Here is a 113,867-nt window from a genome sequence, read left to right on the forward strand (position 1 = left end):
GTTCGTCCCCCGTACGGCCTGCCGGAGGCAACCACCCTTCGCTCCTCTTCGCAACCGGTGAAGCGTGGTTGCGAAGAGGAGCGAAGCGCGGTTGGGCTGCGCCCGGGCCGTACGGGGGACGAACCGAGGCCCTTCCTGTGGCTGATAGCCCGAGCGAAAGCAGCGCCTGCGGCGCAAAAGCACGCGGCCGGTGGTGGGTGTCCGGTTGGGTCGGCGGGTGCGGTTGTGGCGGGGGCTCCCGTATCTACTCCCGAGTAGGTTACTCTGAAGTAGATAGCCGTCGGGTGTGGAACAGGGGTGTCGCGGTGGCGAGTACCACGGGGCAGGGCAGGCGGGACCCGATGGGGATGGCGTTGGCCGTCCTCAACCGGGTCGCCGCGTCGGACGTGCTGGACCGGTTCGGGCTGCGCAAGCCGGTCGAGCGCGGGGTGTACGAGGCGACCAAGAGCGGGTTCCGGACCGTCGCCGCCGCTGGGCGCAGGTTCGGCGCGGTGCAGAAGCTCGGCAAGCCCGCGCGGTTGCCGAACCGCCCCGAGCAGGGGTTGTTCGACATCACGCCGACCGACGAGCAGCAGATGATCATCGAGATGCTGCGCGAGTTCGCCGCCGAACAGCTCCGGCCGGTCGCGGCGGACGCGGACACCGCCTGCGCCGCGCCGCCCGAGGTCCTCGCCGCGATGAACGAGTTGGGCGTCAGCCTGGTCGGCGTCCCCGAGGAACTGGGTGGCGCGGGTAGCGAGCGGTCCGCGGTCAGCGGTGTGCTCATCGCCGAAGCGCTGGCCCACGGGGACATGGGTCTCGCGGTGGCGTGTCTCGCGCCCGCCGCCGTGAGCACCGCGCTGACCCTGTGGGGCGACGCGGGGCAGCAGTCGACGTACCTGCCCGCGTTCACCGGCGACAACGTCCCCGCCGCCGCGTTGACCATCCAGGAGCCGCACCCGCTGTTCGACCCGTTCGCCTTGCGCACCAAGGCACACCGGTCCGGCGGCGGGTACGTCCTCAACGGCGTCAAGGCCATGGTGCCCGACGCCGCCAAGGCCGAGCTGTTCGTGGTGGCCGCCGACCTCGCCGGTCGTGGCCCGGCGCTGTTCCTGGTGGAGTCGAGCACGCCGGGCCTGACCGTCGAGGCCGACCCCGGCATGGGGTTGCGCGCCGCCGGCATGGGTCGGTTGCACCTGGACGACGTCACCCTGCCCGCGACCGCCCTGCTGGGCGACGAGAAGTCCTATGCGGACTGCGTGCGGCTGTCGCGGCTCGGGTGGTGCGCGCTGGCCGTGGGCACCGGGCAGGCCGTGCTGGACTACGTGATCCCCTACGTCAACGACCGGGTCGCGTTCGGCGAGCCGATCAGCCACCGGCAGGGCGTCGCGTTCTCCGTCGCCGACATCGCGATCGAGCTGGAGGGCATGCGCCTGGTCACCTACCGCGCGGCCGGCCGTGCCGAGCAGGGCAAACCGTTCGCCCGGGAGACCGCGCTGGCGCGGGCGCTGTGCGCGGACAAGGGCATGAAGATCGGCTTGGACGGGGTGCAACTGCTGGGCGGGCACGGGTTCGTCAAGGAACACCCGGTCGAGCGGTGGTACCGGGACCTGCGTGCGGTCGGGCTGGCCGAGGGCGTCGTCCTCGTCTGAGGGCGGAAAGGTAATCATGATCAACCTCGAAGTTCCCAAGAAGTTCGAGCAGCTCGTCGACCAGGCGCACCAGGCCGCCGCGGAGTTCCTGCGGCCCAACTCGCGCAAGTACGACGAGGCCGAGCACACCTACCCCAAGGAACTGGACATGCTCGCCGCGCTGCTGGACGGCCTGTCCGCGGCCGGCGGCGGCGCCGGCGCGGGCGGTGTGCGGCGCGCCTCGGACAAGTCCAAGGACGGCAACCGCAACGGCTCGAACCTCCAGTTGCTGCTGGGCACCATCGAGATGTGCTGGGGTGACGTCGGCCTGCTGCTGAGCATGCCGCGCCAGGGCCTGGGCAACGCGGCCATCGCGTCGGTCGCCAACGACGAGCAGCTCAAGCGGTACCACGGCAAGTGGGCCGCGATGGCGATCACCGAGCCGGACACCGGTTCCGACTCCGGCGCCATCCGCACCACCGCCGTGAAGGACGGCGACTACTACGTCCTCAACGGCGAGAAGATCTTCGTCACGGCGGGGGAGCGCGCCGACTGCGTGGTGGTGTGGGCGACCCTGGACCGGTCGCTGGGCAAGGCCGCGATCAAGTCCTTCGTCGTCGACCGCGACACGCCCGGCTTCGAACTGGTGCGGCTGGAGCACAAGCTCGGCATCCGCGCCTCCGACACCGCGCACTTCCGCCTGGACAACGTGCGCGTGCACAAGGACAACCTGCTGGGCAGCCCGGAGATCAACACCGAGCAGGGCTTCGCCGGCGTCATGCAGACCTTCGACAACACCCGCCCGCTGGTGGCCGCGATGGCCGTCGGCGTGGCGCGGGCGGCGTTGGAGGAGACCCGGCGGGTGTTGGCCGAGGCTGGGGTGGAGGTCGACTACGACCGCCCGGCGAACTCCCAGCACGCGGCGGCGGCCCGTTTCTTGAAGCTGGAGGCCGACTGGGAGGCCGCGTACCTGCTGGCGTTGCAGGCGGCGTGGATGGCCGACAACCGCAAGCCGAACTCGCTCCAGGCCTCCATGGCCAAGGCGAAGGCGGGCCGGACCGGTTCGGACGTCACCCTGGGCTGCGTGGAACTGGCCGGCAGCACCGGGTACAGCGAGACGTCCCTGCTGGAGAAGTGGGCGCGCGACTCGAAGATCCTGGACATCTTCGAGGGCACGCAACAGATCCAGCAGCTCATCGTGGCCCGGCGGCTGCTGGGCAAGTCGTCCGCCGAGCTGAAGTGATCACCGAAGGGCTTGGTCGACCATCCCGTTGAGCGGGCCGCGGGCCAGGCCGCCGTGGCCTGGGACCAGGGTGTCGGCCGGAAGGTCCCGCAGTGAGGCGATGGCGTCCGCGGCGCCCTGCTCGGAGGTGTTGAACACCTCGGGCAGGCGCTGCGGGCCCTCGCCGCGGCGGGACGTCGGGTGGCCGGTCACCAGCGCGTCGCCGCTGAACAGGACACCCGTCGACGGCATCAGGTAGGCGGTGTGCCCGCTGGTGTGCCCCGGTGTCGGCACCGCCACCAGGCCGCCCGGCACGTCCAGCGGCACGTTCGGCGGGACGACGGTGACCTCCGACAGCGACATCCTGATCCGCGGGAACACCGCCCGCACCGTGTCGAACACCCACCGCCGGCTCGCCCGGTGCCCGCACAGCCGCAGCATCTCCAGCGGTGTGATCTGCTCCAGGTACTCCCGGCGCGCGTGCCGGGCCTCCTCCGCACCGGTCATGACGGGAGTGCCGAAGCGGCCGGCCATGGTCGGGACACCGCCGATGTGGTCGAGGTGGGCGTGGGTCAGCAGGATCGCGGTGACGTCCTCGGGGCGGTGCCCGATGGACTCGATGGAGGCGAGCAGGGCGGCGGAGTCGTTGAGGTAGCCGGTGTCCACGAGGGTCAGCGCCGACCCGTCCGACACCAGCGCCCAGTTGACGTTCGTCCCGGTGACCATGTGGACCCGGTCGTTCACCCGCGTCACGTGCACCAGGTCACCCTAGCCGGCGGCGCGGCGCGAGCAGCGTGGTGGCGATCGCGACCTGCACCGGTTCCAGCGCGGGCTTGCCGTCCTCGACGTCCCACAGCGCGTTCTGGAGCACCCGGCCCAACGTCCACGCGGTCGCCCGGTCGCGGTCGAGGGACAGGGCGTCGGTGAGCAGGTCGAACCGGCGGCGGACGCCTCCGGGCACGTCGCCGGCCACGGCCTCCCAGCGGTTGTCCAACGCCGGCAGCAGGTCGAAGCCGGGGTCGCCGGCCAGGGACTCCGGGTCGATCGCCAGCCACGGTTCCCGCTCGCCCGCCAGGACGTTGTCGTAGTGCAGGTCCCAGTGCAGCAACCGGTCACCCGGCTCGGGCAGCACCTCCGCCACCGCCGCCGCGCACGTGCGGACCAGCGCCGCGTCCTCGGGTCCCAGGTGCCGCACCGCCCACGGGACCTGGTCGAGCATGGCGGCGGCGATGTCGGACAGCCGGCGCAGGCCCGGCGGCGCGGGGACGGCGGTCAGCCGGGCCAGCAGGCCCGCCAGGACGGTCAGCGCCTCCTCGTCGTCGGCGACCGACGACAGCGGGCGGGTGGCGTCCAGGCGTTCCAGCAGCATCACGCCACCGCCGGCGTCGTGGTCCAGCAGGCGCACCACACCGTCGCCGTCCCAGGCCCGCAGACCCGCCAACGCGCCCGCGGTCTCCTCGGTGGGCGGCTGGAGCCGCAGCACGGCCGGCGTTCCGTCGGCGCGCACGACGGGCAGCACGAGCGACGCCATCCCGTTGCGGACCGGGCCGTCCGGGCGCAACGACCACGTTTCCAGGTTCTCGGCGATGGACGCGGGCAGCGCGGCCAGCCACGCGCGGCCTTCGGGGGAGCGGTGCGACCGGACGAGCGCGTCGGGGATGTCGAAGGAGATCATCGTTGTCCCGACACTACCCGGCTGATGCGGATCGGTGATCGCGTTGTGGGTCTGCGCGGGGTCGGGGTCACCTAGGCTGCGCGCATGATCAGGGCGTTCCGGCGGGTTGCCGTCGCAGTGGGGTTGGCGGTCGCGGTGAGCGCGTGCACCACCCAAATCACCGGTTCGCCCGTGCCGGTGCCCAACCCCACGACGCGGGAGAAGGCGACGGCCACCGCGAAGAGCCTGCTGGGCGACCTGCCCGCGGTCGACCCGTGCGGCTACCTCGACACCCGGGACGTGGAGCGGTTCGGCCAGGTCACGGCCGAGCCGCCGGAGTCGCTGGACTCCTGCCGGTTCACCGTCAAGACCTCCGGCGGGACGAGCCTCGACCTCCAGTTCGGGTCGCTGGACCAGGTCGGCTCCGAGCGCGAGCTGGAAGGGAAGCCGGAGGACTACAAGGAGCTGCGGATCGTCGAGGAGCCCGAGGAGGCGATCCGGTGCGCCCGGCTGCTGGTGTTCGAGGACTTGGTGACGCTGTCGGTGAGCGTGGACAACTTCAGCTCGGACTCGGCGTCACCGGCCGAGATGTGCCGCATCGCCGACCACGCCGCGAAACTCGTCGCCGACCGGGTGTTGGACAAGAAGGTCGAGCACCGCGAGTTCGGGGCGAAGTCCGTGGGGCGGTTGGAGGCGTGCGGGGCGGTGCGGGCGAGCCTGGCGAAGGTGCCCGGCCTGACCAGCCCCAAGGCCCACGAGTACCCGGCCGCCCACCAGTGCCGGTGGAGCAACGACGGCCGCCTGTCCACGCCCCGCGCCCGCGTCACCTACGCGGTCGGCAAGCCGACCGAGCCCGGCGGCGAGAACACCGTGCGGGAGGACGTCGCCGGCCGCCCGACCGTGATCATCAGGTCCTCCGCCTCTTCGGTGGCGTTCTGCGCGGCGGAGACCACGCACATCCCGTTCGAGCGCGGGTTGCAGGAACTGGCGGTGGTCACGGTGACCCTGCCCTCGGGCACCCCGGCGGACCAGGCCTGTGCGGCGGTCAAGGAGATCGCCGCCGAAGCCTGGGCCAAGCTGCCCAAGTAGCTCACGGCAGGTAGGCGGCCGGCGCGGTTCAGGGCAGGTAGGCGGCCAGCGCGCCCCGCGACTGCTGGAGGTCCGCGATGCGCTCGTCCAGCGCGGCCAGCTCGCGGGTGAGGATCGCGCGCACCTCGGGGCACAGGCCCACCCGGGCCTCGTCGCCGTACGTGCACGGCAGCAGCGAGCGGATCACCTGCGTGGACAGCCCGGTGCCCAGCAGCGCGCGGATCTGGCGCACGGTGGTGACCGCCGTGTCGTCGTAGTGGCGGTAGCCGTTGGCCGCGCGGGAGGTCTCCAGCAGGCCCTGGGACTCGTAGTACCGCAGCAGCCGCGGACTCACCCCGGTCCGCGCGGACAGATCGCCGATCAGCATGTGACGCCCCCCGAGAGCGTGTTGACCTTGACACCGGTGTCAGTGCTTAACGTCGGAGCATGGTCGAACATTTCGCCTTGGAGGTCGTGCTGCCCGACGAGTCGCCGGACATGCCGCCGGAACGGCTCGCCGAGCTGGCGGCGCACGCGGAAACCCTGGGCTACCAACGGGTCTACCTGCCCGACCACGTCCTGCCGCCGGGCGCGTACGGGATGGACGCGTACGGCGGCGTGTACGAACCGCTGGTCGCCTTGTCCTACATCGCCGCCCGCACGCGCACGATCGAGTTGGGCACGTCCGTGCTCGTGGTGCCGTTGCGCGACCCGTTCGTGCTGGCCAAGCAGGTGGCGACGCTGGACCGGTTGTCCGGTGAGCGGTTCGCGCTGGGCATCGGGGTCGGGTGGGACCGGGTCGAGTTCGCGAGCGTCGGCTCGGACTTCACCGACCGGGGTGCGCGCACGGACGAGGCGATCCGGTTGCTGCGGCACCTGTTCGAGGGTGAAGGCCCGTTCGAGGGGCGTTATCACGGCTACGAGACCGGGGTGTTCGAGCCGCGGCCCCGGCGGCGCGTGCCGATCGTCGTGGGTGGGATGAGCGACGCCGCCGTGCGCCGGGCCGCCCGGTTCGGGGACGAGTGGCAGGCGGTGGGGGTCGACCCGGACGGGTTCGCCGCGCGGCTGGCGCGCCTGCGGTCGTGGTCGGACCGGCCGGTGAGGCCGACCGTGCGGATCGCTTATCCGAGCGGGGACGTGGCGAAGGTGGTCGAGGAGGCGCGGGCCTTCGGGGAGGCCGGGGCGGAAGCGGTCGCGGTGTGGTTCAGCCCGGTCGACGGGTTCGCCGACCGGATGGCCGAGTTCGCCGAAGCCGTGCGCTGAACCCCGCGGGGTGGCGGAGCCGCCCGCCACCCCGGGAACCGGTCAGCCCAGGACGCGGCCCAGGAAGCCGCGGGTGTAGCCGGCGACGGTGTCGAGCTGGTCCTCCAGCGCGAAGTGGCCGGCGTCGAGCAGGTGGATCTCCGCGTCCGGCAGGTCGCGGCGGTAGGCGGTGGCCCCGTCCGGCCCGAAGATCTCGTCGTTGCGGCCCCACACCGCCAGCAGCGGCACCTGGCTGTCGCGGAAGTACTGCTGGAAGGCCGGGTAGGCGTCGAGGTTGTTCTTGTAGTCCCGGAACAGCGCGAGCTGCACCTCGGCGTTGCCCGGCCGGTCGAGCAGGGGCTGGTCGTGGGACCAGGTGTCGGGGCTGATCCGGCTCACGTCCTTCACGCCGTGCGTGTACTGCCAGCGCGTGGCGTCGGCGGTGAGCAGTGCGCGCACGGCGGGCTCGGTGTCCGGGCCGGGGGCGGTGGCGTAGGCGAACAGGGGTTCCCAGAACGGCGTGAAGCCCTCCATGTAGGCGTTGCCGGACTGGGTGACGATCGCGCTGACCCGCTCGGGCTGCCGCGAGGCGATCTTGAGGCCGATCGGCGCGCCGTAGTCCTGGACGTAGAGCGCGTGCCGGTGCACACCGAGCCGGTCGAGCAGCGCGGTCGTCACCTCGGTGAGCCGGTCGAAGGTGTAGTCGAAGCTGTTGACAGAGGGCGCGGAACTCTGCCCGAACCCGATGTGGTCCGGCGCGATCACGCGGTAGCGGTCGGCCAGGGCCGGGATCAGGTGCCGGAACATGTGCGAACTCGTCGGGAACCCGTGCAGCAGCACGATGGCGGGCGCGTCCGGGTGCCCGGCCTCCCGGTGGAACACGCTCAGGCCGTCGATGTCGGTGTGGTGGTAGGTCGTCATGGCGTTTACCTAACTGTTCAAGTCGCTCAGAACGGTTAGATCAACCCAAGCACGGCCCGTGCTAACCTGTCAAGCGTCTGAAAAAGGTTAGGAGGACGGGTGCTGACCGACGCGCTGCGCGCCCACGACTGGCCCGAACGGCCGCTGGCCGACCAGCCCCTGGGCATCGACCTCCTCAACACCCGGTGGATCACCGGCACCACCTGGTACGACGTCCTCGACCACGACGACCTGACCCGCGCCTGGCTCGCCGACCACGGCCTGCCCACCGATCCCGTGCCCCGCGCCGAACTCCGGCAGACCCGCGAGGCCGTGGTCGCCGCCATCGCCGACGAGGCGAACCTGCCCGCCCTGGACACCTTGCTCGACCACGGCCGCCTGCGCCTCACCGTCGACGCCGAGCACCCGGACGTCGCCGACCCGGCGTGGCACGCGGCCTGGGTGTGCCTGCGCGACTACCTCCGCCTGCGCGCCGAGTCCCCCGACCGCATCCGCAAGTGCGCCAACCCGGACTGCGTCCTGCACTTCGTGGACACCTCGCGCACCGGCCGCCGCCAGTGGTGCTCCATGACCGCGTGCGGCAACCGCCTCAAGGCGCGCCGGCACCACGGGCGGCAGCGCGCACAAGCGTGAGCGTCCACAGGCACCCGAGCAGTGCGATCAGCCCCGCCCCGGCCAATGCCCAGGGGATACCGGCCGACCGGGCCACCAGCCCCAGCAGCATCGGCCCGCCACCCAGCCCGAGGTCGAGGAACGCGCTGGCCGTGCCCGACGCCGCGCCTCGCTCGTGCGGGCGCGCGGTGGCGAACACGGCCGAGAAGAACGCGGGCGTGCTGAACGTGACCCCCAACGCCAGCAGGACGGTCCCGGCGACCAGGCCGACCGGAGTGCCCCACACCGCCGCCAGCCCCAACCCGAGCCCGATCGACGCCAGCGCCCCGGCCGCCAGCGGCAGCGACGGCAGCCGGTCGGGCACCCGCGCGAACGCGATCCGGCTGATCACCACCACGATCCCGTAGACGAACAACGGCAGGCTGGTGTTCGTCAGCCCCACGTCCCGCGCGTGCAGCGCCGCGAACGCCAGGAACCCGCCGATCGCCGCCAACGACGCGCAGAACCCGATGCTCGGCGCCACCGCCGGCCGGTGCACCAACCGCAGCCCGGCGTGCCCGCGCTCCCCGCCCGTCCCCCTGATCAACGCCGCCAACACCGCCGCCACCACGCTGAGCCCGGCCGCGCCCACCCAGGCCGCCCCGAACCCGCCCCGCTCCACCAGCACCTCGCCCAGCGGCGGCCCGAACGCCAACCCCAGGTACAGGCCCAACGAGTTGTAGCTGAGCGCCTCGCCCATCCGCGCCGGCCCGGCCAGGTCCGCCAGCGCCGCGAAAGACGCCACGAAGAACGCCGCCTCCGCCACCCCCAACAGCAACCGCAACCCCACCACGACGGCCGTGGACCCGGCCAACGCCGTCAACCCCATCCCCACCGCGCACAGCAAGGCGCCACCGACCAGCAACGGCCGCCGACCCAGCCGGTCCGACAACACCCCCGCGAACGGCCGCAGGATCAACGCCGAGATCGCGAATGCCCCGAACGCCACCCCCGCCGCCGCCTCGTCCCCGCCCAACGGCCCGGTGACGTAGAGCGGCAACGTGTAGACGGCCACCCCGGTGGCCGTGAAGTACCCCAGATCCGCCACCGTGAGCAACACGAACCCACTGGTGAACAACCTGTCACCCACACGCCCATCGTGAGCCGGACCCCTCGGTCCCGCGACCCGGGCTAGCGGATGAGGGCGGCGAACCGCCGAACCTCTCGAACCCGCCCCACCCCGCGACGAACCGCTGCTTCAACCCCACCAGTTTCCGCCGCACGAGGTCACCACCCCACGGCGCACCCACCGTCGCCTGCGCCGCCGCCACCGTCGCCTGCGCCGCCGCCACCGTCGCCTGCGCCGCCGCCACCGCCGACTCGGGCTCCGCCGCACACGCGTACGCGTCCGCCAACCGCACGCTGAACAACGCCCGACTCGACCGCGAATTTACCGGCGTCCTCCGCAACGCCTCCGGCGCGCACTCCACCGCCCGCGCCGCCAACCCCGCCGCGTCACGCCCCGTCGCGTCACGCCGCACCGCCAGGTCCCGGAAGCACGCGGCCCGCCCGGCGTCGAGCAGCATCAACCCTTGGCGCGACGGCAACGTCCGCAGATCCGGCGACAACCGCTCAGCCCGCTCCAACGCGCGCAGGCACGACACCTCGTCCCCGCTCGCGCCGTGCACCCGCGCCTCCAGCAGCGAAGCCAGGAAGTCCACCGCCGCATCCCCGGGAGCCTCGAGCGTCCCGACCCTCCGCACGCCGCTCGTCCTCCACCGCCGACCACAGCGCCAACAACTCGCGGTCGTGCAGCAGATCAACGCACCGGGCGGCGAGATCGGGTGGCGGCCGACGGGTACCGGCTTCGACCTTGCTGATCAGCGAGTGGTGGTAGCCCAGGAGATTGCCGAGTCCCGCCTGGGTCAAACCGGCGGCCGTGCGCGAATCCCGCAGCCTACGGCGGACTCCACCCGCGCGCTGACATGTCGCGGGGCGCACTACCGGCGCCGTTGGACGCTCGCGTATTTCCCGGCCCCGAAACCGCGCGAGCGTCCAACAGCCGGGTACTGGTCCTGGTCCTCAGTCGATCGCCGCCGTCCTCGGGCGGCCCCCGCCGTCCTCGGGCGGCCGCCGCTGTCGTCGGGCGGTCGGCGCTGTCGTCGGGCGGTCGGCGCTAGACGGGGTCGGGCTCGTCGTCGAGGGGGACGACGCGCTGCTGGTCGGCGACGTCGGCCGGGTCGGCGTGCAGCCACGCCTCGCCCAGCGGTTCCAGGTCGTCGGGCTCGGCGTCCGGGTCGACCGGGGTGCGCTGGTCGACGGTGTCGCGCTCGGGGAGGTCCACCGCGTCGGCGTGCCGGAAGACCTCGTCCTCGACGCCCATGGTCGAGCCCCTTTCGTCGTGTCCGGTGCGGGTCCTTGCGTCCCTGTTCTACCCCGGTTGCCTGGCGGGCGCGAAAGAAAGTAGGCACGATCGACGGCGTGACCCTCCCGCTGTTCGGCGACCCGGCGCCCGGCCCGGACCTCGACCCGCACCCCGGCGTGCCCGGCGAGGCGTGGGCGGCCGACCAGTTCCGCGGGCGAGGGCTGCGGATCGGGCGGAACAGGACGGTGCACCGGGCGGGTTTCGTGCTGGACGAGCGCGGCGTGGAGATCCCCGCGCCGGACTGCCACGCCGGCTACTTCGCCGCCGGCCGTCCGTGGTGGCAGGTCTACTTCCCGACCACCGACCCGGTCGACTGCGGCCTGTGCCTGGACGCCCGCCGCCACTCCTCAGCCCCACAACGCCTACCCGGCCAACTGACCCTCGACCTGGGCGACCTCTCCGCCTGACCCGAACACCCTCGCCCACCCAGCTCCGCCCCGCCCACCACTGCCGCCCGCCCACCCCGCCGCCCTCACCACCCTCGCGGGCCCCGCCGACCCGGCCGCCCTCACCCACACCCACGCGCCTCGCCGACCTCGCGCGCCTCGCCTGACCCGCGCCCGTCCGCCTCGCGCATGACCCCCGGCGGCCAGCCCGCCTCGCACGGCCCCGCCGACTCCGCCCGCTCCGCCCGCCTCGCACCCCGCCTCCCTCGCGTGTGACCCCGCCGACCTCACCCGACTCGCGCACCCGCCAGCCCCGCGCGCCCCTGCCAGCTCCGGCCTGCCTCGCGCGCCCCTGCCAGCTCCGGCCTGCCTCGCGCAGCCCCGTTCGCCCTGGGCCGCCTCGCGAGCCTCCGCCGGGTCCCTGCTGGGGTGCTCGGTCGGCTTCTGAACCGGTCCCACGTGGAGCAACCCTACGCGTGATCACGCTCGAAGCTGCGCAAAGCACCCTCCGTGATGAGCGAAGTTGTAATAAACACCCGTTGACCGCGCAAGAATGCGCACATAGTGTGCCCCGCAAGCACAACGTGGTGTGTGACATACGACAACGTCACGCACCCCCCTTGGCGCGAGGAGAGTGCACATGAGCAACCGGTGGTGGAAGGTGCTCGCCGCGGCGACAGTCGTGGTGAGCGCCGCGGCCTGTGGTGGTGGCGGAAGTGGCTCGGACGGGGGTCCGGTCACGTTGACCTACGCGATCTGGGACAAGGACCAGCAGCCCGCGATGGAGAAGATCGCGCAGGAGTACACCAAGGCCCACCCCAACGTCACCGTCAAGGTCCAGCTCACCGCCAACAAGGAGTACTGGACCAAGCTCCAGACCGCGGTCACCGGCGGCAGCGCGCCCGACGTGTTCTGGATGAACGGCCCGCGCATCGGCCTCTACGCCGCCCAAGGCGTCCTCCAGCCGCTGGACGAGCAGATCTCCGCCGCCGGCGCGGACACCGCCGCCTACCCGAAGTCCCTGGTGGACCTCTACACGTTCGAGGGCAAGAAGTACGGCCTGCCCAAGGACTACGACACCATCGGCCTCTGGTACAACAAGACCCTCTTCGACGCGGCCGGCGTCAAGCACCCCGACGCCACCTGGACGTGGGACGACCTCAAGGCCGCCGCGGCCAAGCTCACCGACCCCGCCAAGGGCCAGTACGGCATCGCCGCCCCCGCCGACTCGCAGGCCAACTACTACAACACGATCTTCCAGGCCGGTGGCACGGTCATCTCCGACGACGGCAAGAAGTCCGGGTTCGGCGACCCGGCGACCATCGAGGGCCTGAAGTTCTGGGTGGACCTCATCAAGGCCGGTTCCTCACCGACGGTCCAGCAGATGTCGGACACCGAGCCCACGCAGCTCTTCTCCTCCGGCAAGGTCGCCATGTACTACGGCGGGTCGTGGGAAGCCAACGGGTTCGCCAAGAACGCCGACCTGACCGGCAAGGTCGACGTCGCCCCGCTGCCCAAGGGCAAGAAGCAGGCGGTCGTCATCCACGGTCTGGCCAACGTCGCCTACGCCAAGTCCAAGAACCCCGAGGAAGCCGCCGACTTCGCCGTGTTCGCCAGCGGCAAGCAGGCTCAGCGGATCCAGGCCGAGGCGGGCGCGGTGATCTCCGCCTACCAGGGCACGCAGGACACGTGGGTCAAGGCGCACCCGCAGTTCAACCTCCAGGCGTTCATCGACCAGGTCCCCAACTCCGTCCCGCTCCCGCGCTCCAAGAACACCTCAGCCTGGACCAAGCACGCCGAAGACCTCCTGCTCAAGGCGTGGACCGGTGAGAAGGACGTCGCCGACGCGGCGAAGGAACTGGCCAAGGCCGTGGACGAGGAACTGGGCAAGGAGAAGTGACCACGCTGGAGGAGGTCCCCGTCGCCGCGCCGCAGCGCGCGGTGGCGGGGCGACCCGCGCGCAAGCGGCTGCGCCGCCGGGAGTGGCTGTGGGGCTTCGCGTTCATCGCGCCCAACGGCCTGGGCCTGCTGGCCTTCTACATCTGGCCGGTGTTCCAGACGCTGTACTACAGCTTCACCGAGTGGGGCGCGTTCGGCGGCCACACGTGGATCGGCGCGGAGAACTACGTCAAGCTCGTCTCCGACCCGGAAGTGTCGGGAGCGCTGAAGAACACGCTGCTGTACGCGGCGCTGGTGCTGCTCGGCGTGCCGATCTCGCTGGTGCTCGCGGCCCTGATCAACACGCCGGGGCTGCGCGGCGCGGCGGTGTACCGGGTGCTGTACTTCCTACCGGTGGTCACCATGCCGGCGGCGGTCGGCATGGTGTGGCGGTGGCTCTACAACGGTGACATCGGCCTGATCAACCACGTGCTGTCGCTGGTCGGCATCGAAGGCCACCACTGGGTCGCCGACCCGAGGTTCGCCTTGTACGCCACGGCGGTCGTGGGCATCTGGATGACCGTCGGCTACAACATGGTGATCTTCGCGGCGGGCCTGAAGGGCATCCCGAAGGACCTCTACGAGGCCGCCGAACTCGACGGCGCCGGGCCGGTCCGGCAGTTCTTCAGCATCACGCTGCCGATGCTGAGCCCCACGGCGTTCTTCGTCACCGTGCTGACCTCGATCGGCGCGTTGCAGGTCTTCGACGTCATCTACCTGATGCTGGGCTCCAACAGCGCCGCGCTGCGCAACCCGGCCATCGACGAGAACCAGACGATCGTGTTCCTGTTCTTCGAGCGGGCGTTCGTGGACAACGACAAGGGGTACGCGGCGGCCATCGCGTTCGTGCTGCTGCTGGTGATCCTGCTGCTGACGATCGTGCAGTTCCGGGCGCAGAAGAGGTGGGTGCACTATGCCTGAGCGGGTGGCCCGGCGGACGTGGCCGGTGCACGCGGTGCTGGTGGTCGGGGCGCTGGTCATGGTCGCGCCGCTGGTGTGGGAGTTCCTGACCTCGGTGAAGTCGTTCGGCGAGTCGGTGCGGGTGCCGCCGACGATCCTGCCGGGGACGTGGGACTGGTCGAACTACACCAAGGTGTTCCACAGCATCCCGTTCGGCGAGCAGTTGCTGAACACGGTGCTGATGACGGCCGGGCGGACCGCGGGCCAGTTGCTGCTGTGCTCGATGGCGGCCTACGCGTTCGCGCGGCTGGCGTTCCCCGGGCGGGACGTGATCTTCATGCTGTTCCTGTCCGTCCTGATGGTGCCCAGCCAGCTGTTCCTGATCCCGCAGTACCAGATCATGCAGGAGCTGGGGTGGCTGAACTCGTTGCAGGCGCTGATCGTGCCGGGCGTGTTCAGCGCGTTCGGGACGTTCCTGCTGCGGCAGTTCTTCCTGTCCCTGCCCAAGGACTTGGAGGAAGCCGCCGGTCTGGACGGCGCGAACCCGTTGCGGATCTACTGGCACATCATGCTGCCGCTGGCCCGGCCCGGTCTGGTGGCGCTGGGCATCCTGACCGTGCTGTGGTCGTGGAACGACCTGATGTGGCCGCTGGTGGTCAACAACGACCCCGAGCAGATGACGCTGTCGGCGGGCCTGGCCACGCTCAAGGGCGAGCACTTCACCGACTACCCGGTGCTGATGGCCGGATCGCTGCTGGCGACGCTGCCCGTCATCGTGGTGTTCATCGTCATGCAGAGGCGCGTGCTGGAGGGCATCGCGTTCACCGGTTCGAAGGGATGAGGCGTTGACGGACCTGCGGATCGGCGTCATCGGGTACGGGCTGCGCGCGCCCCTGGTCGCGCACGCCCACCAGCCGGGGCGGGGGAGTGCGGTGGTGGCGGTGGCCGACCCCCGCCCGGAGCGGCGCGAGTTGGCCGAATCCACTTTCGGCGCCTTCACCACCCCGGACGCCGACGAACTGCTCAAAGCGGACTTGGACGCGGTCTTCGTGCTCAGCCCCGACCACCTGCACGTCGAGCACGCACTGGCCGCGTTCGACGCGGGCATCCCCGTCTACCTGGAGAAACCCCTGGCGATCACGGTCGCGGACGCCGACCTGATCCTCGCCAGAGCCCGGTCTTCCGGTGTGAAGGTCTACATCGGACACAACATGCGCCACATGTCCGTGGTGCGGACCATGCGCAAGCTGATCCTCGACGGGGCGATCGGCGAGGTGCAGGCGGTGTGGTGCCGGCACTTCGTGGGGCACGGCGGTGACTACTACTTCAAGGACTGGCACGCCGAACGCGCCAAGGGCACCGGGCTGCTGTTGCAGAAGGGCGCGCACGACCTGGACGTGATCCACTGGCTCGCCGGCGGATACACGCGGCGGGTCAACGCGATGGGTGCGCTGTCGGTCTACGGGCGGGTGACGGATCGGCTGGCGTCGCCGCAGTACAAGACGGGGCACGACTGGGACGAGTACCGGGGCAACTGGCCGCCGTTGGCGCAGACCGGGTTGAACCCGGTGATCGACGTCGAGGACCTGTCGATGGTCAACATGGCGTTGGACAACGGTGTGCTGGCGTCCTACCAGCAGTGCCACTTCACGCCGGACTACTGGCGGAACTACACGGTGATCGGCACCGAGGGCCGGTTGGAGAACATCGGGGACACGCCGGGTTCGTCGGTCCACGTCTGGAACCGGCGGCACCGGGGGTACGCGGAGCCCGATGTGGTGGTGCGGATTCCTGAGGCCGAAGGCGGCCACGGAGGGGCCGACCCTCGGATCGTGGCGGAGTTCCTGGGGTTCGTGCGGGCGGGCGGGGCCACGTTGACCTCGCCGGTGGCGGCGCGGGAGGCGGTGGCCACGGGGTGTGCGGCGACGGAGTCGTTGCGGGCGGGTGGTGTGGTGGTGGATGTGCCCGCGTTGGCGGAGGAATTGGTGGCGTATTACGAGCGCGGACAGGTGGAATGAACAACTCGTCCACATGGTGAGATCGCGGTCGGTGGTGCCTTAGGGTGTCACTCGTTCGGTGTTTTCGCTGGTGGCGCGCTTGCGGGTGGCTTGAAGCGGTAGCCGTGAGTGACGCTCACGAGTGATCTTTTGCTAAGCTCCCGACCACTGGTCGAGAGGCGCTGCAACGGACTCCGCGTCCGCCACGCTCGACCAGGTGGGACCACCGCAAGGGCGCCTTCCATGTGATGAACCATGGGAGGAGTCCGGATGTCCGAGGCGCTGCGGGAACTGCTGGACCGGAAGGTCGCGGTGCTCGACGGGGCGTGGGGGACCATGCTCCAGGCGGCCGGGCTGGGGCCGGCGGACTACCGGGGCGGGCTCATCGCGGGCGACCACCCCAAGGACGTCACCGGCGACCCGGACCTGCTCAACCTGACCCGGCCGGACGTGATCCTCGACGTCCACCGCCAGTACCTCGCGGCCGGCGCGGACATCACCACGACGAACACGTTCACCGCCACCAGCATCGGGCAGGCCGACTACGGTCTGGAACCGCTCGTGCGCGAGATGAACGTGCAGGGCGCCCGGCTGGCCCGCCAGGCCGCCGACGAGGTCGGCGGGAAGTTCGTCGCGGGCTCGGTCGGGCCGCTCAACGTCACCCTCTCGCTGTCGCCGCGGGTCGAGGACCCGGCGTACCGCGCGGTCACGTTCGACCAGGTCAAGGCCTCCTACGCGGAGCAGATCTCGGCGCTGGCCGAGGGTGGTGTGGACCTGCTGCTGGTCGAGACGATCTTCGACACGCTCAACGCCAAGGCCGCGATCGCCGCCGCCCGCGAGGTCGCGCCGCACCTGCCGCTGTGGATCTCGGTGACGATCGTGGACCTGTCCGGCCGCACGCTGTCCGGGCAGACGGTCGAGGCGTTCTGGCGGTCGATCGAGCACGCCGAGCCGCTGGTGGTGGGCGTCAACTGCTCGCTGGGCGCGGCGGAGATGCGCCCGCACGTGGCGGAGTTGTCGCGCATCGCGGGCGCGTACACGGCGGCGCACCCGAACGCGGGCCTGCCGAACGCGTTCGGCGGTTACGACCAGACCCCGGACGAGACCGCGAGCCTGCTGCACGAGTTCGCGGGCGCGGGGATCGTGAACCTGGTCGGTGGCTGTTGCGGCACCACCCCCGCCCACATCGCGCGCATCGCGGAGTCGGTCAAGGACCTCGAACCCGGCCGCAAGCCGGTCACCGGGTCGAAGCTGACCGCGTTCAGCGGGCTGGAGCCGTTCGCGATCGGCGCGGACACCGGGTTCGTGATGATCGGTGAGCGCACCAACGTCACCGGGTCCAAGAAGTTCCGCCGGCTGATCGAGTCCGACGACCACCAGGGCGCGGTGGACGTGGCGCTGGACCAGGTCCGCGGTGGCGCGAACCTGCTCGACGTCAACATGGACGCCGACCTCCTCGACAGCGAGGAGGCGATGACCACCTTCCTCAACCTCATCGCCACCGAGCCGGAGATCGCCCGCGTGCCGATCATGGTGGACAGCTCGCGGTGGAGCGTGCTGGAAGCCGGCCTGAAGTGCGTGCAGGGCAAGGGCGTGGTCAACTCCATCAGCCTCAAGGAGGGCGAAGGCCCGTTCCTGGAGCAGGCGCGCGCGATCCGGGCCTACGGCGCCGGTGTGGTCGTGATGGCGTTCGACGAACTCGGCCAGGCCGACACCACCGCGCGCAAGGTCGAGATCTGCGGCCGGGCCTACGACCTGCTGGTCAACGAGGTCGGGTTCCCGCCGCAGGACATCATCTTCGACCCGAACGTGCTGGCCGTCGCGACCGGCATCGCCGAGCACGACGAGTACGCCAAGGCGTTCATCGACGCCCTGCCGCTGATCAAGCAGCGCTGCCCGGGCGCGCGGACCAGCGGCGGCATCTCGAACCTGTCGTTCTCCTTCCGGGGCAACGACGTCATCCGCGAGGCGATGCACTCGGCGTTCCTGTTCCACGCGGTGCGCGCGGGCCTGGACATGGGCATCGTCAACGCGGGCCAGCTCGCCGTCTACGAGGACATCCCGGCCGACCTGCTGGAACTGGTCGAGGACGTGCTGTTCAACCGCCGCCCGGACGCCACCGACCGGCTGGTCGCGCACGCCGAGACGGTCAAGGGCAGCGGCACGCGGCGGGTGGTGGACCTGGCGTGGCGCGAGGCCCCGGTGGCCGAGCGGCTGGCGCACGCGCTGGTGCACGGCATCGTGGACTTCATCGAGGAGGACACCGAGGAGGCCCGGCAGCAGGCCGCGCGGCCCCTGGAGGTCATCGAGGGTCCGCTGATGGACGGCATGAAGGTCGTCGGCGACCTGTTCGGCTCGGGCAAGATGTTCCTGCCGCAGGTGGTCAAGAGCGCGCGGGTGATGAAGCGCTCGGTGGCCTACCTGGAGCCGTTCATGGAGGCGGAGAAGGAGAAGGCGCGCGCCGAGGGGCGGATCGACACCTCCGCCGGTCCCGGCAAGATCGTGCTGGCCACGGTGAAGGGCGACGTCCACGACATCGGCAAGAACATCGTCGGCGTGGTGCTGGGCTGCAACAACTACGAGGTGATCGACCTGGGCGTGATGGTGCCGTCGTCGGTCATCATCGACACCGCGATCGCCGAGGGCGCGTCCGCGATCGGGTTGTCCGGGCTGATCACGCCGTCGCTGGACGAGATGGTCGCGGTGGCGTCGGACATGCAGCGCCGGGGCGTGAAGCTGCCGCTGCTCATCGGCGGGGCGACGACGTCCCGCCAGCACACCGCCGTGCGCATCGCGCCCGCGTTCGAGGGGACGACCGTGCACGTCGCCGACGCTTCCCGCGTGGTGGGCGTGGTGTCCGAACTGCTGGACCCGGACCGCGCGGATGGCTTGGACGAGCGCAACCGGGCCGAGCAGGAGCGGTTGCGGCAGCAGCACGAGGACCGCAAGCGGGTCGCGATGCTGACCGTGGAGCAGGCGCGGGCGAACCGGGAGCGGGTGGCGTTCGACGACCTGCCGACGCCGTCGTTCACCGGTCTGCGGGTGGTCGAGCCGTCGTTGACCGAGCTGCGCGAGATGATCGACTGGCAGTTCTTCTTCCTCGCGTGGGAGGTCAAGGGGAAGTACCCGGCGGTGCTGGACAACCCCGTGGCGCGCGACCTGTTCGCCGACGCCAACGCCCTGCTGGACGAGATCGTGGCCGCGGGCTCGTTCCAGGCGCGGGGTGTGCTGGGCTTCTGGCCCGCCTCTTCCGACGGTGACGACCTGGTCCTGGACACGGAGTCGGGCGAGGTGCGGTTCCCGATGCTGCGCCAGCAGACCGCCAAGCCCGACAGCCGCCCCAACCGGAGCCTGGCCGACTACGTGGCGCCCGCCGGTGACCACTTGGGCGGGTTCGCCGTGGCCGTGCACGGGGCGGAGGCCCTGGCGGCGCGCTACGAGGCCGAGCACGACGACTACCGGGCGATCATGGTGAAGACCCTCGCCGACCGCCTGGCCGAGGCGTTCGCGGAGTACATCCACCTCAAGGCGCGGCAGGAGTGGTTCGAGCCGGGTTCGGAGCCGGTGCTGGAGGACCTGCACGCGGAGAAGTTCCGCGGCATCCGCCCGGCGCTGGGCTACCCGGCGTGCCCGGACCACAGCCAGAAGCGGGCGCTGTTCGACCTGCTCGACGCCGAGGCGGTGGGCCTGGGCCTGACCGAGTCGTTCGCGATGACCCCGGCGGCGGCGGTGAGCGGCCTGATCTTCGCCAACCCGGCCGCGCGCTACTTCACGGTCGGGCGCATCGGCCGCGACCAGGTCGAGGACTACGCGACCCGCAGCGGCGTGCCGGTGGCGGAGGTCGAGCGCTGGCTGCGCCCGAACCTCGCCTACGACATCGACTGAGCCCCGGACCGTCCCGGCGAGCGGTGCCGGCCGGGCGTCGGCGATGCTGTGCGCGTGGAGTACGTGTCCAGAGTGCCGCGACCGCCGCTGGACGGGCTGATCGACGACCTCTACCACCTGGAGGGCGCGCCGCCGTACGCCCGGCTGACGCTGCCGCCGATGCCCGGGGCGTTGCTCATCGTCAACCTCGGGGCGCCGTTCCGCATCCGCGCCGGCACGGACATCGAGACGGCCGAGTACGCCGACGGCTGCGTGGTCACCACGCCCACCCGCGCGTTCGACTTCGGCTACCCGCCCTGGACCCGATCCGTGGGCGTGCACTTCAAGCCGTGGGGGCCGGCGGCGTTCCTGCCGATGCCCGCGGCCGAGCTGTGCGACCGGCCGGTGACCCTGGAGCAGGTCTGGGGTCGGCCCGCCGTCGCGGAGTTGCGGGACCGGCTGGCCACGGCGCACGGACCGCACGAGATGCTGGCGCTGCTCGAGGACGAGCTGATGCGACGGCTGTCCGAGACCACCGGCCTGGGGCTGGTGCGCCACACGAGCAGCGTCATCGCGGCGGCCGGCGGGGCGGTGGCGATCGGCGACCTGAGTGCGGCGGCCGGTGTCAGCAGCACCCATCTGGCACAGCGGTTCAAGGGGCTCATCGGCGTCACGCCGAAGCGGCTGGCCCGCGCCTACCGCTTCACCGCCACCGTGTTCGCGATCGACCCCGCCGGACCGGTCGACTGGAGCGACCTCGCCGGTCGCGCGGGCTACTTCGACCAGGCCCACTTCGGCCACGAGTTCCGGGAGTTCACCGGGCTCACGCCGACCCGGTACCTCGAAGTACGGCGGCGGTTCCTGCGCGAACACCCCGATCACCCGTTCGAGGGCTGGCCGCTGCCGGCCGATTGATTTCTTACAAGAGCGACGGCCCACGAACCGCTAGCTTGGCGGCACCTTGGAGCAGAGGAGAGCGCCGTGGGCAAGGTGGTCATGTACAGCTCGGTGTCCGTGGACGGTTTCATCGCGGGCGAGGACGACCAGCCCGGACCGCTGTTCGACTGGTTGACCAGCGGTGACGTCCCGTTGGACGACAGCGGCGTGCTGAAGGTGTCGCAGACGTCCTACGACTACACGCGGCCGTACTGGGACCAGGTCGGGGTGACGATCGCCGGCCGCCACGTCTTCGACATCACGGACGGCTGGGACGGGAAGCCTCCGGCCGGGGTCGACCAGGTGGTCGTCGTGACGCACCGGTCGGCGCCCGAGGGCTGGGACCCCGCGGCGCCGTTCCACTTCGTCGACGGCGTCGAGGCGGCCGTGGCCAAGGCGCAGGAGCTCGCGGGGGACCGCATCGTCGAGGTCGCCGCCGGGGACGTCGGTGGTCAGGCGCTCGCCGCGGGCCTGGTGGACGAGGTGCGCATGGACGTCGTGCCCGTCGTGTTCGGGTCCGGCAAGCGCTACTTCGGGTCGGTTGACGCGCAGCACCTGTTGGAGGACCCCGACGTGGTGATCCAGGGCAACCGGGTGCTCCACCTGCGCTACCCGGTGCGCCGTTAGGCTCCCCCCGGAACGAGGAGGGAGCATGCCGCACACCCGCGCCGCGGACGGCACCAAGATCGGCTTCGACGTCCTGGGCGACGGCGACCCGTTGGTGCTGCTGGCCGGTCAAGCCAACTCGCGGCACTGGTGGGACCCGATCCGCGCCGACTTCGCCGCCGTCCACCGCACGATCGCCCTCGACACCGTGGGTACCGGCGAGAGCGACGAGCCGGCGGACGACGACTACTCGATCCACCGGTTCGCGTCCGACGTCATCGCCGTGCTGGACGAACTCGGCATCGCCCGCGCCCACGTCTACGGCACGTCGATGGGCGGCAAGGTGGCCCAGCGGCTGGCCATCGCCCACCCCGACCGCCTGAACGCGCTGGTGATCGGCTGCACGTCCCCCGGCGGCGCGGGTGGCCTGGTCGCGGACCGCGAGGTGCTCCGCCCGCTCGCCCTGTCGAAGCGCCAAGCCCGGGAAGCCTTGCTGGACCTGATGTTCACGCCCGAGTACGTGCAGCACCACACCGGTCCGTACCACGTGCTCGGTGACCCCGAGATGTCCCTGCCGGCCCGCCGGGGCCACAAGCGGGCCAGCGATGCGCACGACGCCTGGGACGAACTGCCGAAGATCACCGCGCCGACCCTCGTCCTGCACGGGTCCGCCGACCGCTTCAGCCCGGTGGACAACGCGAGGCGCCTCGCCTCGCGCATCCCCGGCGCGGAACTCGTCGTGATCGAGGGCGCCCGGCACGCGTACTTCGAGGAATTCCGCGCCCGGGCCACCCCGGCGGTCCTCGACTTCCTCGCCCGCTAGCCCAGGCTCAGGACCGCCGGACCCCGCCGCAGCACCCCGTCGTCGAGGGGCACGCACCGCATCCCGCCCCGACCCCGGAGCGCCCGCATCGTGCCCGGCCCCAGCACCGCGTCCAGCCATGCGCACGGGTTGGCCGGGCGGTGGACCTCGAAGCGGACGGGGCCGTCGCCCGAGTCGAGGGTGAACACGTCGTGCCGGACCAGGCCGTTGACGTCGAAACCGCGCAACACGATGTTGCGCCGCACCAACAAGGGGTCCGCACCCGCGTCCAGGGCCTCGACCGCGAACACCGTCACGGCCGCGTTCCGGTGGGCCGGGTGGTTGAAGTACCGGTCGCCGACGATGCCCAGGCCCGCCCGCACGACGACGTGGTCGCGGGAGGCGGGCTCGGGGTCCGTGCGCGGCCCGTCGGCGGGGCGGCCCTCGTAGGCGTGCACGGCGGACACCTGCAGCGCCACGATCTCGACCGGTGTGCTCACCGCTCGCCGAGCTGCCACTCCGGGCGGACGTAGTGGCAGGTGTACCCGTTCGGGTAGCGCTCCAGGTAGTCCTGGTGCTCGGGCTCGGCCTCCCAGAAGTCGCCGGCCTGGGCGACCTCGGTGACGACCTTGCCCGGCCACTTGCCCGAGGCGTCGACGTCGGCGATGGTCTGCTCGGCCACCCGCTTCTGCTCGTCGCCGTCGTAGAAGATCGCCGAGCGGTAGCTGGTGCCGATGTCGTTGCCCTGGCGGTTGCGGGTCGTCGGGTCGTGGATCTGGAAGAAGAACTCCAGGATCTGCCGGTAGCTCAGCCGCGCCGGGTCGTAGACGATCTCGATGGCCTCGGCGTGCGTGCCGTGGTTGCGGTAGGTGGCGTTGGGGACGTCGCCGCCGGTGTAGCCCACCCGGGTGGAGACGACACCGGGGTGGCGGCGGAACAGGTCTTGCATGCCCCAGAAGCACCCGCCCGCGAGGACGGCCTTCTCGGTGACAGTGGCCATGTTGGTCGCTCCTTGGATCCGGTTCCTGTCCAGGTCAACGCTCTCACGTCCGCGCCGCATCCCGACACCGGTTGTGATCTCACCCGCGCGTGTGCAGTCGCGTGCCCGGTAGGGGTGACGTGCGCGGTTCCGACTCGCCGGGCCGGTCGGAGCCGCGAGCAGCGTGGGGGTCGACGCGCCGAGCCCGGAGGACCCCGTGACCCTCTCCTACCCGGAACTCCGCAAGGTCCTCAAGCCCATGGGCGACCCGCAGGCGGACGCCGTGGTGAGCGACTCTCCGCGCGCGGAGAAGCAGCCGGCGGCGCACTGAGGCGGCGCAGATAGGCGGTGTACTGAGGCGGCGCAGATAGGCGGCGTACTGAGGCGTCACACGGCGATCGTCGGCACGACGGGCGCACCGGCCGGCTCGGTCGCGAACCGCCGCCACGCCGCCGCCAGACCCGTCACCGCCTGCGAGATCACCTCCGGCGTGGCGACGAACGGCAGCCGCAGCCGGTCGGTGCTCCCGCCGGACGCGTCCAGCGCTCTACCGGGCAGCACGGCCACCCCGTGCCGCAGCGCGACCTGGGCGAACGCGGCGGCGTCGGTCCCGGGCAGCCGCACCCACAGCGTCTGCCCGCCCTCCACCGGCGTGAACTCCCACTCCGGCAACTCCGCCCGCAGCAACGCGCACAGGTGGTCGTGGCTCGTCCGCAGGTGCGCCACCCGCTCCGCCCGCACGGCCTCGAAGTCCCGCACCAGCTCCGCCGCCGCGAACTGGTCGAGCACCGCGCTGCCCAGGTCGTGCACCGCCTTGAACCGCGCCAGCCGTGCGACCAACGCGGCGGGCGCACGCACCCACCCGACCCGCAGACCGCCCCACACGACCTTGCTCAGCGAACCCACCGCGAGCACCGACGGCACGAGCGGGGGCGCGGGCGCGCCGGTGAAGTCCAGGTCGGCGAGGGCGTCGTCGAACACCAGCGGGGTGTCCCCGGCGACCCGCACCAGCCGCCGCCGTTCCAGCGGGCTCAGGGTGTGGCCGGTGGGGTTGTGGAACGTCGGCACCGCGTAGACCAGCGCCGGGCGGCGGTGGGGCAGCGCGTCGGCCAGCCCGCCGGGTGGCGCGGTCGTGATGACGGCGGCGGCCTCGCGGAACAGGTCCAGCGCGCCGGGGTAGGTCGGTGCCTCGACCAGCACCTCGTCACCGGGCGCGACCAGGGCGCGGGTGATCAGCGCGAGCGCCTGCTGCCCGCCGCTGGTCACCAGGACCTCGTCGGGCGAGGTCGGCGTGCCCGCCGCGGTGAAGTGCGCGGCCAGCGCGGACCGCAGTCGCGGGTGGCCCAGCGGGTGGTAGCCCAGGTCGTCGGCGGGCAGGTGGGACAGCGCGCGGCGGTGGGCCTCGAACAGCGAGGGCGGCGGGCGCAGCGGTCCGGCGCACGCGAACTGGAGGACGCCGTCGGGCGGTTCCAGCAGGTTGAGGAACATGGGGTTGGCGGTCTCCGCCCGCGCGGACGAGGGACTGCCGTGCGGGACCCACGTGCCGCTGCCACGCCGCCGGGTCAGCCGGCCTTCCTGGCGCAGCAGGTCGTAGGCGGCGACCACGGTGGTGCGGCCGACCGCGAGGCCCGCGGCGAGGACCCGGTCGGGCGGCAGGAGCGTGCCGCCGGGGAGTCGTCCGTCGTCGATCAGCTCGCGCAGGCGGGACGCGAGCAGCAGGTAGAGCGATCCGCGCCCGGCGGACCACCGTCCGAGCGCGCCGACCAGGTCGTCCACCGGGATTGGCCTCACAAGCAGACCAATCTAGCCGAATTGGCTCTCAACGCGGACCAATTCGCCGGTCAAGATCGTTCCCATGCGCCCAGACACCCGAGTAGTCCACACCGCGGTTCCCGACCTGACGGGCAGCCGCCCGCTGGCCGTGCCGCTGTACCAGACCTCCGGCTTCGCCTTCACCGACGCGGACACCTTCGCCGACGCGATGAACCGGCCGGACGGGGCCTTCGTCTACACCCGCCTGGGCAACCCGACCGTCCGGGCACTGGAGAACGCGGTCGCGGACCTGGAGGGCGGTGCCGCCGCGCTGGCGACCTCGTCCGGAATGGGCGCGATCAACGCGGTCCTGCTCGCCACCCTCTCGGCCGGCGACCACGTGATCGCCCAACGCTCCCTCTACGGCGGCACCCACGCCCTCTTGCGCGACATGGAGGCGCGGTGGGGCATCGAGGTGACCTTCGTCGGGGGTCACGACCCGGCCGAGGTTCGCGCGGCTCTGCGTCCCCGGACGAAGGTGCTGTACCTGGAGACGATCTCCAACCCGACCGGTCACGTCAGCGACCTGGCGGCCCTGTCCGAGGCGGCCGGCGACGCTGTGGTGGTTGTGGACAACACCTTCGCCACGCCCTTGCTGTGCCGGCCGATCGAGCACGGTGCGGACGTGGTGGTGCACTCGACCACGAAGTACCTGGGCGGCCACAGTGACGTGACCGGCGGTGTGGCGGTGTTCGCCGATGCCGATCGGCACCGGCACACCTGGCACCACGGCATCGAACTGGGCGTGACGCCGGATCCGTTCGCGGCCTGGCTCATGATCCGCGGCCTGCGCACGTTGGCCCTGCGGATGCGCCGGCATGTGGAGAACGCGGCGGTGCTGGCGCATCGGCTGGTCGAGCACCCGTCCGTGCGGGCCGTTCACTGGCCGGGCTTGCCGACCCACCCGAGTCATGAGGTGGCGAGCAAGCTGTTGGACGGGTTCGGCGCCGCGTTCTCGTTCGACCTGGCGGACGCGGAAGCCGGTCGCAGGTTCGTGAGCGCGTTGGAGTTGGTGCACCTGGCTCCGTCGCTGGGTGGGACGGAGACCTTGGTGCTGCACCCGGCCGGCACCTCTCACCGGCAGTTGTCGGAGGAGGAGTTGACCGAGGCCGGCATCTCGGGCGGCACGATCCGGCTGTCCGTGGGTGTCGAGGACCCGGATGACCTGTGGGAGGACATCGCCCAGGCCCTGGCCGGCTGAGACCCGCTGCGCGCGCCCCGAGGGGGTGGGGCGCGCGCAGCGTGCGGGTCAGTTGGCCAGGAACTTGACCAGGAGCTGCGCGATCTCGTCGCCGTGCGTCCAGAGGAAGCCGTGCGGCGCGCCCTCGATCTCGACGTACTGGGCGCTGGGCAGGCTCTTCGCGAACGCGCGGCCGGTGACGTCGACCGGCAGGATGCGGTCGGCGGTGCCGTGGACGATCAACGAAGGCACGCCGGTCTCGGCGATCTTCGGGATGTCCGCCCGGAAGTCGGTCAGCCAGCTCTGCACCACCGCCCACGACGCCTTGGCGCCCGCGCCCGCCGCGATGGCGTAGCTGGTGCGGACCGCCGCCTCGCTGATGCGCGTGCCGAGGTTCTCGTCGAGGTTGTAGAAGTCGGCGTAGAACTGGTCGAACCAGGCGTAGCGGTCGGTCTTGGCGGCGGCTTCGATGCCCTCGAACACGCTGCCGTCCACGCCGATCGGGTTGTCGTCGGTCTTGAGCACGAAGGGCTCCAGGGACGCCAGGAAGGCGGCCTTGGCGACCCGGGCCGCGCCGTGGCGGGCCAGGTAGCGGCCGACCTCGCCGGTGCCCATCGAGAAGCCGACCAGGACGACGTCGGTCAGGTCCAGCGTGGTCAGGACCTTGTCCAGGTCGTCGGCGAAGGTGTCGTAGTCGTAGCCGACGCTGGGCTGGCTGGACTGCCCGAAGCCGCGGCGGTCGTAGGTGATGACGCGGTAGCCGGCGTCGAGCAGCGCCCGCTCCTGCTTCTCCCAGGACGCGCCGGACAGCGGGTAGCCGTGGATCAGCACGACCGGCTGACCGGTGCCGCGGTCGGTGTAGTGGAGGTTGATGTCGGCGGTGTTCTCCTGGCCGACCTTGATGTACGGCATGTCGCGTTCCTTCCCTCGTGGCCTTGTTGGCTGACGTGGTCGAAGTTATTACCGAACGATCGGTAAAGCAACGTGACGAGGGCGACCTTGCGTCTTGACCGTTCGTTCGGTAAACAGGCGGGTATGCCACGCCCACCTTCCGTGCAGGACGACGAGCTGTTCGACCGGTTGGCCGAGGTCTTCCGCACGACCGGCTACGAAGGCGCGTCCCTGGGAGCGCTCGCCGAGTCGACGGGGCTCAAGCGCGCGTCGCTCTACCACCGGTTCCCCGACGGCAAGGCGCAGATGGCCGAGGCTGTCCTGGAGCGGGTGGAGCGGCTGTTCGACGAGTTGTTGGTGCCGATGCGGACCGATCCGGACCCACGGGCGGGGGTGGTGCGGACGGCGGAGTTGTTCGGCGAGTTCTACGGCGGCGGGCTGCTGTCGTGCGTGCTGGACACCCTGCCGTTGAGTGGTGCGCCGGAGTCCGTGCGGCGGCGGGCGGCGCAGGTGGCCGAGGTGTGGGTCTCCGCGATGGCCGACGTGGCGCGGCGGGGTGGTCGGTCGGTGGAGGAGGCTCGGGCGGCGGCTGAGGACGCGTTCGCGGCGGCGGAGGGTGGCTTGGTGTACGGGCGGCTGTTCGGGGATGGGGGGCCGTTTCGGCGCGCCTTGGCGCGGTGGCCCGACTTGTTGCTTGGGTAGCTGGCCCTCGCTTCGCGCTGCTGGGGAGGAACGCGCTTCGCGCTCCAGGACGCGCTGCGCGCTTTCAAGATCGACGCGCTGGCGCGCTGTCAAGATCAAAAGCTTGAAAGATCAAAAGCTACAAGCGGCGCTCGCCGCGCGGCAGGCCCCCGGGGGGTGGAAGGGCGTCGGTTCGTCCCCCGTACGGCCTGCCGGAGGCAACCACCCTTCGCCCTTCCTGGCAACCGGAAAAGCTGGTTGCCAGGAAGGGCGAAGCGCGGTTGGGCTGCGCCCAGGCCGTACGGGGGACGAACCGAGGCCCTTCCTGTGGCTGATAGCCCATAGGGCGCGCCTGCGGCGCGAAAGAGCGCCGCTGCGCGGCGAAAGAGCGCCGCTGCGCGGCGGAAGAGCGCCGTTGCGCGGCGAAGAGTAAAAGCGGCCGGTGCCCCCTCACCCTTGGCGCGAGCTAGCGCGATCTGCCGTACACGGTGGCCAAGGCCTTTGCGATCTCGTTGGACACGGTGTCGGGCAGGTCGGGCGGGTCGTTCTCGTTGCTCACGACGTCCACCGACACGGAGATGACCGTTCGTCCGACGCGGTAGGTGTGGCGGCTGAAGGAGCCGTTGGCCGGCTGTGCCCCGCTGCCGGTGTCGGCGTGCAACTGGTAGCGCACGTAGCCCTCGTAGCCGTTCTGCCCGAGGCCCGGTCCGGTGGTCTCGGCGGTCTTGACCGAGAGGCGCTGGTCGCCGGCGTCCCTCTGCTCCTTCTCCAGCGCGGCCCGGCGGCACTCGATGTAGTCGCTGGACTTGCGCGTCTGCACCCACTCCTGTGCCCCGGCCTCGTCCGGGAACACCGCGGACGTGGACGAGACGTACCACTTCGCCTCGCCGCGTTGGAGCTGTGGACCGACGTGTCGGGCCGACAGGGGGAGCTTCGCGTAACCCGTGCCGTACCCGCAGTCGCCTTCGACCAGGGCTTCGGCCGCGCTCTCGGGCCGGAAGACCGTCCACGGGCCGCCCAGGTCGGCCTGGGTGAGGACGGCGGCCTGGGCCAGGGCGGTGGTGGCGGGGTCGGCGGTGGGTGGGGTGGACGTCGTGGGGGAGGGTGGGTTGCCGGTGACCGACGGGGCGGTGCTGTCCTCGCCGCTGGCGCACCCGGTCAGGGCGAGCGTCGAGACGGCCAGGACCCGCAGCCATCGTGAGGCGTCCACCGGTCACCCGCTTTCCCGATGCATCGTCCAGCTTGGACAGTCACGGTAGACGGTGTGGGCGCGGGCCGCCCGCCGGGAATTGTCGGGGGTCTGTGCGATCCTCGGTGCGTGGTCATCGAATTCGACGCCGAACTGTGGATCTGGGACGCCCGCCGCGACGACAGCTGGACGTTCGTGAGCCTGCCCGTGGACTCCTCCGAGGAGATCCGCGAACTGGTCGGCGGTGCGCGCCGCGGGTTCGGTTCGGTGCGCGTGCGGGTGACGGTGGGGGGCACGACGTGGTCGACGTCGATCTTCCCGGACAGCGCGCAGGGGTGTTACGTGCTGCCGGTCAAGCGGGCGGTGCGCAAGGCGGAGTCGTTGGAGGCGGGGGATGTGGCTCGGGTGTCCGTGGAGCTGGTCGACTTCTGACGGGTGTCAGGTGCCGGTGGCGCTGGGGAGGAGGGGTGGGCAGCCGGCGGTGACGTAGGTGGGGTCGTACTCGAAGTGCCAGTACTCGTTGTCGTAGCGGCGGCACCAGCCGAGGCTGGTGGCGTTGCGCTCCACCCACTGCGCCGCCGAGTGGGGCTGGATGTCGACGGCCCGGCCCCGGACGTGCTCCGACTTCTCCGGTGGCAGCACGTACTTCGCGGCCAGGTCCTCGGTGCCGAACTTGCGGACGGCTTCCTCGAACTCCGCGCGTTGCTGGGCCCGGCTGCGCTTGCCGTCGTTGAGGCACAGGCGGATGTCCTGGGTGGCGGCGGTCGCGGTCAGGCGGTGCCAGGCGGCTAGGACGTCGGGGTGCAGGCCGTCGGGTTGCTCGTCCACGTACCTGTTGTCGACGGGGCAGGGCGGTCCGGTTGGCGGGCCCGGGATTTCCTCGCGGATCGCCAACGGGCGGCCTGGTTGGGGGTCGTAGACGGGGAGCCGGCCGGCGGCGCCCAAAGCGACGACGGCTGCCGTGGCCAGGACCAATGTGGTCAGGAGCAGGACTGTGATGCGGGTCGACATGGTCAGGTCAGGGTCTCCGCCGCGTAGGCCGCTGCCTGGGCCAGGAGGGCCTCGTCGTACTTGGCGTCGGCCGTCGGCTTGTCGGACATGATGGCGATCACCAGCGGCGCGGAGCCCGGGGGCCAGGTGATCGCGATGTCGTTGAGGGTGCCGTAGTCGCCGGTGCCGGTCTTGTCGGCCACGGGCCACGTGGGCGGGAGGCCGGCGCGGATGCGGCGGGAGCCGGTGGTGCTGCGTTCCAAGAGATCCTTGAGGAACGCGCGCTTGTCCGAGGGGAGGATGTCCTCCAGGACGAGCTTGCGGTAGTTCGTGCCGATGGCCCCGGGCGTCGTCGTGTCGCGGGGGTCGCCGGGGATGGCGGTGGTGATGTCCGGTTCCACGCGGTCCATGCGGGTCACCTCGTCGCCCAACTCGCGGGTGAACGCGGTCAGGGCGGACGGGCCGCCGAGTTCCTTGAGCAGGAGGTTGCCGGCGGTGCCGTCGCTGTAGCGGACGGCGGCGTCGCACAGCGCGCGCAGGGTCATGCCCGTGGCGACGTGCTGCCTGGTGATGGTGGAGCTCTTCATCAGGTCCGTTTCGGAGTAGCGCACCAGCGTGTCCAGGTGGGACAGCGGGTTGCGGTGCAGGACGGCCGCCGCGGCCAGGCCCTTGAACGTCGAGCAGAACGCGAAGCGCTCGTCGGCGCGGTGGGCGACGGTCGCGCCGGAACCGGTGTTCACTGCGTAGACGCCCAGACGGGCCGCGAAGTTGCCTTCCAGCTCGAACAAACGCGAGTGGTGCTCGACTGTCGACGTGGTGGTCGGGGCCGAGGAAGTGGTCGACACGGCCGGTGTGCGCGACGGAGTCGTGACGTCTGGCCGGCTCGTGCAGGCCGCGAGGGGGAGGAGGGCCGCGCCCAGCAGGGTGCGGCGGGTCAGGTGAGCCACGTGGGTCCCGATCAGTCCAGGAGGAACAGGCCGAGGGTCGCGCCGGAGGTCCACACCACCAGCAGCGCCCAACCCAGCACCAGGCCGGTGCCGAAGGCACGCAACGACGGCCGGCCGCGCACGGCGAGCCAGGCACCGCCGAGCGCGGCGGCGAACAGAACCGCGGGCGCGGCGACGGGGGCGATGAACAGGGCGATGCCGAACACCTGCATCCCGGCGAGCACGAACACGAGCACCCCGAACACGGCCGCGAGCACCCTCGCCACGGCGACCTCGAAGCGGGTCGGTCCGGTGTCCACCACGTGCGCTCCCCTCGAACCGTGAGGCCGCGACTTTCAGGCGGCCGAGCCGCCGCGACGGAGTCGCGGCAACCAACGCTGACGTCCACCAGAGTTGCAGGACCGCCTGTATGCCGTCCAAGACGGGAATGGCGGGATCGATGCTGTTCCGGCATATAGTGAGCGTGTGGACGTGGTCGCGGCCTGCAAGGCGTTCGTCTCGGTCAGCGGGTGCGGCAGCTTCACGGCCGGGGCCGCCGCCGCGCGCATCCCGCAGTCGGTGGCCAGTCGGCGGATCGCGGCGCTGGAGAAGCACTTCGGCGCGCGGCTGCTCACGCGGTCCTCGCGCAGTGTCGCGCTGACCCCGTTCGGCCAGGAGGTGCTGCCCTCGGCGCGGCGGCTGGTGGAGTTCGCGGAGGCGTTGGAGCACGACGCCGAGCAGGCCCGGCTGCGGCCGTTCCGGCTGGCCGTGCCGCTGGTCAGCGCCGCGCGCCCGCTGGCCCGGCTGGTCGCCGAAGCCCGCCGGCACGACCTCACGCTCGACCTGCACCCGGCGCCGCCGGCCCGCCGGGCGGAACTCGCCCGGACGCTGGAGGTGCGCGCGGCGCTGGTGGCGGTGCCGCCGGACGACGGGGTGTGGCGGGTGCCGCTCGGCCTCGCCGGCCGGGACGACCCGGGTCCGGCGAAGGCGATCTACGTGGAGACCCTGCGCGCGGGCCGGGCCGATCGGGGCGTGCGCGGTCGGCGGATCTGGATCGAGGGCGAGGACGACGTGCCGCACGTCCGCGACCGCATCATCCGGCTCGGTGACGCCGTGGGGCTGCGGCCCGCGCAGGTCGTCGTCACGTCCTCGCTGGTGGCGGCCACGGCGGAAGTGCTCGCGTCCACCGACCTGCTGCTGTGCTCACCCGGTCAGGCCGAGGACCTGGGGCTGCACTGGCTCCCGATCGGCGAGATCCAACTCGCGCGCGGCTACGACGTGACGGCCCGGTCCCGTGAGGACGCCCAGCGCATCCGTGCGCTCCCGCCGGTCGGCGCGTGCCTGGGAGCCGCGTGACCACCGGGGTGCTGCGCGACCTGCGGGCGGTGCTGGACGACGGCGGCCTGCGTGGTTCGTTCCTGGTCCGCGACCTGGACACCGGGGACGAACTCGGCATCGACCCCGAGCTGGAGTTCCCGGTCGCGTCACTGGTCAAGGTGCCGCTGGCGGTGGCCACGCTGGAACGCGTCGAGCGCGGCGAACTCGACCCGGCCGCGCCGGTGGTGCTCGCGCCCGGCCGCAGCACGATCCCCGGGCCGACCGGCGCGAGCAAGTTCCGCCACCCCGCCACGGTCGCGCTGGAGGACGTGCTCTACCTGAGCACGTCGGTCAGCGACAGCGTGGCCGCCGACGCCCTGTTCACCCTCACCCCGCCCGCCGCCGTCACCGCCGAACTGCGCCGGCTGGGCTACGACGGCATCGCGGTCCGCCACCTCATGCAGGACCTGGTGGAGACGCCGGCCGAGCGGTTCGCGCCCACCGACGTCCACCTGGCGCACTCGCTGGCGATCACGGCGGCGACCGAGGGACGCGGCCACCCGGTGCCACAGCTGGACATCAGCCGGGCCAACTCGGGGTCGGCGCGCGCGTTCGTGGACCTGCTGCACGGCCTGTGGCGGCCCACGACGATCACCCCGGCGGTCGCGGCCCGGGTGCGGGAGTTGATGCGGGACAACGTGTTGCGGCACCGGCTGGCCCCGGACTTCATGTCCGACGCGACCCGCTGGTCGTCCAAGACCGGCACGTTGTTGAACCTGCGGCACGAGGTGGGCGTGGTCGAGCACGCCGACGGCCAGGCCTACGCGGTGGCCGCGTTGACCGAGTCGCGGGTGCCGGCGGTGGTGCAGCCCGGCGCGGAGGCGTTGATGGCGCAGGTGGCGCGGACGTTGCGGGATCGGCTGCGGATGTGTTGAAACGCTCGGCTCCCGGGTAAGACGGGAGGATGTCGACCGGAGATCCGCTGGACGAAGTTGCCGAGTTCGACCGGGACTCGTTGCGCGGACAGCGACGCCATACCGGCGTCCCGGCCGCCCGGGTGGGTGGTGGCGGCGAGCCTGGCCGCGCGCGGCGGCGCGGTGTGGGTGCCGGTGGCCGGTGCGCTGGCGCGGCTGGGGGAGCGGCGGGCGGCGGTGCGCGGACTGGTGGCGGCCGGGGTGGCGTTGCCGTTGGGACACGTGCTCGGCTCGGTGTCGGCGCGGCGGCGTCCGCCGGCGGCGCGGTTGCCCGCGCGGCGGGCGTTGCCCGAACGGCCGGACTCGTCGTCGTTCCCGTCCAAGCACGCGATGACCGCGGCGGCGTCCGGCACCGCGGTGGGGATCGAGAGCCCGCGGGCCGGGATCGCGATCGCGCCATTGGTCGCGGTTATCGCGTACAGCCGGGTGCGGACCCGCGTGCACTGGCCGTCGGACGTGATCGGCGGGCCGGCGCTCGGGGCGGCGGTGGCCCTCGCGGTCCACAAGCGACTCCGGTGACGGCTGCGCACGTCACGACCGAAACCCCGGATGAGCCCGAAATTCCCCTGGAGGTGGCCTGATGCGCGGCGGTAAACGTCACGGTTGGTCACGAATTCTGCTGTTACGCACAGTCACCGTGGGACTGGTTTACACAATGGGGTAACTGTACGGCGTGTCGTCGCGTCGGTGTCCATCATGGGAACGCAAGTCCCTTACAGATGGAGGTTTTCCCATGCGCACTCTCCACCGCTTGGTCGCTGCGGGCGCCCTGGCCGCACCCCTCCTCATCGCCGGCGCGGGCCTGGCTTCCGCTGACGCTGCGTACGGTCAGCAGACCGCCGTCGCCGGTCCGAACGGCGCGTGGACGCACACCGTGGTCGCCTTCGCCGACGACGACGGCAACACGTTCTTCCACGAGCACGCCGCGGCAGCGGGTCCGGACGGGGCCGGTTCGTTCAGTACCACGTCATGGACGAGTGACGGCGACAACGGCGACGGCGACGGTGACTGGCACGACGGTTCGAGCGCGGGCTACCACAACGAGGAAGCCTTCGCCGGTGACGGCGGTGCGTTCTACCAGGAGACGTTCTCCTTCGCCGACAGCGACTGACCGCTCTGGGCAGTGCTGAGCCGGCAGGACACAACCCGGTCGATGCGGTCCGTCCGCGACGATCCCCGGTGCGGGACCGCCGCGGACGGACCGTTCCCGACGCCGGTGACCGCTGTCATCGGAATCTCATGCGGGAGTCCTTGGCGTCGCCCGCGTGGGCAACGATGAGACGGGGATGACCGACCCGGAACTGGGACCGCAGCGCCCCTGGTTCTGGCAGCAAGAACCGCAAACCCAGCCAAAGGAGCCAGCGCCCGCGCACCCGCCGGCCGCTTTTCGGTGTGCTGAGGAAACTGCTTTGTCGTACCCCCATGAGATAATTGAAGCGGGGGCCGGAGGCAGGCCCTCGCAGCCACCGCTGTTCGGCCTGCGGGCGCAGCCACCGCAGCCACCGTTGTCGCCGCGGCCACCGTTGTCGCCGCAGCCGTTGCAGCCGTTCGTGGGTGCGTTGCCGCATGTGCCGCCACCCCAACCCAAGCGGCGCAAGGGGTTGCTGGTCGGCGTCCTCGCGTCGTCCTCACCCTGGTCGCCGGACCGACCACGTGGCTGCTGTGGCCCGCCCGCCCCCCCAGAACCGCGAACCCTTCGAAGCCGCCCTCGCCGCCCTCCACCGCTGCACCGCCCTCGAACCGGACGGGGCGGTGGCCTCAGCTGTCGTCGTGGCCGCGCTGGAACGCGTCGACCGCGCCGACCGCGGCCGGTGGGTCGACCCCCTCGATGACCTCCACCGGCCGTACGCGGCCAGGCGCATGGCCGAACTCGCGCTGCTGGAAGACATCCGTGCCGGCTCTCTGTCCAGAGTGGACGATGTGGACTACTGGTCCGAGTGGCACGACACTGCCGTCCGCCAAGCCCGTCACGACCCGGCCCCGTCCGTCGAACTGCACGTCCTCCGGCCCGTGCCCGCCCGTGGCGACACGGCGCACGACCTCCAGCGGGGCCGTGCGGCCGTTGTCGACCAGACGGGCGGGACGCCAACGACGGGGCTCGATCAGGCGGCGGGTCACGGCCCCGACCTTGGTGGGACCTGGTCAGATCGCCGAGCAGTCCGGCTTGTCGGTCCAGTCGGTCCCGCAGTGGTAGAGGGTGATCGAGGTGTTGTAGCCGTAGCGCGCGCCCAGGGTGTTGTACTCGGTGACGTCCACGCGGCCGGCGACGTAGTGGTCGGTGGGCGTGCCTGACGCCGTCTCGGTGTAGGCCGGGCCAGAGGTGGTGGTCGTCGGGGCGGTGGTGGTGATGCCCCAGAACCGGACCAGGTGGTGGGCGGCGCAGATGTTCACGTCGAGGATGTAAGCGCCGGCCGTGCCGCACTGGGTGGACCCGCTGCCGGGGTCTACCGGGTGGCCGTGGGCCATGCCGGTGATCTCGAAGTGCTCGACCGTGCCGCCGTAGACCCGGTGCGGGTAGCCGCCGACCGTGTCGCTCACGTCCGGGGCTTGGTCCGTGCCGTTGACGTTGGTCCACTGCTCGACCAGCTCCACCGCGTTCATCGGCCGCACGGTGGTGTCCGACGTGCCGTGCCAGACCGACACCTTGGGCCGCGGACCCGAGTAGGAGAACGCCGCCCGCACCCGGTCACCCCACTGCTGGGGTGTCAGGTTCACGCCGGGGTTCATGCAGTTGAACGCACTGGCGACGGAATTCGCGCAGCCGTAGGGGAGTCCGGCGATGACACCGCCGCCGGAGAACACGTCCGGGTAGGTGGCGAGCATGACCGACGTCATACCGCCGCCCGCGGACAGCCCGCTGACGTAGGCGGCGGTCGCGCCGACGTCCTGGCGGGTCCGGTCGACCATCTGCTTGATGGACAGCGCCTCGCCCGAGCCGCGCCGGGTGTCGCCGGGCTCGAACCAGTTGAAGCACGAGTTCGCGTTGTTGGCCGACCGCTGCTGCGGGAACACCACGGTGAACCGGTGCTGGTCGGCCAGCTTCGTCCAGCCGGTGCCCGAGGCGTAGGCGGTCGCGTTCTGGGTGCAGCCGTGCAGGGCCAGCACGACGGGCCGGCCGGACGGCAGGCCGTCCGGCACGTACCGGAACATCTGGAGGTTCCCGGGGTTGGTCCCGAAACCGGTGACCTCCCGCAGGGTGGCGGCGGAGGCCGGGGTGGCGATGAGCACGGCGGCGGCCAGGGCCGTCGCGGCGGCGAGCGCCGCGGCAGGGGTGCGTATCGGCATGACGCTTCCTCCACGTTGAGGTGATCGCAGTCACATGCGTTACGCCGATGCTAGGAACGCCGAAGCCGCTGGTCTTTGGTGGACATCACCATTTTCACGGAAGGCGATGTGGTGCCGGGCCACGTCCGGGTCAACGGTGCTCGGCCAACCAGTCCTCGAAGGACTCCGCCAACCCGGGCAGCACGCGCAGTTCGCCGAACCGGTGGCCCTTGCGCATGTTCGCCCACACCACCCCGAAGTCCCCGGGGTCGATGCCGACGTCGGCCGCGAGCCGCCGGGCCGCGTACTCGGCCGCCGCGTCGCGGTCGTGCAGCCACGTGGAGCGCTCGCGGGTCGGGTGCATGGGGCAAAGCTAGGCACTACCGGCGGCCGGATCCATGTGGTGGGACCACTGTTCCGAGCGCGGGACATGTGGCCCCACCACATGGGCTCAGCCAGGGTCAGGAGGTCGGGTCGTCGTCGTGGTCGTGGTCGTCGTAGAGCACCCACAGGTCGCCGTCGTCGCAGCGCCACTCGTCCCAGCGCCCGACGACGACACCCGCCGCGCCGGCCGACTCGCACAGCACCTGGTTGTGGAAGTCGCCGTAGTACTCCCAGTCGTCGTCCGGATCGTCGGGGTCGTCGTTGTTGTCGCGCACGGTGGACGACGTCACGTCCACCGGAGCCGCGGTCGCGGGGGCGGCGGTGCCGACGGTGGCGGCGCACAGGCCGGCGGCGACGAGGGCCAGCGCGAGGGTTCGGTTCATCGAGGTGTCTCCTTTGGACGGTTCAGCGGACGAGGTCGTCCCACCACCAGGCGATGGCGGGGATGGGCGGTGGACCGGGGTCGGGGTCGGAGGGGTGGTCGGACCAGCCCGGTTCGGGCCGCACGGGCGGGGCGTCGTCGTCGAACGCGGTGTAGCGGGGCACCGCCAGCGCCCAGTCGGTGTTGCCCCGGATCGAGTGGCCGAGGCTGTCCAGGTGCAGCCGCAGCGCGGAACTGCACGGCCTCGCGGTGGCCTGCTCGCGCAGCGTGAGGAACCGGGACATGATCCGGTCGCGCAACCCGACCGCCGCGCGCACCGCCTCGTCGGGGGACAGGCCCTGGTGGTGGATCAGGACGTTGACGACGTTCTGCTCGGTGTTGTCCTCGGCGAACTCCTTGAAGTACGAGTGCAGGTCGTTGTCCCACGAGTCGATCAGGTAGGCCATCTCGCGCAGCGCGCGCACCGGCAGCGAGTCCATCTCGGCCGCCGGCACCTCCGCCCGGTTGGCGATCTCCAGCAGTTCGAGGGTGGGCGCGCCGCCCGCGGAGTTCAGGCGCTGCACGGCGTAGTCCTCCAGCGAGGGCATGTGCCCGCACTCCCGGTTGGCGACCTGCCAGGCCACCGCGAACAGCCACGCGCGGTGCGCGTCGATGAACCGCTGGACCTGCACCGGGGTGGCGCACGCGTGCATGTCACGGGCGATGTCCTGCAACGCCAGGGCGAACCGGTCGTCGGACAACGGGTGCCACGGCGCTTCCAGCGCGCGCTGGACGAGCGTGGCCGAGGTGAGGTAGTCGTGTGCGCTGGTGCTGTAGTCGCCGACGTCGCAGCGCATGTCGTCGTAGATGAACCCCCAGTACGCCCAGCGGGCGGCGACCTGGAGGCCGTCGTCGTCGGCGTGCGGCGCGAACCGGCCGAACAGCTCGGCGCTGTTGGTGCCGATGATCCGCCGGCGCTGGCGGTCGTCCGCGCACAGCCCGATGCGGTCGATCCACTCGATCGCGCGCTGCTCGGCCTCGGCCACGCGGGGGTGGATGGCGGCCGGGATGGGGCAGTAGAACGGCGGCATCCGGACCGGTGACTCGACGGTGATCACGCGGGACTCCCGTCGGCGCGACGTGCTCGCCGGTGACCCCGGCCCGGTCGAGCACCGGGGTCACCGGGAGCCGGTGCTGCGCGACGCCCGTGAGGACGTGATCGACCGCGCGGCACGGGAACGGGGAGTGCGCGTCCGGGTGGGACGTCGGCGTTCGGCGAACAACCGCGGAAGCCGGGGGGTGGCCGGAGGCGGCGTGCGGGTTCTCCGGTCGGGTCGTCGTCAGGCATCGGGGCTCCTGGGATCTCGTGGACCACCGGTTCGGGGACGCGGGAAGAAGGCCGCCAAGCGGCCGAAATGGGCGCGACCGCGTTGTCGCGGAAAATGACGTGCACACCGACGGTCGCGCACCGGGGAGATCTTTTCAAGCGCGCCGGCGACGACCACGCCAAGGCGTTCTCCGCGACCACCCGAAAGTGTGGGCATCACTACCGGGGAACTGGGAAAGAGCGGGTCAACGGGTCCGCCGCGACCGGAACGGGCGCTGGATTCCGTTGACCTGCAAGGGTTCCCGGTAACCGAATGGGCGGGTCGAACGCGCAGCGCGACGGCGGGACACCCTTTCGGGGCCGGCCGGCGGGGCCGGCCGCGTGTTAATTTTCCAAGCACATCCCCGCGGTGCCGAGCACCGTTGACGTCCCCTTCATTTCGCCCGGCTGCGGGCGTCGCCATTCGCTCGAATCGCGTCCGGAGGAATCATGACGACCGGTCATCTCGTCGACGTAGCCGCGCCGGCGGAACCCCGCGAGGTCGACTTCGACCGCGTCCGGCGGGACGTGGACGCCCACCTGGCCGACTTCCTCGACCACAAGCGCCGCACCGCGCCCGACGCCTGCCTGTCCGCGCTGGTGGACCTGGTGCGCGACTTCATCGCGGGCGGCAAGCGGCTGCGCCCGCTGTTCTGCTGCTGCGGGTGGGTCGCCGCGGGCGGTGAACCCGACGACCCGGCCGTGCTGTGGACGGCGGCGGCGCTGGAGCTGTCGCACTCCTTCGCGCTGATTCACGACGACATCATGGACGCCTCGGACCTGCGGCGCGGCCGGCGGACCGTGCACCGGTCGGTGGCCGACGACTGCGCCGAGGACTGCGGCTGCGACCGGGACGCGGCCGAGCGGTTCGGCGAGAGCACCGCGATCCTCGTCGGCGACCTGTGCTTCGCCTGGTGCGACGAACTGCTCACCCGGCCGCGCCTGCCCGAGGAACGGCTGCGCACCGTGCGCAAGCTCGTCGGCACCATGCGCACCGAGCTGATCGCGGGCCAGTTCCTGGACATCGCGCCGCCGTCGGAGGAGCAGCCGATGAGCCGGGCGTGGCGCGTGGTGCGGCTCAAGACCGCCCGCTACACGGTGGAACTGCCGTTGCAGATCGGCGCCGCGCTGGCCGGCGCGGACCGGCGGCTGCTGGCCGCGTGCAGCGCGTACGGCGCCCCGCTGGGCGAGGCGTTCCAGCTGCGCGACGACCTGCTGGGGGTGTTCGGCGACCCGGCGGTGACCGGCAAACCCGACGCCGACGACCTGCGCGCCGGCAAGCGCACGGTGCTGATGGCGTTGGCGTGGAAGGAATCGACGCCCGAGCAGCGGGAGGTGATCCGCGGCCTGCTCGGCGATCCCGCGCTGACCGCAGCGGACGCCGAACGGCTGCGGGAGGTGATCCGGGCGACCGGGGCGCGGGAGCGGGTCGAGCAGATGATCCAGGCCCGGGCGAACCGGGCGCTCGCCGCGCTGCGCACCGCGCCCGTCACCGCGGCGGCCCGGCACGCGTTGACCGACCTGGTCGCCCTGGCCACCCGGCGCGCGCGGTGACCGGCGACTTCAGCCTGCGGGCGGTCAACATCCACAAGTCCTACGGGACCCGCCCGGTGCTGCGCGGCGTCGACTTCACCCTGCGGCCCGGCGAGATCATGGGCGTCATCGGCGAGAACGGCGCGGGCAAGACCACGTTGCTGCGCGTGCTCGCGGGCGAGCTGAAGGCCGACCGCGGCGAGGTGCTGCAACGCGACCGGCTGGGCTACTGCCCGCAGCGGATCGTGGTCAACGACGAGCTGACCGTCGAGCAGCACCTGCGCTACTTCCAGTGCGCCTACCAGCTCGACGACCTCGGCCGCGCGTACGAGCTGCTGGAGCGGCTGGACCTGGCGAAGTACCGCAACCGCAAGGCCGGCGTGCTCAGCGGCGGCACCCGGCAGAAGCTCAACCTCACCATCGCGCTCATGCACGACCCCGGCGTGGTGCTGATGGACGAGCCGTACCAGGGCTTCGACTGGGAGAACTACCTGAACTTCTGGGCCATCACCAACGAGCTGCGCGACCGCGGCCAGTCCGTGCTGGTGATCTCGCACATCGCCCACGACGTCGAGCGGTTCGACCGGATCCACCGGCTGCGCGCCGGTCGGGTGGTCGACGAGGACGCACCCGAGAGGATCACGACATGACCTCCTGGTCGGAACTCCGGTCGGAGCTGAGGGCGTTCCGGACCTCGCTGGACGACCGGACGACGTGGCAGGCGTGCCTGCTCAAGGCGGTCTTCTTCGAGATCTCCCAGCACGCCCGCAACCGGCTGGCACTGGCGTTGGTCGTGTTCTTCATCCCGATGTGGCTGGGGCTGGTGAAGGGGATCATCCCGAGCAACCCGGTCGACTTCCACTCGGCGGTGACCGACGGCGTGCTGCGGGTGCCCGCGAACGAGCTGGCGACGATCTCCGGCGCGATCAACGCGGTGACCCTGATCATCGGGTTCATGATGTTCGCCGCCGTGCGCAGGTCCAGCGACTTCGACACCCGGCTGGTGCTGGCCGGGTACTCGCGGGCCTGCCTGCTGACCGCGAAGCTGGTGGCGCTGGTGGTGATCTCGGTCGCGGTGGCGTCCTACGCGGGGGTCGTCATGACCCTGTTCTGGGACCCGCGACTGCCGTGGTGGTTGGGGTTCAGCCTGTTCATGAGCGGGCTGACCTACGGCGGGATGGGGATCGTGCTGGGGCTGGTGCTGTCCACCGAGCTGGCCGGCATGTTCGTGATCATCATGATCAGCCTGGTGGACGTGATGATCCAGAACCCGGTGATCAACCCGACGTCGAACCAGGACGTCGTGCGGTTCCTGCCCACGTACGGGGCGATGCAGACGGGCGCGGCGGCCGGGTTCACCGACCAGGGGTCGCTGGGGTACGCCTCGATCGCGTTGCTGTGGCTGGTCGGGTTCGCGTGCGTGGGCGTGGCGGCGTTCTACTTGCGCACCAAGGACCACGCGCAGCACGCACCGGTTCCGGAAACACGGGGTTCAACGCCGGCGGTGGTGGTTGTCGCCACCCGGGCGGACGGGTCGTTGGAGGTGCGGTCGATGTCGGGTCCGGTTGTCGTGTGTTCGCACTTGGCGCCTTGTGAGACGAAGTGCGAGGTTCCCGCGCCGCGTGCGAAGCCCCGTGCTCCTCGTCGGAGCCGGGGGGCGACGGCGGCTGCATCTCCCGCGTCGCACACGGCTGTCCCTACGCACACAGCGGTTGCCACTCACACGGCCGCTTCCGGTGCCACGGCGGCCGAAGCTGCGGCTCGTTCGTAACCACCGCTGAGCCACGTGGGTCACTGGGCCGTTCGGGCGGTCTTCGGGTGATCATGCGCGGGACCGGGAACCGTAGTCCGTGATGCGGCTTGCGGGGAGGCGGTCGTGCGCGGGTGGCTGGTCGGTGTGGTCGCGGTGCTGGTCTGCGGGTGCGGCGGGTTGGGCGCGACGCCGGCCGACGCCCCGAACACGCTGGTCACGATGGGTTTCGGCCAGCCCGACGAGCACGCCACCGCCCGGGTCGCGGTGTTCCGGGCGGCCCACCCCGAGGTCGACGTGCGGATCAACGAGGGCGCGTTCGACGAGCAGCAGTTCCTGTCCGCCGTCGCCGCCGAGGACCCGCCGGACCTGGTCTACGCCGAGCGCCGCAAGCTGGGCAGCTACGCGGCACGGGGTGCGGTGCTGAGCCTGGACGACTGCGTCCGGGAGCACGGGGTGGACCTCGGCGAGTTCCGGGAAGCGGCGCTGCGCCAGGTCACCCACGAAGGCCGGGTGTACGGGCTGCCGGACTTCGCGATGACCCGGGTGTTGATCCTGAACAACTCCGCGCTGCGCGCGGCCGGTGTCGATCCCGCATCAGTGTCCACAACGGACTGGAGCGCGCTCGCGGAACTCGTGGCGCGGCTCAACCGGCCCAAGCGCATCGCGTTCGACCCCAAGGTGCCGGAGTTCCTGCCGTTGTGGGCCAAGGCGAACGGGGTGGACCTGGTCGGAACTCGGCTGGACGACCCGCGTGTGGTGGAGGCCGTCCGGTACACGGCCGAACTCGTGCGCCGGCAAGGGGGTTGGGCGTCGTTCAAGGCGTTCCGCGACACCTTCGACCAGTTCGGCGCGCAGAACGCCTACGTCACCGGGCAACTCGCCGCCATGCCGATGGAATCCTGGTACCTCAACACCCTCGCGACCAACTCACCGGACGTGGACGTCACCATCGCGCCGTTCACCGACCGGCGGGGGCGGCCGCTGACCGAGTCGTCGGGCCAGGCGTGGGCGATCCCGAAAGGCGCGCGGCACCCCGACCTGGCGTGCCGGTTCCTGGTGACGATGACCGACGCCGACACCTGGGTCACCGCGGCGACCGCGCGGCGGGACGCGTTGGCGGCAAAGGGAAAACCCTACGGCGGCACGTTCACCGCGAACCGGGTGGCGGACGAGCGGATCTTCCGGGAGGTGTTCGACCCGCGCGGGAACCGGATCCTCGAACGCGGGGTGCCGCAGGTGTTGGCGTTGCAGGACGAGGCGTTCGCGCTCGCGCCCAGCCCGGCGGCCAGTGAGCTGGTGCGGGCGTGGGAGGGCGGGGTGAACCGGGTGCTGACCGGGCGGCAGAGCCCGGAGGACGCGATGGCCCAGGCCCAGCGGGAAGCCGAACGGGCGCTGCGCCGGGTCGGTGCGCGGTGACCGGCCGGGCGGGGTGGTGGTTCCTCCTGCCGTGGATCGTCGGGTTCCTGGCCTTCACCGCCGGGCCGATGGCGTTCAGCCTGTGGCTGTCGCTCAACCACTACGACATGCTCGAACCGCCCGAGTACGTCGGCCTGGACAACTACCGCGAGGCCCTGACCGACGACCGGGTCGGCACCGCGCTGTGGAACACCCTGTTCTTCACCGCCTTGCACGTGCCCAGCCAGGTCGTCCTGGCGCTCGCGCTGGCGGGTCTGCTGCGCCGGGCCGGGCGGGCGGCGGGGTTCTTCCGCACGGTCGTCTACCTGCCGGTGATGACGCCGCCGGTGGCGCTGGCCGCGCTGTTCCTGTTGCTGCTCAACGGCCAGAACGGCGCGGTCAACGCGTTCCTGGGCTGGTTCGGCTTCACCGGGCCGAACTGGACCACCGACCCGGTGTGGATCAAACCCGGGCTGGTGGTGATGAGCCTGTGGACCGTGGGCAGCACGGCCGTGCTCTACCTGGCGGCGCTGACCCGGGTGCCGCCGGAGCGCTACGAGGCGGCGCGACTGGACGGGGCGAGCCCGTGGCGGCAGTTCTGGCACGTCACCCTGCCCGGGATCAGCGGCACGGTGTACTTCACGGTGGTGGTGAACACGATCGCGTCGCTCCAGGTGTTCACCGAGGCGTACACGATGTTCTTCGGCGCGCGCGGCAAGCAGTCCGGTGAGGGCGACGCGGCGCTGTTCTACGTCATCCACCTGTTCCGCGAGGCCTTCGAGTCGTTGCGGATGGGGTACGCGTCGGCGTTGGCGTGGGGGTTGTTCGTGGTGATCGCCGTGGTCACGGCCGTGCAGGTGCGGTTGTCACGGCGGTACGTGCACTACGAGGGCGAGCGGTGATGAAGCGGGTGGGGGTGTGGTCGGGGCTGCTCGTCGTCGCGGTGGCGTTCGGGTACCCGTTCTGGTGGCTGGTCAGCGCTTCGCTCAAGGACCGCGCGCACGTGTTCGACAACGCGCTGCTGCCCAGGCCGTTCTCGCCGGGCAACTACGTCGAGGTGTGGCGGGCGGTGCCGTTGACGACGTGGATCGTGAACAGCGTCGCGGTGGGGGTGGCGGCGGCCCTGGCGGCGACGGCGGCGAGCGCGGTGGTGGCATTCGGTTTCGCGATGTTCCGGTTCCGGGGGCGGACACTGCTGTTCGGCGTGGTGCTGGCGACGATGATGCTGCCCGGCGCGGTGACCATGGTGCCGGTGTACCTGGAGTGGCACGCGCTGGGCCTGGCGACCACGCAGATCCCGTTGTGGGCGCAGAACCTGTTCGGGTCGGCGTTCTACATCTTCCTGCTGCGCCAGTTCTTCCTGGGCTTGCCGCGGGAGGTCTTCGACGCGGCCCGGGTCGACGGTGCGGGGGCGTGGCGGTTGTTCACGAGCATGGCGGTGCCGTTGGCGCGTCCGGGGTTGATCGTGGTGTTCGTGTTCGAGCTGAAGGCGGCGTGGACGGACCTGATCAAGCCGTTGATCTACCTGCGCGACCCGGATCTGTACACCCTGTCGCGCGGGTTGAAGACGGTGCTGGACCGATTCGGGGAGGGTGGGGAGGCGCAGTGGGAGCTGGTGCTGGCGGCGAGCGCCGTGGCCACGGTGCCGATGGTCTTGCTGTTCCTGGTGGCACAGCGGTACTTCGTGCGCGGCACGGTCACCCAGCACGTCGAATAGCCCAGTGCGCGGAAATGTCCCGCCGACCGGGGCGGACGTGCTTACACTGCGCTCAAACGGGGACCTGGGGGAGTGCGCGTGGACGACAGCGGGAGCAGCAGTAGCGACAGTTCGTCGAGCAGTGGGAGCAGTTGGAGCGACAGCTCGTCGAGCAGCGGCTCCAGCTGGGACAGCAGCAGCAGCTTCGACCGGGCCGACTCCTACTTCGACCAGCCCGGCCAGGTCGGCGGGTACGAGTCCTACCCGCCTCCCGTGCCCGGTCAGCCCCACCCCTACCCCGGCTACCAGCAGCCTTACTACGACAACCAGCACGGCCGGTACCACCACGGCCACCCGTCCCACCACAGCCACCACGTCCACCACTCCCGCCACCGGTTCGAGCGCGGCCGGGGCGGTCGTGGGAGCCTGGCCGGGGCGCCCGGGTGGGTGCAGGCGTTCGTGTGGATCGGGGTGGTGCTCGCGTTCGGCGGGGTCGCCATGTTCCTCGCGGAGGTGCTGAGCCACGCCGGCTCCGCCATGGACCGCACTGGACCGTTCGGCGTGTCGGACCCGTACGCCGTACCCGGCCAACGCGACACGCCGGACCTCGGGGGCGCCGTCGTGCTGTTCTTCGCCGGGTTCGTGCTGGTCTTCATCGGCGTCCTCGGGCAGGCCACCTCCCGGCGGCCCTGACCGGATCAGACCGCGCAGCGCAGCGGGCCCCCGTGGTAGGCGATGGCGTCGCCCAGGGCCGCCGCGATGTCGATGTCAGTGCCGTTGGTGTCCGCGTACGCGCGGTGGAGGTTGAGGACGAGGCGTTCGCTGTCCGGGAGGGCGGCGAACTCGCCCAGGTCCGCCTCGCGGGCCGCTTCGAGCGGGGTCAGGCCGCGGGACGTCGCCGACTCGGCGGTGTTCGCCACGAACTCGTAGTAGCGGGCGTGGGCGGCCAGCACCTCTGTCCACTGTGGACCTTCGACGAGCGGGCCGTGGCCGGGCACGACCACCAGCGGGTCGAAGGTGCGCAGCCAGTCGAGGGACTTGAGCGCGCCGGACAGCGAGCCCATCGCGATCAGCGGGGTCACGCCGTGGAAGACCAGGTCGCCGGTGAACAGCACCCGGTCCTCGGGCAGCCACGCCACCGCGTCGCCGAGGGTGTGGGCGGCGAAGCCCGGGTGGCGCACGACGATCGGCTTGTCGCCCGCGTGCAGGGTGATCTCGTCGCGGAACGTCAGCGAGGGCGCGCGGACGGCGTCGATGCCCCAGTCCGGGGTCGGCGACCACACGGGCGGGGTGTTGGCCAGGATGAAGTCGGCCAGCACCCCCTGCCGGGTCAGCTCGTGCGCGGCGATGACCGTGGTCGGCGGGAGCAGGGCGTTGCCGTAGACGTGGTCGCCGTGCAGGTGGGTGTTCAGCGCGACCGTCACCGGCGCGCCGCCGGTCGCCGCGGACACCGCGTCCAGGAACGCCTGCGTCCTGCGGCGGGTCGCGCACGTGTCGACCAGCACGACCTCGCCGCCGGCGTGCACCGCCCCGGCGTTGTTGATCCACCACGTGCCGTCCGCCTGCACCCACGCGAACACGCCGGGCGCGACTTCCCGAAGATCGGTCATGCCGCGCAACCTACCGAACGGGCGAGTGCACCGGCCGCGCGCCGTTGACGTTGAACAGCAACGAGTAGACCGACGTGGTGGCGGTGATGAACAGGCGGTTGCGCTTGGGGCCGCCGAAGCACACGTTCGACACCACTTCGGGCACGCCGATCCGGCCGAGCAGCGTGCCGTCCGGGTGGATGCAGTGGACGCCGTCGCCGGCCGCCGCCCAGATCCGACCCTGCTCGTCCAGCCGGATGCCGTCGAACTGGCCTTTCGTGCACCGCGCCACCTCGTCGCCGCCGCGCAGCTTGTCGCCGTCGACCTCGAACGCCCGGATGTGGTTGCGCTGCGTGTCGACGATGTAGAGCGTGGTCCAGTCGGGCGAGAACGCGAGGCCGTTGGGTCGCTCGAAGTCGTCGGCGACGACCCGGACTTCCCCGGTGATCGGGTCGGCCCGGTAGACGTGGCACGCCCCGATCTCCGACTCCGCCCGCACGCCTTCGTAGTCGCTGAGGATGCCGTAGGGCGGGTCGGTGAACCACACGCTGCCGTCGGGCGCCACCACGACGTCGTTGGGGCTGTTGAACCTCTTGCCGTCCACCCGGTCGGCGAGGACTGTGGTCGAGCCGTCGTGCTCGGTGCGGGTGACCCGCCGTTCGCCCTGCTCGCAGGTGATCACCCGGGCCTGCGCGTCGAGCGTGCGGCCGTTGGCGTACCCGGCGGGGGCGCGGAAGACGCCGACGTGGCCGGTGGTCTCGTCCCAGCGCAGGACCCGGTCGTTGGGGATGTCGCTCCACAGCAGGTACCGGCCGGCGGGCACGTACGCAGGCCCCTCGGTCCACTTGCCGCCCGACCACAGCCGTTCCAGCAGGTCGTCACCGAAGATCAGCAGCCGCTCGTCGAGCGACTCCACCTTGGTCGGGATGACATCCATGCCTAGCTCCTCAATGCCGAATCTCATCTGGTCGTCAGCTTATACTGCTTGACAGCATCTGGTGAGGAGTGCGCGATGGACGACACTGACCGGGCCGTGCTGGCGCTGCTGCGGGAGGACGCGACCCTGTCCTACGCGGCTCTGGGGGCGCAGGTGGGGCTGTCCGCGGCGGCGGCGCACGAGCGGGTGCGCAAGCTGCGGGAGCGCGGGGTGATCCGGCGGACCACGATCGAGGTCGACCCCGCCGCGCTCGGGTTGGACGTGCTGGCGTTCGTCCTGGTCGACTCGTCGGCGTGGGTGGGGTCGCCGGAGACCGCCGACGCTTTGCGCGCCCTGCCCGCGGTGGAGGAGGCGCACATCGTGGCCGGGAAGGCGTCGCTGCTGCTGAAGGTCCGGACGGCCGGGACGCGCGAGTTGCAGGTGGCGCTGCGGGAGGTGCACGACATCGCGGGGGTGTCCGGGACGAACGCGATCGTGGTGCTGGAGACGTGTTTCGAGCGGTCGGCGGACCCGGGTTCACGCTGAGCAGGCGGCGGCGATCGTGCCGGTGTCCCAGTAGAACGGCCGGACCTCGGTGATGCGCCCGTCCTCGACGGTGATCACCTGGAGGATCGGGAACTCCAGCTCCCGACCGGTCGCGCGGACGCGGGCGTGCACGCGGGTCAGCACCACCAGCGGGCTGGTGCGGGTCAGGAACTCCTGCTCCACCAGGTCGAAGCGCTCCCACGTCCGGCTCATCCGGAGGAAGAACCGCTCCATGCCGTCGTGTCCGCGCCACACGCCGCCGTAGGGCAGCGATTCCGCTTGGTGCAGCACGACATCGGGGGCGAAGAACGGTGCGAGCGGCGCGAAGGACGCCTGTCCCGGCCCGCCCGCGGCGAGGTAGTCGACCTCGGCGGCGTACATGCCTTCGAGCACTTCGAGAGCGGTCATGAAGATCATCCTGCGGCCGGCGCGGGGCTCGCCGCCGGCGGCGATCGGACGCAGTGGTCGGCGGCGATGGGTTGGCGGCGGTGGTCGCCGCTGCCCCTGCTCGGCCACGGGGCTCGCCGGCGGCGGTGGTCGGCGGCGGTGGTGGTCGGCGGCGGTGGTCGGCCGCGCGGGTCGGCCGCGGTGGTCGCCGCCGTCCCGCTCGGCTGCGGGAGTCGCCGCCGTCCCCGCTCGGCTGCGCGGATCGCCCCGGTCGGCCGCGGTGGTCCCGTGCGGGCGCCTCGCACGGGACCACCTGTGGTCAGCCGATCGTCGTGGTGGTGATGACCGGGTTCGGGTTGGGGTAGCAGCGGGTCGGGACGTTGACGTTGCCGATGAACGAGGACACGACGGCGGTGAACGTCAGGCCCGGGTCGCTGTAGGAGGTGCCGTACAGCTTGGTCTGGATCGTGCCGGACGAGCCCGCCTTGAGCTGCACGGTGACCGTGGGCAACTCGAAGGTCGAGCCGCCGGCGATGGGACCGCTCGCGGACAGGGTCGCGATCCCGCCGCTGACGGTCAGGCTGGTGGTGCCCACGTTCGACCCGCCGGACAGGGTGGCGGACACGTACGTGGAGTTCGCCGGGATCGGCACCTTCAGCGCGAGCGACTGCACGCGCCGGACGGTGTAGCCGTTGACCGACGAGGGGACGGTGTTGGGCGCCGGGTCGATCACGACCGCGAGGCCGCCGCCGGGCGCGACCGTCGCGGGTGCGGTGACCTCGGCGCTCTGGCTGAGGGTGAAGTTCTCCGGGCCGACCGGGGTGCTGCCCTGGCAGGCGAAGTTCGCCGTGTGCGGGACGGCGACCGCCGTGGGTGCGAAGGCGACGGTGGCGACGGCCGCCAGGGCGAGCGCGGACAGGGTTCGACGAGGTGTCATCAGGGTTACCTCGGTTCACTGGGGTGGCAGGGAGTGCAGAGAGCCGCGGCAACGAGATCGTTACTTGTGAATAGTCTTCACGTCAAGGAAGGGTGGTAGAGGGCAAGATCGTTGTCGGTGACGGTCGGTGGTGTTGGCGGCGGGTGGCTGCGCCGGGGTGGTGACCTGCGGTTGTGTCGTGGGGAGTTGCTGGTCGCCCGGATGGTGGTGCTCGGTCTACGCAGGGCGTTCGGACGCCGCCGGGCGGGTGGTTATGTGTTACCCCCGGTTTACCCCACCGAGTGCGCAGTGGACGCCGCCAAGGGGTCAGACGCCGATTCGGCCCCACGGTCCCCAGATGGCGAACGTCATCCCCCTTGAGGCTTGGATGTTGACGAACAGGGTGTGGCCGTCGGGGCTGAAGGTCGAGCCCGCGAACTCGTCGTTGAACCGGGGCGTGCCGGTGCTGCTGGTGAGGCGGTTGAGGGCGATGTCGAACAGTTGGCCGTCGCGGGCCAGGCCGCGCAGGTAGTTGTCGTTGACGCCGTCCTCGCAGACGACGAGCGTGCCGCGCTTGCTGGTGGTGACGTTGTCCGGGAAGTCCAGCACGTCCGGGCCGGGGGACTGGTAGAGCAGCGTGAGGACGCCGGAACTCGTGTCGTAGCCCCAGATCTGTCCGGTTCCGTTGCCGTAGCCGCCGACCGTGTCCGGCCCGGTCTCGGCGGGACCGCCGCCCTGGGTGGAGGTGAAGTACACGACGCCGCGGTCGTAGGCCGAGCCTTCCAGCCGGGAGAACAGGGCCGCGCCTTGGGCTTGGCCCTGGGCGGCGACGTGGTTGAGCGCGGTGTCGTTGGTGGTGGGGGCGGGTTGGCCCGCGGTGTAGGGGAAAGTCGGGGCCGGGTCGTCGATGTCGACCCATTCGGTCTGGTAGCTGGTGCCTTGGGGTTGGGCGGCTTCGAGGTGGGCGTTGGGGATGTTCTTGATCTTGAGCATTTGCAACCGGCCCTGGTTGTCGAGCTTGCCGGTGGCGAACGGGCTGCGGCGGGGGCGGTAGCGGTAGAAGCCCGAGGCGAAGCCGAAGTTGTCCTCGGTGAGGTAGAGGTAGCCGCCGAGCGGGTCGAAGGCGACCGATTCGTGGGCGAAGCGGCCGGCGGCGGTGATCGGTTCGCGGTCGGACTCGCCGCGGACGGGGACTTCGAAGATGAAGCCGTGGCGCTGGGTGAGGTTGACGTTGGGCGCGCCGGTGAAGTCGGGGCCGACGTCGGGGCCGTTGATGGTCTCTTCGCAGGAGATCCAGGAGCCCCAGGGCATCCGGCCGCCGGAGCAGTTCATCATCGTGCCGTTGAGGCTGGTGTGGGAGCGGACGACTTCGCCGTAGCGGGTCACTTCGACGGTGGTGGTGCCGCCTTGGGCGGCGGTGTCGTAGGCCTTGGCGGTGTCGCCGAAGGCTTTGCCGGGGCCGTTGAGCTCGTGGTTGCGGACGAGGAGGTAGTTGCCGCGGGGGGCGGGGAAGGCGCCCATGCCGTCGTGGCGTCCGGGGAGGACGGTCTTGTCGTCGAGGACGACGGTGGACTCGGTGTCGTGGAAGGACCGGTAGTGGAAGCCTTCGGGCAGCCACAGGCGGACGGTTCCGTCGCGGAGGTCGGGGATCGGGGTCAGGGGGTTGGCCCTTGATCGGGCGGTGCGGGTGGCGGCGGGTGCGGCTGCGGCTCGGTTGAGGAAGCCGGCGAAGGGGCCGCCCAGCAGGGCACCGGCAACGGCTCCACGCAGAACGGTACGACGATCCATCGCCGCATCGTGCGCCCGGGTGGGTGGTCGCGCAAGTGGTGAGGTGGGGGGATGGCGGGGGTGGGCGAGGGTTTGCGGCAAGGGTTTTGCGGCCGGGGGTATTGCGGCGGGGGTATTGGGGCGGGGTCGTGGGGCTGCGGTGTGGGGTTGTGGTGTGGGGTTGCAGTGGATGGGCGTGCTGCGGCGGGCGGGCGAGCTGTGGCGGCGGCGGTGCGGTGGCGGTGTGGCGGCGGTGCGGGGGTGTGGCGGGAGTTGGGTTGCGTTGGGCGGGTTGCGTTGGTGGGGTGGACACCTACCGGCAGCCGAAGCCCACCTCCCAACCGGTACGCCACCTGCTCACCATGCCCCGGTCGAACATGCCCGGGTCGAACACGCCTATGGCGAACATGCCCAAGGTGAACATGCCCGGGTCGAAGGTCAGCACCGCCCGGTCCACATCGCAGAGCACGGGAGCGGTCCAGGCCCGGCTGGTCGCGCCGCCGTCCCTCGGTACTCCTCGTTGCGCGTATCGGCCACCGCGCGTGTCAGCCACCGCGCGTGTCAGCCACCTCGGCCCTGCACGCAGGGCGACCACCTGCGCCTCAATGCCGCCGAAAGGATGACCTTGCTGCGCCGATCGGTGTAACGCTTCCCTTGGCCTCTCCCGACTCCACGGGTAGCGCGCTCGTCCGGGAGATCTCCTGTCACCCCACGGAGGAGAGATCATGAAGCGAACAGCCGTGCTCGCGGCGGCCCTCGTCGCGCTGTTGGGGGTGCTCGTCGCGCCCGCGCAGGCGGTGCCGGCCGGTGCCCAGGTGGGGATGGACCTCGCCAGGGTCCGCTTGGCCACCGTGCACTTCCACAACCTCCAGACCGCCCTGGACGCCGGGTACGTGCCGGCCGGCGACTGCGTCCCCGGCATGGGGTTCCACTACTTCAACCCGGCACTGGCCGGACCGGGCCTCGACGTCGAGCGCCCCGAACTGCTCGTCTACGCACCGACCCCGAGCGGGCGGTTGCGGCTGGTGGCGGTCGAGTGGTTCCAGGTCGACGCGGACGGGCGGACCGACACCGACTTCGACCGGCCGTTCCTGTTCGGCGTCGGGTTCGACGGACCCATGGAGGGCCACGAGCCGGGCATGCCGGTCCACTACGACCTGCACGCGTGGGTGTGGGAGCACAACCCGGACGGGATGTTCGCCGCCTTCAACCCCGGGATCGTCTGCTAGCACCCCCGCCGCTCCTGACCGCCGCCGGGACGAGGCGGCGGTCAGGAGCGTGCCAGGAGTTGTTCGCGGAGGATGTCGGCGTGGCCGGCGTGCTGGGCCAGTTCGCGGATCACGTGCAGGTACACCCAGCGGAGGGGGATAGGGCCGCGGCGGTTGCCCGGGAGCAGGTCGTCGAGGGCCAACGACGCGGTGGCCTGGCGGGACGCTTCGCACGCCTCCCGGTGGGCCTGTTGGATGCCGGCGATGGTGTCCGTCTCGTCCAGGATGAACGACTCGTCCGGGGTCGCCGGGATGCCGATCTCCGCCCGCGGTCGGCACGTCACGGCCTCGTCGAACCACACCTTCTCGACGAAAGTCGCGTGCTTCACCAAACCCAGCAACGTCGTCCGCGACGGCACCAGCGACCGCCTCACCTGCTCCTCGGTCAGCCCGTCCAGGCACGCGTTGATCATCCGGCGGTGCTCGTCGAGGAAAGCCTCGAACTGCTCGCGCAGCGAATGGTTCAGCACGTCCATAGTGGACAGAGTCACGGTTTCGCCCATGCGTGGAGCATTTCAAGGTCGGGTCACCGGAAGCAAGCCGATTCGGTTGTCATAATATCTTCAGTGCTGATCAAAGGACGGAATCAAAGCAGCCGAACCCCAGGACAAAGCTGCGGATCAGAAGTACCACCCGCGGGCGCTCGGGGTGCGGAGGTCGGTGGTTGCCGGCAACGTTCCCCCCAGTCGGGTGACGGGAGGTGCGTGGCGGTGTGGGAGGTCGTCGACTCGGGGAATTTGTTGTTCGCCCGCAATCAGATGGCGTTGTCGCTGGGGTGGCACATCGTGTTCGCGTGTTTCGGCATCGCGTTCCCGGCGATCGTGGTGTTCACCGAGTGGCTGGGGCATCGGCGTGGCGACCCGGTGCTGAGCGGGCTGGCGCGCACGTGGGCCAAGGCGATGGGGGTGCTGTTCGCGGCGGGCGCGGTGTCGGGGACGTTGCTCTCCTTCGAGATGGGCATCCTGTGGCCTGGGCTGATGGACCGGTTCGGCGAGGTGTTCGGGTTCCCGTTCGTGCTGGAGGGGTTCGCGTTCTTCGTCGAGGCGATCTTCGTCGGGGTGTACCTGTTCGGGTGGAACCGGTTGTCGCCCCGCGCGCACATGCTCAGCGCGCTGCCGATGGTGGTCGCGGGGGTCGCGGGCGCGTTCTTCGTGGTGTCGGCGAACGCGTGGATGAACAACCCGGTCGGCTTCAGCCTGGACGCCGACGGGAACGTGGTGGACGCGCGGCCGTGGGCGGCGATGTTCAGCCCCTCGACGTGGCCGCAGTTCACGCACATGTGGCTGGCGGCGTTCATGGTCACCGGGTTCCTGGTCGCCTCGGTGTACGCGGTGGGGATGCTGCGCGGCCGGCGGGACCGCCACCACCGGCTGGGTCTGCTCATCCCGCTCGCGGTGGCCGCGATCGCGACCCCGGTGCAGATCGGCGTGGGTGACTGGATCGCCAACACGGTCGCGGACAACCAGCCGGCGAAGTTGGCCGCGATGGAGGGCCAGTACGAGACGACCGCCGGGGCGGGCCTGTCGATCGGCGGGATCTACGTGGACGACGAGCTGCGGTATGCGCTGGAGATCCCGTACGGGCTGTCGTTGCTGGTCCACCACGATCCGGACGGTGTGGTGCCGGGGCTGGAGGAGTTCCCGGCCGATCAGCGGCCACCGGTCAACGTCGTGCATTTGGCCTACAACGCGATGGTGCTGATCGGCACGGCGTTGCTGGGGTTGGCCGGGTGGTTCGGCCTGGTGTGGTGGCGTCGGCGGCGGTTGCCGCGCACCGACTGGTTCCTGCGGGCGGTCGCGGTGTCCGGGGTGGGGGCGGTGGTGGCCATGGAAGCGGGGTGGATCACGACGGAGGTGGGTCGGCAGCCGTGGATCGTGTACGGGCTCATGCGGACCGAGGACGCGGTGAGTCCGGCGGCCGGGTTGGCGTGGGGGCTCGTGGCGGTGGTGGCCGTGTACGCGGTGCTGACGGTGTTCACGGTGATCGTGTTGCGCCGGTTGGCCCGGGGTCGGGAGACGCTGGCGCCGCAGGAGCAGGAGGGGGTCCGATGACGTTGGCGGAGGTGGTGCTGGGGGCGGCGTTCCTCGGTCTGGTGGCGTACGCCCTGTTCGGCGGGGCGGACTTCGGGGGCGGGATCTGGGACCTGACGGCCGGCGGCACCGAGCGGGGTCGTGCGGTGCGGGAGCGGGTCGAGCGGTCGATCGGGCCGGTGTGGGAGGCCAACCACGTGTGGTTGATCTTCGTGATGGTGGTGTTGTGGACGGGGTTCTCCGGCGCGTTCGCCGCCGCCGTGACCACGCTCTACGTGCCGCTCACGCTGGCGGCGTTCGGGATCATCGGGCGTGGCGCGGCCTTCGCCTATCGCAAGAGCGTCGGCACGTTGGGGATGCGGCGGTTCTTCGGGGCGGCGTTCGCGTTGTCGTCGCTGCTCACGCCGTTCTTCTTCGGGGCGGTGGTAGGCGGGGTGGCGTCGGGGCGGGTGCCGCCGGGGATCGCGGCGGGGGACGTGGTGGCGAGTTGGGCGAATCCGACGTCGATGCTGGGTGGCGTGCTGGCGGTGTTGGTGTGCGCGTACTTGGCGGCGGTGTTCCTGTGCGGTGACGCGCGGCGGGACGGGCAGGACGACCTGGCGGCGGCGTTCCGCACCCGTGCGCTGGGTGCGGGTCTGGTGACGGGTGCGGTCGGGTTGGCGGGGATCGCGGTGCTGCGGGCGGACGCGCCGTTGTTGTTCGAGGGTTTGACCGGGCGCGGGTTGCCGGTCGTGCTGGCGTCGGTGGCCGCCGGGCTCACCGCGCTGGTCCTGCTGTGGACCCGGCGGTACACGGCCGCGCGGATCGCCTCAGCGCTGGCGGTGGCGGCGATCCTGACCGGGTGGGCGGTGGGCCAGTACCCGTACCTGCTGCCGGCTTCGGTGACGGTGGAGGAGGCGGCGACCGGTCGGGCCACGTTGCAGGCGTTGTTGGTCGCGCTGTCGGTGGGCTCGGTGGTCCTGGTGCCGTGCCTGGTCTACCTGTACGTGCTGTTCCAGCGGGCGACCGATGCGCGGACGTGACCACGTGGACGCGAACCGCGTCCACGTGGTCACGGGGTTCAGCTCGCGTAGGGGGCCTTGGCCGCCTTCGCCGCGGTCAGGAACGCGCCCTTGTTCCTGGGCCAGAACAGGCTGTCCACGCACGAGTACTGCGGGAAGAACCCGCCGCAGTTGCCGCTGCTGGACCCGATCTCGAAGGTGTAGCTGGCGATGCCGAGGTTGCCGTAGGTGAAGTCGTCGGTCGTGCCGGGGGTGTCGCCCTCGGCCACCACGGTGTAGCCGTTGAACGCGGCCATCTTGCGGCCCAGGGCCGCGAGTTGGGTCGCGTTCGGGTTGGTGTTCCACGTCCAGCCCCACGGCGGCATGATCAGGTTGCCGTAGCTGTGGATGGTGATCATCACGCCCGTGGTGGTCACCGGCGCGGGGTCGGTGTCGCCGGGGCCGCGCTGGTCGGGGAACAGCTGCTTGAACCACGCCTCGATGGCCCTGGTCTCGGGCTCCGACCCGGCGGCGGTGCCCTGGTAGGTCTCGCCGCACCGGTTGGTGCCCGCGCCGCCCCACTTGAACGTGGAGTTGCGGTTGAGGTCCACGCCGTAGCTCGGCACGGAGCACGAGGCGCCGGTGTTGTTGGCGTTCTTGCGCTGCATCAGCGGGCGGCTGCCGCCGGAGGCGACGATGTCCACGCCGTCGGGGTTGACGATGGGGATGACCCACAGCTCGGTGGTGTCCACAATGGACGTCACCTCGGCGTCGGTGCCGTAGCCGCGGGTGAGGTGGTCGATCCAGCGCCACGCCAGCTCGCCGGTGGCCAGTTCCCGCGCGTGCAGCTGGGCGATCATCGCGAAGCGGGGTTTGGCGGAGTTGGGGTTGAGGGCGCAGTCGCCGGCCTGCTTCCTGGTGATGCAGATGGCTTTGATGTCGTGGCCGCCCAGGCCGCGGGTCTTGCGCCAGCTGTCGCCGATGTCGTAGACCTGGGTCAACGCCGGGTACGCGGCGGCGACGTCGTCGAGGTGCTTCTCGTGCTCGGCCACCGTGTGGTAGCCGCCGTAGAACGTCTGGACACCGATGTCCCCGGTGCGGGGCACCGGCTTGTAGACCGTGTCGAACTTCTTCGGCTGGTAGCCCAGTGCGGTCAGCCGTGCGGCCACGCGCGCGTTGCCGACCACTTGGACGCCGCCGTCGACACCGTGTTCGACGTCGAACCCGGCGTTCTGGAGCGTGCGCTCGTCGGCTCCCGGGACCTGCCAGTAGTACGGCGTGCCGTCCGGTTGGGCAGCCATCGCGTTGGTGCCCAGCAGCAACAACGCCGCCGTCACCAACCCCACCCTTACCTTCATGGAAGACCTCCAGACCAGCCGGCGGTCGGTGCAGGGGTGAGGAGGGGACCGCCGCGCCGAAGGCGAGTATGAGGGCACTGGACGCTTGATCAACACCTACGAACGGTGGTCACCCGCATCTGGAGCGTGACGACCGGCGGCGGGGTACGCAGGAACGGCGGTGACGTGGTCGCGCAGGGCGCGTTGGACGTTCTGCCGGGACACCCCATCGATCACGTCCGCTGCTCAGTTGAACGTGATCTCGCCGGCCCCCGACGCCGACTTCAACCCGAACGGGCACCGCGAGACGTCACTGGTCGGATGACCGCCCGCAGTGACCGAGCGGCCCGGCAGCACCTGGCTGTCCGCGGTCGTCGTCGCACGCGACCGCCCCGGCGACGAGAACCACCGCGGCGAGAGGACCGGTGATCCGACGGTTCGTCCAGCCGGCGTTCATCGCAGTCTCCTGGATGTCGAAGTCGCATGCGGCACCAGTGGCCGCAACACCGAGACTGCCCCGTCAAATCCGCGTCGATGCTCGTGACCACCGGTTGAGGCGTGCACTTCCGCCGAACCGGTGTGTCCCTCGGCCCGGACGTAGCGATCCGTCCCCGACCCGGACGCTCGATCGGGACAACCGTCCCACCCGGACAGGTCACCACCGGCCGGTCCGCCAAGAGCGGGCGTTCTCCACGTCGAGCGCGTCTGCTCTGCTTGGCCCACACTCGGGGCATGAGCGAGCAACCGGAATCGCCACCCCAGCCGGAGCAGCCCGACCACGGTCCGGTGCGCACGCGCGGGGAGACCGACGTGGACGACGCGATCGGCACGACCGACGACCCGGACCAGCCGCCACGGCAGTGACATGCGGCAGGCCGGGTGAAGGCGCTGCACCTACCGCGCGTACCGGGCGGCCGGGAGGCGCCGGCCGAGGGGCTGTGCGTGCACACCGCCAAGGTGGCAGGGCGGCAGGAACCGGGCGAGTTACCGGGCGAGCATCGCGGTGGCGAGTTCGTCGGCGGACGCGGCGGGGAGCGCGGTCGCGGCCTGGTCCAGGACGAGCAGGCGGGCGCCGGGGATGTCGCGGGCGAGGGCTTCGCCGTTGCCGACCGGGAAGAACCGGTCGTGGCGGCCGTGGACGACGAGCGTCGGGATGGTGAGTTCGGGCAGGCGCTCGCGCCACCGCGGCTTGCAGTCGAGCTTGGCGAACACCATGCCCATCTGGTTGGCCAGTTGGACCGCCGGCTCGGTGCTCGGCGTGCGGTCGAAGACGCGTTCGGCGGTGGTGCGGGCCGCGTCCGGGTCGTCGCCGAGGATTTCGGCTCGGGCGGCGGCGAAGTCGGCCACGGCGGCGCGGTCGGACCAGTCGGGCATGGTGAGCGAGAACCGCCGCTTCATGGTCGCCCGGTCGTGGTCGGGCAGGTCGTCGTCGACCGGGCCGGGGGCGACGGGGCGGGTGCCGATGAGGGTGAGCGCGGCGAACGCGTCCGGGTGGTCGAGCGCGGCGACCTGGGCGACCATGCCGCCGATGCCGATGCCCGCCAGGTGCGCGGGCCGGTCGTCGAGCCCGCGGGCGAGGGCGGCGGCGTCGGCGGCGAGGTCGCGCAGGGTGTACGCGGGTGCGTCCGGGTCGACGGTGGTCGAGGCGCCGGAGTCGCGCAGGTCGTAGCGCACGACGTGCCGCCCGCCGTCCGCGAGCGCCGCGCACAGCTCGTCGGGCCAGGACAGCATGGTCGGGCCGCCCACGAGCAGAACCAGGGGCGCGGTCGCGTCCCCGAAGTGCTCGACGCCGAGCGTGACGCCGCCGGGAGTGCGGAACGTGTGGACGGCCGGGTGCATCGTCAACCTCCAGAGCGACTGCGCGACGGCGGCCAGGCTATCGCGCATCCGTGACACCGCTTGGTGTTTCGGCCTCCGCGACCGACTGCGCGGGCCGGCGCACGCCGCGGACGAGCAGGTACCCGACGATCCAGAACTCGCCGATGGACGCGGGGAAAGCCATGGCGTCGAAGAGGGTTTGCGCGTCGGGGACGAGGTAGAGGACGAACGGGCTGAGGATGTAGGCGACGCCGCCGACCATGAGGATCCAGCCGAGGGCGCGGGGCATCCAGCCGGAGCGGAGCACGCACCAGCCCATGGGGATGAGCCACAGACCGAAGAACAGCGCGCCGACGCCCCACATGTTGGAGCTGATCAGGTACAGGACCTGGACGGTGCCCGCCGCCTCGCCGAACGGGTCGGCCGAGACCTGGATCGCCGTGCCCACCATCGCCGCGCTCACCAGCACCGCGATCGCGTTGACCGTGCCGAACACGGCGATCCCGGCGGCGGCGAAGGAGTTCACGCTGCGGAACAGGCGGTAGAACCAGGCCGCGGTCAGGGCTTGGGCGGCGACCATGGCCAGTTCCAGGGCGACGCTCACGCGGGCGAGCGACCCGTGCGTGACGAGGTTGGCCAGCGTCGCCTGGGGGTCGCCGGCCGCGAAGAGCTGCGGGCGGATGACGAGGAAGCCGAGTGCGGCGGTGACGGCCATGGCGAGGTAGAGCCATCCGGTCGTTCTGGCGGTGCGTGCCAAGTCGTGGATCATGTCCCGCTCCCATGTACAAAAAGTTTGACATGGCCAAGGTAAAGCGGTCCTGACATGGTGTCAAGAATGTTTGACCTCGCAGGACTGGGCGCCTCGCGGGACTGCGCCTCGCGGGACTGGGCGGGAGTCAGATCCTGGTCTGGTACTCGCGGGCCACGTCGACCAGGAGTTGGTGCATGGCGAGTTCGGCGGGGGCGCGGAGGCGGTCCTGGCGGTGGGCCAGCAGGACGCGGCGCGCGGGGACGTCGGTGCCCAGCGCCAGGACGCGGACGTCCGGGTTCGGGTTGCGGACCGCCGTCCGCGGGGCGAGGGCGATGCCGAGGCCGACGCTGACCATCGCCTGCGCCTCCTGGTAGTCGTTGGCCTCGAAAGCGATCTTCGGGGTGAACCCGGCCGCCCGGCAGCTGCGTTCGAGGACCTCGGCCACCGGGTGGTCGTGGGCGCGCACGATCCAGTCCTCTTCGGACAGCTCGGCCATGGTGGTGAACCGCTTGCGCGCCAGGCGGTGGTCGGCGGCGACGATGAGGACGGTCGGGTCGTCCAGCAGCGGGGTCAGGGAGATGTCGGGGACGTCGACGCGGTTCCACGCGTAGTCCCACAGCAGTGCGAGCCCGACCGTGCCGTTCTCCAGCAGCTCGACGAGTTCGTCGAACCGGGTGCTGCGGACGTCCAGGCGGAGGTCGGGGTACTGGCGGCGGAACCGGCTGACGACCTCGGGGAGCAGGGCGCTGGCGACGGTGGGGAACACGCCCAGCGCGATGGTGCCCCGGCGCAGTCCGGCGAGTTCGGCCAGATCGGCCTCGGCGGCGCTGAGCCGACGCAGGATCTGGCGGGCGTGGCCGGCCAGCACGGCTCCGGCTTCGGTGGGGCGGACGCCCCGGGCCTGCCGGTGCAGCAGGGGTTGACCGACCTCCACTTCCAGGCGGCGCAGTTGCTGGGAGACCGCGGAGGCGGTGTAGCCGAGCTGTTCGGCGGCGGCGGTCATCGAGCCCGTGTCGACCACGGCGGCGAGCAGGGCCAAGCGTCGGACGTCCAGCACGGTGCTCCTCCGGGCGAAAAAGTTGATGCGGTCAGTTCACCGATATGCGACTTCCGTGCAGCTTAGCTTCAGGCTGCTGGTCGCCAGATGAACTGGCAGTTTGGCCGGGAGGCGCTTCGAACGCCGGGCTGGCGGAGCCAAAGAGCGTGAAGTGTTGCTTCATGGGGGTGCGAAATCTCGTCATTGTGTTCACGCTCGGCGCGAGGCACGGTAGCCGCCATTCCGAGGGCGTGAAGGAGTGGCAGTGCGAGAGATACCGGCGACGTGGATGCGCGGCGGCACCAGCAAGTGCTGGGTGTTCGAGCGCGATGTGCTCACGGTGCCCGGCCGCGGCGTCGACGACGTGTTGCTGCGGCTGTACGGGAGCCCCGACCCGCGCCAGGTCGACGGCGTCGGCGGGGCGACCTCCACCACCAGCAAGGCCGTCGTGCTGACCCCCAGCGACCGGCCGGGCATCGACGTCGAGTACACGTTCGCCCAGATCGGCATCGCCGACGGCCGGGTGGACTGGACGAGCAACTGCGGCAACTGCTCGGCCGTCGTGGGCCCCTACGCGCTGCGGCGCGGCTGGGTCGTGCCCACCGGCGACGTCACGACGGTGCGCATCGACAACACCAACACCGGCCAGCTGATCGTGGTCGACGTGCCGACGCCCGACGGCCGGGTGACCGAAGAGGGTTCGGACCGCATCCCGGGCGTGGCCCGACCCGGACTCGGCGTGCACCTGTGGTTCGTCGAGCCGGCCGGGCGGACGACCGGTGCGTTGCTGCCCACGGGCAACGCGGTCGACCGGGTGGACGGGGTGCGCGTGACGTTGCTCGATGCCGGCGCGCCCGTCGTGCTCGTCCCCGCCGACGAGGTCGGCGTGGACGGAGCGGCGTCACCGGCCACCCTCGACGCCCGCGAAGACCTGCTCGGACGGCTCGACCGCATCCGCCGGGCCGCGGCGGTCCGCATGGGTCTGGCCGCCGATCCCGCCGGGGCCGCCCGCGCCACCCCCAAGCTCGCCCTGGTCAGCGCCGGTCGGGCCGGGCGTTCGGACGTGACCGTGCGGATGCTGTCCATGGGCCGGACGCACCCCGCGCTGGCCGTCACCGGGAGCGTCGCGCTCACCGCCGCCGCCCACACGCCGGGTACCGTCCTGTCCGACTTCACCGCCGGCGGACAGGAGGTGCTGCGCCTGGACACCCCGGCCGGAGTCGTGACCACGCGCGCGGGAACCCGGGACGGGCGGTTCGCGATCGGCGTCACCCGCACGACCCGCCGCATCGGCGACGCGACCCTCGTCCTGCCCGACGACGAGCCCACGACACCGACCGCAGCGTCGGCCGCCTGACCGCACCGTCCTGCCCGGACGGGATGCGTCGCGGGCCGGCCGGATGGACGAAGAGGACAATGATGTCATCACAGATAATCGCGATCCTGGTCCTGGGCGGCATGTTCGCCGTCGCCACGGTGCTGCCCATCAACATCGGGATCCTCGCGCTGGTCGCGTCGTTCGTCGTCGGCACGCTCGTGTTCGGCCTGGAGGACAAGGAGATCTTCGAGGGTTTCCCGGTCTCGCTGTTCATCACCGTCGTCGGGGTCACCTACCTGTTCTCGGTGGCCAAGCTGAACGGCACGATCGACCTGTTGGTGCAGGGCGGGATCCGGCTCGTGCGGGGCCGCGCGAGCCTCGTCCCGTGGGTGCTGTTCGCCGTCGCCGGCACGTTGACCGCGCTGGGCACCTTCACCCCGGCGGCCGTCGCGCTGCTGGTGCCGATCGGGATGAGCTTCGCGTTCACCTACCGGATCAGCCCGCTGATGATCGGCATGATGGTGATCTGCGGCGCGCACGCCGGGGCGTTCTCGCCGATGGCGGTGTCCGGTGCGCTGGTGTACGGGATCGTGGCCAAGTCCGGCCTGGCGGTCTCCCACGCCGCGTTGTTCTTCGCCAGCCTCGGCTTCAACCTGCTGCTCGCGGCCGGCACCTACGTGCTGCTCCGCCGCCGGGGCGAGGAGAGCTTCGTCGGGGAATCCGACGGTGTCCCAACCGGCGGAGGTGCGCCTGCGCCGACCGGTGGCGGGGTCGCCACCGCGGTCGAGCCGCGGACGATCGCGGTGACCTGGCACCAGCGCGCCACGCTCACGGCGCTGGTCGTGCTCGTGGTCGGCGCGCTGGCCTTCCACCTCCAGATCGGCTTCCTCGCGCTGGCCGCCGGCGCCGTGCTCGCCCTGTTCGACCGCGCGAACCTGGGCAAGGCCGTCGACGGCATCAGTTGGCCGACGATCCTGCTGGTCGCGGGCATGGTCACCTACGTGGGCGTGCTGGAGCACTCCGGCACCATCGACTGGGTCGCGCACGGCGCGGTGGGGCTGGGAGCCCCGTTGCTGGTGGCGCTGGTGCTGTGCATCGTCGTCGGTGTCACCTCGGCGTTCGCGTCCTCCACGGCGATCCTCACCGCGACCATCCCGATGGCGATCCCGTTGCTGCTCACCGGATCGCTGCCGGTCGCGGGGGTCGTCGCCGCGATGGCCATCTCCACCACGATCGTCGACGTCTCCCCGTTCTCCACCAACGGCGCACTGGTCCTGGCGAATGCCCGGGGGGTCGACCGGAACCGGTTCTACCGGCAGGTGATCTCCTACACCTGCGTGATCGTCGCGCTCGGGCCGGTCGCGGCGTGGGCGGCGCTGGTGCTGCCGGGTTCGTTCTGAGTGGTGGGAAGGCCGCGGCGGGTGCCGCGGCCTTCCGGTCATCGGCTGGAGAAAGCGTCCAACGCGCACACGGTGTTGGTGGCGGCCGGGTTCTTCGTGCCCTTGCACACGACCTTGATCGTGTGCGACCCGACGGGCAGATCCGTCTTGCGGAACAGCGGGACCTGCTTGGTCACCGAAGGCGCATAGGCGTCGATGTCGGACTGCGCGAGCGTGCCGTCGATGTAGACGTCCACCTTGCCCATGTTGGGCTGCGTCATGCCGACGTACTGGACGGCCGCACCCGTGAACGTGTACTCGACCGAGCTGCCCGACTGGACGGTGAAGCTCTCCGAGCCGCGGAAGTCCCGGGTGTCGTTCCAGTTGCGCCACGTGCCCGTGTACTTCACGCGGGTGTCCTTGTCGTCGACGTGGGTCCACTGCTGCCGGACGACCGACGTCGACTCCGCGGACCGGGTGCCCTGCGCGTCCACGACGTAGAGCTTGTAGTCGCCGGGCGATTCCGGGAGCGCGATGGTGGTCGCGGTGCCGCTCGCCCGGGTCATGGTGGGGCCGGGGGTGAAGGTCGTCGTGCCGGACGGGGCGAGCCAGATCGTCTTGGACGCGTCGCCGGTGCTCCTGATCGGGATCGACGACGCTCCGGTGTCGTTGAAGGTGGACGCCGGCAGTACCCGGTCGGGCCCGCCGCCGGGCACGATGTCCCGGTACGCCGGTTCGAGGCCGGCCTCCACGGTGATCCGGTACGCCGCCGAGGGCCAGACGTTGTCGGAGTAGGCGCGCACGTCCTCGATGGTGCTGTTCGGGACGTTCTTGTTGGCGATCTTGTTGATGGTGCCGTAGGTGTTGGTGATGCGCAGGTCGTGCTGGCGTCCCCACGTGCCCGAGTTGATCGCGTACGCCACGTTCGGCGAAATGTGCAACACGTTGTCGTGGTGGTTGATGAACGCCGAACCCTCGTCGGGGTGCAGGCCGTAGGTGTGCCCGGCCGGCACGCCGTGCAGGTAGTTGTGGGCGATCGTGGTGCCGGGTTGGCTGCCCAGCGTGTAGATCGGCGCGGAGTCGGCCAGGCGCTGCATGGTGTCGACGATGTGGTTGTGGCTGATGGTGTTGTTCCTGGCCGTGGTGGTCGGCACGTTCGGCACGACCGAGTTCGTGGAACCGTCGAAGTTCCACCAGCCCCAGCCGAGCGTGATGCCGTTCCACGGCGCCTTCTCGATCAGGTTGTGCCGCACGGACAGCGTGTCGACGAAGTAGGCCGACACGGGGCTGCTGCCGTTGAACAGCACCGCGCTGTCGTGGAGGTGGTTGTTCCTGATCTCGACGTCGCGGCTGACGCCCTCGACCGACGCGGGGTACTTCTCGTTGTTCGTGGCGGTGTGGTCGCCGATGTAGACGTGCTGCGGGTGCCCGACGTTGACCGCCGACCCGGCGATGTCGTCGGTGCGGTTGCCGAGCAGCTTCGAGTCGCGGACGTCGTTGTTCAGGGTGATGCCGTCGGCGCCGGTGTGCGCCACCTTGTTGCGCTCCAGGACGATGCCGGTCGCGTTCTGCAGCTCGACGGCTCCCGGCGGCAGTTCGACGTTGCGGTAGTGGTAGGCGTGGAAGTTCTTCCTGGCGTAGAAGCGGTTGCCGCCGTTGCCCTGCTGGGCCTGCTTGAAGGGTGAGCCCGCGACGTCGAACAGGTTCCAGTCCGAGTGCTCGACGGTGATGCCGCTGAAGGTCAGGTCGCGGACGTGGTTCGAGGTCGAGGTGCCGGCGATCTTGAGGACCGTGGGGACGTTGTTCGGCGCCCAGACGGACGCGGTCGTCATGTTGTCGGTGGGGGCTTTGTAGTAGTAGAGGGTCTGGTTGGCGCGGTCGAAGTGGAACTCGCCGGGCGTGTCCAGGAACTCGTAGGCGTTCATGATCTTGTGGGTGCCGGTGGGCTGGAAGTCGCCGTTGTACGCGCCCTGGGCGATGGCCGCGCCCGGCTGCTGGAACAGGGCGACGCGGTTGTCGGCGGTCGCGGTGACCTGCCGGACGCCCACGATGGCCGTGGTCCACGTCGTCCTGGTCTCGATCTCGAGGTCGGTCTGGTTCGCGGCGATCGCGGGGAGGTCGGACAGGCTGTACCGGGACCCGTCGCACTCCGAGCCGGACTCCCACGCCCAGGGGGCCTGGCCGGCGGTGACGGTGTAGGTGCCGTGGCAGCCGAGCGAGGTGATCGTCTTCGCGGCCATGGACGCGCGTTCGTCGTTGACGTAGAGCGCGCGCAGCTTGGTCGAGCGCGTGAGCGGGGCCTTCCAGATGTTGCCGCTGTGCTGGGTCCAGCCGGTCACCTTGACGCCCGCGTTGAGGACCGGCGTCTCACCCGGGTGGGCGGAGTAGAGCACCCGGTGGCCGTTCGTGCCCGAATCCCTTGGCGTGAAGTCGATCGTGGTGGAGATCGGGTAGGTCCCGCCGCGCAGGAAGACGCGGATGTCGCCGGTCATGGCGGAGTTGACCGTGCGGACGACGTCCCGGGCGCGCTGGACCGTGCGGAACGGTGCGGTGATCGTCCCGGGGTTGGCGTCGTTGCCGGACGGTGAGACGTAGTAGGTCGCCTGGACGGCGGCTGCCGCGGGCTGCGCGGAACCGGTGAGCGAGAGCGCGGAGAGCGTCAACGCCAGCGACCACGACAGGGTTCGCCTGGCGGGTAAGAGTGGGGCCACACCGGTTCCTCTCGTGGATCTTCGTTGATCGCCGAAACCGCAAAGCGCCGTACACCGTCCACAGTGGAGTGGTGCTGTTCCGTGGGTCGGCTCCGGCACCGTAGCGCAAGTTTTTCGAGGCCGGCAAGGGTCCGACCGGGCGGATTGTTATCGTTCACATGAATTGCCTCCGATTGGAGTCGGCGAGGCTGTGGCCGATGGAGCCTACGTACTGATTAGTAGGTACGGGCCGGCTTTGCGGTCTTCGAATCGAGGTCTTGGGTATTCCCGCGCGCCGGTGTTAGCGTTAACGTCGCGGACCTTGGCTCGGAAGGTCCACAGCGGACACACACCCGAACAGCGCAGATTGGGAGTGGTCACCATCGAGACTTCACGCGAACGTCGTGCCGTCAGTCGAAACGTCCTCAGCGGTGTCCTGACCGCGGGCGTCCTCGTGGGTTCCATGGTCGTCGGGGTGCCGTCGGCGAGCGCCGCGAACCCGATCATCCCGGACCGCTTCATCGCGGACCCGTCCGCACACGTGTTCAACGGGCGGGTGCACCTCTACCTCACCGACGACCAGACCAACAGCGGCACGTACTGGGACTCCAAGTCGTGGCGGTCCTACTCGTCGTCGAACCTGGTCGACTGGACCGATCACGGCGACGTCTTCTCGATCGCGGGCTTCTCCTGGGCCAGCCGGTACGCGTGGGCACCCGGTGCGACGGAGCGCAACGGCCGCTACTACCTCTACCTGCCCGTCGACCGGACCAAGATCGGCGTCGCGGTCTCGTCCTCGCCCACGGGTCCGTTCACCGACGCGCGGGGCAGCGCGCTGGTGGACCGCGCCCGGGACACCAACGTCGGCGACGAGCCCATCGACCCGATGATCTTCACCGACGACGACGGGTCGTCCTACATGTACTTCGGCACGCGCACGCCGAAGGTGGTCCGGTTGGGCGCGGACATGGCGTCCACGGCCGGGCCGATCACCGACGTGGGCCTGACCGGCGCGACCAAGTACGGCGAGGCGCCGCACCTGCACAAGTTCGGCGACACGTACTACTTCTCGTACTCGACCGGCTGGCCGGGCCAGATCCACTACGCCACCGGCTCCTCGCCGCTGGGTCCGTTCACCTACCGGGGCGTGCTCCTGGACTACGTCAACGTCAGCACCAACCACCACTCGCTGTTCCAGTACCAGGGGCAGTGGTACGTCGCCTACCACAAGAACGCCCTTGAGGGTGGTGGCGGCTACAAGCGGTCGGTGGTGATGGACCGGCTGGTCCACAACGCCGACGGCACGATCCGCACGGTGGTGCAGACCCCGGGCGGCGTGGGGCCGTTCGCCACGTTCACCGCGCAGCACAGCGGCCTGCGGCTGGACACCTCCGGTTCCGCGGTCCAGCAGGCGACCGCGTCGACCGCGGAGTCCCAGCACTGGCAGCTGCGCGCGAAGCCGGGCGGCTACGTCGAGGTGATCAACCGGGCGACCGGCTCGTGCCTGGACGTGTCGGGCAGTTCGACCGCGAACGGCGCGGACGTCGTGCAGTGGCGCTGCCACGGCGGCCTCAACCAGCAGTGGACCGTGCGCACCATCGACGCGACCACCGTGTCACTGGTCAACCGGGCCAGCGGCAAGTGCCTCGACGTGCCCTCGGCCGCCACGACCAGCGGGACCCGGCTCATCCAGTGGACCTGCACCGGCAGCGCGAACCAGCGCTGGCGCCAGGCGTCCGTCTGAGTTGTCGTTGTCGCGGAGAATGGAAGGGGCGGGATCGTGGACATCACCAGGCGACAGCTCGGCCGGCTCACCGCCGTCGGCACCGGGGCGCTCGTGCTGCCGGGCCTCCTGCCGCCGAGCGCCGCGGCGGCCCCGCCCCCGGCCGGGACGTGGGGCGACCAGGGTGACGGCACCTACGTCAACCCGATCGTCCCGGCCGACCTCAGCGACTGGGACTGCATCCGGGTCGGCTCCGACTACTACGGCATCACCAGCACGTTCGGGTACTCGCCCGGCATGGCCGTCCTGCACTCGAAGGACCTGGTCAACTGGCGGACGATCGGCGGCGCGGTCGACGACGTCACCCGCATCGGACCCGAGCTGAACTGGGACCGGATGAACCGCTACGGCCGCGGCGTGTGGGCCGGGTCGATCCGCCACCACGCGGGGCGGTTCTGGGTGTACTTCAACACGCCGGACGAGGGGTTCTTCATGACGTCGGCCCCGTCGCCGAGCGGGCCGTGGGAGCCGTTGCACGCGCTGTGGCGGACCAGCGGCTGGAACGACGTGTGCCCGTTCTGGGACGACGACGGCCAGGGTTACCTGGTCACCACGAACTACGCGGACGCCTACAAGGTGCACCTGTTCAAGCTGTCCGCGGACGGGAAGTCGCTGGTCGGTCCGTCCACGGTCATCCACCAGTCGCGGGGGAGCGAGGCCAACAAGCTCTACAAGATCAACGGCACTTACTACCACCTGTTCAGCGAGGTGAAGTCCGAGGGCCGGGTGGTCATGATGAACCGGGGCAGCAGCCTCTACGGGCCGTTCGAGACCAGGCAGTTGCTGCACGTCTCGCGCGCGGTGGGCCGGGAGCCCAACCAGGGCGGGCTGGTGCAGGCGCCGGACGGGGCTTGGTACTGGGTGACCCACCACGGCACGGGGCAGTGGGAGGGGCGCGTGCTGTCCCTGCTGCCGGTGACCTGGGTGGACGGCTGGCCGATCATGGGCGAGGTGGGCGCCGACGGCATCGGCAACATGGTGTGGACGGGTCGGGTGCCGGCGGGTGGCACGCCGGGTCTGCCGGTCGACGCGCTGCCTGGGGTGGTGACGAGTGACCTGTTCACCGATGCCCGTTTGAAGCCGCAGTGGGAGTGGCACTACCAGCCGCGTGCGGACCGGTGGTCGTTGACGGAGCGTCCCGGTTTTCTGCGGTTGAAGGCTTTCGCGCCGCTGGTGGCCGACAACTTGACCAAGGTCGGGAACACGCTCACCCAACGGGTGCTGCGCACGGCTGGTGGCGCGACGGTCACCGTCCGTCTTGAGCTGGCCGGTCTGGCGGATGGCCAGCACGCGGGGTTGTGCCACTACGCGGCGACCTATGCCGGGTTGGGAGTGCGGCGTTCTGGTTCTGCTACGACGCTGGCGCACAACGTGGGCGGTAGCGTGACCAGTGGGCCGGTGATCACGCAGAACGCCGTGTGGTTGCGCACGTCGTGGGATGTGAACGGGGTTAGCCGGTTCTCCTACAGCGTGGACGGGAGCACGTTCACGCCGTTCGGTGAGACTTACCAGCTGACGTGGGGCGGTTATCGCGGTGACCGGGTCGGCATCTATACGTACAACCCCAATGGCACCGGGTATGTGGATGTGGATTCGGTGCAGTACACGATCGCGCCTCCTAGGTCCTACAAGTGCGTCAGCGTACGCAGTGGCAAGGTGGTCGACGTCTCCGGCGGGTCGATGGCGGACGGTGCCGCGGTGATCCAGTGGCGTGACACCGGGGCTGCCAACCAGCAGTGGATGTTCCAGTCCACAGTGGATGGTTATCACACGATCACGTGCGTGCGTAGCGGCAAGGTGCTCGACGTGGCGGGGTCGTCGCTGGCGGACGGCGCTCGGGTCGTGCAGGCGAGCGCGGACGGTCGGGCGAGTCAGCAGTGGCAGTTGCGTCCGGAGTCCGGTGGGGTGTTCGTCGTGGTCAACCGCCACAGCGGCAAGGTCCTCGACGTAGGCGGGGGAAGCACGGCCGACGGCGTTGCGCTGATCCAGTACCGCGACACCGGCGGCTCCAACCAACGGTGGACCTTCCGTCGCGCTGCGTAATGCATTCCTCGCCGACCGCTCACTCCGCGCCGCCGTGCGGGCTCCGTGTCCTAATGAGATGGAGGGCTTGGCTTGCGGCTCCACAAAGGACACACTTGGTCCCGAGTTGACAATGATCTCCATGTCCAACTTGTGGGTCGAGTGTTCCCGTGGTGAAGGAAGTCATCGGTGAGACTGGCACTCCGCTTGGCCACCCTCGCGGTGGTGGCCGCCCTGCGCCTGCCCGACCGGGTGATTCGCGCGATCGTCGGCCCGCCCGTCGAGGTCGAGGGCGCGCGGACGAGTCCGACGGCTCAGTTGTTGATCGCGCTGGAGCGGTTCGTGCCGAGGGCCGACCCCAAGGTGGTGCCCGACCTCGGGGCGGCCCGGCGGGACTTCGACATCGTGTCGTCCGTGCTGAACGCGGGCATCGCGCGTGATGTGCGGACCTACGACACCGTCGTGCCCGGTGCACGCGGCCCGCTCCGGGCGCGGGTCTACGGCCCGCCCGGCGCGTCCGGTCCGCTGCCCCTGATGGTGTTCTTCCACGGCGGCGGCTTCGCGATCGGCAGCATCACCAGCCACGACGGGATCTGCCGGTTCCTCAGCCGGCACGGTGGCGTGCGGGTCGTGTCCGTCGAGTACGCCCTCGCCCCGGAGCACCCGTACCCGGCCGCGGTCGACGACGCCCACGCGGCGTTCCGGCACGTCGTGGCCAACGCGGAGCGCTTCGGCGGTGGCGCGGCGAGGGTGGGGGTCGGTGGTGACAGCGCGGGCGGGGCGCTCGCGGCTGTCGTGGCGCAGCGGTGCGTCGACGAGGCTGCGCCGTCGCCGGCCTTCACGCTGATGCTCTACCCGGCCGTGGACGGGTTGGGTGAGCACCGGTCGCGGCAGCTCTTCGGGCGCGGGTACTTCCTCGACAGCGACATGGTCGACTGGTACCGGTCGTGCTACTCGCCGCACCCCGTGCGGCTGCACGAGCCGTACGCCTCGCCGTTGCGCGCTCCCGACTTCCGCGGGCTGCCGCCGACGTGCGTGGTCACGGCGGGGTTCGACCCGTTCCGGGACGAGGGGACGGAGTACGCGGAGCGGCTGAGGGCCGCCGGGGTGCAGGTGACCCACCTGCACCGCGACGGGCTGGTGCACGGGTTCGCGTCGTTCCTGGGTTGCGACCGGCACGCTCGGGCAGCGATGCGGGACGTCGCGGCGGAACTGCGTCGCATGGCCGCCGGGGCCGGTGTCGGTCCGCAAGCCAACGGCGTCTGAAACGGCTCTGACTCGGCCCCCGCCCCCTGGCTCCGGCCCGCGACTCCCGCGGCTCCCGGTCCGCGGCTCCGGCCCGCGACTCCCGTTCCGCGGCTCCCGGCTCCGGCCCCGACTCCTGTTGCCTCCGGCCGCGACTCCCGTGGCCTCCGGCCCCCGACTCCATTCTCCCACGGGGTACCGACAGAGTCGGCCGAAGCGGCGACCGAAGCGACCGAAGCGGCGGTGGAAGCGGGCGGAAGCCGGGAGCGGAAGCGAAGGCCGGAGCGGCGGAAGCGGCGGAAGTGGGGCCGGAGCGGCGGCGGAGGTGTGGGTGGGGATGCCGGCTGGGTGGGTCAGTGGCCGGTGGCCTTGGGTGGGGCAGCACGGCGGCGGGAGTGTGGGTGGGGATGCCGGCTGGGTGGGTCAGTAGCCGATGGCCTCGCGGAGCAGGAGCACCGTGGCGCGGCCGGGGCGGGGGTCGGCGTTGAGGATGAGTAGGCGGTTGATGGCGCTGGGGCATGCCGTAGACCGCCTGCGCGCGGGCGGTCTCCAATGGCAGGGCGTGTTCCTCGACGCGGCGCAGGGCCGTGGGCAGGTCGGGCACGACCTTCTGCGCGCCGATGATCCAGACCGCGTGACCCGCACCGCCCGCGTTGGCGGGGAGTTGGCTGCCGCTGCCCGAGGCCAGCACCAGCGACCCCGTCTCGGTGACCGCGGCGACGCTGTTGACGACGAAGTCCGGGGTCGAGACCAGCCTGCGGATCTCGTCACCGCCCGTCGCGCGGTCGACGGTCAGGATGCGGGGCCTGATGGCGTCGTACCGGCCGCCGGCGTTGAGGTCGTCGTCGATGCCGGACAGCCGGAGGGTTTCGCTGGCTCCGGTGAGCACGCTGGAACCCTCGGGGATCAGGTCCTTGACGCGGACGCGCGCGGCTGCGGCATCGTCCAGGATCTCTGCGGCGAAGCCGTTGGCGCGCAACGCCTCGGCGACGCGCTCCAGTTGCGGGGCCGAGGCCGGGTCGGTGAACGACGCGGTCGGGGTGGTGTCGTGCAGCAAGGTCCTGTCTCCTTCTTGTCGTCCTCACCCGATACGACAACGCAGCCCCTCGAAATGTCAGGCGACCTGACAAATCGGGTGGCTGCGTTGTCGTAATGGGAGAGGGCAAGCGAGGTCGCCCATGGCCTCCTCCGCCCGCCGCCGCGTCCGCGCCGCACGGACCCCGGCCGGCCCGAAAGCCGAACAGGCGGGCATCGTCCGGCCGTTCAAGACCGCCTGGGAGACCAAGGGCATCGACGCCCTGATCAGCCTGCTCGACCCCGACGCCACCGAGACCGCCGAGGGCGGCGGGCTGACCGTCACCCACCTGCGGCCGATCGTCGGCGGTGCGCGGATCGCCCGCGCCTACGCCGAGATCGCCCGGGTCTCCGGCCACCGCACGACGTTCCACGAGACCACCGGCAACGGCCTGCCCGGCCTGGGGGCCGAGCAGGACGGCGACCTCGCCACCGTGTTCGCGTTCGAGATCGCGGGCGACTGGATCAGCAACATCTGGGCGGCGCGGAACCCCGACGAGCTCCGGCGCCGGCGGATCGGGGCTATTCCTGGGCCTTGCCCCCGGTGACGCGGGACAGGGCCAGCGCGATGAGGATGATCGTGCCGTTGAGCGCGCCGATCCACTGGGCCGGCACACCGCCGAGGGTGAGCACGTTCTGGATCAGGAACAGCAGCAGGATGCCGGTGAACGCGCCGAACATGGTGCCCTTGCCGCCGTTGAGGCTGATGCCGCCGATCACGGCCGCCGCGAACACGGTGAAGATGTACCCGTTGCCCTGCGCCGACGCGACCGACGCCAGCCGCCCGGACAGCAGCAGGCCGCCGAGCGCCGCGAGCAGGCTCGCCGAGACGATCACGATCCACAGGACCCGGTCGGTGCGGATGCCCGCCGCCTTCGCCGCGTCCACGTTGCCGCCGATCGCGTAGAGGGACCGGCCGAAGCTGGTGAACCCGAGCAGCACGATGCCGGCCGCGAACAGCGCCAGGCACAGCCACACCGACGCGGGCACGCCGAGCCACTGCGTGGTGCCCAGGTAGAGCATCGACTCCGGGAGCTGGAAGAACGTCTGGCCGCCGGAGATGCCGGTGAGGATGCCGCGCAGCACGATCAGCATGCCGAGCGTGACGATGAAGCCGTTGAGGCCGAACCGGATGATGAACAGCGCGTTGACCACGCCGATCAGCACGCCGACCGCGAGGGTGATGGGCACCGACCAGCCACCGGGCAGCAGGCCCAGTCCGTGGCCGGCGCCCACGGGCACGGTCAGCCACGCGGCGACCCCGGGCGCGAGCCCGACGGTGGACTCCAGCGACAGGTCCATCTTCTTGACGATCAGGACCAGCGTCTGGGCCAGTACGAGGACCGCGATCTCGGACATGGTCTGCAGGACGTTGACCAGGTTGTCCGGCTGGAGGAACACCGGGCTGACCAGCTGGCCGACGATCGCGATCACGACGATCGCGGGGATCAGCGCCAGGTCGCGCATCCGGGCGAACGCGATCCGCCGGCCACCGGCGACCCGGCCCCCCGGACCGCCCGCCGCGCCGTCCCCGGTGACCGGGGCTGCGGTCGTGGTCTCAGCCATCGAGGTCCACTCCTTCCATCGCGGCCACGAGCTGGTGGTCGTGCCAGCCGCGGGGGATCTCGGCGACCACCCGGCCCTGGAACACCACCAGGACCCGGTCGCACATGCGCAGGTCGTCGAGTTCGTCGGAGGCGATGAGCACCCCGGTGCCGGACTCGGCGACCTCCTCGACCTTGCCGAGCAGGAACTCCTTGGACCGCACGTCCACGCCGGCGGTCGGGTTGATCAGCACCAGCAGCCTCGGGTCGTTGGCCAGCGCGCGGGCCATGACGACCTTCTGCTGGTTGCCGCCGGACAGGCCGGACACCGGCAGCTCCGGTCCGGGGGTCTTGATCGCGAGCTTGCCGATCATGGTCCGGGCGAACCGGTCCCGGCGGCGGCCGTCGATGAACCCGGCCGGGCCCAGCCGGTCCGGGATGGTCAGGGTGCCGTTGTCCGCGATGGACATCTCCGGCACGAACCCCTGGTGGTGGCGGTCCTGCGGGACGAAACCCACGCCCGCCGCCAGCGCCGCCGGCACACTGCCCGGCCGGGGCCGGTGGCCGGCGATTTCGACGACACCGCCAAAGGCGGCCCGCAAGCCGACGACAGTCTCCGCGATCTCGATGCGACCGCTGCTCGCGGCACCGGCCAGACCGACGATCTCGCCGGCGCGGATGCGGAACGACACGTCGTCGTAGGCGCCGGGAAGAGACGCGCTGTCCACCGTGAGCACGTCCGGGGCGTCCGCGGACGGGCCGTGGCGCTCGCCGGCGGTTTCCGAGGCGGCTTCGCCGGTCATGGCGGCGACGAGGTCGGCGCGCGGCAGGTCGTCGACCGGAGCGGTCAGGACGTGCCGGGCGTCGCGGAACACCGTGACGGTGTCGCAGATCTCGTAGACCTCTTGCAGGTGGTGGCTGATGAACAGGAACGTCACGCCCTGCCGTTGGAGGTCGCGGATCCGGTTGAACAGCCTGTTGATGGCGGACGCGTCCAACTGGGCGGTCGGCTCGTCCAGGATGATGAACCGCGCTCCGAACGACAGCGCCCGGGCGATTTCCACGAACTGCCGCTGCTCGACGTCCAGTTCCTTCGCGGGCGTGCGCACGTCCACGTCGACCGACCACGTGTCGAGCAGGTCCCGGGCCTTGGCCCGCACCGTCTTCCACCGGATCAGCCCGGTGCGGCCGTGGTCGTGCCGGTTGAGGAAGAGGTTCTCGGCCACGGTCAGCTCGGGGATGATCGTGGACTTCTGGTAGACGCACGCCACCCGCTGCCGCCACGCGTCCCGGTCGGCCAGGCGCGGCGCGGGCTCGCCGGCGAAGGTCACCGCGCCCTCGTCCGCCGCTTGGAGCCCGGTGAGGATGGACACCAGGGTCGACTTGCCCGCCCCGTTGCGCCCCACCAGCGCGTGGGTCTGCCCGGGCTCGATCGTGATGCCGGCCTCGTGCAGGGCCACGGTGGACCCGAACCGCTTCGTTATCCCCGTCGCCTCGACCACGGGTGCGGCGGCAGCCATGTCGCTCCTCGCCTTCCGATGGGCTAGTTGCCCCACAGGGACTTGTCGTCGTTCTTCACGCTGGGGACCCCGTCGTATGTGCCGCCGTCGGCGGTGACCAGGGGTGCGGACAGTTGGTCCTCCAACACGCCGTCGCGGACCTGGATGATCGTGCTGTCGTGGTCGGTCTTGCCGGGGGAGAACGTCTTCCCGTCGATCGCGGCCTTCAGGTAGTACAGGGCGTACTTGGCGTAGAGGTCGGCCGGCTGGGAGACGGTGGCGTCGATCTTGCCCTCGGCGATGTTCTTGAGTTCCTCCGGGATGCCGTCGTTGGAGACCACGAACACGTGCCTCGGGTCGCTCGGCGGGACCAGCAGGTCCTTCTGCTTGAGCACCTGGAGCGTCCCGGCGAGCGCGAAGCTGGACTGCATGTAGACGCCCTTGATGTCGGGGTGGGCGGTCAGGTCGGTCTGGAGCTTCTGCGCCGCGACCGCGCCGTCCCAGTTCGTGGCCTCGCCGAACACCGTGATGCCCGGGTAGTTGGCCTTCATGCAGTCGTTGAACGCCTCGGTGCGGTCCCGGCCGTTGATCGAGGCGAGGTCGCCCTGCAGCATCACGACCTTGCCCTTGCCGCCCAGCTTCGCGCCCAGGAAGCGGCACGCCTTCTCGCCGTAGGCGCGGTTGTCCGCGCGGACCACCATGAACACCTTGCCGGTGTCGGGCCGGGTGTCCACGGTGACGACGGGGATCTTCTTCGCTTCCAGTTGCGCCAGGGTCGGCGCGATGGCGGCGGTGTCCTGCGGGGCCATCGCGACGCCCTTGACGCCCTGGCTGATGAACGTCTGGGCGTTGGCGGTGAGCTTCGCGACGTCGTTCTGCGAGTTGGTGGTCTTGAGGTCCAGACCGAGTTCCTTCGCGAACTCGGGGGTGTACTTGATGTAGGAGTTCCAGAAGTCGGTGTCGGAGCGCGGGTAGTCGACACCGACCACCGGGGCGCCACCGGTCTGCCCGGTGCCCGTCGCGCCGCACGCGGCGAGCGTGGCGGCGAGGGCGGTGACGAGGCCGAGACGTGCGTAGGTGCGGGCTGTGCTCTTCACGGCGGTTTCTCCTAGCGGGCGGGAGCCGGGGGCGCCAGATCAGGTGCGGGGGCGGGTGCGCAGGCCGCTCATGCCGCCGTCGACGGCGAGGTCGGTGCCGGTGGTCGAGCCGGACAGCGGGCTCGCCAGGTAGGCGATGGCGTGCGCGACCTCGTCGGCGGTCACCAGGCGGCCCATGGGCTGGCGGGCGTTGAGCGCGGCCCGTTCCGCCTCCGGGTCGGCGGCGCGGGCCAGCAGCCGGTCGATCCACGGCGTGTCGGCGGTGCCCGGGTTGACGCAGTTGACCCGGATGCCGCTGCGCACGAGGTCGGCGGCGGTGGCGCGGGTGAGCGCCAGCACCGCGCCCTTGGTGGCCGAGTACAGGACGCGGTCGGGCAGGCCCGCGGTGGCCGCGATGGAACAGGTGTTGACGATGGCCGCGCTGGACGACCGGCGCAGGTGCGGCAGCGCGGCGCGGGTGGTGCGGACGATGCCGAAGACGTTGACGTCGAAGACTTTCCGCCACTCGTCGTCGGGGTTGTCCTCGATGCCGCCCTGCGCGCCGATGCCGGCGTTGTTGACCAGGACGTCGATGCCGCCGAGCCGCTGGGCGGCCTGCTCGACGGCCGCTTTCACGGTGTCGTCGTCGGCCACGTCCGCCCGGATGCCGATCAGCGGCTCCGGAACCCCCTCGGGGGTGAGGTCGAGGCAGGCGACGCGGGCGCCGCGCGCGGCCAGCAGTCGCGCGGTGGCCAGTCCGATGCCGGAAGCGCCGCCGGTCACCACGGCGGACAGCCCGGCCAGTTCCCCGGTCATGCGGTGGCCTGCCGGTTCCAGACAGGCCCGTCCGGGAAGCGGTGGGCGGCGATCGAGGCGGGGAGCAGTTCGGCGCCGATGCCCGGCGCGGTCGGCGCGAGGTAGCGGCCGGCGCGGATGCGGACCGGGTCGGTGAAGTGCTCGTGCAGGTGGTCGACGTACTCGATCACGCGGTCCTCCGTGGTGCCGCTGACCGCCACGTAGTCGAACATCGCCAGGTGCTGGACCATCTCGCACAGCCCGACACCACCCGCGTGCGGGCACACCGGGACGCCGAACTTGGCCGCCAGCAACAGGATCGCGACGTTCTCGGTGACGCCGGCGGTGCGGCTGGCGTCGAGCTGGAGGACGTCCAGCGCGCCGGCCTGGAGCAGTTGCTTGAACATCACCTGGTTGTGGGTGTGCTCCCCGGTGGCGACCTTGACCGGTGCGACGGCCCGCCGGATCTCGGCGTGGCCCAGGACGTCGTCGGGCGAGGTGGGTTCCTCGATCCAGTACGGGTCGTAGGGTTTGAGCGCGGCCATCCACTCGATGGCCTGCCGCACGCCCCACGCCTGGTTGGCGTCCACGGCGATCCGGATGTCCGGCCCGACCGCCTCGCGGGCCAGTCGCAGGCGGCGCAGGTCGTCGGCGGGGTGGGCGCCGACCTTCAGCTTGATCTGGGTGAACCCGTCGGCGACGGCCTCTTTCGCCAGCCGCACCAGCTTTTCGTCGTCGTAGCCGAGCCAGCCGGGGGTGGTGGTGTAGGCGGGGTAGCCGTCTCTCAGGAGGCGTTCGGTGCGTTCGGCGCGGCCGGGTTCGGCGCGGCGCAGGATGTCCAGCGCCTCGTCGCGGGTGAGGGCGTCCTCCAGGTAGCGGAAGTCGACCAGGTCGACCAGTTGCTCGGGGGACAGGTCGGCGAGCAGCCGCCACACGGGTTTGCCCTCGCGGCGGCCGTACAGGTCCCACACGGCGTTGACGATCGCGGCGGCGGCCATGTGGATGACGCCCTTCTCCGGGCCGAGCCAGCGCAGTTGGCTGTCGCCGGTCAGCCGGCGGGAGAACGCGCCGAGGTCGCCCAGGACCTCGTCCACGGGCAGGCCGACCACCAGCGGCGCCAACGCCCGCACGGCCGCGACTTCGACGTCGTTGCCCCGTCCCACGGTGAAGGCCAGGCCGTGGCCCTCGGCCCCGGCGCTGGTGCGGATCGTGACGTAGGCGGCGGAGTAGTCGGGTTCGGGGTTCATCGCGTCGGAGCCGTCGAGGTCGCGCGAGGTGGGGAACCGCACGTCGACCGCGTCGACGGCGGTGATCAGCTCAGTCACCAGGCCGCCCCCGTTCGTGTGTCTGTGGCGTGTCAGCCAGGCAACAACCGGCACTGGACATGGGATGGATTTATAGGTTGCCGGGGGTGGCCGTGTCCAGATCGCTGACCAAATGAGTCACGGAATCCGCAAAGTGGCTGGTCAGCGCTTCCTGGTGGGGGCGGCCGAGGTTTTGAGACGTCGGAGGTCTTCCGCGAAGATGGGATGTATTGCTAGCGTCCGGCCGCAGTGCAGATCACCGGGGAGCCGCCGTGTCACTGACCGACAAGGCCATCGACCGCATCAGGGACCTGATCCAGTCGGGCGAGCTGCCGCCGGGGTCGAAACTGCCCCCCGAGCAGCAGTTGGCCGCCGAACTGGGCCTGTCCCGCAACCTGATGCGGGAGGCGGTCAAGGCGCTGGTCGTGGCCCGGGTGCTGGAGATCCGGCGGGGCGACGGCACGTACGTGACGAGCCTGGAACCCGAGGTGGTGCTGGGCGGGATCGCGTCGGCCGTGGAGCTGCTGCGCGGCGAGACCCTGCTGGAGCTGACCGAGGTGCGCCGGCTGTTCGAACCGGTCGCCACCGGGCTCGCGGCGACCCGGATCAGCGCCGCCGAACTCGCCGTGGTCGAGGGGCACCTCGACGCCATGCGCGCGGCGAAGGACGACGTGGAACTGCTCAACCAGCACGACGCCGCCTTCCACCGCGCGGTCGTCGCCGCCACCGGCAACGCCACCCTGACGACCCTGCTCGAAGGCATCTCCGGCCGCACGGTCCGGGCCCGGGTGTGGCGCGGACTGGTCGACGACAACGCCGCCAGCCGCACCCTCGCCGAACACGAGGCGATCTTCAACGCCCTGCTCGACCGGGACGCCGCACTGGCCCAGGCCGCCGCCCTCATGCACGTGACCACCACCGAGCGCTGGCTGCGCGAGCACGTCGAGCGGGACGACGACATCCCGCCCACCGGCTGACCCCTCCGTTCTCCGGGAGAGACCGATGAGACTTCTGCGCGTAGGTGCGGCAGGGCACGAGCGCCCCGCCGTCCTCGACACCGACGGCACCGCCTACGACCTGACCCCGTTGACCGCCGACATCGACGGCGCGTTCCTGGCCGGCGGCGGTGTGGACCGGGTCCGCGCGGCCCTGGCGTCCGGCGGGTTGTCGCCGGTGGACATCGCCGGGCAACGCGTCGGCGCCCCGGTCGCCCGCCCGGGGAAGGTCGTGTGCATCGGGCTCAACTACGCCGACCACGCCGCCGAGACCGTCACGCCCCCGCCCGCGGAACCGGTCGTGTTCATGAAGGCCGCCAACACGGTGATCGGCCCCGATGACACCGTGCTCGTCCCGCGCGGCAGCGTGAAGACCGACTACGAGATCGAACTCGCCGTGGTCATCGGCGCGACCGCGCGCTACCTGGACTCGCCCGACGACGCGGACAGTGTCATCGCGGGCTACGCCATCGCCGACGACGTCACCGAACGGGCGTTCCAGCACGAGCGGGGCGGCCAGTGGGACAAGGGCAAGTCGTGCGAGACGTTCAACCCGCTCGGCCCCTGGCTGGTGACCCCGGACGAGGTCGGCGACCCGCAGGGGCTGGCGATGCGGTTGCGGGTCAACGGCGAACCGCGCCAGGACGGCCACACCAAGAACATGATCTTCGGTGTCCGGCACGTCGTCTGGTACCTCAGCCAGTTCATGGTCCTGGAACCGGGTGACGTGATCAACACCGGTACTCCGGCGGGCGTCGCGTTCGGCGCCAACGACTTCCCGTACCTGCGGGCCGGTGACGTGGTCGAGGCCGAGATCGACGGGTTGGGCCGGCAGCGGCACGTCCTGGGGCAGGCGTGAACGCCGTGATCCGGGTCGACGCGCACCACCACCTCTGGGACCTCGCCGCCCGGCCGCAGGACTGGCTCGACGAACCCGCCCTCGCCCCCATCCGGCGCGACTACGGCCAGGACGACCTGCGCGCGGTGACCACGGCGGCCGGGGTGGACGCCACCGTGCTGGTCCAGGTGCTCCCCGACATCGACGAGACCGCCGAGTTCCTCGCGCTGGCCGGGAAGTCCGACCTGATCGCCGGGGTCGTGGGGTGGGTGGACCTGACCGCGCCCGACGTCGCCGAACAACTGGACCGGCTGCGGTCCGGGCCGGGCGGCGACCGGCTGGTGGGCGTGCGGCACCTGGTGCAGTCCGAGCCCGACCCGGAGTGGCTGACCCGCCCGGACGTCCTGGCCGGGCTGCGGGCGGTGCGCGACGCCGGGCTGGTCTACGACCTGCTGACCCGGCCGCACCAGCTACCCGCGGCGGTGCGGGCCGTGCGGGCGTTACCGGACCTGGTGTTCGTGCTCGACCACCTGTCCAAACCGGACATCGCGGGCGGGTCGTGGGAGCCGTGGGCGAGCGGGATCGCCGAGCTGGCCGCCGAACCGAACGTGGTCGCCAAGCTGTCCGGGCTGGTCACCGAGGCTGGTCCACTGTGGACGGTGGAGGAGTTGTGGCCGTTCGTCGACGTGGCGCTGGAGGCGTTCGGGCCGGAGCGGCTGGCGGTCGGCTCGGACTGGCCGGTGTGCCTGCTCGCCGCGTCCTACGCCGAGGTCGTGGGCGCCGCCGAGGAGTTGACCGCGAGCCTGGGCGACGCCGAGCGCGCCGCGGTCTTCGGCGGCACGGCCACCCGCGTCTACCGGTTGGGGCAGCGGTGATGGAGACCGTCCGGCTGGCCTACGGCGAGACCGGGCTGGACTTGCGCGTGGACCCGGCGGTGACCACGGTGGTGACGCCGAGGCACCACCAGGCCACCGAGCCACCACGGGACGTCCTGCGCAGGGCGCTGCGGTCCCCGGTGGCGGGTCCTCCGCTGCGCGAGCGGGTGCGACGCGGCCAGACCGTGGCGATCTCCGCCTGCGACGGGACCCGACCGCAGCCGCGCGAGCTGATGATCCCCGCGATCCTCGAAGAACTCGACGGCCTGGTCGACCTCGACGACGTCGTGGTGCTGGTCGCCACCGGCACCCACCGGGGCAACTCCGACGCCGAGCTGCGCCGGATGTTCGGTGACGACGTGGTCGATTCGGTGCGGATCGTCAACCACGACGCCCGCGACCCCGGAAGCCTGACCTGGGTGGGGGAGTTGGGCGCGGGCGTGCCGGTGTGGCTCAACAGCGAGTGGCTGAACGCGGACGTGCGCATCACGACCGGGTTCGTCGAGCCGCACTTCTTCGCCGGGTTCTCCGGTGGCCCCAAGCTGGTCGCGCCCGGCCTGGCCGCGCTGGAGACGGTGCTGGTGCTGCACGACGCGCGCCGGATCGGCCACCCGCGGGCGGCGTGGGGGATCATCGAGGGCAACCCGGTGCACGACGACGTCCGGGCGATCGCGGCGGCGACCGGCGTGACCTTCGGGTTCGACGTGGTCCTCAACCAGGACAAGCAGGTCGTGGCCGCGTTCGGCGGGGACCTGCTCGCCATGCACGCCGAGGCCGTGCGCACCGCCCGTGAGATCGCGATGCGGCCGGTGCCGCACCGGTTCGACGTGGTGGTGACCACCAACTCGGGCTATCCGCTGGACCAGAACCTCTACCAGGCGGTGAAGGGGATGTCGGCGGCCTACCAGGTGGTCGCGCCCGGCGGCACGATCGTGTGCGCGGCCGAGTGCCGGGACGGCTTCCCCGACCACGGCTCCTACCGCGAGGTGCTGGCCTCGGCCGACTCGCCGGCGGCGCTGCTCGCCGAGATCTCCGCGCGGACGGCCACCGTGCCCGACCAGTGGCAGGTGCAGATCCAGGCCCGCATCCAGGCCGAGTGCCGGGTCGTCATGCACACCTCGTACCTCAGCGAGGCCGAGCTTGCGTCCGCGCACCTGAGCCAGACCGACGACGTCTCGGCGACCGTCGCTCAGGCCTTGGCGGCGGCGGGACCGGGCGCGCGGCTGTGCGTGCTGCCCGAAGGACCGCAGACGATCCCGTACGTCCAGGGAGGCTGAGCATGGCGGGACCGGACGTGGTCGACCTCGGGTTCGCCCGGGTCGACGTGGATCGCGAGGCGCGCCAAGGCCTGCCGGAAGTGGTGTACGGCAGCGGGAAGACGCCCGACCAAGTCGTCGGGATCGTGCGGACGTTGTTGCGGCACAACGACGGGCCGGTGCTGGTCACACGGGTGGAGCCGGACGCGGCGGAAACCGTGCTGGCCGACGTGCCGGACGGTGCCTACGACGACGGGGCGCGGCTGCTGGTGTGGCGGCCGGCCGCGCCGACCGGGTTCGACGTGGTCGTGGCGGCGGCGGGCACGGCCGACCTGCCCGTGGCGCGGGAGGCCGCCGCCGTCGCCGCCGCGGTGGGGCTGGGCGTCACGACGGTCACCGACGTGGGTGTGGCGGGTCTGCACCGGTTGCTGGCCGAACGGGAGCGACTGTCCACTGCGGACAGTGTCATCGTGGTGGCGGGCATGGAGGGCGCGCTGGCGAGCGCGATCGGTGGCCTGGTCGCGTGCCCGGTGGTCGCCGTGCCCACCTCGACCGGGTACGGGGCCGGCCTGGAGGGGATCACCGCGTTGCTGGCGATGCACGCCTCCTGCGCGGCGGGGATCACGGTGGTCAACATCGACTCCGGGTTCGGGGCGGCGATGGCCGCGTTCCGGCTCGCGCGCGTGGTGGGGCGGAGGACGGGGTGAGCCGGGTCTGCCTGATCTCGCCGTTCACCGGGCTGGCCGGGGACATGCTGCTGGCCGCGCTGGTCGACGCGGGCGCGCCGCTCGACGCGATCCGGGCGGCCGTCGCCGACACCGGCCTGACCGGGTGGGACCTCGCCGTCACCCCGGTGCTCACCCACGGGCTCACCGGGCGGCGGGCGGTCGTGACGGTGACCGACGACGCCACGAGCCGCGCGGCGGGGGAGTTGATCGCCATGGCCGGTCGGGTGCGCGACCGGGCCGTGGCGGACACCGCGGTCGCCGCGCTGCGCGCCATCGCCGAGGTCGAGGCACGCCTGCACGGCGAGGACCCCGAGCGGGTCCACCTGCACGAACTCGGCGGCCACGACACCCTCGTCGACATCGTCGGCGTGGCCGCCGCGCTGCACGCCTTGGACGTGCGGACCGTGCACTGCGAGGCGTTGCCGATCGGCGCCGGGTCGGTCCGCACGGCGCACGGGGTGCTGCCCTGCCCGGCCCCGGCGACCTCGGCGCTGCTGACCGGCGCCCGGGTCGTGGGCACCTCCCTGCCCGGCGAGACCGTGACCCCGACCGCCGCCGCCCTGCTGCACGCGATCGGTGCCGACTACGACCCCGCGCCGCCGATGCGGATGCGGGCCACCGGCTACGGCGTGGGCACCCGGACGCTGCCCGACCGACCGAACGTGGCGGTGGTCCGGCTCGGCGACCGGGAGGCCGCGGACATCCGCGACCTGGTCGTGCTGGAGACCACCGTGGACGACGTCACCGGCGAGGTCCTCGGATACGTCGTCGCGCTCCTGCTCGACTCGGGCGCGCTGGACAGCTGGATCACCCCGGCCACGATGAAGAAGGGCCGCCCGGGGCACGTGCTCCACGCGCTCGTCACGCCCGAAACCGCGGACGAGGTCGAACGGCGGATGTTCACCGAGACCGGCACGCTCGGGGTGCGGCGGACGAGCGTGCGGCGCGCCGCCCTGCCCAGGACCACCGACACCGTCGACGTCCACGGGATGCCCGTGCGCCGCAAACACGGTCCGCACCACGGAAAACCCGAGTACGACGACGCCGTGGCCGTCGCCCGCCAGACCGGTCTGCCCCTGCGCACCGTTCTCGCCATGGCCACTCACAGCCCGGGGGAGCGGTGATGGACACCAGCGCGGCCGCCGAACGGCTCGTGGCACACCTGACCGCGATCGGCCCGGTCGCCGTGGCGTTCTCCGGCGGTGCGGACTCCGCCCTCGTCCTCGCCGCCGCCGCGCGCGCCAACGGCCCCGACGCGGTGCTCGCGGTCACCGCCGACTCGGCGAGCCTCGCCACCGCCGAGCTGGAGGGCGCGGTCGCGTTCGCCGAAAGCCTCGGCGTGCGGCACGTGGCACCCCGGACCGCCGAGCTGGACAACCCCGCGTACGCGGCCAACGGCCGGAACCGTTGCTACTTCTGCAAGTCCACCGTGCTGGACACCATCACCGCCGTCGCACGGGATCACGGCCTCGACGCGGTGGCCACCGGCGTGAACGCCGACGACGCGGTAGACCCGTTCCGGCCGGGCATCCGCGCCGGCGACGAGATCGGCGTGCGCACACCGCTGCGCGACCTCGGAATGACCAAGGCCGCCGTCCGCGCGGTGAGCCGACACTGGCGACTGTCCACATGGGACAAACCTGCCATGCCGTGCCTGGCGAGCCGGGTGCGGTACGGGGTGGCGATCACCCCCGCGCGCCTGGCCAGGGTCGAACGCGCCGAAGTGGCCGTCCGGGCCTGGCTCGCGAGCGCCGGCACCCCGACCCGCGACCTGCGCGTGCGCGACCTCGGCGACACCGGGCGGGTCGAACTCGACCCCGACCTGGTCGACCGGCCGGAGATCAGACCCGCCCTTACCGAACTCGTGCGCGCGGCCGGGTTCGACGCGGTCGAACTGGCGGTGTTCCGGTCGGGCGCCCTGAACCACGAGCCGCACCGCGGCTGACGGCAAGAAATACACACGACACCGCATCGCGGCGGTGTCGAGACGGGAGTGTCGATGACGACATCCGGATTGTCCCGACGAGGTTTCCTGGCCGCCACCGGCATCGCGGCGGCATCGGCCGCGGTACCGGGCCTGACCGGGTACGCGGCGGCGGACCCCCAGACCGATCTGGCGAACCTGGTCAACCTGAGGTTCGGCATGTTCAACCACTTCAACCTCGGCACCTTCACCAACGAGGAGTGGGCGGCGGGCGGCCAGAGCCCGTTGAAGTTCGCGCCGCCCTCCGTGGACTGCGCGCAGTGGGCGGCGGCGGCCGCTGCGGCGAAGATGAGCTACGGCGTGCTCACCACCAAGCACCACGACGGCTTCTCCTTGTGGCCCACGGCGTTCAGCACGCAGAACGTGGCCTACTCGGGCTACAAGCAGGACGTCGTGCGCCAGTACGTCGACGCGTTCCGCGCCCAGGGCCTGCGGGTCGGGCTGTACTACTCGGTCTGGGACCGCACGCACACCATCCAGGCCTACGGCGGCTATCACGTCAAGGACCCGTACCAGGCCATCGAGCCGGGCGACATGACCGTGGTGCTCGGCCAGATCCGCGAGCTGCTGACCAACTACGGCACGATCGACGTGTTCATCACCGACGGCTACGCCTGGCAGATGGGCCAGCAGCAGATCTCCTACCAGGAGGTCCGCAACCTGGTGAAGTCGCTGCAACCGCACTGCGTGATGGTCGACCACGGCGCCCTGGTGCAGCCCTGGCTCGGCGACGCGATCTACTTCGAGGCCCCGCTGGGCATCCGGGCGCCGGCGGGGAACACGTTCGCGGGCATGCAGGGCGAGACGATCAGCCGCGGCTGGTTCTGGCACCCGCACACGGCCACCGAAGCGCCCCGCAGCCGTGACGCCATCCTGGCCGACCTGCGCGACCTGGAACCCAAGTACACCTCGTACCTGCTGAACTGCCCGCCCAACCGCGAGGGCAGGCTCGACACCAACATCGTCAACCGGCTCGCGGAGGTCGGCGCGGCCTGGAGCCCGAACCCGTCGCGCCCGCCGCTGCCCGCCCAGCCGCTGCGCGTGGAGTGGCCGGTGAACGCGGTGGCGGCCTACGCGTCGTCCTACAACCCCGGCGAGGTCGCCTACCACGCGATCGACAACCGCAGCGACCGGAACTTCGAGACGTGCTGGTCGACCTGGGGCGGCGGTCGCACCCTCCCGCAGACGATCACGATCGACCTCGGTGGGGTGTGGAGCAACGTCTCCACGCTGGAATACCTGCCCAAGCAGTGGAACCGGACCAACTCCACCGACGGCGACATCACCGCGGCCACCATCGCCACCAGCACCGACGGCGTCACCTTCACCACGGTGGCCACCGTGAACTGGGCCGCGGACGCGCGACTCAAGCTCGCCGAGTGGACCAACCGGGACGTCGGTTTCGTGCGCATCACCGTCACGGCGGCCAGCGGCGGCTACGCCAACATCAACGGCGTGCACATCGGCGGCCGCAGCGTCCGTCCCCAACTGGTGTCGCGCTTCCCCCTGGCGAACACGGTCTACCGCATCGAGGCCCGCCACAGCGGCAAGGTGCTCGACGTGCGCGGCTCCGGCACCGCCAACAACACCCCGGTGCAGCAGTGGCCGTGGCGGAACAGCGCGAACCAGAAGTGGACCTTCATCTCCACCGGGGACGGCTACTTCAAGATCCGCGACCAGAACAGCGGCAAGCTGCTGGAGGTCGGCGGCCGATCCCGGGACAACGGCGGCACGATGAACATCTGGGGCGACGCGAACGTCCACCAGCAGCACTGGGCCGTCACGCCCGTCGGCGACGGCTACTTCCTGCTCACCAACCGGCTCAGCCAGCGGGTCTTGGAGGTCCCGGGCGGGTCCACCGCCGACGGCACGGTCCTCGACCAGTGGGACCACAACGGCGGCGGCCACCAGCAGTTCCGCCTGATCCGGGCCTGACGCGACCATCCCAGGAAGGGGTTACGGCCATGTCCTCCTCATCGAACGGCTTCACCCGCAGGCGATTGCTCACCGCGGCGGGCGCCACCGGGATTGGCGCGGCGAGCGGCGTGCTGCGGGTCGGCACCGCCCACGCCACCGCCGGCCCGAGCAGCTACACGCCCACGTGGGAGTCGGTGGACCAGCACCCGCCGGCGCCGGAGTGGTTCCAGGACGCCAAGTTCGGCATCTACTTCCACTGGGGCGTGTTCAGCGTCCCGGCGTTCGCGAACGAGTGGTACCCGCGCTCGATGTACTTCAGCGGTTCGTCGGAGCACACGCACCACGTCAACACCTACGGCGATCCGTCGGTGTGGCCGTACCACAACTTCATCAACGGCGCCCGGGACAAAGCCGGGAACTGGGTGCAGTTCGCGCCGAAACTCCGCTCCGCGGGTGGCAACTTCGACCCCGACGAGTGGGCGCAACTGTTCCTCGACGCCGGCGCGCGGTTCGCCGGGCCGGTCGCGGAGCACCACGACGGCTACTCGATGTGGAACAGCACGGTCAACGAGTGGAACTCCGTGCGCACCGGCCCCAAGCTGGACCTGGTGAAGCTGCACGCCGACGCGATCCGCCGCAAGGGCATGAAGCTCCTGCTGGCCATGCACCACGCGTACAACTTCACCGGGTTCTTCGAACGGGTCCCGACCCAGTCGGACGCGAGCCTGCGCAAGCTGTACGGCCAGCTCGGCGGGCCGGCGCAGAACCAGCTGTGGATCGACAAGCTCAAGGAGGTCGTGGACGGCTACCAGCCCGACATCCTCTGGCAGGACTTCAACCTCGACAAGGTCGACGAGTCGCGGCGGCTGGAGTTCCTGGCCCACTACTACAACCGCGCCGTCGCGTGGAACAAGGACGTCGTCGCCACCTACAAGGACGGCTTCAACAACCGCGGCCAGGTGTTCGACTACGAACGCGGCGGCCCGGCGGGTCTCCAGTACCCGTACTGGCTGACCGACGACAGCATCTCCAGCTCCAGCTGGTGCTACACGGTCGGGATCGGGTACTACTCGCTCAACGCGATGGTGCACTCGCTGATCGACCGGATCAGCAAGAACGGCAACGTCCTGCTCAACATCGCACCGATGGCCGACGGCACGATCCCGTCCGGGCAGCGGTCGATCCTGCTGGGGATCGGCGACTACCTCAAGCGCTTCGGCGAGTCGATCTATTCGACCCGCGCGTGGACCAGCTTCGGCGAGGGGCCGACCCCGATGGGCGGCGGGTCGTTCACCCAGCCCCGCGAGGGCACCAACCGGGACATCCGGTTCACCCGCACCAAGGACAACACGGTCCTCTACGTCACCGTCATGGGCTGGCCGGGCAGCACTCTGGACATCACCACCCTCAACTCCAACCGGATCAACCTGTCCACCCTGGTCTCGGCCCGCCTGCTCAACTCCACCGCCGGTTCCTACATCGACCTGCCGGGTCGCAGGCAGGACGGCACCGCCCTCCACCTGACCATGCCGTCGTCGACGCCCCCGTTCGCCGCTCCGGCCTACGTGGTCAAGTTGACGTTCTCCGGCCAGATCCCCAACCTGGGCGCGGGTCCGGTGCCCACGGGCTGGGCGCGGATCACCAACGCCACCACCGGTCTGGTGCTCGACAGCGGCGGCGACGTCGGCTCCGGGTCGCGGCTCAAGCAGTGGAACTGGGACGGCAGCACGAACCTCCAGTGGCAGCTCGTGGACGCGGGCGGCGGCTACGTCCGCATCGTCAACCGCACCAACGGCATGGTCGCCGACAGCTGGGGCAACACCGCCAACGGGGCACCGGCCCAGCAGGCGCCGTGGAACGGCGGCAACAACCAGCAGTGGCGCCTGGTCAGCGTCGGCGACGGCCGCTACCAGATCGTCAACCGCGGCACCGGCACCGCGTTGGACGGCATGGGCGACTCGACCACGGGCGCCACCTGCGCCATGTGGACCCCCAACTCCAGCCCGAACAACCACTGGACCATCACGGCCGTGTGACCCACACGAGGAGGGGGCGGGCGCCCGGGCGTCCACCCCCTCCTCGGTGTTCAGTTCGTCACGGCGAAGGTGGCGTCACTGCGGGCGACGGCGGTGGTGATCGGGTCGAGCTTCAACTGGTAGGCGTAGTGGCGGATGTGGCGGTCGGGGTGGTTGTAGGACTGGAAGGAACTGGCCGACGACGACGCCAGCCCCGGGACCTGGCGGAACGTCGCGTCCGCCTGGAACTGGGCGGTGCCGTCGTAGGGTGCCAGGACGAAGTCGTAGTTGGTGTGCCGCAGGTAGTAGCCGGGGTAGTTGACGGACTGGATCGACACGGCCGACGAGTCGGCCAGGCCGGGCGTGATCCGGAACCGGGAGTCCTGGACCGGGCTGACGTTGGCGTCGATGCGCACGTCGAAGTTGGCGTGGCGGACGTACCGGTCCGGGAAGTTGACCGACTGGAGCCGGTTGATCGGCCTGGACACGCCGTACTTGCCCAGCACGCGGCTCTCCTCGGCGGCGGTCAGGCTCATGATCCCGCCGTGGCGCTTGCGGTTGGCGCCGACCGAGTAGTCCGACACGGTGCGGAAGTTGGTGGTGCTGCCGAGGTTGGTGGACGTGATGGGCATGTACCCGCGGCCGGTCTTGAACTGGTCCAGCCACAGGGCCCACTCGGTGCGGCCGTTGAACGGCATCCACATCGGGCCCTCGACGACGTTGCCGCCGGTGGTGCCGTTGGAGATGCCCATGTGCGACAGGTCGCCGATCCTCGTCCAGGAGCCGAGGATCGTGTTGCTGCCCTCGATGGTGATGTGCCCGTCGGCGGAGGCCCGGTAGTACCGGAACCCGCCGACGCTCGTGGGTGACTCGACGATCTGCGTGTCGATGACGAACTGGCTGCCCGGTCGGTCGATGTAGACCTGCGGCGCGGTGAACGAGACGAAGTCACGCGTCCGCGTGTAGTAGATCCGGTGCTTCTTGATCCCGTTGAGCGTCGCGTTCGTGGCCCAGTACAGGATGTAGTCACCACTGGCGGGGTCGAAGATCGCCTCGGGCGCCCACGCGGTGCCCGCGCCCGGGATGCCGCCGGCCACGTTCAGCAGGCGTGGCGCGGACCAGTTCACCAGGTCGGTGGATTCCCAGACGACCAGCGAGGTGCTGCCGCGGTTGACCGCGTCGCTCCACGGGATGCCGGAGGCGATGCGCAGGTCGGTCGCGATGATCCAGTACCGGTCGCCGTTGGGGGAGCGGACGAGCGCGGGGTCGCGCACGCCCTTGGTGCCCACGGTGGACAGCAGGACCGGGGCGCCGTCGTTCAGGTCGTTCCAGTGCAGGCCGTCCTTGCTGTGGGAGAAGTAGATCTGCTCCCCGATCGCGGTCTCGCCGGTGAAGTGCACCATCAGGTACCCGGTGAACGGGTCGGCGGCCGACGCCCGGTCCACCGCGACCAGGACGTGGGCGGTGAGCAGGAGCAACGCGGTGAGCAGGGTCGCGCCTACCCGCGACAGCGTTCCTTGCACGATCTTCCTCCTGGCGGTCAGAGGGTGGGGACGATCGGGGCGATGGTGCCGTCGGCGTTGAACGTCATCCGGTCGACGGTGACCTCGCGGTTGGTGCCGTTGCCCCCGGGCACGGCGAAGCGGTGGTAGGCGACCTGCCAGGTGTCGGTGCCCGGCACCCGGACCACGGAGTGGTGGCCGGTGCCCTTGATGCCGAGGTCCAGGCGCTTCTGGAGCACGACACCGCGCTTGGTCCACGGGCCCAGCGGTGACGCTCCGGTGGCGTAGGCGACCTGGTAGTTCTCGTCCCGGGTGTCGTTCTCGGACCACATGAAGTAGTAGGTGCCGTTGCGCTTGAGCACGAACGACGCCTCGTTGTACCCCGTCGTGGTGATGTTGCGGACCGCCGCCGGGTCGAAGGAGACCATGTCGTCGTTCAGCGGCACCACGTGCGCCGTGCCCTGGCCCCAGTACAGGTAGGACTTGCCGTCGTCGTCGGTGAACACCATGGGGTCGATGGCCTGCCCGGGGTAGGTGCCGCCCCGGACCAGCGGTTTGCCCAGGGCGTCGCGGAACGGCCCGGTGGGGGAGTCGGACACGGCGACGCCGAGGTGCTTGCGGGTGTCACCGGAGGCCGCGCCGCCGCTGAAGTACAGGTAGTAGCGGCCGTTCTTGGCCACCACCGCCGGGGCCCACGCCGAGTTGTCCGCCCAGGACACGTCCGGGCCGTGGTCGAGGATCACGCCGTGGTCGGTCCAGTTCACCAGATCGGTGGAGGAGAACGCCTTGTAGTGGGGCGCGGCCCAGCTCGCGTAGCCGTCCGTCGTCGGGTACAGGTAGTACCGGCCGTTGAAGTGGGTGATGTGCGGGTCGGCGAACAGCCCGGGGATGACCGGTCCCTTGGTCGTCTTCGGCGTCCAGGGCGCGGTGATCCGGAACGAGCTGTCCGCGCGGAAGCGGGCGGTGTCCTCGAAGGTGTCCAGCCACAGCTCGTAGTTGCGGTGCCGCAGCCGCCGGTCGGGGTAGTTGAACGACACCAGCGACACCGAGCCCGCCACCGACCCGTCCACCGGGCAGAACGTGGCGTCCGCGCGGAAGGTCGGGGTGCCGGTGTTGGACTCCAGGCGGACGCGGTAGTCGTAGTGCCGCAGGAACATCCCGTTGGCCGCCTGGAACGAGTAGCACGACGGCGAGGCCAGGCCGGAGACGACGGTGAACGTGGCGTCGGACTTCGTCTGCGCCGAACTGCCCGAGGTCACGGGGTCGATGCGGCCCAGGTGGTCGAGGTGCCGGAGGAACCGACCGGGGTAGTTGACCGATTCCAGCGACCGGGTCCCGGTGGGCAGGGTGGCCGCGGACGCCGGGGCGGCGGGCAGGGCGAGCGTCGAGGCGAGGACGAGGGATGACACCGCGAGCAGACGCGCTCGTCGGTCCATGGTGTGCTCCGATCTGCGTTGAGCGGGGCGGTGGCACGTTCGACACGGAAGTGAGCGCTAACAACACGTGCCTACGAGTGCGAACAGGTAGCCATCTCGGCGGGGTTAAAGCATGTTGTTAACGCTAACTTCAACAGCCGGGCTACATGAGAACACGGTGGTAACGCGCACGTCAACGGGGGTCTCTTGCGGTCGAATCGGTTCGAATGCGAGTGCGCTCTTGAACGACGGCGCATCGATCATCTAGCCTCCCCATCGGTCGAAGCGCTTCGATAGCCGCCCTTTGGGGGACGTGATGCCTGCTTACGTTCGTGACGCCGGTGGCCTGGAGCTGCGCACCCCGCACGAGATCGTGTGGATCGAACCCTGGGGGCCGAACGCGGTGCGCGTGCGCGCCGCGGTGACCGCGATCAAGACCGACCTGCCCGGTGCGCTCGACGCTCCACTGCCCTCGCCCGACGCCGAGCGGGTGGTGCTGGACGACGGATCGGCCCGGCTGGTCAACGGCAGGCTCGTCGTCGAAGTGGACCCCGGCGGCCGGATCCGTTTCCTGCACACCGCGACCGGCCGTGAACTGCTCGCGGAGAAGCAGCCGCCCGTCGGCGTCCCCGGACCGCGGGTCTTCTCGCCGCGCGGCGACGGCAGCTACCACGTGCAGCAGTACTTCGCGGCGTACGACGACGAGCGGATCTTCGGGCTGGGCCAGCACCCGAACGGCCGGCTGGACCAGAAGGGCCTGGTGGTCGACCTGGTCCAGGCGAACACCGTGGCCGCGATCCCGTTCCTGCACTCGTCGCGCGGCTACGGGCTGCTGTGGCACAACCCCGCGCTGGGCCGGGTGGAGCTGGGCGCGGACACCACCCGCTGGGTCGCGGAGTCGACCGGTCAGCTCGACTACTGGGTCATCGCCGGCGACACCCCGGCCGAGATCATGGCCGGTTACGCGGACGCCACCGGCCACCCGCCGTTGCTGCCGGAGTGGGCGAGCGGCTTCTGGCAGTCGAAACTCCGCTACCGCGACCAGGAGGAGCTGCTGTCCGTCGCCCGCGAGTACGCCCGACGCGACCTGCCGCTGTCGGTCATCGTGTGCGACTTCTTCCACTGGCCCCACATGGGGGACTGGCGGTTCGAGCCCGGCGAGTGGCCCGACCCGGCGGCGATGGTGAAGGAGCTGTCGGAGCTGGGGGTGCAGCTCGCGGTGTCGGTGTGGCCGATCGTCGAGCCCGGCAGCGACAACCACGACGCGCTGCGCGCCGAGGGCCTGCTGGTCCGCGACGCCCACGGCGGTCTGCTCACCGCGTACCTGCCGTCGCGCGAGCCGGGGCCCGCCTACCAGCCGATGGCCCACTACGACGCCACCCATCCGCGCGCTCGCCAGTTGCTGTGGCAGGAGCTGAGCGAGCACTACCACGCACACGGCATCAGCCTGTTCTGGCTGGACGCCTGCGAACCGGACGTGGCCCCGCACCTGGCCGCCCGCGCCGTGTACGCCGCCGGTCCGGGTGCCCAGGTCGGCAACCTCTACCCGTTGCTGCACGCCCAGGGCGTGGCCGACGGCCTGCGTTCGACCGGCAACGACCGGCCCCTGACGCTGATCCGCAGCGCATGGGCCGGCAGCCAGCGCCACGGTGCCGCGCTGTGGTCCGGCGACATCCCCACCACGTTCGCCTCGCTGGCGACCCAAGTCCGGGCCGGCCTGAACGTGGCGCTGAGCGGCATCCCGTGGTGGAACACCGACATCGGCGGCTTCCAGGGCGGCGACCCGGACGACCCGGCCTACCGCGAGGTCCTGATCCGCTGGTTCCAGTACGGCACGTTCAGCCCCGTCATGCGCCTGCACGGCGACCGGGCCCCGAACCAGGCATTCAGCACGTCGATGTCCGGCGGCCCCAACGAGGTGTGGTCCTACGGCGAGGAGGCCTACGAAATCCTGGCCGCCCACATCCGCCTACGCGAACGCCTCCGCCCTTACCTGGCCGAATTGTCCGAATCCGCCCACCACACCGGCGCCCCACCCATGCGCCCACTGTTCTTCGACTTCCCCGACGACGAGCAAGCCTGGACCGTCGACGACCAATTCCTCCTCGGCCCGGACCTCCTGGTAGCCCCAGTCACCGAAGCCGGCGCCCGCTCCCGGCCCGTCTACCTGCCGACGGGAACCCGCTGGCTCGACCCGACAACCGGCACGACCCACGACGGCGGCACCACCGTCGAGGCCCCGGCACCCCTCGACCACATCCCGGTCTTCGTCCGCGAAGGCGCGGCGGTCGCCGAAGCGCTGGGGTCACCTGGATGACGGTCGACTGATCGCGTGGTTCCGACGTGCGGGTGGGGTTGGTGCGCCTCATGGTGTAGCGATGACCCGCACGACGGTGGTGGCGCCGGGAGGCTGGCCGGTGGTCGGTCATGCGTGGCCGATGATGCGTGACCCGGTTCGGTTCACGGGGTCGCTGTCCCAGCTCGGTGACCTGGTGGAGGTGCGGCTGGGACCGGTGCGGGCGCTGGTGCCGTGCCACCCCGAGCTGCTGTGGCGGGTGCTGACCGACGACCGGGTGTTCGACAAGGGCGGTCCGTTGTTCGACCGGGTCCGGGCCACGATCGGCAACGGGGTCGGCAGCTGCCCCTACGCCGAGCACCGCCGGCAGCGACGGCTGATCCAGCCCGCGTTCCACCACTCCCGCCTGGACCGCTACACGGAGGTCATGGCACAAGAGGCGGCGGCGCTGGCATCGCGGTGGCGGAACCGACAAGTGGTCGACGTCTACCCGGCCCTGTTCGGTGCCGCCCTGCGCACAGTCCTCCGATCCCTGTTCACCACCCGTGCCGACGACACGTCAGTGGACCGGATGCGGCGGTCGGTGGAAACCCTCCTGCACCAGATCACCGCCCGCATGTTCGTCCCCAACGTCCTCCAACGCCTGCCCCTCCCCATCAACCGCCGCTTCGACCGCGCCCTGACCGACCTCCGCCGCCACATCGACGCCCTCGTCGCGGACTACCGCCACACCGACGACGACCGCGGTGACCTCCTCTCCTCACTGCTGTCCGCCCGCGACGAAGACGAGCGCCTGACCGACACCGAGGTCGGTGACCAGGCACTGACCATGCTCGTAGCCGGTTCCGACAGCGTCGCCGCAACGGTGTCCTGGGCACTGCACCTGCTGGACCGTCACCCGAACGTCAGAGCCGCACTCCACCAGGAAGTGGACACCGTCCTCGGCGGCGAACCCGCCCGTGCCACCGACCTGACCAGACTGCCCCACACCGGCCGCGTGATCAACGAGGCGCTGCGCCTGTACCCGCCGGGGTGGCTGTTCACCCGGATCACCACCGAAGACGTCGACCTGGGCGGCCACCGCCTACCCGCCGGCACCACCGTCGCGTTCTGCCCCTCCGCCGTGCACCTGCGCGCCGAAGTGCACGACCGACCAAACGCCTTCGACCCCGACCGCTGGCTACCCGAGCGCGCCCGCCACCTCCCGCGAGGCGCGTTCGTCACCTTCGGCGGCGGCGCCCGCAAGTGCGCAGGCCAGGAGTTCGGCCTCGCCGAGAGCACCCTGCTGCTGGCCACCCTGGCGAGCCGGTGGCGCCTGCGCAGCGCTCCCGGCAGCGACCCCCGCCCGGTCGCCCTGTCCACCGCCCTGCGCCCGCGCCGCCTCCTGCTCGAACCCACCACACGACCCGGCCGGTGAGCCCCGTGCCACCCGACCAGGCCATGACCGTCGAACTCCCGCCCCGCTACTGCCCACTGCCACCGACCCGACACCCCGACGAAGTCGTTCTGGCGCAACGAACCACCGACTGGATCACCGGTTTCGGCCTCGACCTGTCGCCCCGACACCTGGACCGGATGCGCGGCAACGACTGCCCCGGCTTCTACGGCCGGATCTGCCTCACGCACCCACTCACCGCCTGCAACTGGCGGTGGACTGGTGCACCGTCATGCTCCACTTCGACGACGCCCACTACGGCCTCGGATTCGACCACCCCGACACCGTCGAGGCCCTGCGGCAGTTGACGGCACTCCGCAGCGTGCAGATCCGTTCGACAGCGCCGTTCGACTTGTCGGCGCTGGCCGCGCGACTCGCCCACGTCACGGTGACCGCAATGACCGGGTGATGCCGTCGACCGCCACCCGATCTCGACCCGGCTAAAAATATCGACGATTTTTTTAGCATTCGACAACGCGCCCGTTCCCGTTCTGCCCGAAACATTTTCGACGCATCTTGACCGGGCCGAGGTCATCCTCCAGAGTTTGGAGAATGCGACCGCCACCTGCGGCAGTGGTACCCCCCGACATAATCGTCGTCCATCCACTGGGTGCTTAACCGGCCCACTCGGCGGAGCGGTCGCTCGAACGTTCCCCTGCTGCGGTTCGCTTCAACCTCGACGAAGAGGAGTTCCCCCATGGTCGGATCAGGCCATCACCCGCCCACCGCCGTCAGACGAGCCCGGGGGCGTCGCGTGGCCGGGATCGTCGCTGCCGTCACCGCACTGGTCGGCGGGATGGTGGCGGCCTTCAGCGCCGCGCCGGCGTCCGCGGCGACCGTCGACACGACCGCCTGGTACGTGCTGGTCAACCGCAACAGCGGCAAGGCCCTGGACGTCTACAACCTCTCCACCAGCGATGGCGCCCGCATCACCCAGTGGACGCGCAACGACGGCAACCAGCAGCAGTGGCAGTTCGTCGACTCGGGCGGCGGCTACTACCGGCTCAAGTCGCGGCTGTCGAACAAGGTCCTCGACGTCTCCGGCGCTTCCACCGCGGACGGCGGCGCCATCATCCAGTGGTCCGACCACAACGGTGCCAACCAGCAGTTCCGCCTGGCCGATTCGCCCGACGGGTACGTGCGGCTGATCAACCGCAACAGCAACAAGGCCGTCGAGGTCCAGGGCGCGGCGACCAACGACGGCGCCAACGTCGTGCAGTACAGCGACTGGGGCGGCGCCAACCAGCAGTGGCAGCTCGTCCGCGTCGGCGGCACCGGCCCCACCACCACGACGACCACCCAGCCGGGGACGTGCTCCCTCCCGTCCACGTACCGCTGGAGTTCCACGGGTCCGCTGGCGCAGCCGAGGCAGGGTTGGGTGTCGCTCAAGGACTTCACCCACGTCATGTACAACGGCAAGCACCTGGTCTACGCGACGACCCACGACACCGGGACGTCCTGGGGCTCGATGAACTTCGGCACCTTCACCAACTGGTCCGACATGGCCACCGCGCCCCAGCAGGCGATGAATTCCGGCACCGTGGCGCCCACGCTGTTGTACTTCGCCCCGAAGAACATCTGGGTGCTCGCCTACCAGTGGGGCGGGACGGCGTTCAGCTACCGGACGTCGACCGACCCCACCAACCCGAACGGCTGGTCGGCCCAGCAGGTCCTCTCCACCGCCAGCATCACCGGCTCCGGCACCGGCCCGATCGACCAGACACTCATCGGCGACGGCCAGAACATGTACCTGTTCTTCGCCGGCGACAACGGCAAGATCTACCGCCAGACCATGCCGCTCGGGAACTTCCCGGGCAACTTCGGCTCGTCCTACACCACGATCATGAGCGACACGACGGCGAACCTGTTCGAAGCCGTCGAGGTCTACAAGGTCCAGGGCCAGAACCAGTACCTGATGATCGTCGAAGCGATGGGCGCGAACGGCCGCTTCTTCCGCTCGTTCACCTCCAGCAGCCTCAACGGCAACTGGACCCCGCAGGCCGCGACGGAGAGCAACCCGTTCGCCGGCAAGGCCAACAGCGGTGCGACGTGGACCAACGACATCAGCCACGGCGACCTGATCCGCGTCAACCCCGACCAGACCAAGACCATCGACCCGTGCAACCTCCAATTCCTCTACCAGGGCCGCGACCCCCGGTCCGGCGGCGACTACGGCCTCCTGCCCTACCGCCCGGGCTTGCTGACCCTGCAACGCTGATCACCTGAACACACATCCTCCTGCACCAAACCGGCGCCCTCACCCCACAGCGGGTGAGGGCGCCGGCCCATGAGGAGGACACGCAGCAGCCGACCGACGTACTGGGCGAGGGCCCGGCGCGGGGGACGTCGAGCATGGCACGATGCCGAGAGGGGGTGTGATCACATGCTGACCCTTCGGGGCATGACCTACCTGGTGGACGACGCTCCAGAGCACGTCGTCCGGCGGGACCTCCAGGCGATCCACGACGAACTGCACTGCACGACCGTGTCGGTGATCGGCCCTGACGGTGACCAGCTCATCGCGGCGGCCGAGTACGCGCTGGAGGTCGGGCTGGACGTGTGGATCCGACCGAACCTGGTGGACCGCCGCGAGCCCGAGGTGCTGGCCCACCTGGAGAACATCGGCGTGGCGGCCGAGGAACTGCGCGCACGCCATCCAGGCCGTGTGACGTTGCTCGTCGGCAGCGAGTTCTCCCACACCGTTCGCGGCATCGTGCCCGGCCGGTGGTCCTTCCTGCGGCTGCGGGTCATCTTCAAGGCACGCATGCTCCTGCGACGGCGGATGAACCGGCGGCTCGACGTCCTGCTCGGCCGGGCCGCGGAGACGGCGCGGCGGGTGTTCCGCGGCCCGGTCGGCTACGGGGCGGCCGGCTGGGAGGAGGTCGACTGGTCCCGGTTCGACTCGGTGGCTGTCAACCTCTACCGGACGGGAACCGACGATGCCGCTTACGCCCGCCGCGTGACAGATCTGGTGCGGGACAACGACAAGCCGGTGATCATCAACGAGTTCGGCTGTGGCGCCTACCAGGGCGCCGAACGCAGGGGACCGGCCTCGTTCCGGATCGTCGACTGGTTCGCCGAGGAACCCACGATCAAGGGCGATCACCCCAGAGACGAGCAAACCCAGGCCCGCTACCTGGGCGAGCTGATCGATCTCTACAACGAGACCGGCGTGCACGGCTGCTTCGTCTTCACCTTCGCCATGCCCGACTACCCCCACCACGACGACCCGCGCCGCGACCTGGACAAGGCCGGGTTCGGCATCGTGAAGGTCCCGGCCGACGACCCGACCACCTGGACCCCGAAGGCGGCCTTCCACGAGGTGGCCAAGCGCTACGGCGGCTAAGCCTGCCCGTGCCACCGACCGGAACCCGGGAGGTCTGCCGGCCGCGAACGGCACGAGCCGGCGCCCGCCCGATCACGGTCCGGCGAGCCTGGTCGCCGCGGTCACCGCATTTCAGCGGTCCGGTGAAAGTGCGGGGCTATGTCGAGGCAATCGGTTCTCCCGATCCTGCACATTCACCTCGCCGTATCCGGGCGATCACCGCCCACGTGTGGGGCGATTCCGAGGCGACGGTCCACCGCAAGCGCGGCCATGGCGGTACTCGTCGCGATCTTGCGCACCACACTCGGCTCACGCGGCCTGCCCACCGACTCCATGGTCACCGCCCACGGCATCGGCTACTACTGCCGCGCGCCGAGCCGGCCCACGCACCCGGCCTCCGGCGCGCGGATCGGCTACGGACACGCTGAACGGCTCCCGCCTGGCGAGCAGGGAGCCGCGGAGTAAGCAGTGACTGTTGGACCGCGGGAGGGCCGAACGACGACCCGTACGGAGTATCCGGAGTGGACTCGTTCGGTGGGAACCTGGCTGCGCGGCGTCGGTGCCGAGCCGGTGGTCGCGTGCACGTGACCACCGGCTCGGGTCGGGTCCTCAGTCCTTCAGCGTCGCCGCCAGTGCCGAACGGCGCAGCTTGCCGATACCGGTCTTCGGTACCTGGTCCGCCGTCACGGCGACAACTCGGCGCACGGGCACGGACATCCGCGTTGACACGTGGTCGACGATGCGCCACGCCTCGGCGTCCGAGCCGGTGCCGGAGCGTGGGACGTAGAAGATCACCAGGTCGCCGTTCACCGGGCACGCCACCGTGTAGGACGGTGCGACGAACGGCAGTTCCTCCACCACCGCCTCGATCTCGTGGCCGAAGTACCCGACGCCGTCGATCTCGACCACGTCGTCCACGCGGCCGGTGACGGTGAGGACGCCGTTGCGCACGTAGGCCAGGTCGCCGGTCTTGAACCAGCCGTCCGCGGAGAACGACTGGGCGTTCTGCTCGGGGTTGTTGTAGTAGCCCGGCGTGATCGGCAGGCCGGTCACGTGGAGGCGGCCCTCCACGCCCTCGGGCACCACCTCGCCCGCCTCGTCGACCACCCGCAGCGACAGGCCGGGGTGCGGGACGCCCACGGGGATGAACCGGGTGTCCTCGTCCATCCCGGCCGGGTAGACGCAGTCCACCACGCCCGCGGTCGTCTCCGACATGCCCCAGCCCGGGTGCATGGCGGTGGACGGCAGGCCGAACGGGGCCAGCAGGCTCAAGAACCGGTTGGCCACGCGCGGCTTGATCGGCTCGCCGCCGTTCATGATGTAGCCGAGCCTGCTGAGGTCCCAGGACTTGCCGGCGATCCGGTCGGCGCGGTCGACGACGAGCCCGAACGCGAAGTTGGGTGCCCACGTCGTGTCGCAGCGGTGCGCGCTGATGACGTCCAGCCAGCGCAACGGGTCCTGGAGCACCCACGAGATCGGGGCGTGCACTTGGCGGCAGCCCAGGTAGGTGTCCCGGGCGTGGAACATGACCAGCCCGCCGACGTGGTCCAGCGGCATCCAGTTGAACGTGCGGTTGGCCGACGTCAGGCCGCGCACCGCCGCCGCCGCGGCGGACCGGCTGACGATGTTGCGGTGGGTCAGCGTGACGGCCTTGGGCAACCCCGTGCTCCCGGAGGTGAGCAGCAGCACGGCGGGGGAGTCGGGGTCGGGCCGGTGGAACTCCGTCGCCGGTGCGTTCGCGCGCAAGGAGTCGACGTCGCCCACGTAAGAGGTGGGGAACTCGCGGTCGGCGAGCACCCACGCCCCGTCCAGCATGCCCCACACCCCCGCGAGGAGTCCCGCGGCGTCGTAGGCGCTGTTGGGTGGCGGGGACGTGGTGACCGGGACGGGCACGAACCCGCCCAGGACGCACGCCCAGAACGCGGCCAGCAGGTTGGGCGCGCGTTCGACCTGCATCACCACCTTGTCGCCGGGGTGAACGCCCGCGGCGCGCAGTCCGGTGAGGACGCGGGCGGCATCGGCGAGCAGGTCCTGGTAGGACCACGTCTCCTCGCCGTCCGGTCCGATGTGGACGATGCCGCCGGTGCCGGCGGCAGCCGCGCGCCGCAGCACCTCGACGAGGTCGCGGCACACGGGCTCGGGCAGCGGGCCGCCGTCGACCATCGACAGGGCTTCGAGTGTTCTCGTCATCGGGGTTCCTCCGGTGTCGTCGTCCGTTGTGCCGGTACTGGCGGGTTGAACCTGGAGTAGCCGTGCAGCGACCAGCGCAGCGGGCTCGCGCCGTCGATCTGCACCACCCGTTCGACGTGGAAGTCGACCACCCGCAGCGCCCCGGGCAGCGCGGCGGCCCGCCGCGCCTGCCAGTCGACGCGGCAGCGCCCGGTCACCTGGAGCGTCGAGCCGGTGGCCCAGTCGAGGAACACCAGTCCCGCCTTGGGGTTCAGTTCGATGTTGCCCAGCGTCATGAAGAAGGAGTTGCCGGGGTAGTCGGGCCAGCTCAGCCGGTCCGGCGCGGACACGGTGACGAAGCCGGGCAGACCGCCCCGGTGCGACGCGTCCGCGCCGTCGGCGGGCGACCTGCTGCCGATGAAGAACGTGTCGGCCGACTCGACCCACTTCCGTTGCGCCGGGGTGAGCGCGGTGCCGACGCGGGCCTGCCCCGGCGGGTCGTCCACGACGGCGGTGACGTCGCGGACCTGGAGGTACTTGGGGCAGTTGCCCAGGACCTGCTCGGTGCGCACGACCAGTCGGCCCCCTTCACGCCTGGCTTTGCCGTTGACCCGGACCCGCCGCGCGGACTCCGGCGACATCACGACCATCCCGATGTCGCGGGGCTCGCGGAACGCTCCGGCCAGCGGGTCGCCGTCCGGCGGTGCGGCGTGCAGGACGACGGTCCGCTCGTCAACCGCGTCGACGAAGCCCTGTGGGCCGCTCAGGACCGTGCACCACATGCGGTCGTCGTCGTCCTCACCGCTGATCGCGACGAGGCGCTGCGCGGCCATGAATGCCCTGAAACCTGGTGGTATGTCGGCGTCGAACATCGGCGAGCCCCAGTGCGGACCGCCTTCGCCGGCTTTTCTCTGCATTTTCTGTTCGCCTGCGTGCGGCATGCGCAGATCCTGTTCTCGAAAGTGGCCGGCGCGGTTCACGCCGCGCCGGCGAGGAGCAGGTTCCGGAGTTCGCTGGGCGTGACGCCGTATTGACCGCGGAATTGTCGGCTGAAGTGCGAGGCGTTGAGCAGCCCCCAACGCTCGCCGATCGTCGCCACCGAGAGGTGGCGTTTCGCGGGGTTGCGCAGGTCGTCGTGGCAGCGCGCGAGGCGCTCGGCCCGGATCCAACGCGCCGGGCTCGTGCCGCGCTCGGCGAACAGTTGCTGCAGGCGCCGGATCGACATGTGGTGGGCCCGCGCGACCGCCCGCGGGGTCAGGTCGACGTCGTCGAGGTGCTCGAGGCAGTAGCGCATGACCTCCTCCAGCAGCGCCTCGCGCGAGGCGGCGGAGTCGTGGGCCTCGGTGTCCCGGTGTTGCCTGATGAGCATCGCCAGCAGGTTGACGAAACTCGCCCCGATCAGGCCTGCGATGTCGTCGTCCAGGTCTCCGGCGTACTGCCCGAAGCCCGCCAGCGCCTCGCCCACCACCTTGACCAGGCCCGGTTCGCGCGACCAGGGCAGCGCCGTCACGCGGGCGGTGTCGGCCGCCCGTACCCGCAGCACCGAGTGCGGCACGCGGATCGCGACGATCGAGGACTTCTCAGGCACGGTGAGACCGAAGCGGCGGCTGCTGTCGAGGCACACGAGGCCCTGGCGGGGCACCTCCGCCCGGCGGCCGTCCTGCGCCAGCACGGCGGAACCCGACACCACCAGCAGGAAGTGCACGTGGGCGTGGGCAGGCGAGGGTTTCGCGGTGACGGTGTGGGGGCCCGCCCGGAGCACGCTCAGGGACGCGGTGCCCAAGGTCCCGCAGCGCAGGCCACCGAGGCGGGAAGAACCTTCGCCGACGTTCACGCGGACGCTTGTGCCAAAATGGTCGCGCCACATTTCGGACAATTCTTCGGTGGTGACGACGGGTGTTTCGGAATTTCTGCGGAAAGTAGCCTCGAAAGGCCTGCGTAACGCGGGCTGTGATTCCTTCGCCATCTCTTGGCCTCCCCAGGAAGGACGTCGATGATCAGGCGTCGCCGTACCGTACCGGCGACGTGTAAATATCGGCAACAGCAAGGTTCGGATGTGCGAATAAAACTCGGCCGGGCTAAGTGCGGTGTCGTGCGGTGAAACAGTTCGGTGGAACTTGATTTCTCCACCGTGATCGCGCGGCTCTGGTCGGTTGAACCGCTGCCCGGCTCGCGTGACACGGCGCGATGGCCGGGTGGGCGCCGCGCGGTCCGGCACGTGCGCCGGCGCGGACGCGCGAGGTCGCGCTCGTCATGTCGGCCACACCTTCATCGCCAGGTCGACGATGGCGTGCAGCCCGGGGCGATCGCGACCGTCCCGGGCGTGGATCGACAGTCCATACAGGACCGAGTGGTAGTAGGCCGCGAGGGCGCCGGGGTCGGCGTGGCCGGGCAGCTCGCCCTCGGTCACGGCGCGCGCCAGGCGGGCGCTCAGCGCGGCCTCGTCGCGCCTGCGCAGCTCGGAGGCGAATTCCTGCACGGCTGCGTTGCCGGCCGTGGCGTTCGTCGCCGCGAGCACCACCATGCAGCCACTGGGCAGCGATCGGTCGGTGAAGCGGTCCGCGCTCTGGCGCAGCATCGTCTCCACCGCCTGGCGGGCCGTGTCGCTGGTCGTCAGGGCCCGGCGGGCGATGGCACCCTCGTGCTCGCCGTAGTAGGCCACGGCCTCGCGGAACAGCGACTGCTTGTCGCCGAACGCGGCGTAGAGGCTGGACTGGCTGATGCCCATGCTGCCCGCCAGCTCCGTGGTCGACACGGACTCGTAGCCGCGCGCCCAGAACGCCAACATCGCCGTGCGCAACGCGTGGTCGCGGTCGAAGGCCCGCGGTCTGCCTCGGGTCGCCATGACGTGCTCCGTTCCACTCGCTTGACCTCGGATCTTAGTCGGCGGTAATTTATGGACAGGTCACTACAGAAAGGATACGCCGTGAGGTCGACACACCGCTACCCACGCGCGCCGGCACTTGCCGCCGGCCTGGCGTGCGCGAATGGGACAGCGACCGTGCGCTCCGTTCGAGCCGCGGGCGGGCGAGGACCGCTAGCGTCGAGGCGTCGTCCCCCGGACGGCACGATCACCTCGAAGTGAGGACGCCTCCCTGCGCCGGCGCGGTCGTCGCCGGTCGCCCCGGGTCGATCCAGGAGACACCGTGCACCGTGAACTCCGCCTCGCCATGCGCAACTTCGCCACCGGCGTCTGCATCGCGTCGACCTTCCGGGACGGTCCGGACGGCCGCGAGCACGACGCGGTGACGGTCAACTCCCTGCTGTCCCTGTCACTCCAACCGCCGCTGGTGGCCCTGTCGCTGCACCAGGACTCGAGCTTCCTGCGGGACCTGCTGGCCTCGGGGGTGTGGTCGGTGTCCATATTGGACATCGGAGCGGACGACGTCGCCCGCACCTTCGCCCGGGGCCGCGTCGAGCGCGCCCACGCGATCGACACGTTGTCCGCCTCCGTCGGCACGCGGACGGGCACGCTCGTCGTCGACGCGCCCAGCTGGATGGAGTGCGAACTGCGACGGCACATAGAAGTCGGTGACCACGTGATGGTCGTCGGGGAAGTCGTCGCCGTGGGCCTCCAGGAACGCCGTCCTCCGCTGATCTTCCTGCACGGCCGGTACCAGACCCTCGGTGAAGTCCGCTGACCACGCGCCGGAAACGTCGGCACACGCCCACCAGTGACCCAAGGAGAAAGCTGTCATGACCAGCTTGGACGTCCGCACCCCCGAAGCCACCCGCGACGAGGGGCCGACCACCGCCGACGAGATCTTCGCCCGGGCCAGGGCAGCGGTGCCGTTGTTACGCGCGCGCTCCGAGGAGATCGAGCGGAACCGGCACCTGCCCGCCGACGTCGTCGAGTTGCTGCGCTCCACGGGCGTGTTCCGGATGGCCCTCGCGGCCGAGCGCGGCGGCCCGGAACTGACCTCCGCCCAGCAGACCGAGGTCATCGAGATTTTGTCCTACGGCGACACCTCGGCCGGCTGGTGCGCCATGATCGGCATGGACACCCCGCTGTACTCGGCGTTCCTGAGCGAGGACGCCGTCGCGGAGATGTTCCCGCACAAGGACATGATCACCGCGGGCCTGATCTTCCCGTCGGGGCGCGCCGAGCGGGTGCCGGGCGGCTACCGGCTGAGCGGTCGCTGGCAGTTCGGCAGCGGCATCACCCACGCGGACTGGGTGTCGGCAGGCAGCTTCATCACCAACGGGGGCGAGCTGGAGACCGGGCCCGACGGCAAGCCGGTGTGGCGCCTGATGCTCGTTCCGCCGGAGCAGGTCCGCACGATCGACACCTGGCACACCACCGGGCTGCGCGGCAGCGGCAGCCGCGACTACGAGATCACCGACGTGTTCGTGCCCGAGTCGCACTCGTTCAGCTTCGGCACCCCGTTGAGCCGCACCGGGCCACTGGCCGCGCCGGAAGCGTTCGTGCGCAACATGCCCGGAGTGCCGCTGGGCCTCGCGCGGGCCGCGCTGGACTTCGTGCGGGAGCACGCGATCGAGCGCGTGAACCGGCAGACCGGGGAGCGCTGGGCGGACAACTACCGCGTCCAGCTCACCCTCGGCGAGGCGGAGATGGACTTCCAGGCCGCCCGCCACGCGGTCTACGGCAGCCTGAACCAGCAGTGGGCGCTGCTCGAGTCCGGCAAGACCCTCGACGACTTCACCGACGACGAGCGCATCGGCACGATGTTGCCGCGCGTCAACGCCTTCCGAGCCGCCCGCCGGATCGTCACCAAGCTCTACGATCTGCTCGCCACCACCTCCATCTACCAACCGTCCCCGATGGACCGGTGGCTGCGCGACATCACCACCATGTGCCAGCACGTCGTCGTGCAGGACCTGATCGTCCAATCGGCCGGAGCGCACCTGCTCGGCGGCACCCCGCTGTTCCCGTTCGCCCTGGGGATCGTGGACTGAGAAGACCGGGCGGTCGCGCGGTGCGGCTTCCCCCGCCGCCCCCCCGCGACCGCCGCCCCCACCCACGCGGTCGGGACACCCCATCCGGTCTGGATCGCTCGTGGTCCACCCGTTACGAGGAGAACCCCAACATGTCTGCTAGGAGTGACACCAAGACCGACCGCGGGTCCGCGACGGTCGCGCCACCGGAGAAGGAAATGCCCGGCTGGGGCTTCCGGATCTGGGCGATGCTGATCGTGGTGTGCGGTGCGTTCATGCTCGACGCGCTCGACAACATCATGGTCGGCATCGCGACCCCGCCGATCCAGGCCGAGTTCGGCATGTCCAACAACACGCTGCAGTGGGTCGTGAGCGCCTACGTGCTGGGCTTCGGCGGCTTCCTGCTGCTCGGGGGTCGGGCGGCGGACCTGGCGGGACGCCGCCGCGTCTTCCTCGTCGGCGTCTCCGTGTTCGCGGTCGGGTCGCTGCTGGGCGGCCTCGGCGACACGAGCGTCATGGTGATCGCGGGCCGGTTCATCATGGGTGTCGGCGCGGCCTTCACCGCCCCCTCCGCGCTGTCGATCATCATCACGTCCTTCCCCGCCGGCGCGCAGCGCAACCGCGCGCTGGGCATCTACACCGCGTGCGGCGCGGTCGGGTACTCGACCGGTGTCATCGTCGGCGGCCTGCTGACCGAGCTGGGCTGGCGCTGGACGTTCCTGCTGCCGGTGCCGATCGTCGTCGTGGTGTTCCTGGGTGGCCTGTTCCTGGTGCCCAAGGACCCCGCTCCCGTGCGCGGGCGCAAGTACGACGTCGCGGGCGCGGTCACGATCACCGCCGCCATGCTGCTGCTGGTGTTCGCGATCGTGGAGGCGCCGGCCTCGGGCCTGCTCGCCCCGCGCACCGCGGGCGCGTTCGTCGCCGCGATCGTCCTCATCGGACTGTTCGTCGCGATCGAGCGCCGGGCGGCGGAGCCGCTGCTGCGCTTGGCCCTGCTGCGCGTGCCGTCGCTGGTGGGGGCGAGCCTCGTCGCCGCCGCCATCCTCGGCACCTACATGAGCTTCCAGTTCATCGGCGGCCTCTACCTCCAGTCCTACCTGGGGTGGTCGCCGCTGCAGATGGGCCTGGCATTCCTGCCCGTCGGCCTGCTGATCATGACCATCGCGCCCCGCGCGGGCAAGCTGATCGGGCGGTTCGGCCTGCACGGCATGATGTTCGCGGGCTTCGTCGCCTACACCCTGTCCTACGCGCTGTTCCTGCGCATCGACGAAACCGCCTCCTACTGGTGGGTGGTGTTCCCGAGCGTGGCGTTGATCGGCATCGCGTTCCCGTTCTCCTTCCCGGCGGCCAACGTCCTGGCGACCTCGCAGGTCGCCGACGACGAGCAGGGCGTCGCGGCGGGCATCCTGCAGACCGGCTACCAGGTCGGCGCGGCGATCGTGCTGGCGGTCATCGCGGCGATCTCCACGCTGGACGCGAGCACCCCGGGCGACCGGGCCGCGCAGCTGGAGAGCTACCACACCTCGCTCTACGTCCTGCTCGGCATCTCGGTGCTGACCACGGTGCTGACGCTCGTCCCGGTCCTGCGCGCCGCCGCGCGCAAGCGGACCCAACCGGTTCCCGCGTCCAGCTGACGCGCCCGCGATCGCGTGCGGTGGTCCACCAGTCCCGGGCCACCGCACGCGCTGTGCTGAGCACGACCCACCGTCCAGAAAGGTTCCCGCGATGGCGTTCGAGTTCCCCGGTGACATCTACGAGACCATCCGCGCGAGCATGCGCGACCTGGCGGCCGAGACCGACTACCTCGCGGGCCTGCTGCCCGCGGGTGGCCGAGTTTTGGACCTGGGCTCCGGCGCGGGCACCACGCTGCACGCCCTGGCCGAGCGCGGCTTCCAGGGGGTCGGTGTCGACCGGAGCGCCACCTTCACAGACCACGCCAAGGGCCGGGCGAGCACCGCCGAGCGCTACGTCCACGCCACGTTCGCCGAGTTCGACACCGACGAGACCTTCGACCTGGTGACCTGCCTGTTCGCCACGGTCAACATGGTCGACCCGGTCGAGCTGCCCGCCCTGCTGGACAAGGTTCGCCGCTTCCTCAAGCCGGGCGGGCGGCTGGTGCTGGAGGCGGCGCACCTGCTCAACTTCGTCGACGGCTTCCAGCCCGCGCAGGTCACCCACCACGTCGCCGGCGACGGCTCCGTGGTGACCCGGCTCGCCCGGATCTCCGTGCGCCCGCACGACGCGGTGTGGCGCAACGACGAGACGCTCGTCGTCGGTGTGTCGGGCGGTCCGGCCACGCTGCACCACAACTTCTTCGACCAGTGGGTGCTCACGGCGCCCGAGCTGCGCAACCTGCTCGCCGCCGCGGGCTTCAGCGTCACGGCCGAGCACGGGTCGTTCCGGTCGACGCCGGCCACCGGGCGCGGCCCGCTGATCCAGGTCGCGGAGGTCGTGTCCTGAACACCGCGCGTACGGCGAACCGGCCGGGCCCGCGATCGCGGGCCCGGCCGGTTCCGGGTGTCCGGGTGGGGAGATCCCCGGACGACCACGCCGGTCCTGCCGCCGTCGCAACGGGACCGACGGCTCGTGTCGGTCGCCCGGGGGCGTCCGCGCGCCCGGAGCCCTCAGCGGCGGGCGCGCAGCGCGTCGAGCAGCTCCGCGCGCCCCTGGCAGCCGCGCACCAGCAGCTCGGTCACCTGGTCCAGCGCGCGCCGGTCGCCCATCTCGGCGACCTCCGCCAGCGCGATCGCCACCCAGCTCAGGTTCGTGGCCACGTCGACCAGCTCCCGCGCGACGTGCCGGGCGTTGTCGCGCAGGATCTGCGTCCACAACTCGGGGTCGCCCGCCGCGATCCGCGTCGTGTCGAGGCCACCCCGGCCCGTCAGCGCGAGCACCTCCGGCCTCGCGCCCCGCAGCGCCGCCGCCAGCGCGCTGGCGACCACGTGCGGCACGTGCGACACGAGGGCCACGGCGCGGTCGTGCTCGTCGGCATCCATCTCCAGCGGCGAGGCATCGCACAGCGCGACCAGTTCGCGGACGGTGTCCAGCGCCGCCGCCGCGGTGCGCGGCCCGGGGCACAGCACCCACGCCGCCCCGCGGAACAGCGCCTCGTCAGCCGCGTCCGGGCCGGATCTCTCGGCTCCGGCCATGGGGTGGCCCGGCACGAAGTCGGGCGTCCCGCCGCCGCGGCGCACGATCTCGCCCTTGGTGCTCGCCACGTCGGTGTAGAACGCGGCGAGCCGGCGCTCGCGCGCGTCCCGCAGGACCTCGGGCACCGCGCGGGGCGGCACCGCCACCACCGCCAGGTCCGCGGGCGACCCGCCGCCGGCGAGGGGTGTGCCCGCGCCTCGTGCGACGGCGGCGGCCAGCGCCCGCTCGTCGCGGTCCTCCAGCACGACGTGGACCCCGGCGGAGCGGGCGGCCAGCGCGATCGAGGTTCCGATCAGGCCGGTGCCCACCACCGCCAGGGTCCCGATCCGGGACGGCGTCACCGAGGACTCGCCGCGACGAGGTCGGGCCGCAGGGCGGCAGCACCACCCAGGTACACGTGCCGCACCTGTCGGGCGGGGTCGGGGACCACGACGTGCGCCATCGCCCGCACCACCCTCGGCAGACCGCCGGGCACCGCGATCTCGGTCGCGCACATCACCGGGACCCCGTCCAGGGGGCCGTTGCGCGCCGCGGTCGCGGGGTACGCGCTGACCAGGTCCGGTGTCACGGTGAACAGCACGCTGATCACCTCGTCGCGGGCCAACCCGTTCTCCGCCAACATCGCCTGGACCAGTGCGACCGTGCCCTCGGCGATCGCGTCGGGGGCGTCGAGGTCCACCTGGACCGCCCCGCGCACCGCGCGAACCGCGCCTGTCATCGGCTGCTCACCTCCGTGCGACTCACTCATCCAACAACTCCGGGTGGGAGGCGGTGATCTCCTCGTACAGCAACTGGAAGCTGAACCAGCCGAGCTGCCGGTCACCGAACCCGTGCTTGGCCGCCATCGCCTGGTCGTGGTTCATCGACTCCGGCTTGCCCGCCGCCGCCGCGAGCAGCTGCACCTGCGCGCAGCTGTCGTAGGTGAAGAACCAGTGCACGGCCTCCTCGATGGAGCCGCCCACCGTGATCAGCCCGTGGTGGCGCAGCAGGATCGCGCGCCGGTCGCCGAGCTTCTCCGCGATGTCCTGGCCCTGTTCGATCGCGATCGAGGGACCCCGGTAGTCGTCGTAGAGCACCTGGTCCTGGTAGAAGGCGGCCGACTCCTGGTCCAGCGGCTCCAGCAGGCGCCCCAGCGCGCCCAGCGCCCGGGAGTGCGCGGTGTGGGCGTGGGCGGCGGCCTCGGCGGCCGGGTTGAGCTCGTGGATCTTCGAGTGGATGACGAACGCGCTCGGGTTCACGGGGTGCGCGCCCTCGACGACCGTGCCGGTCGAGTCGACCAGGATCAGGTCCTTGACCCGCACGAGGTTGAACGAGACGCCGAACGGGTTGACCCAGAACCGGTCGTGGTGCTCGGGGTCGCGCACCGAGATGTGCCCGGAGATGCCCTCGCCGAACCCGTACTGGCCGAACAGCCGCAGCGCCGCGGTCAGCCGCTGCTTGCGGTGGCGGCGTTCCTCCTCGATCGTGCGCTGCTCGCGGTCGGGCATCGGCAGGCCGGTCCGGGTGTCGGCGAGGTAGCCCGGGGTCCTGTCTTCCACGGTGGTCATGGACGGTTCTCCTCACGTCGGTGTACGCCGCGGTGGGCGTCAGATCAACTGGAGGCTGTCGTCGTCGGAGCGGTCGGCGGGGACGAGCGCGGGCGTCGTCCAGCGGGCGCGCATCGACTCGACGATGTCGACGGCGCGGTCGACCAGCGACTGCACGCCGAAGGTGAAGAACAGGCTCCCGCGTGCCGGGTCGCCCAAGGCGTGCAGGCGCGAGTCGGCCACCCCGCCCGCGACCAGCTCGCTGGTGGCGCGCAGCACGCGCACGCCGCCGCGCGGGTGCGGTTCGGCGAGGCCTGCGGCGGCCAGGGACTCCAGCAGCGGCATCGCCGCGCCGGATCGCCGGTGCAGTCGCGCGTTCACCGCGTTGACCACGACCTCCGCCGCGGACTCCACCCCGTTGGCGGTCATGGTGAAACCGCCGCCGGGACGTGCCCGCACGTCGGTCACCCCGCGCACGAACTCGACCCGGCCCGCCTCGGCCAGCGACAGCAGCCGGGCCGCGCTGGCGGGCGGCATGGGGCAGCACAGGCTCATCACGGTCCGGTCGTGCTCGGCCATGAGCCATGTCCGCGCCGCCTCGTCGAGCAGGGGCCACACGTCGGGGCCCGCTTCCGGGACGGCCTGCTGGAGCACCCGCAGCGCGATGCTCGGGGAGTCGACCTCGGCCAGCCCGCGCCGCAACCGCTGCACAGGGTCCTCCCGGGTCATGGCGGCGATCTCCGCGCGCACCGGGGTGAGGTCCTCGCCGACCGAATTCAGCTCGGTCTCCATCAGCGACACCACCTCGGACAGCGTCACCGTCCCGCCCGCGGCGGCGATGCGCCGGAAGTGGGCGGGGGTGAAGTGCCGCAGCCTGTGGTGCACGGGCCGCTGACGCACGCCCGGCAGCACGCCGCGCCGGGAGACCAGGCGGATGCGGCCCTCGTGGCCGACGTGGTCCAGCCCGAGGACCACGTCCACCGCGGTCAGGCCGGAACCGACGACCACCACGTCGGCGTCGGGGGCCACGCGGGTCAGGGCGCTCGCGATCGGGTAGGGCTCGGCGATGAAACCCGCGGTCCCCGCGAGCCCGAACACGTCGACCGGTCTGCCCGCGCCGAAGCACAGGACGGCGTGGTCCACGGTGACGGCGTCCCCCGCCGAGGTGTGCAGGACCAACTCGTCCGGCCCCGACTCCGCCGCCCGGACCACGTGGTCCCGCACGATCCGCACGCCCCATCCGGCAGCCACCAGCGAGCGCAGCGCCGCTCGCGCGGACTGCTCCAGGTAGTCGCCGAACACCGCGCGCGGCACGAAGGTGGCGCCGCTGTGGGGATCCCGGTGCGCTCCCGCGCTGGACGTGAGCAGCGTCCGGCTCACCAACCAGTCGGCGAAGTGGGCTGTGTCGCCCGCTCTGACCGACATGTCCTCGGGCACGGCGTTGACCCTCACCACCTCGAGGTCCGGCTGGTACGGCCGACCCCGCCACAGGTGGCCGGACGGCTCGAACACCACGACCTCGCCCGGTGGCACGCCACCGTCCCGCGCCAAGGCGTCGAGCAGGCACACCGCCGACGCGCCCCCACCCACTACCGCGATTCTGGGAACTGATGACATGGCGACCCCGATATCCCTTCGCCGCGACCCGGCCGCATTCCGCGGTATGGCGTCGTGAATGAATTCGGCGCCCACCCTAGCCCCGTGCGGTCGGCCCCGGCTGGTGTTTGCGCGCGCGCCGCGTTGCGGAAGAGCGCAACGACCGCATCCGGGAATGGGACGATCGGCGTATTCCGTTTTCCCGTATCGCTGTTACGGTTGCCGCGGGGGACCTTGTCGCACGAAGTCGGCACACACCGTGACGGAGCATTGCGATGATCCTGGAAAGCGATGTGCGATCCGACGCTGCCTCGCGTCGCACAACCGGGCCGCCGATACCGCCCGGACCCGGGCGTCCGACTCGGGGCTCCACCCGACACCTCGGGCCGGTGCTGGCGTCCGTGCCGGCGTTGGACGCCGGTCCGCTGGGCGTCCCGATCCTCGACGGGGCCGGTCTGGGGGGCCGACTGGGCGTCGCGCTGTGCCTGTCCGGCGCGGTGGAGGTGAGCCAGGACGGTGTGGACACCGTCCTGCGCGAGGGACAGCTGACCTGCGTCGACGGGACCAGGCCCCACTGGCTCGCGGCGCTGGTGCCGTCGGTGCTGGTCGTCGTGGGCGCGGAGCACCACCGGGTCGGCCTGCCGCCCGAGGGCACCCGCGGGATGACCGCCGCGGCCTGGTCCGGCGAGGCCGGCGTGTACGGGCTGATGGCCGACACGGTCGGCTGCCTGGCGGCCGACCTGGACCGGCTCAGCGACACTGAGGGCAACGCCCTGGGGCTGATGATCCTCGACCTGATCGGCTGCCTGCTGGCCGAGCAGCTCCGGAAGCGGGCGGTCGAACCCGCCGGCGGCCGGCGGTTGCTGACCCTGAAGATCCTCTGCCACGTGCGGAGCAGGCTCGGCGACGCGAACCTGATGCCCGAGCACATCGCCCGGCACTTCGGCATTTCGCTGCGGTACCTGCAGGTCCTGTTCGCCGAGCTGGGCACGAGCCCCGCCCGGTGGATCCGGGACGAGCGGCTGAGCCGGCTGCGCGACGACCTGGCCGACGCGGGTCTGGACCACCTGCCGGTCAGCGTCCTGGGGGAGAAGTGCGGAATCCCCGGCGCGTCGCAGGTCAGCCGGCTGTTCCGGGCCACCTACGGGCTCACGCCGAGCGAGTACCGGCGTGCGCGGGAGGCGATTCGCGAATCCGCCGGCCGGTCTGCGCCCGGTGCGCACGCCGGACCGACGACGCCGGTTAATGTCGGCGAGCGGGTGAAATGTGGGCCCGAGTCCCGATGAGGAGTCCTGGCGTGGTCATCGTCATGCAGCCGAACGCGGCCGAGCACGAATTGCAAGGGATCGTCGAATTCATCTCCGGTGCCAACTGCGAGGCATTCGTCAGTCACGGCGTGAACCGCACCGTCATCGGCGTCGTGGGAGATGTGGAGCAATTCGACGAGCACCAGATGCGCAGTCTGCCGGGAGTGGCCGACGTCGTGCGCATCTCCGCGAAGTACAAATTGGTCAGCCGCGAGCACCACCCCCACCGCTCAACTGTGCGCGTCGGCGGGGTTCCCATCGGGCCGAGCACCGTGACGCTCATCGCCGGCCCGTGCGCGGTGGAGACCTTCGACCAGACGCTGGAGGCGGCCAAGATGGCCCGCGACGCCGGCGCGACCCTGCTGCGCGGTGGCGCGTACAAGCCGCGCACCTCGCCGTACGCCTTCCAGGGGCTGGGCCCGCTGGGGCTGCGCATCCTGGCCGAGGTGCGCGAGGCGACCGGCCTGCCGGTGGTCACGGAGGTCGTCAGCCCCGCGGACGTGGACATCGTCGCCGAGCACGTCGACATGATCCAGATCGGGACCCGGAACATGCAGAACTTCGCGTTGCTGCAAGCGGTCGGCGCCGTCGGCAAGCCGGTGATGCTCAAGCGCGGCATGAGCGCGACGATCGAGGAGTGGCTGATGGCCGCGGAGTACATCGCCCAGCGCGGCAACCTCGACATCGTGCTGTGCGAACGGGGCATCCGCACGTTCGAG

Annotated in this window: 109 protein-coding genes, 1 pseudogene and 1 riboswitch (1 of these 111 running past the window's edge); of the genes and pseudogenes, 61 read left to right on the forward strand and 49 right to left on the reverse strand. The window is 71.0% G+C overall.

What is annotated here, in order from left to right; genetic code table 11:
- Positions 1-341: 341 nt before the first annotated feature.
- Both RIN75_RS08240 and RIN75_RS08245 read left to right on the forward strand, forming a co-directional pair.
- The gene (locus RIN75_RS08240) at positions 342-1,631 is read left to right on the forward strand and encodes an acyl-CoA dehydrogenase family protein (RefSeq protein WP_309111463.1); all 1,290 of its coding nucleotides are present in this window, start codon (positions 342-344) and stop codon (positions 1,629-1,631) included.
- A 16-nt stretch (positions 1,632-1,647) separates the two neighbouring features.
- Entirely contained in the window at positions 1,648-2,853 is a 1,206-nt protein-coding gene (locus RIN75_RS08245) for an acyl-CoA dehydrogenase family protein (protein ID WP_309111207.1), read from the forward strand.
- Here RIN75_RS08245 and RIN75_RS08250 read toward each other — a convergent pair whose 3' ends face one another.
- Both RIN75_RS08250 and RIN75_RS08255 read right to left on the reverse strand, forming a co-directional pair.
- The gene (locus RIN75_RS08250) at positions 2,854-3,591 is read right to left on the reverse strand and encodes an MBL fold metallo-hydrolase (RefSeq protein WP_309111208.1); all 738 of its coding nucleotides are present in this window, start codon (positions 3,589-3,591) and stop codon (positions 2,854-2,856) included. It lies immediately after the preceding gene.
- A gap of 4 nt (positions 3,592-3,595) precedes the next feature.
- Positions 3,596-4,507, reverse strand: a complete 912-nt coding sequence (locus tag RIN75_RS08255; protein ID WP_309111209.1) for an aminoglycoside phosphotransferase family protein — start codon at positions 4,505-4,507, stop codon at positions 3,596-3,598.
- A gap of 84 nt (positions 4,508-4,591) precedes the next feature.
- Here RIN75_RS08255 and RIN75_RS08260 point away from each other — a divergent pair, with 84 nt between their 5' ends.
- Positions 4,592-5,575, forward strand: coding sequence for a DUF3558 family protein (locus RIN75_RS08260; protein ID WP_309111210.1), 984 nt, complete (start codon positions 4,592-4,594; stop codon positions 5,573-5,575).
- Between the two features lie 28 nt (positions 5,576-5,603).
- Here RIN75_RS08260 and RIN75_RS08265 read toward each other — a convergent pair whose 3' ends face one another.
- Positions 5,604-5,942, reverse strand: a complete 339-nt coding sequence (locus tag RIN75_RS08265) for a MerR family transcriptional regulator (RefSeq protein WP_309111211.1) — start codon at positions 5,940-5,942, stop codon at positions 5,604-5,606.
- Positions 5,943-6,001: 59 nt separating this feature from the next.
- Here RIN75_RS08265 and RIN75_RS08270 point away from each other — a divergent pair, with 59 nt between their 5' ends.
- Positions 6,002-6,817: a TIGR03619 family F420-dependent LLM class oxidoreductase gene (locus RIN75_RS08270; protein WP_309111212.1), complete on the forward strand. Its 816-nt coding sequence runs from the start codon at positions 6,002-6,004 to the stop codon at positions 6,815-6,817.
- A gap of 42 nt (positions 6,818-6,859) precedes the next feature.
- Here RIN75_RS08270 and RIN75_RS08275 read toward each other — a convergent pair whose 3' ends face one another.
- Positions 6,860-7,717, reverse strand: a complete 858-nt coding sequence (locus tag RIN75_RS08275) for an alpha/beta hydrolase (RefSeq protein WP_309111213.1) — start codon at positions 7,715-7,717, stop codon at positions 6,860-6,862.
- Between the two features lie 99 nt (positions 7,718-7,816).
- On the opposite strand from RIN75_RS08275, the gene RIN75_RS08280 reads away from it, so the two are divergent.
- Positions 7,817-8,350 (forward strand): CGNR zinc finger domain-containing protein, encoded by a 534-nt coding sequence (locus RIN75_RS08280; protein WP_309111214.1) that lies wholly within the window; start codon positions 7,817-7,819, stop codon positions 8,348-8,350.
- On the opposite strand, the gene RIN75_RS08285 is transcribed toward RIN75_RS08280, so the two are convergent.
- The 4 genes from RIN75_RS08285 to RIN75_RS08295 form a co-directional block, all read right to left on the reverse strand.
- On the reverse strand, positions 8,307-9,458 hold the full coding sequence (locus RIN75_RS08285; RefSeq protein ID WP_309111215.1) for an MFS transporter: 1,152 nt from the start codon (positions 9,456-9,458) through the stop codon (positions 8,307-8,309). The genes RIN75_RS08280 and RIN75_RS08285 overlap by 44 nt on opposite strands.
- A complete protein-coding gene (locus RIN75_RS08290; protein WP_309111216.1) occupies positions 9,451-10,029 on the reverse strand; it encodes a hypothetical protein in 579 nt (192 codons plus the stop codon). The genes RIN75_RS08285 and RIN75_RS08290 overlap by 8 nt, the downstream gene beginning before the upstream one ends.
- The gene (locus tag RIN75_RS44000; protein WP_375295926.1) at positions 9,941-10,309 is read right to left on the reverse strand and encodes a multiprotein-bridging factor 1 family protein; all 369 of its coding nucleotides are present in this window, start codon (positions 10,307-10,309) and stop codon (positions 9,941-9,943) included. The genes RIN75_RS08290 and RIN75_RS44000 overlap by 89 nt, the downstream gene beginning before the upstream one ends.
- A 175-nt stretch (positions 10,310-10,484) precedes the next feature.
- Positions 10,485-10,691 carry a hypothetical protein gene (locus RIN75_RS08295; protein WP_309111217.1) on the reverse strand — a complete coding sequence of 69 codons (207 nt, stop codon included), beginning with the start codon at positions 10,689-10,691 and terminating at the stop codon, positions 10,485-10,487.
- Positions 10,692-10,789: 98 nt separating this feature from the next.
- On the opposite strand from RIN75_RS08295, the gene RIN75_RS08300 reads away from it, so the two are divergent.
- From RIN75_RS08300 to RIN75_RS08340, 9 genes are all read left to right on the forward strand, one after another.
- Positions 10,790-11,140 carry a hypothetical protein gene (locus RIN75_RS08300; RefSeq protein ID WP_309111218.1) on the forward strand — a complete coding sequence of 117 codons (351 nt, stop codon included), beginning with the start codon at positions 10,790-10,792 and terminating at the stop codon, positions 11,138-11,140.
- A gap of 619 nt (positions 11,141-11,759) precedes the next feature.
- A complete protein-coding gene (locus RIN75_RS08305; RefSeq protein ID WP_309111219.1) occupies positions 11,760-13,019 on the forward strand; it encodes a sugar ABC transporter substrate-binding protein in 1,260 nt (419 codons plus the stop codon).
- On the forward strand, positions 13,016-13,978 hold the full coding sequence (locus RIN75_RS08310) for a sugar ABC transporter permease (RefSeq protein ID WP_309111220.1): 963 nt from the start codon (positions 13,016-13,018) through the stop codon (positions 13,976-13,978). The genes RIN75_RS08305 and RIN75_RS08310 overlap by 4 nt, the downstream gene beginning before the upstream one ends.
- Positions 13,971-14,798 carry a carbohydrate ABC transporter permease gene (locus RIN75_RS08315; protein ID WP_309111221.1) on the forward strand — a complete coding sequence of 276 codons (828 nt, stop codon included), beginning with the start codon at positions 13,971-13,973 and terminating at the stop codon, positions 14,796-14,798. The genes RIN75_RS08310 and RIN75_RS08315 overlap by 8 nt, the downstream gene beginning before the upstream one ends.
- Positions 14,799-14,802: 4 nt before the next feature.
- On the forward strand, positions 14,803-15,975 hold the full coding sequence (locus RIN75_RS08320) for a Gfo/Idh/MocA family oxidoreductase (RefSeq protein WP_309111222.1): 1,173 nt from the start codon (positions 14,803-14,805) through the stop codon (positions 15,973-15,975).
- A 147-nt stretch (positions 15,976-16,122) separates the two neighbouring features.
- Positions 16,123-16,201: riboswitch (S-adenosyl-L-homocysteine riboswitch) on the forward strand.
- Positions 16,202-16,224: 23 nt separating this feature from the next.
- Positions 16,225-19,839 (forward strand): methionine synthase, encoded by a 3,615-nt coding sequence (gene metH / locus RIN75_RS08325; protein WP_309111223.1) that lies wholly within the window; start codon positions 16,225-16,227, stop codon positions 19,837-19,839.
- Between the two features lie 72 nt (positions 19,840-19,911).
- Positions 19,912-20,733 (forward strand): helix-turn-helix domain-containing protein, encoded by an 822-nt coding sequence (locus RIN75_RS08330; protein ID WP_309111464.1) that lies wholly within the window; start codon positions 19,912-19,914, stop codon positions 20,731-20,733.
- 66 nt (positions 20,734-20,799) lie between these two features.
- Positions 20,800-21,381 carry a dihydrofolate reductase family protein gene (locus RIN75_RS08335; RefSeq protein ID WP_309111224.1) on the forward strand — a complete coding sequence of 194 codons (582 nt, stop codon included), beginning with the start codon at positions 20,800-20,802 and terminating at the stop codon, positions 21,379-21,381.
- Positions 21,382-21,406: 25 nt separating this feature from the next.
- Positions 21,407-22,183 (forward strand): alpha/beta fold hydrolase, encoded by a 777-nt coding sequence (locus RIN75_RS08340; RefSeq protein ID WP_309111225.1) that lies wholly within the window; start codon positions 21,407-21,409, stop codon positions 22,181-22,183.
- Here the strand turns inward: RIN75_RS08340 and RIN75_RS08345 are convergent.
- A complete protein-coding gene (locus tag RIN75_RS08345; protein WP_309111226.1) occupies positions 22,180-22,662 on the reverse strand; it encodes an MOSC domain-containing protein in 483 nt (160 codons plus the stop codon). The genes RIN75_RS08340 and RIN75_RS08345 overlap by 4 nt on opposite strands.
- Positions 22,659-23,162: a peptide-methionine (S)-S-oxide reductase MsrA gene (gene msrA / locus RIN75_RS08350; RefSeq protein ID WP_309111227.1), complete on the reverse strand. Its 504-nt coding sequence runs from the start codon at positions 23,160-23,162 to the stop codon at positions 22,659-22,661. Before msrA ends, RIN75_RS08345 begins: the two co-directional genes overlap by 4 nt.
- A 163-nt stretch (positions 23,163-23,325) precedes the next feature.
- On the opposite strand from msrA, the gene RIN75_RS08355 reads away from it, so the two are divergent.
- Positions 23,326-23,472: a hypothetical protein gene (locus RIN75_RS08355; protein WP_309111228.1), complete on the forward strand. Its 147-nt coding sequence runs from the start codon at positions 23,326-23,328 to the stop codon at positions 23,470-23,472.
- A 56-nt stretch (positions 23,473-23,528) separates the two neighbouring features.
- On the opposite strand, the gene RIN75_RS08360 is transcribed toward RIN75_RS08355, so the two are convergent.
- Entirely contained in the window at positions 23,529-24,932 is a 1,404-nt protein-coding gene (locus tag RIN75_RS08360; RefSeq protein ID WP_309111229.1) for a PLP-dependent aminotransferase family protein, read from the reverse strand.
- A gap of 64 nt (positions 24,933-24,996) precedes the next feature.
- Between RIN75_RS08360 and RIN75_RS08365 the strand changes: the two genes are divergently transcribed.
- Complete coding sequence (locus tag RIN75_RS08365) at positions 24,997-26,154, forward strand: aminotransferase class I/II-fold pyridoxal phosphate-dependent enzyme (RefSeq protein WP_309111230.1); 1,158 nt, start codon at positions 24,997-24,999, stop codon at positions 26,152-26,154.
- Between the two features lie 48 nt (positions 26,155-26,202).
- Here the strand turns inward: RIN75_RS08365 and RIN75_RS08370 are convergent, their stop codons facing one another.
- A complete protein-coding gene (locus RIN75_RS08370; protein WP_309111231.1) occupies positions 26,203-27,045 on the reverse strand; it encodes an alpha/beta hydrolase in 843 nt (280 codons plus the stop codon).
- 123 nt (positions 27,046-27,168) lie between these two features.
- Here RIN75_RS08370 and RIN75_RS08375 point away from each other — a divergent pair, with 123 nt between their 5' ends.
- Entirely contained in the window at positions 27,169-27,726 is a 558-nt protein-coding gene (locus RIN75_RS08375; RefSeq protein WP_309111232.1) for a TetR/AcrR family transcriptional regulator, read from the forward strand.
- Between the two features lie 445 nt (positions 27,727-28,171).
- On the opposite strand, the gene RIN75_RS08380 is transcribed toward RIN75_RS08375, so the two are convergent.
- Positions 28,172-28,915, reverse strand: a complete 744-nt coding sequence (locus RIN75_RS08380) for a hypothetical protein (protein ID WP_309111233.1) — start codon at positions 28,913-28,915, stop codon at positions 28,172-28,174.
- Positions 28,916-29,023: 108 nt separating this feature from the next.
- Here RIN75_RS08380 and RIN75_RS08385 point away from each other — a divergent pair, with 108 nt between their 5' ends.
- On the forward strand, positions 29,024-29,326 hold the full coding sequence (locus tag RIN75_RS08385; protein WP_309111234.1) for a DUF1905 domain-containing protein: 303 nt from the start codon (positions 29,024-29,026) through the stop codon (positions 29,324-29,326).
- Between the two features lie 6 nt (positions 29,327-29,332).
- On the opposite strand, the gene RIN75_RS08390 is transcribed toward RIN75_RS08385, so the two are convergent.
- The 3 genes from RIN75_RS08390 to RIN75_RS08400 are packed head-to-tail and all read right to left on the reverse strand — an operon-like array spanning position 29,333 to position 31,133.
- Entirely contained in the window at positions 29,333-29,905 is a 573-nt protein-coding gene (locus RIN75_RS08390) for a D-alanyl-D-alanine carboxypeptidase family protein (protein WP_309111235.1), read from the reverse strand.
- A gap of 2 nt (positions 29,906-29,907) precedes the next feature.
- Complete coding sequence (gene bla, locus RIN75_RS08395; RefSeq protein ID WP_375295930.1) at positions 29,908-30,843, reverse strand: class A beta-lactamase; 936 nt, start codon at positions 30,841-30,843, stop codon at positions 29,908-29,910.
- Positions 30,843-31,133, reverse strand: a complete 291-nt coding sequence (locus tag RIN75_RS08400; RefSeq protein WP_309111237.1) for a hypothetical protein — start codon at positions 31,131-31,133, stop codon at positions 30,843-30,845. Before RIN75_RS08400 ends, bla begins: the two co-directional genes overlap by 1 nt.
- Positions 31,134-31,296: 163 nt before the next feature.
- On the opposite strand from RIN75_RS08400, the gene RIN75_RS08405 reads away from it, so the two are divergent.
- The 4 genes from RIN75_RS08405 (at position 31,297) to RIN75_RS08420 (ending at position 34,212) form a co-directional block, all read left to right on the forward strand.
- A complete protein-coding gene (locus RIN75_RS08405) occupies positions 31,297-32,166 on the forward strand; it encodes a LysR family transcriptional regulator (RefSeq protein ID WP_309111238.1) in 870 nt (289 codons plus the stop codon).
- Positions 32,163-33,062 (forward strand): serine hydrolase, encoded by a 900-nt coding sequence (locus RIN75_RS08410; protein WP_309111239.1) that lies wholly within the window; start codon positions 32,163-32,165, stop codon positions 33,060-33,062. Before RIN75_RS08405 ends, RIN75_RS08410 begins: the two co-directional genes overlap by 4 nt.
- Positions 33,063-33,191: 129 nt before the next feature.
- Complete coding sequence (locus tag RIN75_RS08415) at positions 33,192-33,620, forward strand: phosphatase PAP2 family protein (protein ID WP_309111240.1); 429 nt, start codon at positions 33,192-33,194, stop codon at positions 33,618-33,620.
- 214 nt (positions 33,621-33,834) lie between these two features.
- A complete protein-coding gene (locus RIN75_RS08420; protein WP_309111241.1) occupies positions 33,835-34,212 on the forward strand; it encodes a hypothetical protein in 378 nt (125 codons plus the stop codon).
- A 647-nt stretch (positions 34,213-34,859) separates the two neighbouring features.
- On the opposite strand, the gene RIN75_RS08425 is transcribed toward RIN75_RS08420, so the two are convergent.
- The 5 genes from RIN75_RS08425 to RIN75_RS08445 form a co-directional block, all read right to left on the reverse strand.
- On the reverse strand, positions 34,860-35,219 hold the full coding sequence (locus RIN75_RS08425; RefSeq protein ID WP_309111242.1) for a hypothetical protein: 360 nt from the start codon (positions 35,217-35,219) through the stop codon (positions 34,860-34,862).
- A 24-nt stretch (positions 35,220-35,243) separates the two neighbouring features.
- A complete protein-coding gene (locus RIN75_RS08430) occupies positions 35,244-36,386 on the reverse strand; it encodes a PHB depolymerase family esterase (protein ID WP_309111243.1) in 1,143 nt (380 codons plus the stop codon).
- 130 nt (positions 36,387-36,516) lie between these two features.
- Entirely contained in the window at positions 36,517-36,729 is a 213-nt protein-coding gene (locus RIN75_RS08435) for a hypothetical protein (RefSeq protein ID WP_309111244.1), read from the reverse strand.
- 97 nt (positions 36,730-36,826) lie between these two features.
- The gene (locus tag RIN75_RS08440; RefSeq protein WP_309111245.1) at positions 36,827-37,132 is read right to left on the reverse strand and encodes a hypothetical protein; all 306 of its coding nucleotides are present in this window, start codon (positions 37,130-37,132) and stop codon (positions 36,827-36,829) included.
- 22 nt (positions 37,133-37,154) lie between these two features.
- Entirely contained in the window at positions 37,155-38,228 is a 1,074-nt protein-coding gene (locus RIN75_RS08445) for a hypothetical protein (RefSeq protein WP_309111246.1), read from the reverse strand.
- 698 nt (positions 38,229-38,926) lie between these two features.
- Here RIN75_RS08445 and RIN75_RS08450 point away from each other — a divergent pair.
- From RIN75_RS08450 to RIN75_RS08480, 7 genes are all read left to right on the forward strand, one after another.
- Positions 38,927-40,030 (forward strand): polyprenyl synthetase family protein, encoded by a 1,104-nt coding sequence (locus tag RIN75_RS08450; RefSeq protein WP_309111247.1) that lies wholly within the window; start codon positions 38,927-38,929, stop codon positions 40,028-40,030.
- A complete protein-coding gene (locus tag RIN75_RS08455) occupies positions 40,027-40,659 on the forward strand; it encodes an ABC transporter ATP-binding protein (protein ID WP_309111248.1) in 633 nt (210 codons plus the stop codon). Before RIN75_RS08450 ends, RIN75_RS08455 begins: the two co-directional genes overlap by 4 nt.
- On the forward strand, positions 40,656-41,780 hold the full coding sequence (locus RIN75_RS08460; protein ID WP_309111249.1) for a hypothetical protein: 1,125 nt from the start codon (positions 40,656-40,658) through the stop codon (positions 41,778-41,780). The genes RIN75_RS08455 and RIN75_RS08460 overlap by 4 nt, the downstream gene beginning before the upstream one ends.
- A gap of 105 nt (positions 41,781-41,885) precedes the next feature.
- Positions 41,886-43,178 carry an extracellular solute-binding protein gene (locus RIN75_RS08465; RefSeq protein ID WP_309111250.1) on the forward strand — a complete coding sequence of 431 codons (1,293 nt, stop codon included), beginning with the start codon at positions 41,886-41,888 and terminating at the stop codon, positions 43,176-43,178.
- Complete coding sequence (locus RIN75_RS08470) at positions 43,175-44,059, forward strand: sugar ABC transporter permease (RefSeq protein WP_309111251.1); 885 nt, start codon at positions 43,175-43,177, stop codon at positions 44,057-44,059. The genes RIN75_RS08465 and RIN75_RS08470 overlap by 4 nt, the downstream gene beginning before the upstream one ends.
- Positions 44,059-44,874: a carbohydrate ABC transporter permease gene (locus tag RIN75_RS08475; protein WP_309111252.1), complete on the forward strand. Its 816-nt coding sequence runs from the start codon at positions 44,059-44,061 to the stop codon at positions 44,872-44,874. The genes RIN75_RS08470 and RIN75_RS08475 overlap by 1 nt, the downstream gene beginning before the upstream one ends.
- 78 nt (positions 44,875-44,952) lie before the next feature.
- Positions 44,953-45,546 (forward strand): hypothetical protein, encoded by a 594-nt coding sequence (locus RIN75_RS08480; RefSeq protein ID WP_309111253.1) that lies wholly within the window; start codon positions 44,953-44,955, stop codon positions 45,544-45,546.
- Between the two features lie 5 nt (positions 45,547-45,551).
- Here the strand turns inward: RIN75_RS08480 and RIN75_RS08485 are convergent, their stop codons facing one another.
- The gene (locus RIN75_RS08485) at positions 45,552-46,463 is read right to left on the reverse strand and encodes an MBL fold metallo-hydrolase (protein ID WP_309111254.1); all 912 of its coding nucleotides are present in this window, start codon (positions 46,461-46,463) and stop codon (positions 45,552-45,554) included.
- Positions 46,464-46,473: 10 nt separating this feature from the next.
- Positions 46,474-47,379 (reverse strand): SMP-30/gluconolactonase/LRE family protein, encoded by a 906-nt coding sequence (locus RIN75_RS08490; protein WP_309111255.1) that lies wholly within the window; start codon positions 47,377-47,379, stop codon positions 46,474-46,476.
- Positions 47,380-47,454: 75 nt separating this feature from the next.
- Here RIN75_RS08490 and RIN75_RS08495 point away from each other — a divergent pair, with 75 nt between their 5' ends.
- Positions 47,455-47,904, forward strand: coding sequence for an Lrp/AsnC family transcriptional regulator (locus RIN75_RS08495; RefSeq protein WP_309111256.1), 450 nt, complete (start codon positions 47,455-47,457; stop codon positions 47,902-47,904).
- On the opposite strand, the gene RIN75_RS08500 is transcribed toward RIN75_RS08495, so the two are convergent.
- From RIN75_RS08500 to RIN75_RS08515, 4 genes are all read right to left on the reverse strand, one after another.
- Positions 47,896-48,312 carry a nuclear transport factor 2 family protein gene (locus RIN75_RS08500; RefSeq protein WP_309111257.1) on the reverse strand — a complete coding sequence of 139 codons (417 nt, stop codon included), beginning with the start codon at positions 48,310-48,312 and terminating at the stop codon, positions 47,896-47,898. The two genes, RIN75_RS08495 and RIN75_RS08500, sit on opposite strands and share 9 nt — an antisense overlap.
- 298 nt (positions 48,313-48,610) lie before the next feature.
- Positions 48,611-49,228, reverse strand: a complete 618-nt coding sequence (locus tag RIN75_RS08505) for a cyclase (protein WP_309111258.1) — start codon at positions 49,226-49,228, stop codon at positions 48,611-48,613.
- Between the two features lie 306 nt (positions 49,229-49,534).
- A complete protein-coding gene (locus RIN75_RS08510) occupies positions 49,535-50,995 on the reverse strand; it encodes an alkaline phosphatase PhoX (RefSeq protein WP_309111259.1) in 1,461 nt (486 codons plus the stop codon).
- 292 nt (positions 50,996-51,287) lie between these two features.
- Positions 51,288-51,527: a hypothetical protein gene (locus RIN75_RS08515; RefSeq protein WP_309111260.1), complete on the reverse strand. Its 240-nt coding sequence runs from the start codon at positions 51,525-51,527 to the stop codon at positions 51,288-51,290.
- 172 nt (positions 51,528-51,699) lie between these two features.
- On the opposite strand from RIN75_RS08515, the gene RIN75_RS08520 reads away from it, so the two are divergent.
- Entirely contained in the window at positions 51,700-52,203 is a 504-nt protein-coding gene (locus RIN75_RS08520) for a hypothetical protein (protein ID WP_309111261.1), read from the forward strand.
- Between the two features lie 41 nt (positions 52,204-52,244).
- On the opposite strand, the gene RIN75_RS08525 is transcribed toward RIN75_RS08520, so the two are convergent.
- On the reverse strand, positions 52,245-52,727 hold the full coding sequence (locus RIN75_RS08525; protein WP_309111465.1) for a DinB family protein: 483 nt from the start codon (positions 52,725-52,727) through the stop codon (positions 52,245-52,247).
- A 225-nt stretch (positions 52,728-52,952) separates the two neighbouring features.
- Between RIN75_RS08525 and RIN75_RS08530 the strand changes: the two genes are divergently transcribed.
- Both RIN75_RS08530 and RIN75_RS08535 read left to right on the forward strand, forming a co-directional pair.
- Positions 52,953-54,293, forward strand: a complete 1,341-nt coding sequence (locus RIN75_RS08530) for a cytochrome ubiquinol oxidase subunit I (protein ID WP_309111262.1) — start codon at positions 52,953-52,955, stop codon at positions 54,291-54,293.
- Positions 54,290-55,294, forward strand: coding sequence for a cytochrome d ubiquinol oxidase subunit II (locus RIN75_RS08535; RefSeq protein ID WP_309111263.1), 1,005 nt, complete (start codon positions 54,290-54,292; stop codon positions 55,292-55,294). The genes RIN75_RS08530 and RIN75_RS08535 overlap by 4 nt, the downstream gene beginning before the upstream one ends.
- A 38-nt stretch (positions 55,295-55,332) precedes the next feature.
- Here RIN75_RS08535 and RIN75_RS08540 read toward each other — a convergent pair whose 3' ends face one another.
- Positions 55,333-56,610, reverse strand: coding sequence for a M14 family metallopeptidase (locus RIN75_RS08540; protein ID WP_309111264.1), 1,278 nt, complete (start codon positions 56,608-56,610; stop codon positions 55,333-55,335).
- 711 nt (positions 56,611-57,321) lie between these two features.
- On the opposite strand from RIN75_RS08540, the gene RIN75_RS08545 reads away from it, so the two are divergent.
- Positions 57,322-57,453, forward strand: a complete 132-nt coding sequence (locus tag RIN75_RS08545) for a hypothetical protein (RefSeq protein ID WP_309111265.1) — start codon at positions 57,322-57,324, stop codon at positions 57,451-57,453.
- A gap of 120 nt (positions 57,454-57,573) precedes the next feature.
- Here RIN75_RS08545 and RIN75_RS08550 read toward each other — a convergent pair whose 3' ends face one another.
- The 3 genes from RIN75_RS08550 to RIN75_RS08560 all read right to left on the reverse strand — a co-directional run bounded on the left by RIN75_RS08550 (position 57,574) and on the right by RIN75_RS08560 (position 60,215).
- Positions 57,574-58,476: an alpha/beta hydrolase gene (locus RIN75_RS08550; protein WP_309111266.1), complete on the reverse strand. Its 903-nt coding sequence runs from the start codon at positions 58,474-58,476 to the stop codon at positions 57,574-57,576.
- Positions 58,466-59,176, reverse strand: coding sequence for a DUF4386 domain-containing protein (locus RIN75_RS08555; protein ID WP_309111267.1), 711 nt, complete (start codon positions 59,174-59,176; stop codon positions 58,466-58,468). Before RIN75_RS08555 ends, RIN75_RS08550 begins: the two co-directional genes overlap by 11 nt.
- Positions 59,177-59,303: 127 nt before the next feature.
- A complete protein-coding gene (locus RIN75_RS08560) occupies positions 59,304-60,215 on the reverse strand; it encodes a LysR family transcriptional regulator (protein WP_309111268.1) in 912 nt (303 codons plus the stop codon).
- A gap of 244 nt (positions 60,216-60,459) precedes the next feature.
- Between RIN75_RS08560 and RIN75_RS08565 the strand changes: the two genes are divergently transcribed.
- Both RIN75_RS08565 and RIN75_RS08570 read left to right on the forward strand, forming a co-directional pair.
- A complete protein-coding gene (locus RIN75_RS08565; RefSeq protein WP_309111269.1) occupies positions 60,460-61,551 on the forward strand; it encodes a PrpF domain-containing protein in 1,092 nt (363 codons plus the stop codon).
- Positions 61,552-61,613: 62 nt separating this feature from the next.
- On the forward strand, positions 61,614-62,912 hold the full coding sequence (locus tag RIN75_RS08570; RefSeq protein ID WP_309111270.1) for an SLC13 family permease: 1,299 nt from the start codon (positions 61,614-61,616) through the stop codon (positions 62,910-62,912).
- Positions 62,913-62,950: 38 nt separating this feature from the next.
- Here RIN75_RS08570 and RIN75_RS08575 read toward each other — a convergent pair whose 3' ends face one another.
- Positions 62,951-65,602 (reverse strand): right-handed parallel beta-helix repeat-containing protein, encoded by a 2,652-nt coding sequence (locus RIN75_RS08575; protein ID WP_309111271.1) that lies wholly within the window; start codon positions 65,600-65,602, stop codon positions 62,951-62,953.
- Between the two features lie 442 nt (positions 65,603-66,044).
- Between RIN75_RS08575 and RIN75_RS08580 the strand changes: the two genes are divergently transcribed.
- From RIN75_RS08580 to RIN75_RS08590, 3 genes are all read left to right on the forward strand, one after another.
- A complete protein-coding gene (locus tag RIN75_RS08580; protein ID WP_309111272.1) occupies positions 66,045-67,325 on the forward strand; it encodes a family 43 glycosylhydrolase in 1,281 nt (426 codons plus the stop codon).
- A 36-nt stretch (positions 67,326-67,361) separates the two neighbouring features.
- Positions 67,362-69,407: a family 43 glycosylhydrolase gene (locus tag RIN75_RS08585; protein WP_309111273.1), complete on the forward strand. Its 2,046-nt coding sequence runs from the start codon at positions 67,362-67,364 to the stop codon at positions 69,405-69,407.
- A 168-nt stretch (positions 69,408-69,575) separates the two neighbouring features.
- Complete coding sequence (locus tag RIN75_RS08590) at positions 69,576-70,652, forward strand: alpha/beta hydrolase (protein WP_309111274.1); 1,077 nt, start codon at positions 69,576-69,578, stop codon at positions 70,650-70,652.
- A 574-nt stretch (positions 70,653-71,226) separates the two neighbouring features.
- Here the strand turns inward: RIN75_RS08590 and RIN75_RS44005 are convergent.
- Positions 71,227-71,688 (reverse strand): annotated as a pseudogene (locus tag RIN75_RS44005) (LUD domain-containing protein); the annotation flags it as partial.
- 121 nt (positions 71,689-71,809) lie between these two features.
- Here RIN75_RS44005 and RIN75_RS08600 point away from each other — a divergent pair.
- A complete protein-coding gene (locus tag RIN75_RS08600) occupies positions 71,810-72,253 on the forward strand; it encodes a hypothetical protein (RefSeq protein WP_309111276.1) in 444 nt (147 codons plus the stop codon).
- Here RIN75_RS08600 and RIN75_RS08605 read toward each other — a convergent pair.
- From RIN75_RS08605 to RIN75_RS08625, 5 genes are read right to left on the reverse strand one after another with little or no spacing between them, the layout of a single operon-like run.
- Positions 72,228-73,271, reverse strand: a complete 1,044-nt coding sequence (locus RIN75_RS08605; RefSeq protein ID WP_309111277.1) for an ABC transporter permease — start codon at positions 73,269-73,271, stop codon at positions 72,228-72,230. The genes RIN75_RS08600 and RIN75_RS08605 overlap by 26 nt on opposite strands.
- Positions 73,264-74,769 (reverse strand): sugar ABC transporter ATP-binding protein, encoded by a 1,506-nt coding sequence (locus RIN75_RS08610; protein ID WP_309111278.1) that lies wholly within the window; start codon positions 74,767-74,769, stop codon positions 73,264-73,266. Before RIN75_RS08610 ends, RIN75_RS08605 begins: the two co-directional genes overlap by 8 nt.
- Before the next feature lie 23 nt (positions 74,770-74,792).
- Positions 74,793-75,845 carry a sugar ABC transporter substrate-binding protein gene (locus tag RIN75_RS08615; protein WP_309111279.1) on the reverse strand — a complete coding sequence of 351 codons (1,053 nt, stop codon included), beginning with the start codon at positions 75,843-75,845 and terminating at the stop codon, positions 74,793-74,795.
- Between the two features lie 39 nt (positions 75,846-75,884).
- A complete protein-coding gene (locus RIN75_RS08620; protein WP_309111280.1) occupies positions 75,885-76,640 on the reverse strand; it encodes an SDR family oxidoreductase in 756 nt (251 codons plus the stop codon).
- Positions 76,637-77,944 carry an L-fuconate dehydratase gene (locus RIN75_RS08625; RefSeq protein WP_309111281.1) on the reverse strand — a complete coding sequence of 436 codons (1,308 nt, stop codon included), beginning with the start codon at positions 77,942-77,944 and terminating at the stop codon, positions 76,637-76,639. Before RIN75_RS08625 ends, RIN75_RS08620 begins: the two co-directional genes overlap by 4 nt.
- Before the next feature lie 251 nt (positions 77,945-78,195).
- Here RIN75_RS08625 and RIN75_RS08630 point away from each other — a divergent pair, with 251 nt between their 5' ends.
- Genes RIN75_RS08630 through RIN75_RS08670 form a run of 9 tightly spaced genes read left to right on the forward strand, consistent with a single transcriptional unit; the run spans position 78,196 to position 88,552 of the window.
- A complete protein-coding gene (locus RIN75_RS08630; RefSeq protein ID WP_309111282.1) occupies positions 78,196-78,900 on the forward strand; it encodes a FadR/GntR family transcriptional regulator in 705 nt (234 codons plus the stop codon).
- A gap of 25 nt (positions 78,901-78,925) precedes the next feature.
- A complete protein-coding gene (locus tag RIN75_RS08635) occupies positions 78,926-79,777 on the forward strand; it encodes a fumarylacetoacetate hydrolase family protein (protein WP_309111283.1) in 852 nt (283 codons plus the stop codon).
- Positions 79,774-80,631, forward strand: coding sequence for an amidohydrolase family protein (locus RIN75_RS08640; protein WP_309111284.1), 858 nt, complete (start codon positions 79,774-79,776; stop codon positions 80,629-80,631). The genes RIN75_RS08635 and RIN75_RS08640 overlap by 4 nt, the downstream gene beginning before the upstream one ends.
- Positions 80,631-81,908 carry a nickel-dependent lactate racemase gene (gene larA / locus RIN75_RS08645; protein ID WP_309111285.1) on the forward strand — a complete coding sequence of 426 codons (1,278 nt, stop codon included), beginning with the start codon at positions 80,631-80,633 and terminating at the stop codon, positions 81,906-81,908. The genes RIN75_RS08640 and larA overlap by 1 nt, the downstream gene beginning before the upstream one ends.
- 2 nt (positions 81,909-81,910) lie before the next feature.
- On the forward strand, positions 81,911-82,594 hold the full coding sequence (gene larB, locus RIN75_RS08650) for a nickel pincer cofactor biosynthesis protein LarB (RefSeq protein WP_309111286.1): 684 nt from the start codon (positions 81,911-81,913) through the stop codon (positions 82,592-82,594).
- Positions 82,591-83,739: a nickel pincer cofactor biosynthesis protein LarC gene (gene larC, locus RIN75_RS08655; RefSeq protein WP_309111287.1), complete on the forward strand. Its 1,149-nt coding sequence runs from the start codon at positions 82,591-82,593 to the stop codon at positions 83,737-83,739. Before larB ends, larC begins: the two co-directional genes overlap by 4 nt.
- Positions 83,739-84,560 carry an ATP-dependent sacrificial sulfur transferase LarE gene (gene larE / locus RIN75_RS08660; RefSeq protein ID WP_309111288.1) on the forward strand — a complete coding sequence of 274 codons (822 nt, stop codon included), beginning with the start codon at positions 83,739-83,741 and terminating at the stop codon, positions 84,558-84,560. Before larC ends, larE begins: the two co-directional genes overlap by 1 nt.
- A gap of 54 nt (positions 84,561-84,614) precedes the next feature.
- Positions 84,615-86,534, forward strand: a complete 1,920-nt coding sequence (locus RIN75_RS08665) for an alpha-L-fucosidase (protein ID WP_309111289.1) — start codon at positions 84,615-84,617, stop codon at positions 86,532-86,534.
- A gap of 29 nt (positions 86,535-86,563) precedes the next feature.
- Complete coding sequence (locus tag RIN75_RS08670) at positions 86,564-88,552, forward strand: alpha-L-fucosidase (protein WP_309111290.1); 1,989 nt, start codon at positions 86,564-86,566, stop codon at positions 88,550-88,552.
- Positions 88,553-88,602: 50 nt separating this feature from the next.
- Here RIN75_RS08670 and RIN75_RS08675 read toward each other — a convergent pair whose 3' ends face one another.
- Both RIN75_RS08675 and RIN75_RS08680 read right to left on the reverse strand, forming a co-directional pair.
- Positions 88,603-90,054 carry a glycoside hydrolase family 43 protein gene (locus RIN75_RS08675; protein ID WP_309111291.1) on the reverse strand — a complete coding sequence of 484 codons (1,452 nt, stop codon included), beginning with the start codon at positions 90,052-90,054 and terminating at the stop codon, positions 88,603-88,605.
- Between the two features lie 17 nt (positions 90,055-90,071).
- Entirely contained in the window at positions 90,072-91,469 is a 1,398-nt protein-coding gene (locus RIN75_RS08680) for a family 43 glycosylhydrolase (protein WP_309111292.1), read from the reverse strand.
- A 295-nt stretch (positions 91,470-91,764) separates the two neighbouring features.
- Here RIN75_RS08680 and RIN75_RS08685 point away from each other — a divergent pair, with 295 nt between their 5' ends.
- The 6 genes from RIN75_RS08685 to RIN75_RS08710 all read left to right on the forward strand — a co-directional run bounded on the left by RIN75_RS08685 (position 91,765) and on the right by RIN75_RS08710 (position 98,969).
- Positions 91,765-93,765 (forward strand): TIM-barrel domain-containing protein, encoded by a 2,001-nt coding sequence (locus RIN75_RS08685; protein ID WP_309111293.1) that lies wholly within the window; start codon positions 91,765-91,767, stop codon positions 93,763-93,765.
- Between the two features lie 61 nt (positions 93,766-93,826).
- Entirely contained in the window at positions 93,827-95,161 is a 1,335-nt protein-coding gene (locus RIN75_RS08690) for a cytochrome P450 (RefSeq protein ID WP_309111294.1), read from the forward strand.
- Positions 95,162-95,411: 250 nt separating this feature from the next.
- Positions 95,412-95,588: a hypothetical protein gene (locus RIN75_RS08695; RefSeq protein ID WP_309111295.1), complete on the forward strand. Its 177-nt coding sequence runs from the start codon at positions 95,412-95,414 to the stop codon at positions 95,586-95,588.
- A gap of 288 nt (positions 95,589-95,876) precedes the next feature.
- The gene (locus RIN75_RS08700) at positions 95,877-97,397 is read left to right on the forward strand and encodes a non-reducing end alpha-L-arabinofuranosidase family hydrolase (RefSeq protein ID WP_375295927.1); all 1,521 of its coding nucleotides are present in this window, start codon (positions 95,877-95,879) and stop codon (positions 97,395-97,397) included.
- Positions 97,398-97,562: 165 nt separating this feature from the next.
- Positions 97,563-98,525 (forward strand): hypothetical protein, encoded by a 963-nt coding sequence (locus tag RIN75_RS08705; protein WP_309111296.1) that lies wholly within the window; start codon positions 97,563-97,565, stop codon positions 98,523-98,525.
- A 249-nt stretch (positions 98,526-98,774) separates the two neighbouring features.
- Positions 98,775-98,969, forward strand: coding sequence for a hypothetical protein (locus RIN75_RS08710; protein WP_309111297.1), 195 nt, complete (start codon positions 98,775-98,777; stop codon positions 98,967-98,969).
- Between the two features lie 144 nt (positions 98,970-99,113).
- Here the strand turns inward: RIN75_RS08710 and RIN75_RS08715 are convergent, their stop codons facing one another.
- The 4 genes from RIN75_RS08715 to RIN75_RS08730 all read right to left on the reverse strand — a co-directional run bounded on the left by RIN75_RS08715 (position 99,114) and on the right by RIN75_RS08730 (position 103,518).
- Positions 99,114-100,694 carry an AMP-binding protein gene (locus RIN75_RS08715; RefSeq protein WP_309111298.1) on the reverse strand — a complete coding sequence of 527 codons (1,581 nt, stop codon included), beginning with the start codon at positions 100,692-100,694 and terminating at the stop codon, positions 99,114-99,116.
- On the reverse strand, positions 100,691-101,506 hold the full coding sequence (locus tag RIN75_RS08720) for a pyridoxamine 5'-phosphate oxidase family protein (protein ID WP_309111299.1): 816 nt from the start codon (positions 101,504-101,506) through the stop codon (positions 100,691-100,693). Before RIN75_RS08720 ends, RIN75_RS08715 begins: the two co-directional genes overlap by 4 nt.
- Positions 101,507-101,649: 143 nt before the next feature.
- Complete coding sequence (locus RIN75_RS08725; protein ID WP_309111300.1) at positions 101,650-102,639, reverse strand: helix-turn-helix domain-containing protein; 990 nt, start codon at positions 102,637-102,639, stop codon at positions 101,650-101,652.
- Between the two features lie 285 nt (positions 102,640-102,924).
- The gene (locus RIN75_RS08730; RefSeq protein ID WP_309111301.1) at positions 102,925-103,518 is read right to left on the reverse strand and encodes a TetR/AcrR family transcriptional regulator; all 594 of its coding nucleotides are present in this window, start codon (positions 103,516-103,518) and stop codon (positions 102,925-102,927) included.
- Positions 103,519-103,819: 301 nt separating this feature from the next.
- On the opposite strand from RIN75_RS08730, the gene RIN75_RS08735 reads away from it, so the two are divergent.
- The 4 genes from RIN75_RS08735 (at position 103,820) to RIN75_RS08750 (ending at position 108,029) form a co-directional block, all read left to right on the forward strand.
- Positions 103,820-104,314, forward strand: a complete 495-nt coding sequence (locus tag RIN75_RS08735) for a flavin reductase family protein (RefSeq protein ID WP_309111302.1) — start codon at positions 103,820-103,822, stop codon at positions 104,312-104,314.
- A gap of 55 nt (positions 104,315-104,369) precedes the next feature.
- Positions 104,370-105,590, forward strand: a complete 1,221-nt coding sequence (locus RIN75_RS08740) for an acyl-CoA dehydrogenase family protein (protein ID WP_309111303.1) — start codon at positions 104,370-104,372, stop codon at positions 105,588-105,590.
- Positions 105,591-105,721: 131 nt separating this feature from the next.
- Positions 105,722-107,203 (forward strand): MFS transporter, encoded by a 1,482-nt coding sequence (locus RIN75_RS08745; protein ID WP_309111304.1) that lies wholly within the window; start codon positions 105,722-105,724, stop codon positions 107,201-107,203.
- 91 nt (positions 107,204-107,294) lie between these two features.
- A complete protein-coding gene (locus RIN75_RS08750) occupies positions 107,295-108,029 on the forward strand; it encodes a class I SAM-dependent methyltransferase (RefSeq protein ID WP_309111305.1) in 735 nt (244 codons plus the stop codon).
- Positions 108,030-108,193: 164 nt separating this feature from the next.
- On the opposite strand, the gene RIN75_RS08755 is transcribed toward RIN75_RS08750, so the two are convergent.
- From RIN75_RS08755 to RIN75_RS08770, 4 genes are read right to left on the reverse strand one after another with little or no spacing between them, the layout of a single operon-like run.
- Positions 108,194-109,060, reverse strand: a complete 867-nt coding sequence (locus tag RIN75_RS08755) for a prephenate dehydrogenase/arogenate dehydrogenase family protein (protein ID WP_309111306.1) — start codon at positions 109,058-109,060, stop codon at positions 108,194-108,196.
- Complete coding sequence (gene aroH / locus RIN75_RS08760; protein WP_309111307.1) at positions 109,057-109,437, reverse strand: chorismate mutase; 381 nt, start codon at positions 109,435-109,437, stop codon at positions 109,057-109,059. Before aroH ends, RIN75_RS08755 begins: the two co-directional genes overlap by 4 nt.
- 22 nt (positions 109,438-109,459) lie before the next feature.
- A complete protein-coding gene (locus RIN75_RS08765) occupies positions 109,460-110,266 on the reverse strand; it encodes a class II aldolase/adducin family protein (RefSeq protein WP_309111308.1) in 807 nt (268 codons plus the stop codon).
- 39 nt (positions 110,267-110,305) lie between these two features.
- Entirely contained in the window at positions 110,306-111,835 is a 1,530-nt protein-coding gene (locus RIN75_RS08770) for an FAD/NAD(P)-binding protein (RefSeq protein WP_309111309.1), read from the reverse strand.
- 395 nt (positions 111,836-112,230) lie between these two features.
- Between RIN75_RS08770 and RIN75_RS08775 the strand changes: the two genes are divergently transcribed.
- Positions 112,231-113,127, forward strand: coding sequence for a helix-turn-helix domain-containing protein (locus RIN75_RS08775; RefSeq protein WP_309111310.1), 897 nt, complete (start codon positions 112,231-112,233; stop codon positions 113,125-113,127).
- Between the two features lie 11 nt (positions 113,128-113,138).
- Positions 113,139-113,867 carry the 5' portion of a 3-deoxy-7-phosphoheptulonate synthase gene (gene aroF, locus RIN75_RS08780; RefSeq protein WP_309111311.1) on the forward strand. Its footprint extends 309 nt past the window's final position, so 729 of the gene's 1,038 nt are visible here — the first part of the coding sequence; its start codon is at positions 113,139-113,141; its stop codon lies beyond the right edge, outside the window.

Source organism: Saccharothrix sp. (assembly GCF_031180885.1).
Lineage (GTDB): Bacteria > Actinomycetota > Actinomycetes > Mycobacteriales > Pseudonocardiaceae > Actinosynnema.

Coding starts and splice junctions, on each gene's coding strand:
- RIN75_RS08430 (WP_309111243.1), bottom strand. CDS start 36,386: ATGCCGATACGCACCCCTGCCGCGGCGCTCGCCGCCGCGACGGCCCTG.
- RIN75_RS08375 (WP_309111232.1), top strand. CDS start 27,169: ATGCCACGCCCACCTTCCGTGCAGGACGACGAGCTGTTCGACCGGTTG.
- RIN75_RS08635 (WP_309111283.1), top strand. CDS start 78,926: ATGAGACTTCTGCGCGTAGGTGCGGCAGGGCACGAGCGCCCCGCCGTC.
- RIN75_RS08715 (WP_309111298.1), bottom strand. CDS start 100,694: ATGACGAGAACACTCGAAGCCCTGTCGATGGTCGACGGCGGCCCGCTG.
- RIN75_RS08295 (WP_309111217.1), bottom strand. CDS start 10,691: ATGGGCGTCGAGGACGAGGTCTTCCGGCACGCCGACGCGGTGGACCTC.
- RIN75_RS08720 (WP_309111299.1), bottom strand. CDS start 101,506: ATGGCCGCGCAGCGCCTCGTCGCGATCAGCGGTGAGGACGACGACGAC.
- RIN75_RS08550 (WP_309111266.1), bottom strand. CDS start 58,476: ATGCGCGATAGCCTGGCCGCCGTCGCGCAGTCGCTCTGGAGGTTGACG.
- RIN75_RS08305 (WP_309111219.1), top strand. CDS start 11,760: ATGAGCAACCGGTGGTGGAAGGTGCTCGCCGCGGCGACAGTCGTGGTG.
- larE (WP_309111288.1), top strand. CDS start 83,739: ATGGACACCAGCGCGGCCGCCGAACGGCTCGTGGCACACCTGACCGCG.
- metH (WP_309111223.1), top strand. CDS start 16,225: ATGTCCGAGGCGCTGCGGGAACTGCTGGACCGGAAGGTCGCGGTGCTC.
- RIN75_RS08745 (WP_309111304.1), top strand. CDS start 105,722: ATGTCTGCTAGGAGTGACACCAAGACCGACCGCGGGTCCGCGACGGTC.
- RIN75_RS08520 (WP_309111261.1), top strand. CDS start 51,700: ATGAAGCGAACAGCCGTGCTCGCGGCGGCCCTCGTCGCGCTGTTGGGG.
- RIN75_RS08750 (WP_309111305.1), top strand. CDS start 107,295: ATGGCGTTCGAGTTCCCCGGTGACATCTACGAGACCATCCGCGCGAGC.
- RIN75_RS08535 (WP_309111263.1), top strand. CDS start 54,290: ATGACGTTGGCGGAGGTGGTGCTGGGGGCGGCGTTCCTCGGTCTGGTG.
- RIN75_RS08695 (WP_309111295.1), top strand. CDS start 95,412: ATGCTCCACTTCGACGACGCCCACTACGGCCTCGGATTCGACCACCCC.
- RIN75_RS08495 (WP_309111256.1), top strand. CDS start 47,455: ATGGACGACACTGACCGGGCCGTGCTGGCGCTGCTGCGGGAGGACGCG.
- RIN75_RS08275 (WP_309111213.1), bottom strand. CDS start 7,717: ATGACGACCTACCACCACACCGACATCGACGGCCTGAGCGTGTTCCAC.
- RIN75_RS08765 (WP_309111308.1), bottom strand. CDS start 110,266: ATGACCACCGTGGAAGACAGGACCCCGGGCTACCTCGCCGACACCCGG.
- RIN75_RS08340 (WP_309111225.1), top strand. CDS start 21,407: ATGCCGCACACCCGCGCCGCGGACGGCACCAAGATCGGCTTCGACGTC.
- RIN75_RS08450 (WP_309111247.1), top strand. CDS start 38,927: ATGACGACCGGTCATCTCGTCGACGTAGCCGCGCCGGCGGAACCCCGC.
- RIN75_RS08545 (WP_309111265.1), top strand. CDS start 57,322: ATGAGCGAGCAACCGGAATCGCCACCCCAGCCGGAGCAGCCCGACCAC.
- RIN75_RS08475 (WP_309111252.1), top strand. CDS start 44,059: ATGAAGCGGGTGGGGGTGTGGTCGGGGCTGCTCGTCGTCGCGGTGGCG.
- larB (WP_309111286.1), top strand. CDS start 81,911: ATGGCGGGACCGGACGTGGTCGACCTCGGGTTCGCCCGGGTCGACGTG.
- RIN75_RS08420 (WP_309111241.1), top strand. CDS start 33,835: ATGCGCACTCTCCACCGCTTGGTCGCTGCGGGCGCCCTGGCCGCACCC.
- RIN75_RS08270 (WP_309111212.1), top strand. CDS start 6,002: ATGGTCGAACATTTCGCCTTGGAGGTCGTGCTGCCCGACGAGTCGCCG.
- RIN75_RS08685 (WP_309111293.1), top strand. CDS start 91,765: ATGCCTGCTTACGTTCGTGACGCCGGTGGCCTGGAGCTGCGCACCCCG.
- RIN75_RS08440 (WP_309111245.1), bottom strand. CDS start 37,132: ATGAACCGAACCCTCGCGCTGGCCCTCGTCGCCGCCGGCCTGTGCGCC.
- RIN75_RS08365 (WP_309111230.1), top strand. CDS start 24,997: ATGCGCCCAGACACCCGAGTAGTCCACACCGCGGTTCCCGACCTGACG.
- RIN75_RS08240 (WP_309111463.1), top strand. CDS start 342: ATGGGGATGGCGTTGGCCGTCCTCAACCGGGTCGCCGCGTCGGACGTG.
- RIN75_RS08610 (WP_309111278.1), bottom strand. CDS start 74,769: ATGGCTGCCGCCGCACCCGTGGTCGAGGCGACGGGGATAACGAAGCGG.
- RIN75_RS08725 (WP_309111300.1), bottom strand. CDS start 102,639: ATGGCGAAGGAATCACAGCCCGCGTTACGCAGGCCTTTCGAGGCTACT.
- RIN75_RS08670 (WP_309111290.1), top strand. CDS start 86,564: ATGTCCTCCTCATCGAACGGCTTCACCCGCAGGCGATTGCTCACCGCG.
- RIN75_RS08680 (WP_309111292.1), bottom strand. CDS start 91,469: ATGGACCGACGAGCGCGTCTGCTCGCGGTGTCATCCCTCGTCCTCGCC.
- RIN75_RS08390 (WP_309111235.1), bottom strand. CDS start 29,905: ATGTCGACCCGCATCACAGTCCTGCTCCTGACCACATTGGTCCTGGCC.
- RIN75_RS08730 (WP_309111301.1), bottom strand. CDS start 103,518: ATGGCGACCCGAGGCAGACCGCGGGCCTTCGACCGCGACCACGCGTTG.
- RIN75_RS08510 (WP_309111259.1), bottom strand. CDS start 50,995: ATGGATCGTCGTACCGTTCTGCGTGGAGCCGTTGCCGGTGCCCTGCTG.
- RIN75_RS08500 (WP_309111257.1), bottom strand. CDS start 48,312: ATGACCGCTCTCGAAGTGCTCGAAGGCATGTACGCCGCCGAGGTCGAC.
- RIN75_RS08690 (WP_309111294.1), top strand. CDS start 93,827: ATGACCCGCACGACGGTGGTGGCGCCGGGAGGCTGGCCGGTGGTCGGT.
- RIN75_RS08740 (WP_309111303.1), top strand. CDS start 104,370: ATGACCAGCTTGGACGTCCGCACCCCCGAAGCCACCCGCGACGAGGGG.
- aroH (WP_309111307.1), bottom strand. CDS start 109,437: ATGACAGGCGCGGTTCGCGCGGTGCGCGGGGCGGTCCAGGTGGACCTC.
- larA (WP_309111285.1), top strand. CDS start 80,631: ATGGAGACCGTCCGGCTGGCCTACGGCGAGACCGGGCTGGACTTGCGC.
- RIN75_RS08555 (WP_309111267.1), bottom strand. CDS start 59,176: ATGATCCACGACTTGGCACGCACCGCCAGAACGACCGGATGGCTCTAC.
- RIN75_RS08265 (WP_309111211.1), bottom strand. CDS start 5,942: ATGCTGATCGGCGATCTGTCCGCGCGGACCGGGGTGAGTCCGCGGCTG.
- RIN75_RS08485 (WP_309111254.1), bottom strand. CDS start 46,463: ATGACCGATCTTCGGGAAGTCGCGCCCGGCGTGTTCGCGTGGGTGCAG.
- RIN75_RS08255 (WP_309111209.1), bottom strand. CDS start 4,507: ATGATCTCCTTCGACATCCCCGACGCGCTCGTCCGGTCGCACCGCTCC.
- RIN75_RS08580 (WP_309111272.1), top strand. CDS start 66,045: ATGGTCGTCGGGGTGCCGTCGGCGAGCGCCGCGAACCCGATCATCCCG.
- RIN75_RS08540 (WP_309111264.1), bottom strand. CDS start 56,610: ATGAAGGTAAGGGTGGGGTTGGTGACGGCGGCGTTGTTGCTGCTGGGC.
- RIN75_RS08665 (WP_309111289.1), top strand. CDS start 84,615: ATGACGACATCCGGATTGTCCCGACGAGGTTTCCTGGCCGCCACCGGC.
- RIN75_RS08605 (WP_309111277.1), bottom strand. CDS start 73,271: ATGGCTGAGACCACGACCGCAGCCCCGGTCACCGGGGACGGCGCGGCG.
- RIN75_RS08260 (WP_309111210.1), top strand. CDS start 4,592: ATGATCAGGGCGTTCCGGCGGGTTGCCGTCGCAGTGGGGTTGGCGGTC.
- RIN75_RS08570 (WP_309111270.1), top strand. CDS start 61,614: ATGTCATCACAGATAATCGCGATCCTGGTCCTGGGCGGCATGTTCGCC.
- RIN75_RS08600 (WP_309111276.1), top strand. CDS start 71,810: ATGGCCTCCTCCGCCCGCCGCCGCGTCCGCGCCGCACGGACCCCGGCC.
- RIN75_RS08620 (WP_309111280.1), bottom strand. CDS start 76,640: ATGACCGGGGAACTGGCCGGGCTGTCCGCCGTGGTGACCGGCGGCGCT.
- RIN75_RS08315 (WP_309111221.1), top strand. CDS start 13,971: ATGCCTGAGCGGGTGGCCCGGCGGACGTGGCCGGTGCACGCGGTGCTG.
- RIN75_RS08370 (WP_309111231.1), bottom strand. CDS start 27,045: ATGCCGTACATCAAGGTCGGCCAGGAGAACACCGCCGACATCAACCTC.
- RIN75_RS08700 (WP_375295927.1), top strand. CDS start 95,877: ATGGTCGGATCAGGCCATCACCCGCCCACCGCCGTCAGACGAGCCCGG.
- RIN75_RS08460 (WP_309111249.1), top strand. CDS start 40,656: ATGACCTCCTGGTCGGAACTCCGGTCGGAGCTGAGGGCGTTCCGGACC.
- RIN75_RS08435 (WP_309111244.1), bottom strand. CDS start 36,729: ATGCACCCGACCCGCGAGCGCTCCACGTGGCTGCACGACCGCGACGCG.
- msrA (WP_309111227.1), bottom strand. CDS start 23,162: ATGGCCACTGTCACCGAGAAGGCCGTCCTCGCGGGCGGGTGCTTCTGG.
- RIN75_RS08505 (WP_309111258.1), bottom strand. CDS start 49,228: ATGACACCTCGTCGAACCCTGTCCGCGCTCGCCCTGGCGGCCGTCGCC.
- RIN75_RS08710 (WP_309111297.1), top strand. CDS start 98,775: ATGGCGGTACTCGTCGCGATCTTGCGCACCACACTCGGCTCACGCGGC.
- RIN75_RS08245 (WP_309111207.1), top strand. CDS start 1,648: ATGATCAACCTCGAAGTTCCCAAGAAGTTCGAGCAGCTCGTCGACCAG.
- RIN75_RS08705 (WP_309111296.1), top strand. CDS start 97,563: ATGCTGACCCTTCGGGGCATGACCTACCTGGTGGACGACGCTCCAGAG.
- RIN75_RS08490 (WP_309111255.1), bottom strand. CDS start 47,379: ATGGATGTCATCCCGACCAAGGTGGAGTCGCTCGACGAGCGGCTGCTG.